This window comes from Secundilactobacillus sp. MJ173 (assembly GCF_059704265.1).
On sequence record NZ_BAAKGN010000038.1, the window covers coordinates 57,672 to 167,178 of the forward strand.

A 109,507-nucleotide genomic window follows, 5' to 3' on the forward strand; every position below is an offset into this window, starting at 1 on the left:
AATGCGGGGCCTCGTTGATTGATAAGCTAAACAAGATTTCATACGGTTATGGTACACAAAAAGTGTACACCAATGGTACGAAATAGTACTTTTCTTCTCCCATCCAGACTTTAACTGTCGGTCCCAGACTCTCACTGGGTCAACCACGCATAACGTGGGTCACGGACTTCAGCCATGTTGCGATTGCTTGTTCAATCTAGCTGTCACCATCGGTCGGGAATTACACCCTGCCCCGAAGAAATCTATTCAGTTTTCACGAGTTATCGTACAATGATTACTTTTAAAAAGCAAGTAACATTACTGGACTTAGTGAATTTATTCTTTAATCGCGATGCTGCGAGCCCGCAGCGCCCATAAGATCGTCACAGTGTCCACAACTTCTTGAAGCAGTGCGCCAAAGATTGCTGGAATCACGCCAAAACTAGCAATCAGCATCAGAACCGTACAGATAATGATGCCCACCATAACAGATTGACGGGCCACGTGCATCGTCGCTCTAGAAATTTGAACCGCAACTACCGTCCGACGCAGATCATCTTTCAAAATAACGGCATCCGCTGATTCACTAGCCGTCGTTGCACCACTGGCACCCATAGCAATACCCACGTCAGCGGTTACCAGTGAAGGCGCGTCATTCACACCATCACCGACCATGGCAACTGGTTTTTGTCCCTCTGGCACTTGTTTAAGAACTTCGATTTTTTGCCCAGGTAAACATTCAGCGTGAATCTGATCAATGCCCACCGCTTTTGCAATTTTTTGAGCAATTGATTGCCGATCACCTGAGATCATCATCAGGTTTTTAATGCCCAGTTTGTGTAGTTCAGACATGGTTGTTGCCGCTTCTGGCCGCAATTCATCCGTAAACGTAACACAGCCTAAATACTGGTTATCCGCCGAAACGTACACTGCCGTATCCTCAACTTTTTCAATTGAACCATCAGGCATCGCAAAATCTGCTTTACCTACCCGAATTACCTGACCGCTTATTGTTGCTTGCACCCCGCCACCAGTGGTTTCTTTCACATCACTAACCACGGGTAACTGATCTGGCGCGGCTTGCATTAAGGAACGCGCCAAGATGTGATTAGACTGCTGTTCAGTGGCTGCAGCAAGCGTTAATAATCGGTTCTGGTCAACGTTTTGCTGAGCAATAATTTGGTTCACCTTTAAGTGTCCTTGGGTGATCGTACCGGTTTTATCGAAAGCCATGGTCTTCACCTTAGCGAGCTTTTCCAGCGTTGTCCCGGTTTTAACGATGATCCCGCTTTGGCTTGCCCGACTCATCCCAGCCACTAAAGCAATCGGTGCTGCCAGGATTAACGGACAAGGTGAAGCTACAACTAACACTTCCGCAAAGCGAACGGGATCTCCGGAAACGAACCAAGCAGTCCCGGCGATGATGTAGGCTAAAATGGTAAACGGCACGGCATATCGGTCAGCCATTCGGACAAAATGTGCCGGTTTTGCTTCAGCTTGTTTTACTAACCGGACAATATTTTGAAACTGACTGTCAGCCGCCTGTTGGTCCGCCACCATCTGAATAGAAGCATCGCCATTAACGGATCCGGACATGACGCTATCGCCAATCACCTTATCCACTGGCCGAGACTCACCAGTCAGCGATGATTCATCTAAAGTCGTACTCCCCTCAACAACAGTGCCATCTACGGGGATCACTTCCCCCGGTTTAACTAGCAGCTGATCGCCAATACTGACTTGATCCACCGCAATCGCTTTAATATCCCCATTAACCATCAGATGGGCCTGTTGTGGAGATTTTTCTAGGAGGGACTGGAGGTCCGAGTTAGCCTTATGGGCCGCATAGTCTTCCAAGGCGTCCCCACCCGTCAACATCAGAAGCACAATGAGTGCGGCCCAATACTCACCGATTGCCAAGGTTGCAATCACAGCGGTAATCGCCAGCAAATCCACGCCGAACTTTCCCGAACGTAAAGTCTTCACCATATCAATAAACATCAGCAACGCAATCAGCGAACCAAGGACGGTTACCAAAATTTGCGCCCAACCAGACTGGTGCAAACCAAAAGCCAAGATCAACGAAACTGCACCAACACTTACAACTGCCCATAATCGACGATAGTTAGAAAGTTTTTGCATGATGTCACCTCCTAGAGAAAATACTTTACCTTTATTATACCTGAAATGGCCTTGTTCAGTTAGTAATTAATTAAAAAATTATGCTAATTAGAAGAAAAAACTCATATAAGAGTCTGTGACATCGGTCTATATTTGTAAGTATTTCAATTAATTTTTAGTCCAAATTAGTATTTACTGTATTTTAGCTCTATACGCCACTATAGCCTAATTGCGCGACAAAACTCATATTCCAGCCATTTAACGCAATAAAGCCTATCCCGCAAAAAAAGCGGCATAGGCTTTATTCACATTCAATTCTGGAATCCACCAAGTTTTGTCACAGCTTCTCCCTAATAATTTTAGCGAATGACTAATACCGATATCGGTGCGTATTTAGCCATGTATGCGGCTTGTGACCCAAAGTGGCGTTTAAATCCCTTTTTGGCGATTGAACCAATGATTAATACGTCGGGTTTAACATGTGGAATTACTGATTTAACGATAACTTCGCCTGGTTTCCCCTCAGAAACCAGTGCATCGACTTTTTCCACACCGGCATCCTGCGCTTGCTTGACATACATCTGAATATGATGATCAAGCTCGCTTCGTTCCCCATGAATATAATCCTTATCCAGTGCCTCGTACACACTCATTTCATGACTTTCAAGAATTGAAACAATCGTCAATTCTGCATGACGTCGCTTAGCCATATCAATGGCATACTGGAAGGCTAACAGGGCATCCTCAGAGTCATCTACCCCAACTAAAATATGTTTAAATTCAGTTTTTGCAGTCATCACAAACCTCCGATTAATCTGCTAAGTCAAATTTAGCTTTAAGTCGCTTATTGCCTTGGTGCAGATCGTAAATCATCCAAACCAGCAGCAACATGACGCAGGCAATCAAGAAATCGGCCACATTATCGGCCATTGCTACTTCCGCTGCACTGGCGTTTGCTGGTAAGAATCCTTCAATGTTATCCGGCAAGCCCTTCATGTTCAACGCGGTCAAAGCAATGACAGAGAACCAACCAAGTACTTTGACCACTAAATTATTCTTAAACCGCTCACCCATTTCCATCCCACTGTCCGTCATCATTAACAACGGCAGCATTGAGAATGGTAGGGCAAAGGCTAGGAAGACTTGTGAGTTATTCATTAACGTGTTGAGCGCTTCGTGTTGTTGGACAGGCGTCTCACCACTAGTCATCCCAACGCAGATCAGAACAGGAATCACTGAGATTAAACGGGTAACTAACCGACGTGCCCATAGAGGCATCTTCATGTGAATGAAACCTTCCATGATGACTTGACCAGTTAACGTCCCAGTAATGGTAGAGTTTTGACCTGAAGCAAGCAATGCAACGGCAAACAAAACTGATAAGGCACCTGACTTGGCAACACTGATCAAAATCGGATTGCTGAGCATTGACGAATTAGATAAAGCTTCGAATAAACCAAAAAATGAAGGGTCTTTAACAGCACCGGTCTTAAAGACGGCAACACCCATAACTAGTAACAGAGAGTTAACAACGAAGGCTAGTGACAACTGAATGTTTGAATCCCAAGTGGTGAAACGAACAGTCCGTGCCACGTCATCTTCATCGGTGTGGTCAATTTTACGAGTTTGTGAAATAGCAGAGTGCAAATACAAGTTATGCGGCATAACAGTGGCGCCGATAATACCTAAGGCACCAGTTAAAGGTGTGCTGCCACCAGCTTTAATTGAGCTTGAGAACGTATCCTTGGTAGGAACTAAGCCACCAAAAACACCCGCCCAGTTAGGATCTGATAAAGCAACTTCATACGCGAAAACAAGTAAAATAACCAGAATCAAGCAAACAACGATTGCTTCAATCTTGCGAAACCCAATTTTGGTTAATAATAGCAGTATCAAAACATCAAAAACGGTAATGAAAACCGCGTATACAAGTGGAATATGGAATAATAGATAAAGCGCAATGGCGGCACCAATAACTTCCGCAATATCAGTCGCCATAATCGCAAATTCGGTTAACAACCAAAGGACGATTCCCAATGACTTACTCGTACGTGCCCGAATGGCTTGTGCTAAATCCATCTGCGTCACGATGCCAAGTTTAGCTGCCATGTATTGTAATAACATCGCAATCAAACTTGACATCAAGATAACAGACATCAGCAAGTACTGGAAATTTTGACCACCAGTGATGGATGTTGACCAGTTACCGGGATCCATGTAACCCACAGCCACTAATGCACCAGGCCCCGAGTACATGAATAACGTTTTCCAAAAACCTTTCCCTTTCGGCACATCGATGGAACCATTGATCTCTTCCAACGATTTTCCGTTGGCATATTCGATCAAATGATGTTTGCGTGGTGTTTTTTGATCTTTCAAAATAATTACCACCCTTCATAGATTTGTTGAACGTGTTCATTGTACAATTTATTTTGTATTTGTAAAACACTTTTTAGGTATTCCTTAATATTTTTAACTTCAAGGTTTACTTTCAAATGTAAGCTCATTCATCTAGGCCAATTATCACAAAAATTAACTTTTTTTAACAAAAGAAGTAATATGTATAACTTTAAAGCGATTTTGCTTGTATTTCTCATTACTAATATTTAATCTTATACATAACAATATAGAAAGAAGGGATTAAATTGAGGGAACTATTGAGTAATTTGGTATTTCCAGACCGCTAATCACACGTTAATCACGAAAGGATGATCAATTTATGGCAACACATTCAGACAATCAGCAAGTTACTCCCGTGGCAACCGACGATAATAAGGACGCCGGCCCCAGTCAGCAACAAGTTTGGCACCAATCGACTTCTGAACTGGAACAGCAATGGCAGACCAACTGCGAAGACGGGCTTAGTACAACTGAAGCAAAAAAACGTTTCGCAGAACATGGTCCCAACGAGCTAGAAGCCAAGAAAGTTTCAAATTTGTTGCGATTCTTAAAACAGTTCAATAACAGTATCATCTACATCTTACTAGCTGCAGCCATCATAACGTTTGTGCTGCACCGCTACTCTGATTCAATTGTTATTGGACTAGTCATCATTGCTAATGCGCTGATTGGTTATTTTCAAGAAATATCGGCTGACAATGCCCTAGAAAAAATCAAAGACTTATTAGTTTCAGAAAGCTTTGTCATTCGTGACGGTCAAAAAATTACGTTGCCTTCCCGTGAACTAGTTGCTGGCGATATCGTCAGGCTGGAGGCCGGTGACTCAGTTCCAGCTGATTTACGACTCGTTGAAGCCGATAACCTAAAAATTCAAGAGTCAGTGTTAACTGGTGAAACTGATTCCGTTGAAAAAATTGAAGAACCAATTAATGCGGCTGAGGTACCCTTAGCAGAGCGTCAAAATCAAGCCTTCGCATCCACTGCAGTTACTAGTGGCTCTGGCTTAGGGATCGTTATTGCAACGGGTTCCAATACTGAAATCGGTAAAATTCAACAAGATGTGGCTGATGTAAAGGCCCAGCCAACCCCACTGATGCAGAACTTAAACCGTTTGGGTGTCGGCCTTTCAGCCGCTATTGTAGTAGCTGCAATTCTACTCTTCATTTTAGGTGCCGCAATTCACGTCTACAGTCTCCCAACCCTGTTAATTGCTGTGATCACGATGGTTGTCGGTTCAATGCCAGAAGGACTACCGGCTAGTACATCTGTGGTGCTTGCCATGGGAACCAGGCAACTGACAAAGCAAAACGCAATCGTTAAAACACTGCCTGCTGTGGAAACACTGGGCGCTGTTGATATTGTTAACACTGATAAAACCGGGACCTTAACCAAGAATGAGATGACCGTTACTGATATTTTGACGCCTGAACATCAGTATCAGGTCTCTGGCGTTGGCTATGATTCAGAGGGTCAAATTCAAAATAACGATGGCGAGCCCGTTAACTGGCAAAATAATGAACATCTAAGCTGGTTAATTCAAATCGCCGGACAAACCTCTGATGCCGTCTTTAACGAAGAAGATGGACATTGGGTCTTAACCGGTGAACCGACTGACGGCGCGCTCACTGCGCTGTTTCACAAATTAAATCACACTGACCCCATCGTTAACGAAATCGACTCATTGCCGTTTGATTCAGCTTTTCGATATTCTGCTCGATTAGTGGACTATAACGGTCAACGCGTGTTAATGGTTAAAGGTGCGCCCCAGACACTCGCCAAACTGATTGAAAAGCAAGGCGGTCAAGTTAACGCTGGCGTAATGGCGGAACAAATGAGTCAGCTGACCCGTCAAGGTAAGCGGGTCGTCGCTCTGGGATATCAAATTATTTCCCAGGAAATTACCGAAATCGATCCCGATATGATTGGTAAGGGACTCGAATTAGTTGGTTTAGTCGGTATCATCGATCCACCTCGTCCAGAAGTCGCCGATGCCGTAAAGAAGCTACGGTATGCTGGTATTCAGGTCAAAATGATTACGGGGGATGACCCAGAAACTGCAGCCGCTATTGCCAAGCAGTTAAACTTAGCTGATTCTCCTAAGGCCATTACTGGACCGGAATTAAACCAGCTCTCTGATGAAGAATTGGCAAATGTCATTGATAACTACACAGTGTTTGCCAGAACAACACCTGCTGACAAACTGCGAATCGTTCGTGCTCAACAATCCATTGGCCACGTGGTTTCAATGACGGGTGATGGTGTGAACGATGCCCCCGCCTTGAAGCAAGCTGATATCGGTGTTGCCATGGGGATCAAAGGAACGGATGTTGCTAAGGGTGCTGCTGACATGGTACTCGCCGATGATGATTTCACAACCATCCTGGCAGCTGTTAAGGAAGGCCGTCACGTCTTCGATAACATTCGTAAAACTATTCGTTTCTTGTTACCAACTAGTTTTGCCGAAGGTCTCATCGTGGTCTTGAGTATTGTGATGGATCAGTCATTACCGTTGTACCCTACGCAATTACTGTGGATCAACATGGTTTCTGCTCTCACGATTCAATTTGCCTTTATCTTTGAGCCCGTTGAATCAGGCATCATGTTACGAGGGCCTCGAAATGTTAAGGCAGGTATCCTATCGAAAATGGACATTACGGAAGTGATTTACGTCTCACTGCTGATTTCTGGTCTGGGTATCTTTGCTTACGACCAATTAGTTGGTCACGGTATCAGCGCGTTAATGGGTAGTACTATGACGCTAAATATTGTGATTTTTGGGAAAATTTTCTATCTGTTCAATCTGCGAAATAACCATCCCGTTATTTCAAAGTACTTCTTCCAAAATAAAATGGCATTTTATATTATCGGCTTGCTGATTCTCTTACAGTTAGCGATTATCTACTTGCCATTTATGCAGGGCGTCTTCCATACGACAGCCATTAATTTCCACTATGGTTGGGGAATCCCAATTATTATGGGCTTTATTGTTTTGATTGTTACCGAAATCGTCAAACTGTTCCGATTGCATTGGAATCGGCTGCATAAAGATCGTATTAGCTAAACGTTAACGCATCGCATCAAAAAAAGATGGATAATCCAGTCAATTTGACTGATTACCCATCTTTTTATTTCCCGGGACATAATTAGCAGTAAGCTATGCGTGACTACTCTCGGTCAATTTAACTGTGCCTTGCTGATTCATCCAATACGTGTAAATAGTTATCATATTGTTGTTACTTCAGTCCTACAAGTCCGGAAGATGCAGTCCCCGAACACTTCTAATTTGATCCGTCACCACCAAGGCCTCTGGATCTACTGACATAATAATTGGCACCACTGCTGTCCAATCCCGATTACTGCAAACGTAGAACAGTGCATCCATATTTTCTTGGCTATAAAAGCCCCTTGCTTTCAGCATGGTAACTCCTTGTCCCAGATTATTAGATAAAGCTTCACCGATTGCTTGATTCTTTTTTGACAGCACCAATACTGAACGTTTGGCACCCAGCGCATCTAGGTATTTATTCAGCACAACAGCTGAAACATATAGTTCCAGTGCGGTTAACAGCATATTTTGAAACCCGATAATGAAGCCCGAAGGAATGGCCACGATGAGATCAAAGAACAACATGGCTGACCCGTTTCGAATACCGAAATAACGGTTCACTATTTTTGCTAAGATGGTGCTGCCTGCAATCGTCCCCTTAGCACGGAATATTAGTCCCATAGAAATCCCCATTAAGACCCCACCAGCTATGGCAGCAATGATTGTCTGACTAGTGTGATAGGACCAAAGAACGGGTACTCTCAAAAAAAGGCTGATCCAGATTACTGCCCACAGTGAATAAAACACCGTTTCTCGTTTTAAGTACTTAAATCCAATTAAGATCAAAATACCGTTTAACACAATATTGGTCAGTGCTGGTGAAATTCTAAGTGTATAGTACCCGATGGCTGTTAGACCAGTCACACCACCCTCACCAATCCGATTAGGAATTAAAAAGTAGTTGATTGCCAAGGCATAGACTAGCGCACCAAGAATTATTTGTATGCTATTTTTAACGACCGGCTTCAATTAAAACGCCCCTCATTCATCTTTACCATACACTCTACGCTATAAAGATTATTCAAATCAACCTGGTTTCAGAGATAATTGGGTCGATGTTGAAAATGTTTCATGTGAAACAATTAAGTTGCTCGCACTAACAAGAGGGTTGTAAACGAACGTGATACAATGGACTAGTAATCAAATTAAAGGGAGTGTTTGCATGACTAAACGAATCAAAGGTTCTTGCACCACAATGTTAGTGGGTAAAAAGGCCTCAATCGATGGTTCTACTATTATTGCAAGAAACGAGGATGGCGCTGGTCCATTAAACCCGCAGAAGTTTGTCGTTGTTAATCCTGAAGACCAGCCTCGGCATTACAAATCAGTTTTGAGCCAGATTGAAATCGACTTACCTGATGATCCATTGCGTTACACGTCAACGCCTGATGCGACTGATGGCCATGGTACCTGGGCAGCAGCTGGTATCAACAGCGCTAACGTTGCCATGACAGCTACCGAGACTATCACCTCTAATTCACGAATTTTAGGTGTTGATCCACTAGTCGAAAACGGTATCGGCGAAGAAGATATCACCACGCTAACTCTGCCTTACAGCCACTCTGCTCGCGAAGGAGTTCAACGTTTAGGCAGCTTGCTGGAAAAATATGGTACTTATGAAATGAATGCCATGGCTTTCTCTGATAAGGATGAAGTTTGGTACTTTGAATCAATTGGCGGCCATCACTGGGCAGCCATCCGTATCCCCGACGATGCTTATGTCATCGCACCTAACCGATTAAACATTGATCAATTTAATTTCGACTCCAATAATACGTTATGTTCTAAAGATTTGTCTCACATGATTCAGCAATACCACATGAATCCTGACAAAGACCAGGTCAATCTACGTCATATCTTCGGCAGTGCTACTATCAAAGACACTCGGTACAACAACCCACGTGCTTGGTATGGTCAAAAGTATTTCAACCCAGAATTCGACACTACCCCAATCGATCAGGATCTGCCATTCATTTGCAGAACTGATAAGAAAATTTCCATCGAAGACATGAAGTTTGTATTGAGTTCTCACTATCAAAACACCCCATATGATCCTTATGGTACCGGTACTGAAGCCCAGAAAAAGCAGTTCCGACCAATTGGAATCAACCGGAATCAAGAACTGCACATTCTGCAAATCCGGAATAATGTCCCAGATGAAATTGCCGGCATTCACTGGTTAGCGTTTGGTCCAAATACCTTTAATGCCGTAGTACCTTTCTACGCGAATGTAACTGATACGCCAGAAGCCTACAAGAACACAACGGGTAACTGTGACCCAACCAATATGTACTGGTTGCCAAACGTTTTAGCTTTGATTGGTGATAACGACTTCGCACTTTATGAAGACCAAGAAAACTTATTTGAAGAACACACCGTTGCCCAATGCCGGAACCTTCAAATCAAAGCTGACCAAAAGGCGGTTGCTCAATCAAACCTCCCCGCATATCTTGAAAAGGTTAATAACCAAATGGCCGATATTGCCAAAACGAATTCCAACATCCTGCTTGGCCAAATGTTAGCGCTTGGTGAACCACAAATGAAACTGAAATTTCAACTGAATGATTAAACAACTAATGTAATTCGAATTTGTTCAATTTAAAATAGCCTGGTTTTCTAATGTGCAATTAGAAGACCAGGCTATTTAGATTACATTCATAACACTAAATTCTTACCCGAGCCTCTTTGGGTGAAAAATGGCTGACTAAGAAAATAATTGAAACAATTCCTAACACCATGCAGTACCAGCTATACGGTACAATCGAAGCTGCCGATACTTGTGCAATTGCCCCTGCCATTAGTAGTTGACCGCCATAAGGAATCAAGCCCTGCCCAACGCAGGAGAAAACGTCTAAAATACTGGCAGTATACGATTTAGAAATATGATACGTGTCTGACAGATCCTTCGATATTGGTCCCGCAATCATAATTGAAACCGTATTATTTGTGGTGATTAAATCTAACAACAGGATCAAGAAGGCAATAGCAAACTTACCGCCCAATGCGCCATTAGCATGTTTGGTAATCTTATTCAGTAACCACTGAATCCCGCCCATGTGCGTCATTAAAGCAGCAAGTCCACCAACAACAATGGAAATCAGGGAAATATCCGCCATGGATAGCATCCCTTTATGAATCGAATCTAGTGCACCAATGAAATCGAAGCTGCCTGAAGCGATGCCGATCACGGTTGCCGTTACGATTCCCATTAACAGGACAATCAACACATTAATATTCATAAAGGATAGGGCAATCACCACGATATACGGTAAAATATTGAGCCAGTGAATGGTCCCAAGGCTCCCCACATCCGCATGACCAACGTGAACGGTCATTAGCAACGCAATGGTAATCAATACTGCAGGTATCACCATGATCGCATTGGTTTTAAATTTATCGAAAATGGTGACTCCCTGCGTCTTAGCTGACACGATGGCCGACCCAGAAATTAACGATAAATCATCCCCAAACATGGCGCCGCTGACCACTACTCCAGCCATTAACGGCATACTAATGTGTGCCATCTGGGCAATACTAGCGGCAATTGGCATCAACGCTGCCACGGTTCCCATAGAAGTTCCCATGGCGAAACTAAGAATACAGCCAAGGATAAAAACACCGGGAACTAAAAATGACTTAGGTAAATACGTTAAGCCAATATCAGTAATCGTTTCTACCGCGTGCATTGACTTCGTTACGTAGTAAAAAGCACCTGCCAAGAGAAAAATAATGATCATCAAAATCATCGTTTCCTGCCCTGCACCCTTGAAGAACACGGTTAATTTATCACTAAAAGTGTCTTTGCGATTATCGCCTTTCAGCAAAAAGGCCACGATGCTCGCCAGCATCATGGCGACCAGTAGCGGCATATTATCAAAGCTACCGGTGAAAATACCCGAACTAATATAGAGGACCAGGAAGAAAATCAATGGCAGCAAGCCAACGAAATTGCCCTTTGGTGACGGTTCATTTGGTTTCACAATCAATTCCTACTTTCAAAAAGTTTACTCAAACTATTATAACGGTCCGCTTTTTGAGAAAAATGGGAGATTACTGAGAGTTATCACATTGTTTAGCATAACAAAATCAGGCTAATATCAGTAGTAACATCTCCTGATAATTAGCCTGATTTTTTTACTGCTGTACACCTTACGCCGTTTCAGAAACGCTGGTGGTAATTTTAGCACGGTTCAACAGCACTGAACTAGTAACCACGGATAACGAACTAAAGGCCATCGCCAGTCCTGCCAGTTCTGGACTAAGCGTTAACCCAATTGTGTAGAAAACACCGGCTGCGACTGGAATTCCCAGTACGTTGTAAACAAACGCCCAAAACAAATTGAGCTTAATTCGGTTAAAGGTCTTGCGACTCATGGCCAAGGCTCGGTCTACATCACGAAGGTCATTTTTAACCAGTACGATGCCACCCGATTCAATGGCAATGTCCGTCCCAGAACCCATGGCGATACCAACATCCGCAACCGTTAACGCAGGCGCGTCATTGATACCGTCACCAACAAAGGCTACCTTCCCCGTCTGCTGCAACATCTTGACGTGATCAGCTTTGTCTGCAGGTAAAACATCCGCGATAACGGAATCGATACCGACCTGATCCGCAATCGCCTGAGCTACTCGTTCATTATCTCCGGTTAACATGACCGTCTTCAGCCCCCGCTGTTTCAGCGCTGAGATGGCTTCTTTTGAGGTTGCCTTTGGCGCATCCTGAATGGCAATCAGGCCAATCACTTGATGATCCAAGCCAACATAGACTACCGTTTTAGCTGCTGTCTGTAGCTTAATGGCCGTCTGTTTTAAATCGGCAGCCAAGTTGTGGTCATCCAGTAATTTATCATTCCCAATGAAGGCGGCTTGGCCATTTACCGTTGCAGCAACACCCTTACCTTCAATAGCTCGAAAGTCCGTTACCGGCGTAATCGTGATGCCTTCATCTTTAGCCTTAGCCAAAACCGCTGCAGCCAAGGGATGCTCCGAATCGGCTTCTAAGCTAGCCGCTAACGGTAAAATTTGTGATTGATCACCCACAATATCCGTTACTTCTGGTTTTCCCATGGTAATTGTACCCGTTTTATCGAAAACCACCGTAGTAATGTCATTAACAGCTTCAAGGACTTCACCGTTTTTGATCAAGATACCCATTTTAGCAGAGCGACCCGTCCCAACCATTAAAGCGGTTGGAGTAGCTAGACCTAAGGCACATGGGCAGGCAATGACGACAACTGAAACAGCAAAAATCAAAGCATTAGCAACACTTGCGCCAAATAATACGTACCAAACCAAAAACGTTAGGATTGAAATAATCAGCACAATTGGCACAAAAATATTCGAAACTTGATCCGTTAATTTTTGAATCGGTGCATGACTATTCTGTGCTTTTCTGACTAACTCGACGATTTGAGACAACATGGTATCACTGCCAACTTTTTCAGCCTTGAACATAAACGTCCCATTGCTGTTCAGCGTTGAACCAATTACCCGGTCACCCGCACGTTTTTCAACGGGCATACTTTCACCAGTCACCATGGATTCATCGATTGCGGAACTGCCCTTGGTAATGACACCATCTACGGCAATCTTTTCACCTGGCTGAACCCGGATCAAATCACCAACAACCACTTCGCTTAGTGGTACTTTCACCAGTTCACCGTTTCTTAAAACCGAAGCTTCTTTAGCCTGTAAATTAACCAACTTGTCAACGGCATTTGAGGCGTTATTTCGCATCCGTTCTTCGAAAACCTGGCCCAGTAGAACAAAGGCTGTTACAAACGCTGCACTTTCAAAAAAGACTGGCTGATGGGTAATCATGGCGTATATGCTGTAAAAATACGCTGTCGCCGTTCCAATAGCCACCAATGTATCCATGTTCGAATGATGCTTTGTAAAAGACGCCCAGGCACTCTGCCAAAACGGGCCTGCTGAAACAGCCATGATAATCGTCGTCAGCACTAACATCGTCCATTCACCACCTGGCAACATCCAGCCAAACGGGTGAAAAATCATCTCTGCTAACATCGGTAACGATAGGATCAATGAGATCCAAAAACGACTTGTAATTGACATCCTTGTTCACCACTTTCCCCAAAACTTTACGTTTGGTAACTAAGCTCCACTCAATGATGACAATTTCATTAATTTACTTAATGATCAATTTGCCATGAAACATATCCATGCCGCAAGCCCACTGGAATTCGCCGGACTTGCTAGTATCGATATTAATCGCTTGTTTCTCACCCTTTGGTAACTCACGGTTGATACCGAAATCAGGAAAAACGACCCGATCCAAACACGTTGAGGGATCCCGACGAGTGAAATTCAAAACGGCAGGAACGCCCTTCTTCAAAACTACTTTTTCGGGTGAGTAGCCACCATTGACGTCTACATCAATTTCCTGAACATCATTAGTAACGTTAGCCGTTTCAGTAGCCACCGCATGCTTACCAAAGAACCACCAAGCGATAAAACCAATCAGTGCTAAACCAACTATTAATACAAGGATTTTAATCATGATAAAAGCCTCCAGAATTTTATTTTTCACGTTTACATTTGTAAACCATAACTATATGATAAGTGCTTCGTTTACAATTGTCAACCAAAAAGTCGACTACCTTGCAAAATGCAAACTAGTCGACTTTAAAAGGGGCGTGTTTAATGATCGTCACTGATCAATGTTCCAAAACGTGCGCTTTGACCTGATCCACAATCGTCATGATATGTCGGTCAGATAACTCGTAATGAATATTTTTACCATTCCGAGTCCCCCTGACTAAATTTTGCTGTTTCAGCAGACTTAACTGATGTGAAACGGTTGACTGATTTAAATCTAAAACTTCAGTCAGTTCCGTTACGCTAAGTGTCGATTCAGCTAACGCTAAGATAATGCGTACCCGAGTCACATCGCCTAACGTTTTAAACAAGGCAACCATATTCTCTAATTCTGATGAGACGGTTAAGTGGTCTTTTAAATGTTCTACGATTTCCAAATGTTTAGGATTTTCCATTAGTTATTTAACTTCCTTCATAATAATCATTATCTGATACTGGGTTAGCTACGAATGCGGTTGCATTTTAGCAGCAGTACGGGTACAATTCACATTAAGATATGCACATATGTTGATATGTATCGAGGTGATGGCTATGAAATCAGCAACTGTTCCAACTCGCACCCACAAAACGTTACGTGGTTTTCTAAATCATAAAAGCGACTTAATCATGATTGCCAGTTCAACCATTATATTATTAATCGCAGTCAGTTTACCAGTCTCAACCGAAAAAATTCTGCTCTATATCGCTTCTTATGCGATTATCGCCTATCCGGTTATCTGGGAATCCCTTACTAATATCGTCAGTGGCAACTTTTTTGACGAAAACTTTTTGATGACCGTAGCTACCGTTGGCGCAATTGCGCTGGGAGACTACCCTGAAGCCATCGCAGTTATGCTATTCTACGAAATTGGCGAACTATTCGAGAACATCGCTGTTCAACAGTCCAAGCAATCCATTTCTTCCCTGTTGAAGCTCAAGCCCACCACCGCTACGATTTTAACTCATAACGGTGAAAAAACCGTTACACCTGAGCAAGTTATTCCCGGCCAGATTATCCGGGTAAGACCTGGTGAAAAGATTGCGTTAGACGGTGAATTAATTCGTGGCCATACTAGCTTAGATACTTCGGCATTAACTGGCGAATCGTTACCTCGTGACACCCAAAGTGGTGAAACTGTTCTGAGCGGTGCCATTAATCTTACTGGTGTCATCGATATCCGCGTCACCAAACCCTATCAAGAATCAACTGTGGCACGCATCCTAGATTTAGTCTCAAATGCCGCTCAGCAAAAAACAACCACCGAAAAATTCATTACTCGTTTTGCTAAAATTTATACCCCAATCGTAGTTGGCTTAGCGATTCTGTTAGCCATCTTCCCACCCCTGCTTCATCTGGGTGCTTGGGCCACTTGGATCAACCGTGCACTCGTTTTTCTGGTTATCAGTTGTCCCTGTGCGCTGGTTATCTCCGTACCCCTGAGCTTCTTCGGTGGCATCGGAGCAGCCTCACGACACGGCATTTTAGTTAAGGGTAGTAATTTTCTCGAAGCCTTAACGCGCGTCAATACGATTGCGTTTGATAAAACCGGAACCTTAACAAAAGGACGCTTCACCGTTAGCAAAATCAACGCGGAAGCCCCTCTCACTAACCAGCAACTGTTAGGTATCGCCGCTGCAGCTGAACAGCATTCTAACCACCCCATCGCCAGTTCCATCATCGAAGCTTATGATGGGAATCTGACGCAATTTAAACTGCAAGACATGCAGGAAACGGCTGGACATGGTATCAAGGCGATGATCAATGACCAGACGGTAGTGGTCGGCAATGCAAAAGCGATGTCAACAAACCACATTGCACTTCCTGGGATTGAACCGAACTGTACCACGGTCTACATTGCAATTAATCAAAAATTTGCCGGCAGCATTCAAGTTGCCGATCAGCCTAAAACAGACTCAAAATCCGCCATCCTGATGCTCAAACAACTTGGGGTTGAAAAGACTGAGTTGCTAACTGGTGACAATAAGGGTATTGCTGAGCAGATTGGTCAGCAACTTGGTTTGGACCAGGTTGAATCTGACTTATTACCAGCACAAAAAGTTGCAAAAATGACTGCATTGACCCAAACTGCCCACACGTCGCATCATCAAGTTGTGTTCGTTGGTGATGGTATTAACGATACACCTGTTCTTGCTCGAGCCGATGTTGGCATTGCTATGGGCGGTCTTGGAGCTGACGCAGCGATTGAGGCAGCGGATATCGTCATAATGGATGATAAGCCTTCAAAAATCGCCACGATTATTCAAATCGCAAAGGCCACCAAGCAAATCGTCTGGGAAAATATCGCCTTCGCGCTTGCCGTTAAAATCATCTTCTTGATCTTAGGTGCATTGGGTATCATTGGCATGTGGGAAGCCGTTTTTGCTGATGTTGGCGTAACGATGCTTGCCATCCTGAACGCACTGCGTCTTCAAAAACAGTAATAAAATAGCCTTGAATCAAGACCGATAGTCATTATCGCGCCTGATTTAAGGCTATTTTTTAGTTAAAAGATTAATCTTGCCGCATTAATAAGTAAGGCGAACCCATAACCCACAACAATAACTCCTGAAATAATATTGATCCACATCAAAATACGCTTAGGTAACCGATTCTTCAAACTACCAACGATGATCGTAATGGCGAAAAACCAAATTGCGGTGGCTAAAATAATGCCCCCTAAAAAAGGTAACACTTCGTTATTAGCTAGCGTCCCTCTTAAGGCTCCCATGGTGACCCCTGTATCAATAATGGCTTGTGGATTGGCAAAAGCCACGATCCAAGCACCAGCAAAAGCCTCTTTTAACGGTAATTGCGAATCGTCCTTACCAAGTTCTATCTGACTTGCAGAGCGTAAAATACCGATTCCCATCCAAATCACGATTAAACCACCCAGCAGCATAATGGTAATTTTGAGCCACAAATAGCGACTGATTAACGCACCTATTCCTAAAAAGGTGACGGTAGTTAAAGTTGTATCGGCTACCCACACAAATAAGCAAATTAATAAAGCACGTCGCATTCGATTGCTCATAGCGCTATTAAATACAAATAAATTCTGCATGCCAATTGAAGACACTAGCGCAAAACTGATCAACATGCCCCGTAAAACTACTGTCGTCATGATTAACTTTCCTCCAACTCACATAAAAAGGCACCAATCCTAGCCTTCAACGTTCTGAGAACATTGCATCTGCGACTAGAAGAGCTGCCTATCAAGATCACCCGACGATGATCAAGCTATTAGCAATTTAATTAACTTTAATAGCATACGTGACCCCATTTGAAAAGTCAAGATTGGTCTCTTCACCAAAACAGGTCATTCAGTACAGGTAGTCGGCCACCAAAAAGCGTGTTCCTCAACCCACTGGCGAGCAACACGCTATCTATTTATCAATCAACACTTTGTTTACAAAACCACACTTAATTGTGGTCGAATCTGAGCTTTCATCTCATCAGTTAACTGCCGGTTATTTTTAATCAGCAATTCGTCATAGATTACTTTCTGAAAAATAGAAACAATCACCCGCGCCAACGGCTGATATTGATTCTTATTCATCGACTGAAGTACTGGTGCTGTTTCCAGCTGTTGGGCAATTTCATCCACAAGACCCTCTAAAATTTGTAGCAGCCAATCAGCTTGGTCGTCAGACAATAACATGCGTTCATGAATTGTAATAACAAACGACTGGTAATTTTCTTTATCCTGAAAGACTTGCCAAATATTTTCGAATATCAACATTAATCGCTGCTCAAGATCAATCTTTGTAACGCAATCACTGAACGTCATCTGCAGTTGATTAACTCGATTAATGATTCCTTGATGAATGATGGTATCAAGTATTTCGTGCTTCCCATGTGGAAAATAGTAGTACATCAAGCCTTCAGCCGTTCCTGCAGCCTGATTAATCATCCGGGTAGTCGTTGCTTCATAACCATTTTGGGCAAACATTTCCCGGGAAATTTTCAAAATTTTCTCTTTATGCTGATCACTTTTGGTTTCACTTTTACTCATGATTCGTCCCCGCTGGTTGTTTTGGTATAAAAAAGAGACAGTCCCTTGATTTGCCAATGAAAGCTGTCCCTACGATTTTAACTGAACATACTACCTAATTGCTGTCCAAGAAGATAAACATCCAATACGATTAACACTATCGTGACTATCCACGCAACGTATTTAACCCACACATGATTGGCGAATTCACCCATGACCTTTTTACTACTAGTAAACATCACAAGTGGGATTACCGCGAATGGTAAGGCAATACTCAAAAATACTTGGGAGAAAGTCAGCAGGTCTTCAATCTTAGCTTCATCACCATGATAGATGATGGCAAAAACTAAGACGGGAGTAACAGACAGCAAACGTGTCACCAATCTTTGCGCCCAAAGCGGAATCCGAAGACGAATGAAGCCTTCCATAATAATCTGTCCAGCCAACGTACCGGTGATTGTGGAACTTTGACCTGATGCTAACAGCGCCACCGCAAACAACATACTGAGCATTGGGCTGGCAATCGCACCAACGATTTGACTATTACTTAACGCATTGAATAAGTCTACAAAGCGACCCAACGAACTGTCAGTCCCATAAAACAGTGCAGCACCAAGAATTAATAGTAAGCTATTAACGATAAAGGCAATGAATAATTGCAAGTTCGAATCGATTGTAGAGAACTTAATGGCTTTAGCAATGTCCTTACGATCTGAACGATCAAGTTTACGTGTTTGCGAAATAGATGAGCCCAAATACAAATCATGGGGCATAACCGTTGCACCAACAATTCCTAATGACAGGTATAACATTGAGTGATTACTGATGATGTCTGTTGTTGGCACGTACCCACCGATAATGCCGGCGATACTTGGGTCAGATAATGCAACCTCATAAGCAAACACTAATAAAATAACCGTCACAAGCGTTGCCACGATGGCTTCAATCTTTCTAAAGCCCAGTTTCATTAATAACAGCAAGATCAAGACATCAGCAGCCGTGATTAAAATACCAACGATCAGAGGAATATGGAATAGCAGTTTTAGCGCAATCCCAGAACCAATGATTTCAGCAATATCAGTTGCCATAATGGCTAGTTCGGCAATGATCCAAAGAACGAATCCCATACCCTTGCTGGTACGTTCACGCGTTAGTTGCGCTAAATCTTTACCCGTCACAATCCCTAGTTTGGCTGACATCGCCTGAAGCAGCATGGCAATCAAACTTGAAATCAAAATCACTGCGAGTAACTTGTACTTGAACTGTGCCCCACCAGCAATCGAAGTGATCCAGTTACCGGGATCCATATAACCAACGGCAATTAGGATACCAGGTCCCGTATATGCCATTAATGTTTTCCAAAAGCCCCCGTTTTTAGGGACTTCAACCGTACCATTTACTTCATCAAGACTCTTGCCTTCGCCATCAACGCCTTGTACGAAGTTGTGTTTCTCTGTATCCTTCATCATTAAAACCTCTTTTCTATTGACTTAGAAATTCGGTTGGTCAGTGAAATACAAATTTGATATAAAATTAAGCATCTGTGTTTAAGCCCATATCAAGTTATCATTTCTCCTGATCCAAACATTCAAAGTAATTCATCTATTACGACTGAGCGCCCGCTCAATTACCAAAACTATATTACCACCATTAATAAAAATTACAAGCAAAAGTTAATTGAGTAAAAGAATTAATTTGGAGTCCCTAAAATAAAAACATCAAGCACAACTGTTTCTACAGCAATGCTTGATGTTTTATTAGTTCTATTTCAAATAATGATGGTTTTTCAGGTATTCCCGTGCAACCACCGAAGCTTTCCGGTGCTTAACTGTCACTTGGTAGTTCATGTTCTGCATGTCAGAAACCGAAATTTTACCACTTAACCGACTCAGTTGTTTCACAATGGCTGGGTGCTGTTTAGCAAAGCTCGTTTTCATTAATGGTGCGCCCTGATACGTGGGGAAAAAGCCCTTATCATCTTTCAGTGCCACAAGGTGATACTCCTTGATCTGCGGATCAGTTGTATAGCCATCCGTCACATCTACCCGCTTATTAGCCAGAGCTTCATAACGCAATGAAGGCTCCATGGTTTTAGCTGATTTTAGACTAAGACCATACGTTTTTCTGAGTCCAGGATAGCCGTTGCTCTCCTGATAAAAGTCAGGATCGAACGCTCCCGAAAGCTGACCAGCGACTCGTGTTAAATCCGAAATGGTCTTTAAATGATACCGCGTTGCCGTATCCTGTCTAACGGTAACGGCATAGTTATTCTGATAAGCCATGGGTTTAAGATACGTCATACCAAACTGTTTTTTAACATCATCACGCGCATTTTGGTAGGCAATTTGCGGATTACGATTGACATCTGGATTACCCTTGACCAGTGTTTGCAGAATCGTACCCGTGAACTCTGGATAGATATCAATTTTACCGCTTTGAAGGCCCTTAAAAAGAAAACTGGTGCCACCAAAGTTAGGCTTTACCGTTACTTTAACCCTTGAATCATTTTGTTCAATTAAATCCTTATACATATTGATCAGCACTTCGGGTTCGCCACCCAATTTACCCGCAATCGTTATTCTCTCAGTCTGTGGTTTTAATAATTGATGACCGATAGTGCCGCCTAAACCAATGATCACTAACACCAAAGTACCGATGCCCAGCCGTTTTAAAGGCACCTTCGACAAGACTTCAATCAACCAATTAGCCAGTAAAGCCAAAATGGCCGACAGAACAGCACCCACTAACAGCGCCGTATTATTATTTGTTTGAATTCCTAGCAGAATGTAAGTCCCTAAACCGCCACCACCAATCAAAGCAGCTAAGGTCGCCGTTCCAATAACAAGCACTGTGGCGATCCGAATACCCGATAAAATCATGGGCATTGCCAGAGGCAGTTCAACCTTAAAAAGTTTGAATCTTGGGGTTACACCAAGGGCATCCGCTGCCTCTAACAAAACGGGATCAATGTTCGTAAGCCCCGCATAGGTGTTTTGAAAAACAGGCATAATGGCGTACAAAACTAACGCAATGATTGCTGGAACTGTGCCAATCCCAACGAACGGTATTAGAATCCCTAAAACCGCTAAACTCGGGATTGTCTGAATAACACCAGTAATTTGCAGAAAAATTTCACCGATGCGACGATGATTGATCAGCGCTATGGCAAGCGGTATCGCAATCAGAATTGTGATCAGCATACTGATTAAGGAAATCGAAATATGTTGCCACAAAGCCTGTAATAAGTCACCGTGGTTCTTATTGACATAACTTATTAATTGACTAATGATTGTCACCCTCCGTCTCAAGCGATGCTAAGTAATCGATTAAATCATGATTAGTTAGCACCTTATCATCCACAACCACCTGGTCTACCTGCGATTTTTGAAGGGCAGTCGCCCACTCAAAGATACTTTGACCTTTGACCATCTTAGTACCTGGTTCGTCAGCTTTAGCTGCTCGACCAAACCCTGCAGCTAAGACCTGTCCTAATAACTGATCTGTCTGCTGTTCATCGGCAAAGAAATTGCTGACAAACGCGTTGGCTGGCTCTGACAAAATTTCAGTCGGCGTTCCTACTTGCTGCAGTTTACCGTTATGCACAACACCAATTCGATCAGCCAACCGCAACGCTTCATGCATATCATGAGTCACAAATACAATCGTGCTGTCCAAATCCTGGTGCAGATTAATCACAATTTGCTGTAATTGACGCCGAGAAACTGGATCCAAAGCACTAAAAGGCTCGTCCATAAGAACTAACCCCGGCTCACAGGCTAAAGCGCGAACAATACCCACCCGCTGTGCCTCACCACCGGAAAGTTCACTGGGCATCCGGTCCAAAAAATGGTCTGGATCAAGACCCACTTCAGTCATGAGTTCGGCAATTCTGGTACGTTTCTTGTCTGCTGGCCACTTTAAGTTATCTAGTTGTACGCTCGCATTTTCCGCCACACTCATATTGGGAAATAACGCACCCGTCTGTAGTACATAGCCAATCTGGCGTCGTAACTCCTGCACGTTTGCATCTGCCACATCTTTACCGTCAATTTTAACCTGCCCAGACGTGGGTACAACTAGCCGGTTAATGGTTTTTAACAGCGTCGTTTTCCCGCTGCCAGAAGGCCCTACCAGCACAAATAATTCACCATCATTAATGGTGAGATTTAAGTGATCAAGTGCATGTTGATCTTGATATTCCTTGTTGACATTAAGCAGTTCAATCACTAGTATCACCTCGGTTTAACTGTCCACTACTACCAGTTACTAATTTCTTACTAGAGAACAAAAAAGAGTCGCCTTGGTCCAGCGCCCTTTAACCTTATTTCCCCAACAACTTTGCTACACCAGCCGGTATTTCTTTAGGTAAAGCGACTAATGCTGTTGCATTCGAGGCCTTAAGTTCATCCGTATCGCCAAAGCCATACGTCACACCCAAAGTCTTCACGTGGTTTGCCTTACCACCAATCATATCGGTATAGCGATCACCAACCATGACACTATTAGTCCGTGAAGCGCCACTAGTTTTGATACCATAGGCTAATATATCGGCTTTCTTAACGCGATTTACTTCTCCTGCGGCACCATAGATACCGCTAAAATAATCGTTCAACTGAAATTTATCAATGATTCGCTGTAAAACAGGTTCAGGCTTTGCTGAAGCTATATTCAACTGATAGCCAGCTGTTTTTAAAGTCATTAGCGCTGTTTCAATACCGGGATAAATTTGCAAATCAAATATGCCATGCAACTCATATTCTGCCCTGTATTTTGCGATACCATTGGCCACCTGTTTCTCCGACAGTGACGGAAAAAACTTTGTTAAGCTGTCAGCGAGTGTCGGTCCAATGAAAAGTCGATACTGCTCATCCGTTAAATGCGGTAGCTGTAAATCATCTACCATTTTTTTAACTGAGTGGACAATGCCACGTTCAGAATTAGCAATAGTGCCATCAAAATCAAAGAAGACCTGATTATTCATTAGCGTGCTCCATTTCTAGTGATCCTGGCGTATAGACTACCGTAATTACGTTTAACCTTCAAGGAAGAATCCTAAATACTTACTTTTAATTAATAAAACAAATCAGATTTATGAGTGCTAGATGCTTCTTAGTTCTTAAGCAATCGTCGTACTTCCGCCTGTAGCTCTGGAACAACCTCATCTTCAAACCAGGGGTGCTGGTGCATCCAGCCGTAATTTAGTGGGGAAGGATGGACGATTGGAAAATATTTCGGTAGGTAGTCTTTATAATGAGCTACTGTTTCAGTCAGCGTTTTTTGACGCCTTTTTTGCAAATAATATTTCTGCGCATAGGCACCAATAAGTAGTGTTAACGACACTTTCGGCATTAGTTCGAGCACGGGCTCGTGCCATTTTTCAGCAAACCCTTTTCTCGGTGGCAGGTCTCCTTGCTTACCTTTTCCCGGGAAATAAAAATCTAAGGGAACCACACCCAACTTTCCAGAATGATAGAACTCATCACGACTCATACCCATCCATGCTCTTAACCGGTCACCGCTGGGATCATCCCAATAAGTCATTGACGCTTGCCCTTTTCGGCTTGGTGCCTGACTAATAATCAAGATTGTTGCCTCAGGCTCCACGTGATACAAAGGTTCAATCCCCTGTTGTGTAAACTCAGCGTTTTGCGGATCTGCCATAATCGCTTGATAAAGATCTTCTGCTCGCCCCATCTTGTCACTTCCTATTCTTGATACCCTATTTTAACATGGCAAGCAAATGGGGCTTAACATCGATTGATATTGAAACCAGTTGACCTCGCTGATTAATCCGACCTACATTTGACCTCGCCTCAGGCACAGCGAAATCCCCGTCCTGATGAACGCACCATCAAAACGAGGATTATTTAACTTAAATTCTAGAATCTATCAATTAATAAAAGTAACCTAAATCACTGGTAACGCTGGGATAAATGGGTGTCCAGTCAGTGGCTTGTTTAGCCGACGATTTGTGGGTAATAATTTCCGAAAAGTCATTTATGAGTTCTTCGGCATTCACCGCTAATACTACGGCACCGACTAGTCTGCCAGAATCTTTCTCAGTAATCGTCGTGACACGGGCATTTTCATCTTGCAGGCGATGGTAAGTATACCAAGAACCCACTGATTGGTTATTGATTCTATACTGCTCTGGCTGTTTTTCCGCGTCGTCGAGTGTCACCCCGACTTGGGCAAGCTCCGGTCCAGCAAACACGATGTGTGGAATAGCTGGATACTGAATTGGGTCGCTAGTCTTCCCTGCAATCAATGCAGCTACATAGCGCCCTTCAATCCCCGAAACCGGCGTTAACTTGGGCACTGATTTAGCAATCGCATCACCAATAGCGTAAATGGAGGGAACACTGGTCCTTAAATGATCATCGACCTTCACGCCTTGGGACTCAACCGCAACACCAATAGTTGCCAAATTAAGCTGATCCAAGTTTGGTCGTCGTCCGGCCGCTGCGAAGATAGCGTCCAATGTGACTGGATCACTGTTATCAGTAATCACTTCAACCTGTTCATCATCAGCATTTAGCGCTGTAACGTTCGTATTCATGTGAAAATGAATCCCCTTATCAGCCAAAATGCCCTTCAGCTTCTCAGTATAGTTTTGCGGGAAATTACGAAGTAGCCGATCATTATGCTGGAAAACGTGCACTTCAGCGCCCGCTTCTACCGCAATATTCGCCAGTTCAATTGCCACGTAGCCAGCACCAACGAACCCGATCTTCTTGGGTAAGCTAGACAAATCCAAAAAATCAGTACTTGTCTTAAAGGCTTCTTTCCCAGGAATATCTGGAATAGTTGGTGTAGCGCCAGTAGCGATCACAATATGTTCACCCGTTACTTTTTGATTGCCTACGCGCACGGTATGACCATCTATAAATTCTGCAGTACCATGCAAGTGATCGATGTGTGCACTCTTTAAACCTGCTTCAGTTCCAGTTGGAATTTTTTCTGTATAACCGCGTTTAAACGCCATCATTTCCGCCCAGTCAACTTTCGGTTCAGCTGACAAACCACTTCCCTGATAACGAACGACTTGTCTTCTGGCTTCAACTATACCGTAGAGCATTTTCTTAGGATCACAGCCGAAATTAGGGCACGTGCCACCCCACAGATTTCCTTCAACCACCAAAACCCTTTGACTATTATTTAAGCCATACGCAACGGCCATGCCACCGGGGCCGCCACCAATCACAATCGTATCGTAATCAAACGCCATACACTAAACCCTCCTGTTCGTGAATCATCTTTTTACCTTTCAACATACTACAAAGTCAGCCGTGACACCAAAAATCTGTTTCATAATCATTGCTAATATCACCTCTGTTCTTATTTACCAAACATTTACACGTTATCTATAAACATTTACGAAGGATTTATGTTGGATTTACAATCACCCGTTAACATTAACCCTATCAAATAAGATAGGGGTTATTAATATGAGTATTTTTAAAACAAGTTTATTTGCTGCCGGTATCATTGGTTTATCACTTGCGGCTGCCGGTTGTAGTTCTTCAAACGCCACGGGCGGGAACCAGAAGGACAAAGCGCTGACAGTCGTTTTCTTGCCCGGTGATTCAGCCAAAGAAGCCGGCCCTGCGAGAACAGCACTGGCAAACGAGATTCACAAAGCAACTGGTAAAAAAGTTGAGGTTAAAACCACTACCGATTACAACGTTGCCATCCAAGCCATCTCATCTGGCAAAGCCCAAATTGCGCTAATGGGACCGGATAGTTACATCCAAGCTCACAAGCAAAACGCCTCCGTTGAACCAATTCTGACCTACTCCGGTAAATCTGGTACGTTGAAGGATGCTCAATACCACAGTTACATCATGGTTCCTAAGGATAAAGCTAACCAATATAAGGTAAACGGTAAGTATCGTTTGGAAAAGATCAAGGGTCAGAAGATGTCCTTTGTTTCTAACACGTCAACATCTGGTTTTGCCATTCCAGCAGGTGCCATTCAAACCAACTTCAACCTAAAAAACAAGGATGACTTGCAACAAAGCGGTAAGTTCTTCTCCAAGGTCCTGTTTGGCGGTTCACATCAGGGTTCAGCCGTTAACCTGCTTAAAGGTGATGCTGACGTTGCTGCCTTTGATGACATGGATCTCGTTTCATACGGTAAATTCACCAATGATTCAACTAAAGCCGGTGCTGACTTCAAAATCAACGCCAACGCGCCAGCACCATTTAACAGTGTTCGTGGCAAAGAAAGTATCGCTTTAGCCGCCTACCCCGTACAGAACGAGCCTATTGCTGTAAACTCAAAAATGCTCAGCAAATCAGATACTCAAAAAATCATTAAAGCGTTGACGTCATCTCGAATCGCTAAGGATAAAAGATTCTTTGCCCCATCTACCGCTAAGGTACACAGTTTATTACCAAAGGATGGTGATACCCAGTTTATCGCTATTTCTGACAAATGGTACGCCCCTACTCATAAAGTACTGGGTGAATAGGCTGCTGGCAAAAGGAGGTTCTAATGTTAACCGTAAAACACTTAGCTAAGAGCTACGATGGCGAAAAAAAATCGTTAACCGATGTTTCATTTAGCGTTCAACCCGGTGAGGTCACCGTTATTATTGGACCTTCTGGCGCCGGTAAAACGACGATTTTACGTAGTATTAATCAACTTATTCGTGACGATGACGGTGAGATTTTGTTTGATAGCACCGACATGCGCCAATTGAATCGGTCACAGTTGCGCCAAGCTCGTTGCAGAATTGGGATGATTTTCCAGAACTACAACTTGATTGAACCTCTAACAGCGATTGAAAACGTCTTACATGGCTGTTTAGGCACTAAATCTAATCTAGCGGGTATCTTTTCGATTTACCGTAATCGCGAAAAGGAAGCGGCTTTAAAACTGCTGAAGAAGGTTGGTCTTGAAGAATTTGCCTTTCAGCAATGCCGTAATCTAAGTGGTGGCCAAAAACAGCGGGTTGGCATCGCTCGAGCGTTAATGCAACAGCCAAAAATCATTCTGTGTGATGAACCAATTGCATCCCTAGATCCTAAATCAACCATCACTGTCATGGATATTCTTAGAGATCTAGCTACAAATGAGGGCATCTCGGTATTAATCAACCTCCACCAAGTTGATATCGCTCGAAATTACGCGGATCACGTTATTGGTATCAACAACGGTCAGGTCGTATTTGATGATCGTACTGAGGCTCTTTCAGATACTACCGTTGCTAGCATATACCAAAAGGCTGCGAATACTGAAAGGAGTGCTGTTCTTGAACTCTGATGCACAGCAGGTCACCAATTTCTTCAATAACCAGCGTATACGACTGTCCATCATCCTTGTCATTCTTGGCCTTGCTTATATTGGTGCATCAATCGGACTCGGCTTTCAAACGCAGTCGCTGTTCAATATCCAAGATGGTGTAGCGTGGTTAATCCAGAACTTCATCCCCAACGAAGCTTCAAAAGGTTACTGGAGCGAGATTATTCGACAGTTATTTCGGACGTTTGTAGTGGCAGTTGCTTCAACGACCTGTGCTGCCGTAGTATCCCTATTTTTAGCGATTACAGGTGCTAAGACACTTACGCCAGCGATTACCGTTGGCTGGGTCATTCGGGCCTTTTCATCACTACTCCGAAATATTCCCATCGTTGCTTGGGCGATGATCTTACTTTTTTCCTTTAAGCAAAATGATCTCACTGGTTTTTTGGCACTATTTTTCATGACTTTAGGGTTTCTGACACGTGCTTTTATGGAAACCATCGAGGATTTTGGAACTGAGAAGATACAGGCATTACAGGCGACTGGCGCCACTTATCTGCAAGTCATTTTTCAAGGACTTCTACCAGAAATTGCCGTTGCGCTCATGACTTGGATCCTTTATATGATTGAAAATAACGTCCGAGACGCGACTTTGGTTGGCTTGCTTACGGGAACTGGAATTGGTTTCATCTTCAACCTCTACTTCAAAAGTTTAAGGTACGGCGCCGCTGGACTAGTGATTCTCTCCGTCATCATCTTAGTCGTAGCAGCTGAATTAATTTCCAATTTGATTGGGAGGCTTTTATCGTGATTAAACCCGAAAATCAACTTTCAATACCCACACGGCGGCCAACGGGTCCAAAAATATCGATACCCTTACGTTTTCGTGACCGACGCCGAGTCACACTTCTGATAACGCTGGTTTGGCTGGCTTATGTCACATTGGCAACCTTACCGACCATGATCCCTAGCCACTTCAAACTAGGTGCAGCTCTAGCGAGTTTTGCAGAGAATATCAAAATTATGTTTTTGCAGCCACACCTTGCTAATACCACCTTTATCACACTTCTAGGCGCACTGGGTCAAAGTGTGCTACTGGCATTCTTAACCACCCTAATCGGCTCAGTATTGGCCTTTTTTCTTGCTCTCGCCAGTACTAAACGGCTAGCACCCACCTTTTTAGTCATTGGCATTCAAAGTATGATGGCCGTTATTCGTGCTATCCCAACTGTTCTTTGGGTCTTGATCTACAGCGTTGTGTTTGGCTTGGGAGCCAATGCAGCAGTTGTAGGAATCACTTTTCACAGTGTTGCTTATCTAACGAAAGTCTACGCGGATAGCATGGATGAACTTGCTCCAGATATTATCGAAACCATGCAGGCAATGGGGCTTAAAAAAAGTGCCATTATCCGCCAAGCGATCATCCCTTACATGACTCCAAGTTATCTTAGCTGGACCTTTATCCGTTTTGAAATCAACTTTGCCGATGCCATTGCCGTTGGCGCCGCAGCAGGTGCTGGCGGGATTGGCTATCAACTTTTCATGTCGAGCAGCTTCTATTTCAATTTCCATGAAGTTGGCGTCATGGTTTATCTGATTTTAGCCTTTGCGTTAGTACTAGAAGTTATTTCTTACCGCCTGCGCGCTATCACCAATCAATAACTATTCAACGCTTTAAAATTCAAATTGGAGGGTTACTTTATGATTGAAGCCATCGTATTAGACTGGGCCGGTACGACCGTTGATTATGGCAGTCGTGCTCCCATTATCGCCTTTAGAAACGCTTTTGCTCACTTCGGTATTGAACTTAGCGAAGCAACTATCCGCCAAGATGTTGGTCTGGATAAAATGACCCATGTCCGTCAAATTCTGCAAATCCCTGAAATTGCTAGTTCCTGGGAGTCTCACCACCCAACCATTCCACTAACAAAAGCGGCGACAGAAGTTTACGCTCAGTTTCAGGTGGAAATTAACCAAGTACTCGTGGAAACCGCACAACTGAAACCCGGCATGGCGGATCTAATTAAGTTTGCCAATACTCATCATATCCAGCTGGCAACAACGACCGGATACACGCAAACCATGCTGGATCAAATTTTACCTTTAGTCGCACAACAGGGGTACACGCCCACGTATAACATCACTTCTGAACAAACCGATCACGTCGGCCGTCCCCATGCTGACATGGTTGAACTCGCCATGCAGAAGATGCACATCACTGACCCCACTCACGTCATTAAAGTTGGTGATACTGTGAATGATATTTTAGAGGGGAAAAACGCGGGAACACTCTCCGTTGGTGTTATAGACGGCGGTAATTTAATCGGCCTATCACAACAAGCCTTTAACCAGTTAAGCATTGAACGACGTGACCGCTACCATGCCAAAGCTGCTGCAATCCTTAAAGAAGCGGGGGCCGATGAAATTATTAACAACATTGCTGATCTCATTCCCCTAATTGAATCAATTGATGAGCAGGACCACGACATGCCATTATTACTAACACCCGGTCCACTCACAACTAGCTTCACGGTGAAGGAAACCATGTTAGTTGACCATGGTACTTGGGATGATGATTATAAAGAGGTCACACAATGGGTTCGGCGGGAACTCGTCACTCTCGGCCATGCCTCAAGCAACGAATACACAGCTGTCTTAATGCAAGGCAGCGGCAGCTTCGGTGTGGAAGCTGCGATTGGTACAGCGGTCCCTAAAAAAGACGCCGCCCTACTCATCGCTGCCAACGGTGCGTATGGAGAACGAATGATTGAGATTGCAGATTATTTAGCTATTCCACACGTTGATCTCCACGTACCCGAAGATCAGACAGTGACCTTGGCAGCTGTTAAAAACATGTTAACAGCACACCCAGAAGTGACACACTTCGCTATGGTTCATTGTGAGACGACTACGGGAATCTTAAACCCGATTGAAACCATCATCCCAGCATTAGCCAATAAAGGCATCATCACCCTTGTTGATGCCATGTCTAGCTTTGGTGGTGTGCCAATCGATCTTGAACAGCTCCAAGTCGATTACCTGATTACTAGTTCAAATAAATGTGTCCAAGGCGTCCCAGGCTTTAGTGTGGTATTAGCCAAAAAGAAGACTCTGCAAGCTACTAAAGGTAACGCTCGCTCCTTGGCACTCGATCTTTACGCTCAATACCAGACCTTTGAAGAGCACGATGGTAAGTGGCGCTTTACTTCCCCCACTCACGTTGTCTACGCCTTTGCTGAAGCTCTACGTGAACTTGAACAAGAAGGTGGCATTACTGCGCGAACTCACCGTTACCAGTCCAACGAGACCCTTTTACGTGACGGTATGCAGGCCCTAGGTTATGAATTAGTCATCGATGCCACCGTTCAGTCACCCATTATTACGTCGTTTAAGTTCCCAACAACGGCTTTTGACTTCCGAGCATTTTATGAATTTTTAAAGAATCGTGGCTTTATCATTTATCCTGGTAAGGTTTCAAAGTGTGATAGTTTCAGAATTGGTAATATTGGTGAAGTTTCGGCTGATGACATTCATCGTCTGCTGGATTTGATTAAAACTTATACTAGAGAAAAATTGCAATTACCAGTTAGTGATTAACAACTCGCAGCTAATTTGAATTAAAAATACCTCAATTTTACATGCACAGACTGACCATAAAAACACCACCAATTGCTTGATTAAAAATTGGTGGTGTTTTTGATTCTATTGATATTCCTACGACTTAGGGCACATCATTACCAGCTTTATTTTTGTTAAATGAAACCGGCTAAAGTAGATAATTTCTTTTGAAATCAAAAAAAATTTAAAAAATTATTTTGGGGTATACCAATCCATCAGTTTCTAACTTATAGTAACCATATTTAAATTGCTACACGTTGACTTGTGAACGTAGCCTGTTTGGTGACGCCATATGTGACTAAATTAACATGATTTCACTTGTTTTTCACCGACTATAATGGCTATCCTATCCAAATTATGAAATCGCTTTAAAAACTAATCTATAGGCAATGTAAACGTTTGTGTTTTTTGAATAAACGTATACAATTGGGATTGTTAAAAAGCTATTATTTATACGTTAGGAGAGATTATTGTGCGTGTACGTCATTTGAGTACTTTCTTTATTTTTACATTCGGCGCACTGGGTGGACTCTTATTTGGCTTTGATACCGGGATTATTTCAGGTGCATCATCACTGATTGAATCCGATTTCAGACTAAACATTGAACAGACTGGTTTTATTACCTCATCCGTTCTGATTGGTTCCTCAGTTGGTGCTTTATCAATTGGATCTTTATCAGATAAGTTTGGGCGGAAACGCCTGCTATTAGTTGCTTCACTCCTCTTCTTACTTGGATCGGGACTATCAATGACTGCTTCAGGATTCGTGTCAATGGTTGTTGCCCGTATCATTTTAGGATTTGCCGTTGGGTCTGCCTCAGCATTAACGCCGGCTTACCTAGCTGAATTGGCTGATGCACCTCACCGCGGATCTCTCGGGACGATGTTCCAATTAATGGTTACGCTAGGTATTCTGTTAGCATACGTCTCAAACTTGGGCTTCTTAGGGCATAACCTTCTAGGGATGCGTGACTGGCGGTGGATGCTTGGATCGGCTTTGATTCCTGCCGTTTGCCTGTTCGTCGGGTCATTAGTCTTACCTGAATCACCACGCTATTTGGTCGAAAAGGGTAAAATCGACGAGGCCAGAGAAATTCTGCACGACCTACGCGCTAAAACCGACGAAGATCCCGATAAGGAACTAGCTGACATCCAAGCCGTTGCTAATCAACCCAAGGGTGGTCTTCACGAATTAATGACTTTTGCCCGTCCTGCGGTTTTAGTTGCCATTGGCTTAATGCTGCTGCAACAATTAGTCGGAATCAACTCTGTCATCTACTTCTTACCACAAGTCTTTATTAAAGGCTTTGGCTTCGCTGATGGCGACGCTATTTGGATTTCTGTTGGTATCGGTATCGTTAACTTCTTGTGCACGGTTCTTGCCTACAACATCATGGATAAATTTAACCGTCGAACCATCCTTCTCTTCGGTTCAATCGTTATGGCCGCATCAATCATTATCCTGTCATTCTTGAACTTCACATTAAGTGTTAAAGCTGCTGCCATTCCAACCATGATCCTGATTGCTGTTTATATCTTCGGTTTCGCGGTTTCATGGGGACCAATTTGCTGGTTAATGATTGGTGAAATCTTCCCGTTGAACGTTCGTGGCATTGGTAACTCAATTGGTTCTGCAGCTAACTGGATCGGTAACTTTATTGTTTCTCAATTCTTCTTAGTTCTGTTGAATGCCTTCCATAACAACGTTGGTGGTCCATTCGCCGTCTTTGGTTTCTTCGCTATTGTTTCCATCTTCTTCGTTATCTTCGCTGTTCCCGAAACACGTGGGAAGACTTTGGAAGAGATCGAAATGGAAATGCGCCACAAAGAAGCTGATAAGGAAGCAGCTAAAAAGGCTGCAAAATAAGTTTCACTTGAACTTAACACCATCATTCACTCCTGGATGTCTTAATCCAGGGGTGTTTTTATATATTTGCCCCATAAATTCATTTCCTATCACTCTTAGATGGAAACTGCGGTATAAATCTGATACTATATAGGAACTGATTCTCATTATCCGATTTCGACAACAAAAAAGTGAGGTACTAACTTGTTAACTGTAACCAATGTGTCCATGAGTTTCTCGGACCGCAAACTGTATGATGACGTTAATTTAAAGTTTACTCCTGGCAACTGTTACGGCATTATTGGTGCTAACGGAGCCGGCAAGTCAACTTTTCTTAAAATTTTAGAAGGCCAACTGACTCCGACTACTGGGAATGTTGCGCTAGGTCCTAACGAGCGAATGAGTAGTTTAAAACAAGATCACTTTGCTTTTGACGATCAAACGGTGCTCAACACCGTCCTTCAAGGCCATGAGCACCTTTATCAAGTCATGACAGAAAAAGACGCCCTGTATGCTAAACCCGATTTTAGCGATGCAGATGGCATTAAAGCCGCTGAACTCGAAGGTGAATTTGCAGAAATGGACGGCTGGAACGCCGAAAGTGATGCCAGCCAATTACTGCAATCAATGGGGATTCCGGAAGCTCAGCATCAAGCATTGATGAAAGATTTGCCAGAGAGCGAAAAAATTAAAGTCTTACTGGCACAAGCCCTATTTGGCAAACCGGATGTCCTGCTATTGGACGAACCTACTAACGGTTTAGATCCTATGACGATCAGTTGGCTAGAAAACTTTCTCGCTGACTATGAAAACACCGTCCTAGTTGTCAGCCATGACCGTCACTTCTTAAATAGCGTATGTACACATATGTGTGACGTTGATTTTGGCAAAATTCAGCTCTTCGTGGGTAACTACGACTTCTGGCTTCAAAGTTCAGAACTGGCCTTAAAGCTACGTAATCAAGCTAACTCTAAAAAAGAAGAACAAATCAAACAATTACAGGACTTTATTGCGCGTTTCTCAGCCAACGCTTCAAAGTCTAAACAAGCAACTTCGCGGAAGAAACAACTTGATAAAATTACCCTAGACGACATTAAACCCAGCTCACGTAAGTATCCGTTTATCAAGTTCACGCCTGAACGCGAACTTGGAAACGACTTTCTGCGAGTTGAAAACGTTAGTAAAACAATCGACGGCCAGCCAATTTTAGAGAACGTCAACTTTATTCTCCGACCTGGTGACAAGGCTGCTCTAATCTCTCGTTCAGATGTAACAACCAGCGTTTTGATGCAATTACTGGCTGGCACTTTAGAACCTGATACTGGTTCAATTACGTGGGGTGTCACAACTAACCGGGCTTACATGCCAAAGGACTTGAACCCCGAATTTAGTAACGATAAACTAAACATTCTGGAATGGCTCCGTCAATACGCCAGCAAAGAAGAAAGCGACAATACCTTCTTACGTGGCTTCCTTGGTCAAATGCTGTTTAAGGGCGACGAAGTACTAAAAGAAGTCCCCGTTCTTTCTGGGGGCGAGAAAGTCCGTAGTTACCTCTCTAAGCTTATGCTCAGCAAGGCAAACGTCCTCTTACTGGACGATCCGACGAACCACTTGGACCTAGAAAGCATTACCAGTTTAAACGACGCACTGATTGATTTTAGCGGTTCTATGGTCTTTACCAGCCATGACCACGAATTTATCCAAACCATTGCCAACCACATTATCGAGGTAGGCCCTAAAGGCGTTGTTGACCGCGCTGATACCACCTATGATGATTTTATGGCTCACGAAGTTGCCCAAGCACAGGTCGCAAAAATTTATTAACCAGAAGCACTAAAATAAAGCTGGTGACATCAGTCTATATTGATAAAAGTTTCGTTTAGCTTCTTGACTGAAACACCATTAATAATTTGCTTTTGTTCAACACTTTCATCTAGTCTAAACCTGCGCCACGACTCAGATTCTGGCCGTTTAACACAAAAAACGTATTCCGACAAGTTCGACGGAATACGTTTTTTTGCGTTAAATTCTGGAATCTACTGAGTTGTATCACACTCTTGTTCTTAGTGCTCCTGTTTAATCTTAAAATAACTCCCCCGAATAGTACCAGCTAGCTTAGATCTTTGACGCGCAAATTTAAATTTATCAGCTAACTCTGCTGGAACTTCCATCCCATCAGACAGTTTAAACCCAACTGCTCGCTTGCCCTCTGGATCTAACGCATACATGACGTTGATGGCTAAGCCACTTTCGTAGAAAACATAGGTCCACTTAGTCCCCTCAACTTCAAACTGTGAGACTTCCAGCGGCTTGGACTGAATGTTTAAATCTCTTTCTGATAGCACGTCATTCACATAATCCACTAACTCTGGATGTTCACTGGCAGGTTCAATGATGTATTCATGTTTATATTTATTCCAAAAATAGCGTGCTTCATTCGCCCGTAACCCTGCTAATGCTGGTGCAACTGGTGACGTTTCCAAACCAACCTGCTCAACATTTTTAAAATCAACTTTATAGCTCATTATTTTACCCCATTTGTCTGCTTTTCTAACCGGCCATTGGTACAAAGAAATCATCTCAAAGTATAGCGGTTTCGCCTTGAAATTACTATCCTCCATTAACAAATGTTTCACATGAAACATTTTGCGACGAACAGCATCAAAAAAAGTCACCCCTCAGCCATTTTGCTGAAAGGAGACTTCAATCGTACCAATTACTCATTTAAAATTACCATTTTCCTACTCTAGGTAGATGGCTCGTAAGCGTTGAATGTCAGTATCGCTGAGTTGGACAACATCACGTAAATACGCATCGATACCGCCAAACTCATAGTTAATCAAAGTCATGGCCTGCTCATAATAATCCTCTTGCACCGTGGACAGGTCCCGAATTGAACTAATAAAATTCTGGTTCAAATGGGATTGCTTTGCATCGCTAACACGTTGGTTTAACCGGTCGATCAGAAATTTATTCGTCGACAGGTAATCTTGTTTCACGTCTTCTGGGGAAACGCCCAATGCCGACAGGATCAGCAAACTTGTTAACCCTGTTCGATCTTTTCCAGCTGAACAGTGGAAGAGGACGGTTTCCTCATCACCATGAGCGAGTAGATAAGCAAACACCTGATGCATCGCGGATTGCGAGTGTTTATTAATCACAAGTTTACGGTAAACGTATAGCATCCGCAGATAACCACTGCGGGGGCTACTCGAGTAAAATTTATTTAACTCATTCACCGTTTCAGTACTCTCTGTATCATCGTTATCCAAACACGGAAAGTGAATAAATTCAATCCCCGAAGGAATTAAGTCAGGATACTTTTCAAGTTCCGCACTAGACCGTAAATCGATATCAACTGTAACACCATAGTCTAACAGCTGTTGTTGACCAATTGGTGTCAATTCAGACAAATGACCGGCTCTTATTAATTTATGATACTTGACGGTTCTGCCATCACGAGTGAAATGGCCGCCGAGATCTCGACAGTTCAGTCCACCTGATATTGGGATTGCCTCATTGTATCGTGCCATTAATATCACCCTTCGCCATTACAGATTCAATGTTGTATATGGAATCACAGTTCCAGTGACAGTGGATTCCGGCTGGATACCTGGATTACGCATCTGACCGGGCCAGTTTGGCTGCTTCAAGAACTTAGTCCCGACGGCAAACATGTCGCCAGAAGCCCGTTCAAACGCAAACTGTGTCCCAAGGTGACCCGCTACCATAACCGGTAAATCACCAACTGCCTGCTTAACAATGTCAGCGATTCGCAGATCTGACAAGGCATCACAGGTAATCGAGGTCTGATCATACTGACGCAATGAAAGACTCAGATAATCGATTCCTAGCTTACCAAGTACCTGCATTAAAACCAGGTCATCCCCTAATTTCAATGCACCAGGTTCAAATTCTTCCGGAGAGATACGATAGCCAACAATGAACCCCGGTTTATGCGCGCGTGCCGTATCAAGAACCCGCTTTGTTGTTTGGGCACAAAACCGAATACGATTTTCCAGCGAACCGCCATACTCGTCGGTTCTCAGGTTTGACAACGGTGACATGAATTGCTGGAACAAAAAGGTATTTGCCCCGTGTAATTCAACACCGTCAAACCCAGCCTGAATTGCGCGAACTGTGGCTGCTTCAAACTGATGAATCACCGTTTCAATGTCTGTTTTAGTCATCGCTTTTGGTAAATCAACTTCACCGTGTGCGGCCCTCACCTCACTAGGTGCCAGTACTGGTGCACCCCTTAAGACGAATGAATTAGTCATTCGACCGGCGTGAACCAGTTGCAGAATTGCTTTACTGCCACCTTGGTGAATCACCGTCGCGAGTTTTCTCAGACCATCAATTTTACTGTCATCGGCAACACTAATTGCCCCGTACGCAGTGTTCGCTGAGTCTGAAACGTAGGCTGATCCGATGATATCTAGACCAACGTACTTCGCTCGCGTCTTGTGAAACTTAAGGTCGTTAAGACTGACGGAGCCATCAAATAACGATGATTGCATGTTCAAAGGCGCCAAAACAAGCCGGTTACGAAGCGTCACTCGCTTGTTAAGTTCATATGGACTGAATATTTGATCAATTTTCATCTAACCACTCCATACTTAAGTTCTTGTAATGTTAGGAATATCAAAGCCAAGTAACGTGTGCAATTTCTCAATCACTTGTGTCAGCGCCGATTCAACCTCAGAAACTTCCCCAACCATGACAACAGAACCACTGAAACGATCAATGAATCCTAATTGAACGTTGCTTGACTTGGTGGCAATATCACCAGCAATAATGGAAGCCTCACTTGGCGTAATCGTCAAAATTCCTAACGCATTTTTGTGAATTTGGATACCAAGTTTCTCGTAAATGTCTTCGGTAGGATTTGCAACGATGTGAGCCAGCGTAACTTGTTTACCTGGGACGTATTCTTGAATCGTACGTTCAATATTCCTAGCCATTACTGAACCCCTCCGTTACGACTGTTTTTAACCAACAATCTTTTGCGTATCACGCGCAATGATCAATTCCTCATCAGTTGGAATGACCATTACTTTAACACGACTATCATCGGCTTGAATCTCTACTTCATTTGCTTGGTTCTTGGCATCGTCAATCTTAACGCCAAGGTAGCCAAGCCGTTCGCAAACACGTTGTCTGATTGGTGCCGAATGTTCACCAACACCAGCGGTAAAGACCAGCGTGGTCAGACCTTCAAGATCAGTGGTGTAACTACCAATGTATTCTTGAATCTGATGAACGTAAACTTCCAGCGCCAACTTAGCGCGGTCATTACCCTGACTCTCGGCATCAAGAACGTCACGAACGTCATTAGAAACATCGGACAACCCCTTTAAGCCAGAATCATGATTCAACATGCTACGAACATCTTCAGAACTCAGATGGTGTTCTTCTTCCAAGAATGGCAGAATCTCAGGATCAACATCTCCGGAACGGGTCCCCATTACGAGACCTGCTAACGGCGTAAAGCCCATGGAAGTGTTGACTGATTTACCATCCTTAATGGCACAGATACTTGCCCCATTACCCAAATGACAAGAAATCAATTTACTTGTCGCTTGTTCACCCAATAAACGAGTTGCCTCGCTGTAAATATACTGGTGTGATTGACCATGGAACCCATAGCGCCGTACGCCATCTTCTGTGTAATATTTGTAAGGAAGCGCGTACATAAATGCCTTACGTGGCATCGTGCTATGGAAGGAAGTATCAAAGACTGCAACTTCTTTGGCATCAGGCAATAACTTTTCAAAAGCTTGAATACCTAACAGGTTGACAGGGTTGTGCAATGGTGATAAAACAGACAACTCGTCGATCTTTTCGGCAACATCATCATCGATTTCAACTGACTGGGTGTAATAACGACCACCGTGTGAAACCCGGTGACCAACACCGATAATTTCAGACTTGTCTTGGATGAGTCCGCTTCCTAAAAGTGCGTCAATCACCAGTTGAACAGCGGCAGTGTGGTCTTTGACCGGTTGTACCGTCTCATGTTTGTCAGTTTGGCCACCAATTTTATAGGTAAAAATGGCGTCTTCGTGACTGATACGATCAACCAATCCGCTTACCAGAACAACTTCTTCGGGCATATCATAGAGCTTAAACTTCAAAGAAGAACTCCCGGCATTGATGGCAAGGATTTTCTGTGACATAGATGTGCTTCCTCTCTAAATCTTATTTAATAACTTGTTTGTATAACGCAGCAAGGTCTTCGTCTGAAGGCACAACTGGGTTACCAGGGAAAGTCCCATCCTTCTTAGCGCCATCGACAACTTCATCGACCATCTTTGCAGCTTCAGCTGGATCGACACCAAATGACTTCAACGTCTGTGGGCAATCCATTTCAACCATCATGTGCTGAATCTGGGCAGCTAAACGCTTAACCGCGATACGATCACTCATGCTGTTTGAAACTAAGCCAGACTTCTTAAAGGCTTCAGCGTACTTGTGCAGCGCATATTCAGATTTGCTTGCGTTGTATAAAACAACGTGCGGCAACATCATAGCACATGCTAAGCCATGCGGTACGTGGAAGTTAGCCCCTAATTGGTGAGCAATAGAGTGGGCAATCCCAAGACCGGCATTAGCAAAAGCCATACCAGCAGCACAGGAAGCTTCATGCACAACCTTACGTGCTTCTTCGTTGTCACCATGACGGTAGCATTCAACTAGGTTATGCAAGATAACACTAGCAGCTTTTTCAGCTAAAGCATCCGTGATCGTGTTTGAATCCTGAGCAACTAATGCTTCCAGTGAGTGGGTCAAGACATCGAGCCCTGAGAACGCACTGACACTCTTAGGTGCCGTCATCACAAGTTGTGGATCCAGTAAGGCAACATCTGGAATGATACTGTCTTCCATGATTGGTGCTTTCTTATGGTGTTCCGTATCAGTTAACACACTGTGTTGTGTGACTTCGGAACCAGTCCCACTGGTCGTTGGAACAGCAACGAATAATTCAATGGTGTACTTGTTGAGTTTTTCGCCAAAGAACCGAACTGCTTTCCCAGTATCAATAGCAGAACCGCCACCAATACCGATCACAACGTTAGGTTGAACTTTGTTGAAGACCTCAACGCCGGCCATAATGTTTTCCAGCGGTGGATCTGGTTTCACATCAGAGAAGATGGTCACTTCATTTTTACCTTCAACATTCTTCTTGATTCGATCAAGCGTTGGTGTCCCAGGTAAGAAGGCGTCACACACCATTAAAATCTTTTTATTTGAAATGTTTTGCAGCCAAGTTAGACTGTCATTACCAGAGAAGACCTTGGTTGGAATTTTAAACTCTTCCATAGTTAAACCTCCCAAGAACGAAGTGAGAACCCTTGTGGACAGTTGAAACGACGACGACGGGTAAAGGTCTTAGTAGTGGTAGTTCCTTCACCAGTTGGGGTAGCAATTGTCAGCGCAGCAGCACCACTGTAGTAGCCGTTATCACCAACACCAGTTGCGGCAAATGTAGGACCGTTTGCAACGAAGATCGAGGTGTTCATCCGGTGAGCAGCCTTGTTGATGTGTTGAATGTTGTTTGAGTGAATTGAAGCAGTATGGTGGTTGCCACCTTCAACTTCAACGGCTGTTGCTAAAACAGAATCAAAGTCTGGGCAGCCGACGATTGGTAAGATTGGCATTAACATTTCGGTCTTAACCAGTGGGTTGTCCTTGTCAACATCCATCATGATCAGCTTAGGATCGCCAGTGTATGAAATACCAGCAGCTTCCAAAATGAAGGTAGCATCTTTACCAACGTACTTCCGATCAGGGGCACCGTTTGCTTGGATGGTCATATCAGCCAAGTGTTGGATGTCTTTAGGGTCAGTCAGGAGGCAAGCACCCTTAGCAACGATCTTTTGCAGAAGTTCATCTTTGATTGAGTTTTCAGCAATGATTTCCTTTTCAGAAGTACACAGGATTTCATTGTCAAACTTAGCTGAGGTGTAAAGGTTGTGTGCTGCCAAATCAAGATCAGCAGTAGCATCAACCATTGCAGGTGGGTTACCGGCACCGGCACCAACGGCCTTCTTGCCGCTAGTCAATGCTTGGTGCACAACGGCAGGACCACCAGTAACAGCCAGCATTGCAATGTCTGGATGTTTCATCATTTCTTGAACGGATTCAATTGATGGCGTGTCCAGAGAAACCAGCACGTTCTTCAATCCAGTAGCTTTGTAAACAAATTCGTTCAACTTTTCAACGGCCCATCGTGTAATATTCTTTGCACCAGGGTGAGCACCAAAGAACACAGTGTTCCCAGCAGATATCATCATGATGGAGTTATTCAAAACCGTTTCACAAGGGTTCGTACTTGGGCCAACAGCACCGATAACACCGAATGGCGTGTATTCATACATCACCATTCCGCCGTCACCAGTTTCAACTTCTGGTTCAAGTAATTCAACACCTGGTGTGTTGTAAAGTGCGTTCTTTAACTTAGCAATCTTAGCTTCAACAGTCCCCATGCCAGTTTCTTCACGGGTTTGTTGTGCCATATATTCAATGTATGGGCCGAAACCATCTTTGATTGCTTGAACGATCTTTTTACGGAAGGCAAGTGGCTTATCTTGTAAGATTTCCTGAGCTTGCTTAGCAGCGGCAATGGCATCGTTCACGTCGGTGAAGATCCCGTTACCTAACCCATCAGGCTGGCTGGTGGTTGTACCAGCAGCACTGGATGAAGCGTTACCGCTTAATTCTTCTTGTAAAATTCGTCTGATTTCTGCTTCAATATTTTGATCTGCCATACTCAGTTACTCTCCTTTAGAAATTCGCTTACGACAGCTTCACAGATAGCTTGATCTTCTTCAACCAAGCCACCGCTTACACCAACGGCACCGAAAATCTCACCGTCGCAAGTTAATGGAATACCCCCTGGGAATGATACTAATTTACCATCCAGCATTGTTTCCATTTGGTATAAAGGCCCACCTGGTTGGATGTCTTTACTGATATCCTTAGTAGGTTCCTTCATTGCAATAGCGGACCAAGCCTTTTTAGGTGCTAAAAATGTACCAACTAAATTCCCGTTGGGCATATGATATGACATTTGAACAACTTGCTTACAATCCATAATCGCAAATGTCACACCAACTTTAAGTTCGTTAGCTTTGGCGATTCCGGCATCGATAGCACGTTCCATCTTGTGCTTATCAAAAACGTTGGTCTTATCCTCTTTAGGAGCCTGAACGCCATTGTCAGCTAAGACTTCACTGATGATTTGACTAATTTGTTCTTTGTTCATAATTAGGATTCCTCCATTGCCTTTTTATACCGATCAACAACCATGTTGATGATCTTCTGATTTTCTGCCACATGGTCTTCAGAACGAGCCATGATGTAGAAGAAATCAGACAGACGATTCACATAACGCTCCAGCTCAGGACGAACTTCATTTTCTTCCATGAACGAAACGAATTGTCTCTCGGCGCGACGGCAAACCGTCCGACAAACATGTAATTGCGCACCCGCACAACTGGAACCAGGTAGAATGAAAGACGTTACCTTTGGCAGTTCCGCTGTGTATTTGTCAATTATTGATTCCAGATAATGAACATCTTCATCGGTGATGATCGTACTTTGCTGCCGGAACTTTTCTGGCTCTTCAGTGGCAATTTCACCTTGAAGGAAGAACATCCGGTATTCAATTCGTTGCAGAATTTTTCGGTTTTCTGGGTCAAGACAAAATTTGTCAGCTAAACTCACATTGGCGTTTAGTTCATCGAAGGTACCATAGGTTTCAACTCGCAAGGAGTTCTTAGGGACACGTTTACCGTCGAATAAACTTGTGTTGCCTTTATCGCCACCCTTAGTATAAATGGCCATTAGCTTATCCCTTCTTTATCACTTATCAAATCGGTCTATAATGCCGACGATTGAGCAATCGTTGACATCTTTAGAAATTTCTTCTGGAGTCGCGCGTCTCGCACCGGCACCTCGAACGAGTAAAACATACTCGCCAATTCCGGCTCCGACACTGTCTGCAGCCACTTCTTCATGACGGACTGCTTTACCATCAGAGTTTACCGGCTGCACAATCATTAACTTTCTGCCGACCAGTGATCGATCTTTTTGCGTTGAGACAACGCTTCCAACTACTTTTGCCATATACAATCTTCATCAGTCCTAATCTGTATAGTAATCTGCTTTAACCGGCTGACTTCCTTGGCTTCGGTTGTTAAAGACTGTGCGTCGGTAACGACTAAGACCGCCTTATCAGGAAGTCCTGCAACATCACCCCGGCTGACAGTTTGTTTATTGAACGTGACCACGGGACGTTCTTTGTCAACAACAAATTTCACCGGCCAATCCAACAGCATCTTTTTAGGAATAAAGTTGACCATGTATTGACTAATGTTAAACGTGAAGTTTACTTGAAAACTAATCCCTTGCAAAATCCAGTGGATCCAAGAATTGGTCGTGTTCACCCGATAAAGCTCAATTAACAGGTCGATTGTGACGTCATTAATTGATACATTTGCAAAGTCGGTAAAAACTTTATCATCAGGTGGTAAAGTCCGATCAAGATAATCGACTTCGAAAGATTGGTGTTCGCGTTGCCTGATTTTCGTCAGTACTTGCTCAATTAGATGATCCATGTTGGCCACCAACCCTCATAAATTCAATGTTATTTCTTATCCGGAACGATGATTCGGCCGTAAGTGGTGCTGCCCATGCCGACATTAGCGGCATTAGCCTCATCAGTGTCGATATGCATTTCAAGCACAAAGTCCTTACGAGGACGGGCAATCACGTCGTTAAACGTTGTCCGACGATCGTTAGACAAGATCTCAACACAAACCGTGTCACCGAGTTTGACACCCAAACGCTTGGCATCATCATCACTCATATGAATGTGACGCTTTGCAACGATCACACCTTGCACGTCAACTTGGCCATCTGGGGTCACAAGTTTAACAGAAGGTGTGCCATCCAAATGCCCAGAAAGGCGAATTGGTGCATCAACACCAATAGCGATGGCTTCTGAACGGGCAATCTCAACTTGAGAATGTGACCGGCATGGGCCCAAAACCCGAACATGTTCGATCTTACCAGCAGGGCCGACAACCGTTGCCACGTTTGCTGTAGCGTATTCGCCAGGTTGTTTCAGTGGCTTAAACGCTTCCATCTTGCCGTTTGGAAATAACGTCTTAAAATCTTCTTTAGTCAAGTGAATATGGTGGTTTGAAACACTAACTTGAACACGGTTAGGGTCACATTCCTCCGCAATCACTTGTTTAATCACTTGTCTGAGTTTCTCATCAGTTAATTCCATAAGTTAACAGCCACCCTTTTTTCGATTATTGATTATTTTGCTTCTTTTGGTTGAGGCAGGATGTTTTCAACTTCAGCGTGTGGACGAGGGATAACGAATGAAGTCAAAACTTCACCAATGTTTTCAGCGGCTTGAACACCAGCATCAACAGAAGCCTTAACGGCACCAACATCTCCACGAACCATAACAGTAACTAGCCCACTACCAATTTTTTCTTGGCCAACCATGACAACATTGGCTGCTTTAACCATTGCATCGGCAGCTTCGATAGATGCAACAAGACCTTTAGTTTCAATCATTCCTAATGCGTTATTCATTATTAATTCCTCCTATTTTTTGGCGCCTTTTAATTCTTCGTAGTGAATGCACTTCTTGTGAGGTTCACCCATCTTGCGTGGGCAAGCGGGATCCTCACACAAATTGCACGTGAATTTCTTTGTTTCTTTTTTGTCGGCTTTTTTAGCTGGGGCCGGCTTTTTCGACGCTGGTTCTTCCTTTTGCTTGGCATCTGGTGTTTTTGCTTTTGACAAAGCTAAAGGAGCAGCATTTGCTCCTCTAGCCTGATCGATTGTATTGGTCGATTCTTCCACCGGTGATGCCGCCAATGAATCATCTTTTGGCTTAGGGGTGTCCTTCGGGGCAGGACCATCATCTGGTCCTTGTGAATCATCCGGACCTTTAGGATCATCAGGTCCTTTAGGATCGTCTGGTCCTTGGTCATCTAAATGATTGCCCTTAATTGCATCGTTCTTACCTAAGGTTTCAATACCAGGTGCGGGGTTAGCAATCACGTCTGAACAGTAAACATGATCGCCAAGTTCACCGATTCCGGCGTCGATGGCTGCTTGCACAGCAGCCACATCGCCAGTGACAGAGACTGTAATCCAGCCGCCACCCTTAGTATTTTCAACGTATTTAAGATCAACATCGGCTGTTTTAAGCATTCTATCTGCCGCGACAATTGCGCCAGGAAGACCTTCTACTTCAAGGTATCCAATTGATTGCATAAAATAGTCACCTGTCTTTATTTCTTGAATGGAACTCCTTTGACCAGTCGAGCGGCATTTGCGCCAACTTTACGAATCGATGCAGCATCCGTGATAACCACATCGAACAGTGGACTTTCAGGTTTTAGGTTTTTGTAATGCACAATAATGTGTGTATCGTCAAACCCAACCCCCACTGATAATCGTGAAGCGACTGAAGCATTATAGGCGCGTTCAACTGCTGAATCGCCTTCCATATCGAGAATTTGAAAAGGAATCTGCTCCTCTTCAATACCATTTAGCATTGGTTCAAGAACTGCTGGAAGTTGGCCATTAGTACCCGTTGGTGTCGCCAAAATAATTGACGGACGTTCAGAATCAAAAGCCATACTATCCCCTCTTCTCGCTCGCATATGAAAGAATCAAACCTGTTGCCACGGCGTTTCGTGGGCCTTCAATCCCCCGAATATTACCACGACCTGCAACTAAGTTATAATGTGATAATTCATCGGTGACCAATTGTGGAATTTCAAAGTCAAGGGCAGAGCCACCGACAATGACCACGAATGGGATATCTCGGATATTACCTGTTGGACTAACGTGGTGTAAGGCACGAATTGCGTTGGTTACGAATACCCGTTTCTTAGCAGTTTGACGTACGATTTTAACTTTCTCAATACTCAAATTACCAGGAAGAGGTTCATAACCATCTGGTTTAACAGCCACAACTCTGGCAAATAAATCAGCAGGTAATGGATCTTCGAAGAATTGAACGGCACCATCTTCATGCCGTAACTGGAAGAGATTATCAACCTTAGCCAGTGGATACTTCTTAATATCCTCAGCCAAGTATGGATCTTCCAATCCAAGTTCAGAGTTGATGATCATGGTGACCATATCACCGGCACCAGCCAAGTGAATGGCAACTTTTTCATCTTTCTGGTTGATAATTGAAGCATCGGTTGAACCAGCACCTAAGTCAAGGATGGCAATTGGCTTTGTCGTCCCAGGTGTCGTTAAGGCACCCAAGATAGCTGATTCAGCTTCTGCACCACCAATTTCAACTTGAACGTGAAATTCGTCTTTCATGAGATCTGCAATCGCTTGCATTTGTAAGTGATCGGATTTAACCATGGCAGCAATTCCAACGGCTTGCTCCATCGAAAATTCACCAGCCAAGCCACCACGAACCGTCACTGGGACAGACGTGTTAACAGCTAATAAATCTTGAATCGCAATATCTTTGTTTTGCTTACCGGTTAACTCAGCCATTGTTTGACGAACTTTTTCGAGCATACCGCCAATATTAGTACCAGATTCACCGGTAATATCATCGATACTCTTGAATTCGTTCAGTTTTTTCATGATGGCATCGGCACCAGCCGCAACATTAACCTCACCATGGCCATTTGGTTGACCATTGATCAGAATTTTACCGGCTGGGATAACACGGGCTTTAACATCACCTGCAGGCGTCTTGATAACAACGGCTGAACGGTTTCCGATTAAGGCCCGGGCAACTGGAACAATGTTCTTGGTTTCTTCAGAAGAAAGCTCGAACAGTGTCGCAATGCCGTATGGGTTAGAGAGCTGAGCAATAACTTTGCCAGGCGGTGCAACTTCCACCGCGGCAAGCATGTTCAGCGGTACCTTGTCGATCTGTGAAACTTCATCCACGATTGGAATCGGGTGATCCAGTCGATTATTGATCAGCACACCATCATCACTTTGCAGAATGGCAGCGGTGATCTTGTAGCCAGAAGCTACATACGCGTTGATCAGCTTTGCTGCATCAGCGAAATCGATTTCTTTCGAGATGACAACGACATAAGGACGTTCCTTATCCGTTTGGTTCAACAAATCTAGCAAATTTACCGTGTAACCAGAACCAGTCCCGACACCCCCAGGCGTACCTGGGTTGTGGCCAATCATCGTTGATTCAGTGATGACTGTTTCGGTAATGGTTTCCATAGCAACATCACCAATAACGGGGGTTGCTTCGTTGATCCGAATCAGATCAACATCGGAAATTTGCATATTTGACTTTTTCAAAACGATTTGGATGGATTTACGCACCCCAATCAAGTTTTGCTTGGTACCTTTGATGCCAGTTGTTTCGGAAATTCCAGAATTAATGAAATTTACTTCACCACTGTCAGACACATCAGCAAGGGCAACTTCAGTAGAGGAATTTCCGATATCAACACCAATTACACGTGTCATACTAAAAACCCCTAACTAGTTATCGCCCTTCAACTTCTTGTTGACTTCGTAGTTCTCGGCAGCTTCTTCAAACCAGCCGGCACAGATAGGTGCGTTGTACTTGTCACGAAGTTCTTTAGCGGTATCTAACAATTCTTGTTTTGTTGAACGGAATGGCCGTAATGAGTTATACAAATCCAAAACGACATCATCGGGAACTGAAGTTAATTCAGAAGCCCGCTGGAAGTTACGTTGAATTGCTGGACGACCTGCGTTGGCAGCAATTTCACCTTGTAACTTCAAGGTTGCGGGTGTAATCCGCATATCCTTTGCGTCTACCTTGCCGTTAATGACATTTTCCAAGGTAATTTCTTGAACGTCCTTACCGGTTGGTGTTTTGATTTTATCTGGGTGCTTTTCAAATAGTGGGTAATCCGCTGCACCTAATTCTTTTTCGGAACCAGCTGAAGTACCAGTACTAGTTGACGCACTAGAAGCGTTTCCACTTTTCTGTAGCTGAGCAGCAATTCTAGCTACTAAGTCATCTACTTCGCTCATATTAATAAATCCTCCTCAATTAAAAGGTTACCTTAATTTCTTCGGCAGGCTTCCCGATAACAACCTGTTTAGTTTCCTTAATGTGCATCAAAGCAGAAAGTGCTTGATATGCAACACGGGCCATTTGGTCGTTAATTGTTGGCACTGGGTTTGGTGACATACCCTTGGCGTACTGGGCAGCATTTTTACCGATTTGACGGTAAGCGTCCAATGTCAAAACTGGAGCTTGTGGGAACAATTCAAGGTTTGACAGCGGTGCTTGATCCTTTTGGTGAATGATCGTTGTCCCCTTAGATTGAATAGCAACTGAGATACCAGATCCTGACAATTTGTCAACATCGGCGGAAACGAAAGAAACGTCTGAAGTCCGATAAACCTTAACAACACGGGCCTTAAGACCTTCTTCTTCAATACCGGCGATAACTTGACGCAAGATGTCTTTGTGTTGGATCTTCGTCATGGTTTGTGTTAACACTTCAGCGAATGCTGGGGCAACACCAATCACAACTTCATCCTTAGACAAGCCTGGCTTAGCAAGGCCGACATGCTGGAACCAATCCAATTTCTTTTCCGGTACGGCACCTTCTTGGGCACCAGCAACTGGGGTAGTAGCTGTAGCTTGACCACCAAAGGAAATTGGCGTATCAGAGTCTTGAACTTCCTTTAAAACGCCTTTGATAATATTTCTTAACAATGTTTCATCGATTTCTGAACTCACTGTGCTTACCTCCCTTCGACCTGACTGGTTAGAATTCCAACTTCTGAGGATCCAAAGCCCATGGAACGTTCTCTAGACGATCCCACTTGTCTTTGTCTTCCCATACACGGTAACCAGTACCTGGGCCTTTGTAATCGTTAGCGTTGTTGATAGCTGAAGTACACTTCCATCCATCCAAGAAGACAGCGGATGTTTGCAGGTAGTCACCACAAACTTTTTGTTGCGCTAACTTAAGCACAGCCTCAGCGACGTCCTTAATATCATGGTCATATAAGGCCTTGATAACGTCAACAACAGTAGTACCACGAGACATCAAGTCTTGAGCAGCTTTCATATCTTGCACCATGTCACGTTTTGGCATGTCGTTTGAGTTACTGCCGTAAGTTGCAGCTTCAACTTCTTCATCGGTGATCTGTGGTAAGCCTAAACCATCAAAGACAGCTTGCAGAGCAACCGCAGCTTTGTGACGAATCTTGATAGATTCCTCTTCGGTGATTGGCATGATACCACCATTGATAGCCATATCACGTTCCAAAGTGATGTAATCATCGTAGTCCAAAACATCCATGTTTGAACCAGCGAAGGTGTTATCCATGTTTTCTTCGGCAGCATAACCTGATGACAGGTAATCAGTACCGGCGATGAATTGACCAATCATACGGCCAGTCCGACGAATGTCAGAGTGAGAGAAGGCTTGGTCACAACCAGAAGCACATTCAACGTCAAGTGACATACATAGTAAGTTTTCACCTAAGACTTCACGGATACCACCTACAACGGCACCTGGCATACCGATACAACTAACACCACCGTTTTGTAGACCTTGAACACCTGAAGCTTTGGTAATGTAGATACAACGTGCTTCAAGATAAAGCATTGATTTACCTTCAGTGTAGCCCATCATAACTTCTGAACCGGCACCTGAAGTAAACCGCATCTTCAACCCACGTGAAGCGTAGCAAGAAGCTAAGAAACCTTTTGACCAAGGGGTATCATCACCATCAGTGAAGACCCGGTCAGTCCCATAAACTGAAATGGTTTCGGCATAGGCAGTAAACCCACGCATACCTAAACTCAATTCATCAGCTTCCTCAACAGAGCATTGAGTGATAACACCTGGACGACCTGCTTGTGCACCGACCATAACTGAAATGGCGTTCATAGGTGCGTAACGAGCAATGGCAGTGGTGGTTTCTTCTTCAGGAACCCCACGCAATGCAGCTTCGGCAGCATCAGCAGCAATTTCAACTGGGTTGTCTAAAGTGTTAGTGGCGTGGACTTGAGTCATAGGTGTCCGACGTGGACGCATCTTTTGAGTTGCCATGATCATTTCAGCGAAGTTTAATTGACTGATAACTTCAGCAGCCTTTGCTGGTGTCATAGCAGTTGTATATTTAATAATTTCAGCACGGGGAACATTAGGATCACACATCATGTTGGCGATCTTAACTGAATCCGTGTTTAAAGTCTTTTCAGCGTTGTCCAAGTTGATCCCGTATTCAGCGATGTACTTATCGATAAGGTCGAAGTCTTCACGCTTCTTACCATCCATTTCAGTAACAACACCGTTTTCAATCGTGATACTTGGTTTTGGATCGTTCTTACCATTAAGAGCAACTAAACCTTCATCGTCCCAGTTCTTAACGAACCCATCTTGATGTACTGGACGTTTCTCTAATTTTTCAAATCTTTTTTGACGTTTCAATATTGTTCCTCCTCCCTGCTACTTAATGTATGATGGAAAGTCATTTACTGGTTTTTCGCCAAGTTGTGCCAAAAGTTTCAGACCAACTTCACGACCAGCCATAACAGCTTGACGAACGGCACCTGAATCACCACTAATGTGAACCATACCTTCGTTTGAGAAGCTTGTTCCATGTGAAGGAGAAGCAAAGGAAAGTACGTTTACACCAGCAGTTTTAATAGCAGTATCGGCCATAACAACACCGATCCCAGCAGGGGCGCCACAAATCAAACCGTAAGCCTTACCCTCAGGAGCACCAAATGCCATGTGGCAGGCGCCTGAAGCACGGGCAGTAAATTGTAATTCCAAGTGACCAGCAGCAGAGTTATAAACATCTCCAAAAGTCCGGCTCAAGTTATCCAATGCAACATTGATAGCTGAACGAACATCTGAAGGGTCATACCCACCAATAAGAATCAAAGAACCATGACCAGCACCGCCCTTTGTATCACGTGGCAGCTCGATATCGATAACTTCTGTGTTAGTTGCCTTAACAGCTTCGTCCATCGCCATAATATGAGGACCAGCACCTGAACGAGCACTAAGAACACCAAGTACAGAGTAACGCTTTGTAATGTGAAGTTGATCTAACAGAGTTGGGTCAACACTGGGAATGCACATACCAATGGTGTCACCGATTTCACGAGTTCCAACAAACTCAGGGACAACACTAGTAGAGTTTAAAAAATCATTCATTTCGAATCCTCCCGATGCATTTGACTGATTTTTATCTTTAAGTGAGATTCCTTTTTTGAGAAGCTCACTCATTACCTGCTCAACTAACGCGTCTTTATCCTTACTCATACCCTAATCTCCTATCCTAATCAGGCGTTCTGACTATTCAGCAGAGAGTTTCTTAGGATCTGGAAGAATTTTTTCAACATCGCTATGTGGACGTGGAATGACGTAGTTAGAGAGAACTTCACCAATATTTTCAGCAGCTTGAACACCTGCATCAACAGCTGCTTTTACGGCACCAACATCACCACGTACCATAACTGTAACTAACCCATGACCAATCTTTTCTTGGCCCACCAGGTCGACATTTGCGGCCTTGACCATTGCGTCGGCTGCTTCGATTGAGGCAACCAGACCTTTCGTTTCGATTAATCCTAAAGCTTCTTGGTTCATTAGAGCTTCCTCCTAAATTTTGGAACTGCGGTGATGCTAGACAGTAACCGTTAAAATACTGTTATTATCTAATTTCTACGCACTTCCAATTAGTTTTGAAAACACTTACATTATAGGTGATATTATTTGTGATATTTTAAGCAAGTGATTTTTTCGATGTCAAAAATAGTAAACGCTTTCAAAAAAATGTTGTATTAGTGTAAAATAATACAAATTTATTTAAAAATAATGTTGAATTAACGTTACAATTATTTTAAAATCGAATTTAGAGTACTTGATAGCGCTTACCATTTTCATGAAGCATATGTGAAAAGACTGTCATACTTCCAGGAGGAGGACCTTAATGATCGATTATCCACTAAAAAAAGAAGACTATCGCACACTCGCGGGGGCAGTAGCGACGTTTTCAGGTATCACTCAGATTGATACCGTTTTCTATACACTAGATGAGCAACTCCTCAAAGATAATACTGTTTTTTCGGGGCTTAACGAGGTTCAACAAAACATTAATTTTGATGCGTTCAAGGTTTACGCCATCTTTCCAGTAACCATTGAACATCGGTTATGGGGCTTTATTATTTGTAATTCAGTCAACGTTTCCCAACAACGCATTTACCTCTCCCGCAGCTACTTGGAAAATATCTTCAACCAACTACTAGAACCCGAATTTAACATTACGGTTTCAGTTTGGGACGCACTGGACACGGAACAGATTTCTCAAATCCGCTACTTCGATACTTTTCTGCGGGCAACAACAGCTGAAGGCAATCAAATTACGACTCAGCCAGTTAAAACCGATCGGAACAAGTATCACAACACAGAAAATAGTCTGCAGACCACATCTCAAGGGGAAGACGATGGGGTTAACCAAAGTATTGATGCTGCAATTCAATACATTGAAAAAAACATCCGTCACACGATTTCTCTTTCAACTGTAGCGCAAGAAGTCTTTCTATCACCTTCCTACCTCAGTCGAATCTTCAAGAAAGTCTTGGATGTTAACTTTATCGACTACATTAATTATCGAAAAATTGCCATTGCCAGTGAAAGACTGGCACTTTCAAAATTACCGATCAATTACATTGCTAACCAAACTGGATTTCAGCAAACCAGCTACTTTACCAAGATTTTTAAGCAACGCACTGGCTTGACGCCTTCGGAATACCGTCACCAGAATACCTCTATTCAAAAGGTCTTTACGATTCCTCGAGATGTTTCTTGGCGGGACAGTGATACCGTTTTTGACGTATCCAAGCGCTACTTCCAAAAACACGATATTGCCTACTTTTCCCAGCCGGTTAACGGCTATCCCTACTTTAACAATATTAGTAACTTAGCTGATTCTACTGGGTCTCGCGGCTGGATCTATACCGTTGACTGTAAGCAGCCGACCGTTCCTTCTAGCGCAGTGAGTGTTAAAGGGAAGTCGGTTGTTCAGTGGATCTATACCGCTTTTAACAACTAGCTTATTATTTCAATTAACAAAGGGTAAAAATGGTATTTTTTTGCACAACCAACGATTAGCCGAATGACAATTAAGTTCTATTAAAATATAGTAAATTTTCTCATTTATTTAGCATGTGATAACTTTCTGAATGCGTTATAGTCTTAAAAATAGCGTTAATTTTCATGGTTTTCAAAAAATAATGATTCTAATTTGGCTCTTTTTACTGAAACGGATGAAAACACAAACAAGCACTGGTTCCGTTGATTTTACGGGATCAGTGCTTGTTTGTGTTAAATTCTATATTCTACCAAGTTGTATCCATTCTTATTTTTCAGCAACATACTTGGCAGTCTTGTCATCATAATTGAACGTCACAAGTTGATCATTCAACTGTACATTAATCGTCTTATATTGGCCATCATAGCCATGATGAGTAAGACTCACACTGCAATCACCTGCAACACTTGTCTTTACAGTGTATTCGTTATATTCACCATTTTGATACTTAAAATCAACACCATTATCTTGATAATGAGTATACGTAGCCGCGTCACCAAATAATCTGAAGGTCATGGTTGCATCCGGTTGATCAGAGAGATGTTCAACCTCTTGTCCCCATGGCATCAGCGTATTCTTTTTGATGAAAATTGGCAGCTTATCTAATGGTACGTTAGCCAAGATCGTTGTTTTACCGGCATATTCAACACCGGTGTCCAAAGCAACCCACTGCCCTTCAGGCAAGTAAACTGCACGAGCAGTTTGTCCCTGCGAAACGATTGGTGCAACCAAAACGTTGTCACCGACCATGTATTCATCATTCATGTTGCGAACCGTTTGATCATCGGGATAATTGAGAACTAGCGCACGCATAACTGGCAACCCATCTTGAGTTTCATTGTGGAAACAATCATACAAATACGGAATAAAGCGATAGCGTAAGTTTAAGAATTTACGATAGATGTCCAAGACTTGCTTACCAAAGACCCACGGTTCCTGATTACGAACTTGTAGCGCACTGTGGTTTCTAAATAATGGGCTAAATAATGCCGCTTCGACCCAGCGAGTTAGCAATTCTGCCGTTGTATCAGCACTAAATCCACCAATATCAGTTCCGGTATAACTAAAACCGCTCATTCCAAGGTTACATAGTTGAGGAATCGACATCTGCAAATGGTGCCAGAGACTTTGGTTATCACCCGTCCAGACAGTAGAATACTTCTGTGTGCCGGCATAGGCTGCCCGAGTGATCACATATGGCCGCTTACCCGTAGCGTCTTTGATCCCATTATAAGTAGCTTTAGCCATATTATGACCATAAACGTTGTGCATCATCTTCGAGGTTGAAGCCTGATTTTCATCCGACATCACCACGTCATCCGGCATATCACCATCAAAAGTAGCTGGCTCGTTCATGTCCGTCCAAATCCCGGCAGCACCCTTATCTAACAGGAACTTGCAGTGCTTACCCCACCATTGGCGGACTTCTGGGTTACCAAAATCCGGAAAGGCTGACTGACCAGGCCAAACGCGGTTGATATAAACCGAGCCATCTTTGTTCTTGGCGAAGTAACCCTTTTTGAGTCCTTCTTGATAGATGTCATAATCGTTATCCTGTTTAACACCGGGATCCAAGATTGGAATTACGCGAACACCACGTTTCCGTAATGAAGTTAAGAATGCCTTAGGATCAGCAAACTTATCTGTATCCCAAGTAAATACCCGATAACCTTTCATGTAGTCGATATCGAAGTGAATGGCTTCAAGCGGTAAATGATACTGCTCAAACTTATCGACAATCTCTTCAACACGACTTTGATCCATACTGTAACCCCAACGAGATTGTTGGTAACCTAACATCCAGCGTTGCGGCAAAGGAACAACACCAGTTAAATAGGTATAATTTGCAACAACATCCTTCAAGGTACGGCCACCAAGAATGTAATAGTTCAAGTTACCGTCATCAGCCGAGTACACGTAGTACTTGTCGCTTTCCTTACCCAGGTCAAAGTGACTGCGATACGTATTGTCAAAGAACAGCCCATATGGATGGCCCTGCTTCAACCCAAATAGAACTGGAATCGACTTATACAAGTGGGTAAAACTTTCAATGTGTGGCCGTGGTTCATCGGTATTCCAGTTATCATACTCATAACCGCGTTTGTTCAAGAAGCCAGTCTTGCCACCTAAGCCGTAAAACTGTTCATCGTCGTCTAATCGGTTAAGCACTTCATAGTAAGTATTACTTGCTTCATCTATCGCTGCGACTTCGTGACCCTCAGAACGAACAATTTTTTTATGTGCAGCATCAATATTTTGATTAATTGACTCACGCTGCCCATTATAGTGAATAACTAATGGCTGGTTATCTTGATCATACACATCTACGTGCAACTGAGGATCAACCTTAACTGTCAACGCATCTGTTTTGATGGTAATGACATCGCCATCTTTAGCCACGGCATACTTCGTTGGAACGGCTTTGTCGCCCTCCACAGCGTACGAATGCGTGCTTTTACCATAATCCTGAAAGACTTGAACAATCTCGGGTTTCACAACCGAGAAAGTCAGGCTTTTGTTAGCTGAAACCACCTGAACGCGTTGGTCGTTATCAGTAAAATCAAATGAATCTGTCGTCATGTCTATCTCATCCCTCTTACAAAATATTATGCCGTTTTCTTTTCAACTTTGATAATGTCCATTAATGCCGCACCGATTAACCATGAAACACCACCAATAACAATCATTGTTGGCATTGAATCACCCACCATTGGGAAAATCACGAAGCTGCTGATTGATGCAACAATTTGTGGCAAACAAATAAAGACGTTAAACAATCCGATATAAGCACCATCGTTAGCACCATCTGTTGTCGTAGTGAAAATAGCAAATGGTTCAGTGTGCATCGTTAAGAAACAAATCCCAATCAGAACAAAGGCGATAATTAATACATACTGGTTATGCGTAAAGGCAGTCCAAATCATGCCCAAACCACCACTGGCCAAACCAATTCGGTACCAGAACTTCCGCTTGTATTGACTGGTCCGTGACAAAACTAAGAACCCGTAGAGAATCCCAACAACTGATTGAACGAAGGTTAAAACACCATACCAGTTACCGGCGGATTGAAACCCTGCAGAAGTGGCATTAGCGGTGTGCCAAACGTTTTTAGCAATGGCACCGGTGGTATAAGTCCAAAGATATTGAATACCAAAGTAAGCAAAGAATTGAATAATAGCAACTTGCCAGAAAGTACTTGGTGCTTCCTTGATCAGTGTCCAGTATGACTTCTTTTTCTTCTTTTCTTTAGGATCAAAATTATGATAGTTTGCGTAGGTAATTGGATCGTATTCTTTTACGGATACAATCGTGTAAATTGAGGTAGCCAGTAACACAATAGCTGCAATGTAAAATGATAACCGAACTGACAGCGGTACAACACCACGCTTGGCGATGTTAGCGACCCCAATCCAGGTTAAGAAGAAGGGACACAGGTTGGCTAACACACCACCAACGTTACTGAAAGCTTGTTGCCATGACCAAGCCTGATCCTTTTGATTTTCGTTGACCATGTCACCAATAATCATCCGGAATGGTTGCATACATGCGTTATTTGAAAGATCCATTAAAATAATTGCAATTGAACCAAATAGCAATGCAGCCAGTGACGCAAAACCGAACCCAAACGATCCAGCATTCGGTAAGAGAACCAGCACAATCGCGGCAAGCGGTGCAGCCACCATCAAAAGTGGCATTCGACGACCAAACCGTGGTGACCAAAAACCGTCTGAAAACTTACCTAAGATTGGTTGAACGATCATCCCAATCAGCGGTGGAAAGATAAAGAAGTAGCCAAGTTTAGTTGGATCTGCTCCAATCGTTTGAAAAATCCGACTCATTTGTGATGTTTGCAGTGAAAACGCCATGTTGACCCCACAAAAACCAAAGGTGATGGCGAACATCGTTTTTAAGCTAATATTTGGTAGGGAATGTGTTTGTTTCTTTGCGTTCTCTGCTTTAGTCCTACTTGATACATGTGGCTTAACAGTACCTATGCTTCCTTGTGAACTTTCCACAAGAAACACCTCCCGAAAAAAAAGTTATGTAAACGTTTACAGCAATTATTGTAGTTCCTTCTGTAAACGTTTACAATACCTTTAGAACAACTTTTTTCATTTTTCGGTGTAAGAATTACATCAAACCCCTACTATTTCTAGGGACGAAGGTCGATAATAAAATGAGAATCTTTTTTGAGGACTGATCATATGACATTACAAAACAGAGTCACAATTAAAGATATTGCCAAAGCCACTCAACTATCCGTGGCCACTGTGTCACGTATTTTACACAAAAAGGGACAGCATAGTAGTCAGACCGTTAAACGGGTGACCGAAACCGCCAATAAAATGGGCTACGTGCGTAATACTTCAGCAGCCGATTTGGTCAATCAAAAAAGTCGCATCGTTGCCGTTGTCGTCTCCAATACCAAATCCAATTTTAGCGAACACATCATTGACGCCATTGAATCAAAAGCTGCTTCAGATGACCTTAACGTGTTCATCCTCCATGCCGGAAATCGCGATGAACAGTCCCAGCTTAAAGCCATTCAGACGGTGATTGAACGGGCTGTCATGGGCATTATATTGGTTTCCCTGGAGCTTGATGATAACGTCATCGCAACCCTCAATAGCACCAGTATCCCTAGCATTTGCCTATCAACTTCTGTGACGGATACAGCCATCCCTTTTGTGACGTCTGATAACTATCAGATGGGCTATGCAGCAACTCAACTCATGATTGATAAGGGGCACACTAAGATCGCAATAGCGGGTATCCCTACCGCTGGATCCATTAATCAACGAATCGCGGGCTATTTACAATGTATGTCTGATCATCATTTAAAAGTCGAACCCGATTGGATCCAGTACGGGACGTGTACGTACGATGACGGTGAAAAAGCCTGGCAAGTTTATGCAAAAAAGCGTGAAATCACCAGTGCAATCTGCGCCAGTGATCTCACCGCGGTCAGTATGCTGAATGCCATCACTGAAGCGGGCCTTAAAGTCCCAGATGACATCAGCCTTGTCAGTTTTGACGGTACAGACATCGTGGATATGGTGCGACCGCGGATCACCAGTATTAGTCAGTCCTTTTACGAAATGGGACTAGCCGGAATCAAGTTTTTGACTGATGGTAAAACCATCCAAAAGCAGTACCTACCCTTTAAAATAATCGAACGAGAATCGACCCGCCGTTTAGAGAAATAATTAACTGCTTTGTGTCAGCAACGAAGTTAACTCCCGCTGTCTGAAGGAAATCACCGTTTTTTATTTTCCTCTGGAAACTTGCGTTAATCGTGTTAAATGGGTTTCTGAAAAACCAGAAAAAGAAGCCAAGCTAGCTGGTTCATATGTGCACACCCACTATCTTGCCTTCATCATTAAACGCCAACTGCATGTCATGCCATCTTTATTCCGGCTGCCATGTAGTTGGCGTTAGTTTTGTTAATATTGAATTTAGTAACTGATTCCGATTTCTAGCTTCCAGAACATCGCTCAGCCGTGCTGCACAACTGCCAATCGATGCTGTGCCATTTTAATGATCAGTTGTTCCGGCAACGGTTCGTCATAGCTCAGGTGCCAACTGCCCTTTGTGGTTGGATATCCGACTAGTTCAGCAGCAAAAAAAGCAATACCTTCACTAGTAGGATAAATACCAATGTGGTGCTTATTGGCCCCAAAATAAATGATTGGTTGGGATTGAATAAAGGCCGGCATACCATACGAAATTTTTTCTTTTGCATCTGGTAAAACACCTTTTAGTAATCGATATAAACGCGTCAGCTGGGGTTGGAATTCAGTTGGTTGCTCTGCAATGTACGCTGTAATAACACTCATACAAGTAACCCTATTCGAGTACTTTAAGTACTAAATCAACGTGTGGAATACCATCCTCTAAATAAACGTCAGAAACCGGTTTAAACCCAAACGATTTGTAAAAATCTAATAGGTAGCTTTGCCCCGCAATTTTAATATCATTTCCCGGGAAATCTTCTTTGATTTCCTCAATTGTAGCGCTCACTATTTCCCGACCAAGGTGCTGTTTTCGAAATTTTTTAACGACCAATACTCTACCGAAGCTAACATAATTGCTACTAGAATTACGAATAATTCGTGTATAGGCAGCTAACTCACCATCAACACGAAGGATCATGTGGATAGCATCATCATCTTGATCATCAATTTCTTGATACGGACACTCCTGTTCCACCACAAACACCTTGATGCGGGCCTTCGTGATTTCTAGTAATTCAGGAACGGATAATTCCGAAGTTTTCTTCACGCTTAGTTTCATAATGATCCCTCCACTCTAACCTTATTTTGTAGAACTGATGACATCAGTCCAAATGGTTGTCACTATAATTTTTGGTTTTAAATTTAAAGGCATTATAGCATATAACGTGTTTCTAGCTTATCACTAACCGGTTCGGATTACTGTAATTAGCTCCCCTTTTAGACACTAAAAAGGCGTGCTGTCAGTAATTTCACCCAACAACACGTCCTAAAAGTTTATTTACTTATTTAAGGTTCCGGCACTAGCCAGCCATCTTCACTTTTAGGCTCTGAGACTAACCAGCCATTATCCAATAACTGGTGATATTTTCGACCAACTGGTACCCAAAGTTTAGCGTTTAAAATACTACGTAGTTCATCCCAAAATAAGGGATCTTCGATTTCTTTATCTGATAAATTGATATGGAGATAGTCGCCCTGCTCAGTTTTTGCCACCACGAAGGGGTAAAACACTTTGGTAATCTGTGCAGCAACAATGTTAATCATTTTAGCATCATGGTCAAGTAGCATCCGTTTCACACTCCTTATCTTTGAAACTACATTCAGTTTAGATTTTAGAACTTAAAAGAAGCCAAAAAGAATGTTGAGAAAGCTTTAAGAAGGTTTGCGAATCTCTTAAATCAAAAAAGAACGGCTACTTTTGATAGTCATCCTTTTCCAATACATATATTTATTGAAACCTACTGAATTTCACGCTTCAAATACTCTTCAAAGGTAGTTGGTTTGCGTCCAAGTAACGTCTTAAGCACAAACGGATTCTCATCCAAGAACTTCTCTAACTCAATAGGGGTGGCACCAGCATGCTCGCCAGTCAACTTGTTGTAAGTATCTGGGTCCTTAGCAACTTTTAGCAGCAACTTCACTGACATCCAACAGATCAACGTGGCTACCGGCATGTCCGGCAGCTGAAGTAACTGTAATCATAAGGTGTGTTACTCCTTCCAAACAATCTAATAACCTTTAATGCTTAAATTACCACGGTACGATACCAGCATCTTCTGTGAAGGTACCATTTAATTCATTCTTAGGGTCTAATGCCAATTCAATGGCACGGTGAGCACCACTTTCAAGTGGCTTAGCACCATTCTTCTCGAACATTTCTTTGTCAACTAGGTCAGTCGCGGTCATACCTGGGTTAACTGAGTTGGCTGTAATATTAACTTTCGTATCTCTAAACTCTTTACTATATGAAATAGTCATGGCGTTCAAGGCTGTCTTAGAAGCTTGATATGGGAAGGCGTTAATGTGTGAGAACATTGATGTTGAATCCGTCGCAAGACCTAATGAACCCATATCACTGGTAATGGTAATGATCTTACCATACGAAGCTTTCTTCAATAATGGAACAGCAGCCTTAGTCATTGCAGCAGTTCCAAAGAAATTGGTTTCAAAGACACCACGCAAGTCTTTTTCTGCCGTTTCTGATGGTAAAACACCTTCAGGACCTGAAATACCGGCATTGTTAATTAAGATGTTAAGGTAACCAAATTTGTCATCAATCGCCTTGATGGTTTCATCAATCGTCTTTTGATCAGTAATGTCACAGTGTACCAAGGCAACATTTAAGTCTTGATCCTGCAATTCTTTAACAGCTTTCTGACCAAGATCCATGTTATAGGCACCGATGAAGACGAATTGACCATGTTGAGCCAATGTCTTAGCTTGATAGAAACCCATACCTCTTTCAGCACCTGTGATTAATGTAACAACTTTTTTAGAATCAGCCATTCTAAAGCACTCCTTTTCCTATGAGTATTTAATAACTATTTCACATGAAACGTTAGAATAAATCGAAACTATTCGATGTCTTCTCGGTATCTTCAACTGAAACAGTTGGTTTGATCTCATTAGCAACTAATTGACGGGCGCACCAGTTAGCAACGCTACGAGGCTTGTGGTCCAGTAATTCAATCAACTGCTTATTGTTACCAGCCCAGCCCCACTTGTTATAAGTCTTACGCAGTGCGTAGAAGGTTTCAGTTGCAAAACTGTCACTGCCTGCGAAGTAATCTGGCCAGTATTCCACGAGCTTATCTTCAGGAACGGAGATTGGGGTGATTTCTTTGCCAGAAACTTTGGTCATAATTGTCGCAACGTCTCTAGGGGTCATGGATTCGTTACTGCAAGTATAAATAGCGTACTTGTAGCCATCTTCCGTGAGCATCTTGATGGCACAATCGGCAACGTCCAAGGGGTCAACCCATGAAACCAGCTTGTCGATGTCACACATACTTGGATATTCACCCATATCATAAAACATCTTCATGAAGATGTTTTGGTGATAGGTAGAAGGACGCAGGACACTCCAATCTAATCCGCTTTCGAACCCACGGTAAAGCAAGTATTGTTCATCCTTAGCCTTCATTCGGTGTTGCAATAGCGTACTCATATTAGGATACATGCAGGATAAGTAAACGTACTTGCTGACCTTAGCATCAATCGCTGCATCGATTGCGATACGGCCCATCTTAGCTTCTTGATAAGTAAACTGCGGTGGAATGTATAGCACCTGATCCACACCCTTCATTGCTTGAGCAACGAATTTCGGATCGCGGCTATCGCCAACAAGCGTTTCTTTAACCCCCTGCTGTTCAAGTTTCTTAATATCAGGGTTCATGTCAATGGCACGAATCTCAAAACCCTTTTTAGCAAGGTAAGGGACAATTTGGCGTCCAACTTTACCGTAAGCACAGGTAATTAGTAACATATTTCACAACCTCCTTCATTGACCATAGTCTATGCCCTTATTTTAAACTCGTCAAGTATTACTTTATGAGTTTTTCTTAATAAAATTTCGTGTATAATGGTTTTAACGAAGAAGGGGGAGCGTCAGTATGACGGGAAAACAATCACAACGACAAGATCAATATAATCGCGGGAAACAGCTATTTATCGACACTGCTAAAGACCTTTTCAAGACGCAGGGATATGACAAAACGAAAGTCAGCGATATTGTGAGAGCTAGCGGTCGAAACGTCAGCACACTTTATCACTACTTCCCCGAGGGTAAAAAAGACATCGTCAAAATCCTGTTAATCACTGATATTAAAGATGAATTTGATAAATTAGCCCAGCTAATGACGGATAAAAGTGATGGTTCGCTCATTGATTCACTACATTTGTTCTACCATCAGTTTGTTGAAATTTTTTATCATAACTGGTATTTGATGTCTATCATGCTATATTACAAAGATGATTTTGAAGCCGATGTCACCCCGATTACTCGTGAAGGAACGGATCATATGCGGGAGTTGTTGGCGGACTTCTTGCAGAAGCGGGTCGACAACAGAGAGTTATACATCACCGACTGTGAAGTAGCAGCCAAATTATTCTTTGCACCCGGAATGGAAAACATTATCGTCAACTTCTCGGAACCTGAAAAAGACGTCTTCGAAACCAGTGAAATCGATCAACTGATTGCGACTTGGCAGCGAGAAACAATTTTCTTTGATGAATCTAACTAAAAATAGCTCAGAACTGCCATTCTTTGCAGTTCCGAGCTATTTGTTTGATTAAGCATCAACAACGCTAAACCGTTGTCTGATATGCTTGGGTGCTACCATTTCCTGCACAATTGCAGCGGCTAAATTACCAGTTGTGGTTGTGGCCTTACCCTCTTTGTTAACTATTGGCTGGTCGCCGCCGATTTTAAAGTTCGTTTTAGGCCCATCATTTAATTCATTTTGGGGCGTAACCGCAATCCAATCAACGTTATCCACCCATTTGAGATATTCAAATTCGTGACTTTGTTGAACGGGTGCCTCAATCCAGGGCTGACCGGCATACTTCTTCAACACTTCATTGATCATTGGCTGGCCAGCATCATCCAATAAGGTACTAGCACCAATAATGAAGATCAGTTTTGTATCCGTCTTTTCTCGAAAGGCCGTGATCAAATTCGTAGCCAAATCTAAATGCTGATAAGCCTTTAATGATGCAAAAGCGTCTACCACGTGATCAAAAGCCTTTAAATCAGTGTAAGTTAGCGTCAGTGCGTCCTTTTCCATAATTTCAGCATCGATACCTAGTAACGACTGCGCCTTTTTGGCATCGCGAACGATTGCCGTAGCTTCAATGTTATTCGCAATGGCTTCCTTATATACAGCTTGGCCAACGTGTCCAGTTGCACCAATAATACCAATTTTCATGTGAGATCCCCCATTTAAGTTCATCAATGCTTGTGGTTTCATTTTTATGTTGCCGACCACCAATAAAATATAACGCATATCCGTTTACCCGTCAACTATTAATTCATCCGTCATTAAAAAACACGCCTGCACGCTGCTGCAAACGTGTTTATCCTAATAAGCTTCATCCCAACTACCCGCAAACTCTGCAAATAGGCCGTCAATATTTCGTGCGTTGAATGCTCTGCCACGATCTCCAGTTGCTTCAATTCGTTCTGGCCCGCGACCTGCCGTCACTACCGGTAATTGATGATGTCCCGCCTCAATAAAAGCTTTCATCGTGATCATTTTTTCCAGTTCGATTTGATGAATCCAGCTAGCGCCGAAATCGTAAGTGTACATCACATTACCCTTCTCCAGATCCGGATATGCAAAGTGTTCACTTTCGTTCAACATGTTATCTCCCATATCCAGGTCTGGCATCACCATGCCATATTCAGTAGTCGGAATATCAGCCGGTGAAAAGCTGTGCAAATGACTATTTGTCCAGCCGAATAACACTTGAATAATCGCATGTAGTTGGTCATAACGAATACTTGTAGGAACCAATACTCGACGCCAAGTGTCCGGTTTGACATCTTTAAGCGTAACTCTAAGTTGCATAATACTACTCTCTGTCATGAGCTGCCTCCAGTTAATTTATCACTTTCATAATCGTTCTCCCATTTGATAGATACGCTCAAATACCTGATCTTCAACTCGCCGGTCCGAAAAGCTACGTGACCGTAAAGTGCTATTCGGCCGATTGATTTTGGTATACCTAATTGCCGGATCATACACATAAACACCCGGATTATTCGCCACAAACGTAGCGGTAAATAAGTAATCCTCAGCGATGGACAATGACTCATCAAACCGTAATTGCTGTTGTTCAATAGCCGCCAGCGAGTAAGCCTTGTTCCAAATATAACCGCCTACTTCAGAACCGCGCTGACTAACTTGTCGAAACATGGTCTGCTGTGACAGTGTTTCATAGCGGTCCCGTGGATTCACCGGTGTATGCCACCATTGATAGCCAACCGCAACAGCGGGTGTCCCCTCTTGAAAGCCATTCACCAGTGTTTTAACAAAGTCTGGATGCAATCGATCGTCACCGTCTGCAAAAGCCACTACATCACCAGTGGCGTGTTCGATACCAAAATTTCGTGCAACTGAAACGCCTCGGTGATGGTCAAATTGTTCCACGTGAAACATTGGCACACCATTAATAAATTCGGCTGCTTTTTCCGCTGTACCATCCGTTGAATGGTCATCAACCAGCCATAATTCAAAATCTGCGGTTTGATTGGCAATCGTTTCCAGTGTTTCATTGAAATAATGACTTAAATTATAAGTGGGTACTACTAAAGTCAGCTTAGTCACTGTATTCACTCCGATACTTTATTTTTGGTGCTATTATGGCAGAATACAAGACATAGTCAATTATTTTCACTCAACATCTGGACGAATTCCCGTAAAATCCATTCTCCTCTAGTGGACGGTCTAAATACGTAAAACGCGATTATTAAGATATCGGCAATTCACGCCACGTACGGTAATGAAAAAGGCCCGTTAGCAAGCAACAGGCCTTTCCTTTGATCCAATATTAAAATTCTTCACCTTCTGCAATCTTACCTAAAACTGTGAATGAGGGAATAAAGAACACTTCGCCAGTTTCAGGTGTGGAAAAGTCTAACAACCGATCCGACTTGGTGAACATGCCCTCTAGCATCCGTTTAGTGACTTCCCAGTGTCGGGCATAGCCGATAAAGTAGGTGCCATTCACCCCTTCAGTTGGATTAGAAAACGGCACGTTCATCCGAACAATCTTATGCTCGACACCACCCTCGTTATCCTGAGACACAATATTGTGCGCATTCGGCGCCTTTTGTTCATCTTCAAGTTCCACATCATTAAATTTCTTCCGACCAATTGCCTGTTCCTGCTGTTCCGTCTTCAGCTTATTCCACGCTTCCATATCATGAGCATACTTCTGGGCGAACGCATATGACCCATTGATGAAGTCTGGATCCTCGTCACCAATCACCGCATAGTCCGGCGTATCTAACGCGCTAGGATTTTCTGTTCCGTCTACAAAACCAATAATAGCGCGACCTTCAAAGTAACGGAAACCATGCGTTTCATCAAGTACCGTTACGTTGTCTTGAATTCGTTCCATCACCATAGTCATTAATTCAAAGGGGACAGCGGAATCTTTGGCCCGCACATGGAAGAAAAGATCGGCCGGTGTGGCTGGCGCAGTGTATTTTGGCCCCACTACTGGCTCAAATTCCTCTAGTTCTTTAGGCCGCTTGGCGTTAGGGAAAAGATAATCCCAGGCCTTACGCGAGAAACCAAAGGCAACAGCTAATCCCGCATCTGGATAGCGAATATTCAGTGAATTTTCGAAAGCTGGCAGGTGTTCAGCAAGATCTTGAATCATTTCTAAATCAGCATCGTGATCCTGACGTTTCAAGTTCATAGTTGAAAAAATAATGTTACTGCCTGCATCCTTATAGACGGACTGGACATCCTTTAAATCAATTGCCATACCGGAAAGCCTCCTTGTAAATATGCGTCACCAAAATATAATTTAGAATAATTCTTATTTGATTTTAACACATTCCGATTACAATTAAAGCGTTTTCTAAAACTTAATCATTCACAAATAATTCACCTTTGGCCGTATATCGTAGTACAATATGATTTCAACACAGAGGAGGAACAAGATGATAACGTATATTTTTATCTTTACGTTCACCATGCTAGTACTGATATACTTCGGCCACAAAACTAATCACAAGCGCTTACTTTGGACATCCTTAGTTATTCTGCTACTCATCTTTTGCTTTACCGCCTGGCTCTTTTTGATACTAATTCCTTCAATGTAACTGTGTCAGCCGTTAAATTGTGCGAATACCATCTTTTAAAAGCCTAATAACTATATCTTAAAATAATTCAAAAGGCACCCCTAAGTTTTCCACTTAAAGGTGCCCTTTCTTAATTATTTTTTCGCATACGGATAATGCGCCATTACCGGTAACTGATCCCATTTTACTGGATAACCGGCACCATGGGCACAGAAAACAGAATCTGGTGTGTTCTCTAAGTCAGCTACTGGATCATAATCAGCTGCAGCAATCACGTCATCGGCGTTGTGACATGGTCGATAGCCATCAACTACACACTCCAGTTCACCCTGACCATGGGTATAGGCGTTCACCGTTTGGGCGTACCCTTGCATCTCTGCAACTGGTGCGCTACCGGTTAAGGTGACCACGGTTCCCCCAGTATTGTCTGGTGCCTCAAACTGCCCATTCATCAGCTGAATATCGTTCATTGCCCGACCAACCTGATCTGGTGTCACTGTCAGCCGAAATTGGTACCATGGTTCTAGCAACTGTGCTTTGCCTTGCTGCCTAGTCATCATGAGTCCTTGGCGAACCGCTCGCCAGGTAGCTTCTCTAAAATCACCACCAACCGTATGCACAATGCTGCCACGTCCACCAATCAACGTGATTTTCATATCAGTAATGGGTGCGCCAATCAAAACGCCCAAGTGCTGTTTAGCAGCTAAATTAGTCATGATCTGATGTTGCCAATTCTTATCCAGTACCTCCAGCGAACAATTCGATGCAAAGGTAACACCACTGCCAGGCTCAGTGGGTGCCATGAGTAAATGAACTTCAGCGTAGTGACGTAAAGGCTCAAAATGACCCACTCCTTCTACTGAACCCGTAATGGTTTCTTTGTAAAGAATGCTGCCCTCATCGAAAGAGACATCCAAGTTGAATTGATGTTGCAGTAATTGTTGAATCACTTCTAACTGCATCGTCCCCATCAACTGTACCCGTATTTCCTGTAACTGATTAGACCAAGTGACATGAAGCTGCGGGTCTTCATCTTCTAGTTGCTGTAAGGCCTCTAAACAAGCGTGAAGATCATTACCTTTAGGATCAACTTTATACGTCAAAACTGGCTGTAATACTGGTGCCTCACTATCGGCTAAGTCACCCAGACCCTGTCCTGGCCGTGTCCCAATTAAACCAGTAATCGCACAGACTTCCCCTGCAGTAATAGTCTGACTGACCGTGTACTTCACCCCGTTGTACTGCCGTAGCTGATTGATTTTTTGGTCCGGCAATACTTCATCGCGAGGATGGAGTGCTCCGCCCGTAACACGAACCCAAGTTAGACGTTCACCCTTTTCGTCGTGAGACACCTTAAAGATTCGAGCACCAAAACTCTGATTCTCTGGTCTTTCAATGGTCCACCGTTGCAACCCCGACATCAGTGCTTCAACGCCCGTTAGCTTTAACGCTGCACCAAAATAAGTGGGGAAAACTTTCCGCTGGCTAATCAATTGTCGAATCACATCATCACTGAGGGTCTCTGTCTCCATGTAACTATCTAGCACTGAATCATCTTGTAACGCAATATCTTCATAGTTATCGGCAATATTTTCATTATCAAAAGCGACACAACCAGACGATAATTCCGTCTGTAACTGCGCCAGCAACCCTTCTTGGTCAACACCAGGAGCATCCATTTTATTCACAAAAATAAAAGTAGGAATCTGATAGCGAGCTAATAACCGCCATAACGTCCGGGTATAGCCCTGAACACCATCAGTGGCAGAGACCACTAAAATAGCATAGTCCAACACACTGAGCACCTGTTCAGTCTGGGCACCGAAATCCGCGTGCCCTGGTGTATCTAACAAGGTCAAATTGAGCTGTTGATACTGTAAATTTGCTTCGTGAGAAAAGATCGTAATGCCACGTTTTTTCTCTAAATCATCAGGATCAAGAAACGCATCCCCATTATCAACTCTGCCCAGCTGTGAAAGCGTTCCGGCTTTATAAAGCAGTGCTTCAGATAAAGTGGTTTTTCCTGCATCCACATGGGCAATAATTCCCGTAACGATGTGCTTCATGACTGTTTCCTCCCGTAATTACTCAATACTCCCATTATTCCACGTTATCACCAATAATCAACCTATCTACTACCAATGATAAGATGATTTCTTCACGCAGGTTTTCTCATTGTAATGATAATAAAAAACAGTCCCCCTTCTTATGACGAGAGACCATTTGTGATTATTCTTTATTCATTGGAGAAATAATTAGCGATGAACCCCCAATCAGCTTGTCAAGTCTCGCTGGGATCCGGTACAGCTTGAGTCGTCACATCAAAAATCTGAAACTGCGCCTCAAGCTGTTTTTCAATCCGCTCCGTTAAGTTATAGAGCGTCATCACGTCCATCCGTGCGTCAACCATGATCAACATTTCAACAATCAAAACATCACCATTATAGCGACTTCGAAATTCCCTGATTTGGTGAACCTCGTCAAATTGAACAATGGCAGCTTTGATTTGCTGCTCTAAATCCGGATCAACGTAATCCGCCAAATTCAACGTGCACTCTTGGAAAATGACTAGTCCGGACCAAAGGACAAAGAATCCAATAATGATGCTAACCGTACTATCTAGCCATGGAACGTCGAACCAAAAGGCCGTCAGAACTGTTACTAAAGTACCAAAACTGGTTGCCACATCGCCCATGCTATCCTTAGCAGCAGCGGAAAGCACCGCGTTTTTCAAACGTTTGCCGTTATGAAAGTTGAAATACCAGACCACCAGCATCAGAACAGTCGCAATCCCAGCGCCAAGGGCTGAATACAAATTAGGTTGCCGTCTTCCAGAGTCGCTCAGCATGACTTGAATACTTTGAATAATGATCTGTCCGGCCATAAATATGATGATCAAGCTGGTAATCAACGTGAAAATTGTCGCCATGCGAAACCGCGATAGTTGCATTCGGTCATCATTTCGGCCGTTCAACAACGGAATGCGTTTGCCAACTAAAAAGTGATCATCTGAATCGGTAGCCGTGTGCAACCCGACAATTAAAAATAAGGTAGAAATCACACCGGATAAGTTGTTCATTGCATCCGCTTTTAACGCCTGTGAATGTCCAATTGATGCTAACCAATACTCAATTAGGGTGATTATTAGGTAAATCGCAATATTGAACCACAGCGATTTAAGCGCGGTTTTCAGTTTCTTAATTTCTTGTTCTTCAATGGCAGAAAAATGTGCGCCTTCTCGTTTCAGATACTGGGCTAGATTGTTCACGGTGACCACCTCCCCTATTATTAACCCAGATTATAATCCCAAATTAGGGATTTCATTGCTGAGAAGTTTTTAGAGGGAAAGTAACACAAAAAGGGGCACAAATGTTCCATGTGAAACATTTATGCCCCTTATCTTTATAAAGTATATCTACTGTTCAATTAATCCTTTTCGTGAAGCCATTCTTCTGCTTTTTGATAAAGACCATCTTCATCTGCTTTACGATCAGTCCCCAGTAAATCTTGGCTGATTTCACCACCAGCCTTTATCCGGCCATAGGCTAAGAAGCGATAGCTACGACGTAATTTAGCAACATCTGCCGGATTTATCTTAAGGTCTTGCCCGGGAATGGCTGGTTGAATCTTATCGGCCTCATCAATTGCTGTTAAATTAACGATTTTCCACTCATTATCCCGTTTTTCAACGCGATAGATAAGTCGCATATATGATTCAATGACTGCTTCCACATCATTGATCATCTGCCAATGATTAGTAGTCGATGAAAGTTCAACATAAGCACGATTCCCATTTTGATGGACGATTGGCGTACCAAATCGACCCACGATGGGTAATGAATTATTGAAATCAGCCGGTTGCTTACCTAAAAAAGTGGAAACGGGTCCACTTTGCCAGCTAGTAGTAACAGTTGCATCCGGAAAATAGCAGTCGGCTGCTTCTTTAACGTGCCGTCCACGATACATCCGTTCTTTTAAAACGAGTTGACTAATTGTTTCAAAATCATTCATAATTGGCCACGTCCCTTTCAAATTTAACCTAAAGTAATGACTACCTTTTACACTTGAGAATCAAGTAGTCTATAATTGATAATAATCTACTTTATACTTACAATTGATAGTTGTCAATTATTTATAATCGTTTACTAGCTACTATTTTAAATTCTTAACTATTAAGGAAGTGATGACATGACAGCTCATAATAACGATGGTCTCGAACTAGAACAGCTATTTGCTGATCTTACCCAGGCCATCACCCCAAACCGGACATTGGACGAGTTCGGCCTAACGCGACTCCAAGCAATGACGCTAAAGAATGTCTACTCACGGCAAGGTATCAGCATGAGTCAACTCGCTGATATCACTGGCATTTCTCGGGCGCAACTCACCCGCTTGATCGCCACATTAGAAAAACGCCAGCTCGTTGAGCGTCGACATAACGAAGATAACCGTCGGATCGTCAACGTTTATGGTACCGAACAGGGTAAAACAACCATTCGCAATCACAGTCAGCTGATTGCTGACCGCATCCAGGCTCACACAGAAACACTTTCCGCAGACGAGCAAGCTGCCCTGACTCACCACTTGAAAGAAACGATCCGCCTCATGATCAAAGCTGGCATCATTACGCCGGATGAACAATCTCCACTGAATCAACTTCGCGAAAACCAAAAATGAAAATAAGGAAATACCGTTAGCCAGATTACAGTTCTGGTTAACGGTATTTTCGTCTACGACAAACTATTAGGAATCAATACGCGGTATAACTCTAAAACTTCTGATGCCGGTATAGGTTCCGATGCTTCAGCCACTTCTTGCGCAAAATTCAGCAGCGCGCCACCCAAAAACTCACTGATAAACTGCCTTCTAGCAGCTGGATAGTCCCGTAGAATCAGGATCTGCTGCGCCGTACCGCTTAACACTGATTGGACAGCTTTCCGGGTACCGCTCCACGAAACCAACCGAATCAAGTCAAGATGATCTTCAATTTCTGACACCACAACGTGACTGCTGTTCTCAAAGTTAGGTTCCGGTAAAGCATCAATTCGCTGCTCAAAATCAGCAATGACGATCAAAAAATGCACCACGATCACATCCGCTAGATTTTGATAATGACGATAGAATGTCGCTCGCGAGACCCCTGCTTCCTGACAGAATGCTTTGATTTCAATCTGTTCGAAGGGTATCCCAGCTTGATATTTCGCCACGATGGCATCAAACAGTTTCGCGTGGGAACGCTGTTTTCGCTGATCGATTTTTACTGGATTCGTTAAAAACGCTCTCGCCATTTCATCACTGTGACACAAGGCCCATATATGTCTTGTATCTTCCTTTCATCCGATTTTATTGCCCTCTATAATACTCAATGTAGCCTCAAAGTACAAATTAGGTTTTGAGATAAGGGAGTTAAAAATAATGAAAATTATTACAGTAGAAGAGCACTTTGAATCCGCTAAAATTACACAAGAAATCAATCAGGCAGTCGGTAAGGCCGCCATGCCAAACGTCAGCAAAGAAATGCTGCACTACATGCAAACAACGCTACCAACACCCGAAGTTATGCAAGATGTCACTAAAGAACGCATCGCTTTTATGGATAAATACGAAATCGACCAGCAAATCCTTTCGTACGGTAACTCTTCCCCACAGAACCTTGACCCAAAAGTGGCCGTTAAACTGTGCCAAGATGCTAACGATGAACTTGCTAGAGCGATTAAGACCAATCCAACTCGCTTCGCTGGATTAGCCGTTCTGCCCGTTGGTGATCCGACCGCAGCTGCGACTGAATTAGAACGGGCTATTAACGAACTGCACTTAAACGGTGTTCTGCTCAAGGGTAATTACCAAGGTAAATACTTCGACGATTCCTTCTTCTTCCCCATTTTTGAAATGGCCAGCAAGTTGGACTTCCCCGTTTACTTCCACCCGTCATTCATCGATCCAAGCGTGACTCAACACTACTTTGCCAGTGACAACTGGTCTGATGTCGTAACGGGTGTCCTCTCTACGGCTGGTTATGGCTGGCACATGGACGTGGGTGTTCAGGTTATTCGAATGATTGTCTCAGGTATCTTCGATAAACTGCCTAACCTGAAATTAGTTTCTGGTCATTGGGGTGAATTAGTGCCAATGTTCTTGGAACGGCTGGATGATGAACTGGATGCCTATGATGGATTGAAGAAGTCGTTTTCTGATTACTACCGTAACAACGTCTACATCACACCAAGTGGCATTCTAAGTAAACCGCAGTTGAACTTTGCGTTAGCTGAAATGGGACCAGAACACGTGCTCTTTTCAATCGACTACCCATACAAGCAGCCTGAAAACGGGCGGACCTTCTTGGATCATACTGATTTGACACCGGATCAATTGGCAGCCTTCACCCACGGTAACGCAGAACAAATTTTCCACTTAAACTAACATTTTAAAAACGAAAGGAATCTAACAGCATGTCATTAAATCCACAACAAATGAAAAACACCAGAAAGGAACTGCAACAAAACTTCGAACTCAGCGGTCTCACTAAGGAACAGGTCGCCACTGACCTGCATATCAGTCTCACCAAACTGGATCACCTATTCACACTGACTCAAAGTTCACTGAACGACCCTTGGATCCTACGGAATTACTTGATTGAAAAAGTCGAAGCAGTTGGTAAGACACCCGTTCCGTTCACTGCTTTAGTTGGTGACTGGCATCAATACTGGTTCTTGAACAGCCATCTGATTGATGCGCGGAAGATGTCGGCTGGAGATAATTAAGGTTAAATTACTGCTGAATCGGTTTTCCCTTTAATTTGCGGTATACTAAAACCGTTCAAAAATCTATTTGGGGAAGATGATTTTAATGGTGAAATCAAAACGAATCGTCGCTTTAACGCTTTCTGTAGGAATGCTTTTGCCAGTTTTCTCTGTACCACTAACTGCCAGTGCGAAGACAACTTATCTGCCTTCATCTATTCGTAGCCATCGCTGGTATCGGCTCACTGATGGTTCACAGGGTGGTTTTCACGATAAAACTACCTTTAAGGGTAATCACATGACAGTTAAGAGTTATGGTCATACCTATCACTGGTCATTAACCAGCTTAAAAAAGCATAGTAAATCAACTTATTATGGTCGCCTACATTATTCAAAAAAGTCTTCTGAGTTGATTAAGATTAAAATCGTTAGTTCAAAACACTTCGATTTTATTCCTAAACACACTCAAGGACTTTCAGGCAACTATAAGGCCAATGAAGACTTTGGCGCCATCATTTTCAAACGTTAATAAAAAACGACTCAATCCTAGGATTGGGTCGTTTTTTACTATCCTGCTGATTACATAATCAACGCCAGTACTCGATCTAAGTTAGCTTCAAAATCTTCTTTAATCGTTTGTAAATTCCCTGCTGACTGCGAATGAACCGAAATATTTTCACCCAGTACTAAATCAATCAGTAACTGTGTAGCTCGCCGCAAATCATTTTCATTCTCAATACCGCTTTTCAGTAATTGCGTAATCAAATTGTATAGGCCTTGAAACGCCTCGGCAACAGCGGGATGTTCCCGATATTCAGAAAGTAACCCTAAATCATTAATCAACTGTTGATCCTGATTACCAAAAACGATAATCATCGCTAATTTCTTTAACGCTGTTTGACCGGTTTCACCCATTAGGTGCTGATATAAATAAGCGAGCAGGTTCTGTAGGCTTTTTGCCATTGCTTTACCACGTAAATCGTCACTATTTTCCGCGTAACGATACATAGATTGTGGCTGGATATCTAATGCTTTGGCAACTTTTGTGATTGTCACTTCTTTAAATCCAGATTTACTTGCGATTTCTAGCGCAGCATTAATCACCAAATCATTGTTTAAAACTCTCTTTTTCATAACAACCTCCAAATTTTTTCAAAAAAACCTTGATAAACTTATTAACTAAGTTTATCATTACTTCTCGTAGTTTAGCAACTAAGTATTAAACTTAACGACTAAGTTTTCTTCGTTTAACATCACGATAACCCACAGGAGGCAGATGACAAAATGGCACAACAACACATCATTTCTTTAGAAGAACATTTCATTACTCCAGACTTTGAAACTAACATTAAAACTGGTGATACCCCTCAGGCAAAAGCCATTCGTCAGATTCTCGACCGCTGTGAAAACTTAGGCGACTCACGAATTGCCGAAATGGACGCAGCCGGTATTGATCGACAAATTATTTCACTTACGGCACCAGCCACTGAAAATATGACTCCAGAAAAGGCCGTTCCGCTAGCTAAAAAGACCAATGATCTGCTTGGAAAAGCGGTTTTACAGTATCCTGAACGTTTCGGTGGTTTTGCAACACTACCTACAAGCGCACCAAAGGAAGCAGCTGCTGAATTAGAACGGACTGTTAGCGAGTATGGTTTTTCCGGTGCCTTAATTAACGGTACCAGCCAAGACCGCTACATGGATGACCCCGATTTCGATCCCATTTTTGCCAAAGCTGAGTCATTGAACGTGCCGATTTATTTACACCCTGGGTTACCTTCGAAAACAGTTGTTAATGCTTGTTATCGCGGTAACTTTTCGGAACAAGTTACCGCACAGTTCAGCTCAGCAGGCTTTGGTTGGCACATTGAAACTGCCATTCACATTATTCACCTGATTTTAGGTGGTGTCTTTGACAGACATCCAAATCTAAAATTAGTGACTGGTCATTTGGGCGAAGGTTTAATGTTTGCTGTCCAACGGTTAGACACTCTGCTGCCACCAGAAATTTCTAAATTACAGCATCCTGTTAGTTATTACCTGCAGAATAACATCTACTATACGATTTCGGGTTATAACTCCGAACCGCAATTCCTGGAACTCTATTCGCAAGTTGGCGCCGATCACATTCTCTTCTCCGTTGATTACCCTTACGTTTCAATGGCGGATACCCGGAAATTTGTTGAAGACTTACCAATTGATCCAAACGCTAAGAAAAAAATTTTTGCAACTAACGCTGAAAAACTTTTAAACCGTAACTAAGTCCTTTACCTGGGAGGTAATCTTCATGAATGAATTAAACTTTGATCCAACACACACCGCTTTTGTCGGCATCGATTTACACGCTGGTCTTAATCTGCCCTATGCGCCATATACTTACCAGCAAGTAAGTGATAACGCCGTTAAGCTTGCTAACGCAGCTGCCAAAGCTGGTGCATTTATCGACCTCACTCAGATTCCAGTAACCGATGGCAAAGATCGTGTGATGCCAAAAACCGATATGGATTTAAAGACTGGCAATGCACCAATTGCGAAGCCAGAACTCTTACCAGAACTAGCCAAAATTGATGGTGTTCATTTCACTCCCAAAATTGCTTGGAGTGGTTTTTACGGCACTGATTTAGAAATGGAATTACGTCGCCGCCATATTGACACCATTATTTTATTCGGGGTAGCTACTGAATACGGTGTGGATACTACGGCCAGAGATGCGTATGATCGTGGCTATAACCAAATTTTCGTCGAAGATGCCATGACAGCATGGTCACAAGAAGCCCAGACTTTTGAGACAGAAACAATCTTCCCTAAAATGGGACAGGTACGCTCGACACAGCAAGTGATTGATGCTTTAAATCAAAATTAACAGTGCGAAAATGTTTCACATGAAACATTTTCCAACGAAGAAACTTAAAAATATAAAAGACGCATTCTCAGACCAAAATTGGTCAGAAGAATGCGTCTTTGCTGTTCACGCTAAAAGAATTCCCACTACATCGTTTCGTTGTAACTACCTTCAATTAAATCAGCTAAGTTATCAACACTACTAAATTTATCCAATCGCGCACTGATCCAGTGTGTTTTAGACATATGATACCCCGGCAGAAATCCCGGCTGAACTTGTAAAATGGAGTTCAGCTCTGGTTCGACTTTTAAATCAACAATATCGATTTCATTCGTACCTGGTAACCCAAGTTTGTTGGCTGGCACATTCATGACCAGACCAAACCATTTACCGTTAGGATGCCGAATAGCAACGTAGTCTGGAAAATGTTTGAAGGGTTTATCCACTTCCGAATTATATTCATTTTGACAGTATTCAATGAGTTCGTCTCGTGTCATACTAATATCACCTCAAGGTTTTTTATTTTCAGTATGTAAGTTGTACTGAATTGCACTTAAAAGGCTTTCTAAAAAGTACTTCATGCTTTAGTTTATCACCGTTTGTCGCGTTTTTCTCGCATCCACCGTTTTTACTTACCGCTACTCTGCAAAGCGTTAAAATAGTTGTAATGAAGGAGTGTGAAATCCATGACCACAACCATTGTCGGCTATCCGCGTATTGGCAGCCACCTTGAACTAAAAACAGCAGTTGAAGCCTACTGTCGCCATACGATTACCGCCACTGACTTAAATCAGGTTGCAGCTCAAATTCGCCAGCAAAACTGGCAAACACAAGCCCAAGCTGGTATCGACTGGCTACCCGTAAATGATTTTTCGTACGAAGATCAAATGCTTGATACTGCTGTACTCCTCAATATTATTCCGCAACGATTTCAGCAACTACGACTGTCACCGCTAGATACTTATCTCGCTATGGCACGAGGTACTCAAACAGCTACGGGGTTCCTCCCACCGCTAAAAATGGCAACCTGGTTTAACACTCGGTACGGCTATTTCATTCCTGAATTAGAAGATAGCACCACTATTCAGCTAACTGGAACTAAACCCTTCGATGAATTTAAGGAAGCCAAACAACTGGGCTACCACGCTCGACCGACAATTATCGGACCATATACCTTATTAAAATTCAGTCATATCATAGGCACTAAACAAATTTCTGATTATGTCGATGGTCTAGTGACTGCTTACGCTCAATTACTCAAGCAGTTTGACCAACTGGGAACTGATTGGCTTCAACTGGATGAGCCTGCGCTAGTATTAGCACCAACCAAGACTGATTTGGCATTATTCAGACATATTTATACTGCACTACTACCCCAAAAAAGTCGGTTGAAAATATTACTGCAAACTGCTTACGGTGATGTTCGAGAAGCATACACCCAGCTAATTTCACAGGATTTTGATGCTCTCGGACTCGACTTTATCGACGGTCAGCAAAACGAGAGCTGTATTCAAGAGCAAGGATTTCCCGATAACAAGATCCTCTTTGCAGGCATCGTTAACGGGCGTAACGTCTGGCGTACCGACTATCAAACCGTGCTGGATCAATTGCACAGATTACCAGTCAAAAGCGTGGTGCTCTCCACCTCGTGCTCCTTGCTGCATCTCCCGATTTCTTTAAAAAATGAAACAACGCTGCCTGATAATGTGCGTCCTCACTTAGCGTTTGCTGAAGAAAAGCTTGCTGACTTAGTTACCATAAACGACTTATTGGCAGGGCATCATTCTAATCTTCTCAAAACTAACCAGCAACTATTCAACCACTCACACGGTGCCGAAAATACTCGAGTGACCCAACGACTACATGCATTAACTAGTGCTGACTATCACCGCCAACCAGAACGTGCTGTACGCCAGCAACTGCAGCAACAAGCTGTGCCATTACCAATGCTGCCAACCACGACCATCGGTTCATTTCCACAAACCGCGGCCGATCAGCAACGCAAGATGGCCTTTAAACAGGGAAAATTAACCAAAGCTCAGTTTCAAGCCGCCACTCACAAGCGAATGCAAGCATGCCTCACAGAACAGACTAATCTTGGCCTAGATGTTTTGGTCACCGGTGAATACGACCGGGATGATATGATCAGCTACTTTGACCATCAGCTCAGCGGCTTTTTATTCACGGAGCATGCTTGGATTCAAACGTTTGGCACCTATTGCGCTCAGCCACCCATTATCTGGAGTGATATTACCTGGACGCATTCGATTACCGCATCAGAAACTGCCGCCGCTCAGCAACTAACGGACCGACCTGTAAAAGGTGTGCTAACCGGTCCCCTTACTCTGGTCAATTGGGCTTATCCTCGCGAAGACGTGCCCTTACGCGTGAGTGCCACCCAGATTGCACTGGCGTTACAAGATGAAGCGCGTGCTCTAGAAATGAACGGGATTCACATCATTCAAATTGATGAGCCCGCCTTTCGCAGTCATTTACCTTTACGGCGAACTGATTGGCGTACGGGATATTTCAACTGGGCAATTAAAGTTATCCAATTAGTATCGAGTCGGTTACAACCTACTACTCGCTTTCATATTCATATGTGCTATGACCACTACACCGACATTTTAGACGTGCTGGATCAGCTGGATGCCGATGCAATATCTCTTTCAGCTAAAGATCCAACACTATTAGATGCTCTGCACAATGCGCACTTCACCACTCCAGTAGGATTAGGCATGTTTGATACAGCGCAATTTAAACTTCCTGAAACCGACACATTGGTAGCCAAATTACAAGCCAACATTAAACAACTTGGATCAGATCACCTTTGGGTCAATCCGGATTGTGGACTAAGAACATTACCTGAGGCAGATGCATTAACTAGTTTAGAGCGAATGGTACAAGCTACGAGACAAGTTCGCAAAACAATTTAACAGTGTCCACTGGTATCGTCATCGGGTTAAGCAGTATAATGTTTATCTGTTGTATGTTTTATCGTCATACAAAACCGCAACACTTAAATAATTAATCAACTAGGAGTTTTCTAATGACCAAACCAATGAACAAAGTTTTAAAAGCACAGTTTTTTGTGGATGATCTATCCGACGATCAAAAAAATGTGATTACCAATATCAACGCCTATATTAAACAAGGACTCACTGGCAAGACCTCGTCAGTCGCCATCATTGAAGGTGCCGCCGGAACTGGTAAATCAGTCGTTTTGATGGAGCTAGTTCGCCAATACATGACGGACAAGCGCTACAAAACCTCGCTGGTGGTCAACCATCCTGAATTATATAAAGCCTACCGTGAAATGGGTTCAGCCATTCCTAACATGAACGTTAACACCATCCGCCGGCCAACCTCTTTAATCAACTATGCGCAAAAGAACCACGAAAAATACGACATTATCTTCGTGGACGAAGCGCACCTGCTGTATTCTAAATCAGAACCCTACGCCCATTATCGCGGTCAAAACCAACTGACCGATTTGATGAATTTGGCTAAAGTCGTCGTTGTTGTTTACGACTTTGATCAAGTCTTCCAATCAAAGATGTACTGGGACAAGAACCTGCTCTTCAAAACCATTGGCAATCACCCTTACAAGCAGTTCGACATGAACTTCCAGTACCGGATGGTGGCTAGTGATGAACAGGTAAAATGGATTAACGATTTAACCGAAGAAAAACCCATCAAACCATTCCCAGATAACAGCGATTTCGAATTCAAAGTGTTCGATAAAGCTGGCGAAATGTTCGAAAAAATTAAGGAACAAAACAAGAAATATGGTATGAGCCGTATGGTCGCCACTTCAGGTTTCCCACGAATTGACGGTCGCCATAACGTTGAAATGGATACTTTCAACTTACCTTGGGATGAATGGGACCCACAACGGACACCATGGGCTAAGCGTGAAGGCTCCATTACTCAAGTTGGGACCATTTACACCCTTCAAGGCTTCGACTTAAACTACGTCGGTATGGTGATCGGACCATCATTCGGTTACGACAAAGAAACAGACACCATGACCGTCATTCCCGAAAAGTATTCTCACAAGGAAGTCTTTAAGAAGCGGAAGGACATTAAGTTTAGTCGTGATGAATATAAGGCGTTTATTGCGAACGTTTTGAATGTGTTGATTAAGCGTGGTAAGTATGGGCTTTATCTGACGGCTTACGATGATGCTTTGCGGGCGCGGTTGCTGGAGTTGAACGAAACGGGTAAATAAACTCATTCCAACAAACTGAACTAAGTGCAAAATTAAAAACAGACCGAGAAATGATTTTTCTCGATCTGTTTTTTTAATTCAATTATTAAAAATTATCGTCGCTTATTTCTTAATAGTTTACGTGCCTGTTTCATCGAAATCACCTTGCCACCTGACACTTTAGTTGGCGTTTTAGTTTCGATAGCTTTTTCCCCACGCATTGCAGCTGATAACTGTTGCGCCCTTTGAGTACTAATAATACCAGCTTCGCCTACCACCGTGGCTAACTCTGCCAACACATCAGTAGGGTTAATATCTCGCTTACCTGCTTTTGAGTTTTGACGTAACCAATCGCCGAATTCGTACCACGATTCCGGCGTCCACTCACTTGGCTTTTGAAGATGCTGGGCATACATCACGTCAACAAATTCACATACCAGTCCACCTACTAGAGCTGCGTCCATCTTATTTTCTAGTGCAACATTCTTCTTGGTCAGCCACAACCGCAAGCCAAACTCTACAGCTTGCTGATGAACTTCAATGGCGATTTTTTTACGCCATTTTCGACCGTTAAATTCAGTTAAATGGTCCTCATTCAAATATTGTTGCTGGGGGTCTGGATCATAGATTTTAGCAACTGCAGCAAGCTGTTGGGGATTATCTAGAATTTCCGAAGAGTCATCACCTTCTAGAGGCTCATCGTCATCCTTAAAGTAGTCGTCATTATTGTCATACAATGCATCAATGCCGCCCTGCGCATTCAGTTCTTGAATAAATTTGTCGACAGCTGCTCGATCATTAATATCAATCCCCTGGCGTCTCATCTCTAATGCAATGGTCTTAGAAGGACCAAAATTGGTTTCATCTTGAGAGACCTCTAGCATATCAGGTTCAATGGCAGCCATGTAGCGTTGATAGTTCGCTGCTTTCTTGTCATTTAACCAACCACACTTAGCAACATAATCTAGAAACTGACTGACTTCAGGGACCAAGTACTGATAATCCTCATCGGAAAGATCAACATTGCTAACAAGATAGGTGCACATCACATCTCGCAACGCTTTTTTTGTCCAAGTTTTCGGTGTTTTGCGATGATAATCATAAATTTTTTCAGCTAAGGTCGACACAATCAGTTCTAATATATCTTGATCTACTTGATGTTGTTTTCGCTGCCACTCCGGACTTTCAAAATACGCCTGAAGCCATTGTTGCACATAATTGTTGATATCATGTGCAACGTACCCACGCCATTCTGGCAGTCCAGAATCTTGAAAAATAGTCTCGCTATCTATTGGCAGATTATCTGAACCCGGCGTTAATAACTGAAGATTTTCATCCTCAAATTGAGCCAAAAGCTTAACCATTTCTGGACTACTCAGTCGTAATTTCCCTTGCTTTGCCAGATACTCGAAGAAGGTGCTGTTAGAGTCATAGACTAAAGAAACTATCAAATCGCTGTCTGGGTCGCCTTGACTCGTTTCCAAAAAGGCGCTAAAGACGTCATAAATTTGCTGACCGGTCCACTTCCGAATATCACGGCCGTTCTCTTCAACGTTTACTTGATAAAAGCCCTTTATACTGTCAATAACAATTTCCTTTGGATACATGTCCAACTGTTTAAAATAGGCAGTTTTAGTGAAATCGTTTATTAAAGCATTAATATCCATCATAATCCCCCACTAGTTTGATCAATCAGCATGATGTTCGAACTACCATTCGTTTTCTCTAGTTTATCACATGATGAATCATGCTTTTTACAAAAATAGACGGAGAATCTATTTTTTCAATCCATTATCATCTATCACAAACGCTTTGACAGAGACATCTTTAGACGAATCTTAACTTAAATTCCTGTAACTCATCAGCGGTTTGCCCATCCGTATTGTAATGAGCTTTTAATTGCCAAAACTGGTTGCTAACACTGCTAAGTCGATATGAGTTACCAAAACTGCAAACCAATTGTTGGTAAATTTACTTCATACTTCAACATGCCAGCAAAGCTTTCGTCAAAGGTTACTTCCATGGATGCTATCCTCTTCATCTTGCTATTCGATTGATTTTCAACGTCTATTTAACCGGACGATACCTGCCATTAAATTCCTCTCGTCCCTCTTGCGTATACCTAGTTACAAAATCCGTTTTTGCGTTGGTGTAAGCGTCTCGATTATACTTGTACTTTTGCGCTAATTTTAATTTCAATTCCCCGTATTGTTTTGCTATCTCCGGATGCGCCATTAGATAATCACGAAAATAGAGTTCTCCCCAATCACCAGCTGGTTTGATGTGCAAGTGATACACCTTCTCTGCAAAGCCTGTTGGTGTGTACCCCTTGTTCAAATCAATGGTTTGTAAATCGTTATCTCTATCCATAACCAGCCATTTTAGTGGTTTCAGCTCTGAAATCACCTGGTTCAAATCATATGGCCTAACAAGTTCCAACAAAATATCAACTGTAGGCTTAGCTATTAATCCAGGAACAGCCGTACTGCCGATATGATTAATGCGATAAACAGCCGCACTGTGCAAATATTGGACTACCTTTTGTTTTTCGTCTTCATACCAAAGCTGATAATCCGGATTATGGCTTTTCAACACAATTGGGAACAGTTGCCAAAGCTCCTCAAGACTCATATCTGCCAGCCTTTTCATAACACGGTCTCTCCTCACTTATGATACGGACTGCCCTCATTAATCATAAATGCCCGGTAAATCTGCTCGGTCAACACCAGCCGCATCAACTGGTGAGGCAGCGTAAACCGCCCAAAGGAAATCTGAGTATCCGCCCGCTTCAACACTTCTGGTGCCAGTCCTAATGATCCACCGATCACAAAGGTAATATCAGAATGGCCGTAAGTAGTCAGGTCCTTGATCTCCTTCGCAAATTCTTCTGATGAACGCTCTTTCCTTAAAATGGCCAACGCATAAACGTATTCCCGGTCTTTAATTTTAGAAAGGATTCGTTCACCCTCTTTTCCCATGACCTGTTCCATTTCTGCGTCACTTAAACTTTCTGGTGCTTTTTCGTCTGGCACTTCCACAATTTCGAATTTGCAAAACCGCGATAGCCGTTTAGCGTATTCGGCAATTCCCTGTTTAAAATATTTCTCTTTTAATTTACCCACGACCACCAGTTTGATGTTCATAACTTTCCTCCACATTTTAAGTTGTCCACAAAGTTATCCACAACCCATTTTGTACTTAATTTGAATCTTTGTGGACAAAAATCTGTTTGCTAAAACCGAATATGCATTTTCATTGTATCGTACTTTATCGCTACTATTGTACCAATGTAAACGCCGTCATAGCAACGTTTTATTAAAATTTAGTTAGTGATATTTTCAAGTTATCCACAGGCTGTTAATAGTTTTTAGGAAACGCCTGGAGAAAATCAGTGATTGCGGTGTTTCCACCCCATTAAATGTTATCCACAAAGTTATCCACAGTTTCTTGTGGATTACTCACACTTCCGAATTTTCCACAGGGATAGCGCTTTCCTTATTCGACTGTATTTGCCTTATGTTCCCGTTAACTGGTATTTATCCCCTTGTTCATAACTCGAACATTCGTCTTTTTCAATAGAACTGAAAAGGCTGAAACCCGCAAAACAGGTTTCAGCCTTTTCTTCACATACGCTCTTTTTCTGATTATTGATTCAATTGTGATGTCGTTTCAGTCAATTTTACTTTAGCGGTCTTCTGATCACCATTGTGGTAGTACGTTACGGTAACGGTATCGTTGACCTTGTACTTATACAATAGATCTCTCAACGTTGAACTCGTACTGATCTTCTTACCATCTAAGGCAGTAATAACATCATATTTGCCGAGCCCAGCACGGCCAGCTGGTGTTGAAGAACCTGGTTTCTCCATAATGACAACCCCGTTTTCAACACTGGATGGTAACTTCAAGATCGATTTTTGCTGCGTCTTTGAAATTTCTGACAAATCAACGTACTTGATGCCTAATGCAGGACGAACGATCTTACCGTTCTTGATCAGCTGATTGATTACGGAAACCACTTCGTTACTTGGAATAGCAAAGCCCATTCCTTCAACACTGGTTCCTGTACCACTGCTAGCAAGCTTCATCGAATTGATTCCGACCACTTGGCCAGCAAGGTTGATCAGCGGACCACCTGAGTTCCCAGGGTTGATAGCAGCATCCGTTTGAATGACGGTTGCGTTACCAGTCTGCTGGTTGGTCGTCTCATCCGTCGTGGCCACAGTCCGCTTCTTGGCTGAAATAATCCCTTCAGTTAGTGAAGTGGCATACTGCGAACCCAGTGGAGAGCCGATTGCCAAAGCGGTTTCGCCGACCTTAATGTTATCCGAATTACCAAATGTGGCAACTTTAGAAACATCCGCGCTATTAACCTTCAATACGGCTAAATCAGTCACAGCATCTTTACCGACCAACTTAGCATCAATCTTCTTACCGTTACTCAAAATCACTTCAAGTGCATTAGAACCGGAAACCACGTGATTGTTAGTCACGATATAAGCACTGTTGCCAGCCTTTTTATAAATCACACCTGAGCCTTCTGAACTGGTTTGCAGACTGCCGCTAGACGATGAATCACTGCTTGAATCGCTGCCGCCTAAAATGCCGTTCAAAGTACTAGACGACTGATTCTCTTTTTGCAGATTAATGACCGAAACCACTGAATCCTTCACGTTTGAGAAGGCTTCAGAAGCTTGTGAACTGACATTCACTTTCATGTTGCTAGTAGAGGCCGTCCCCGACTTATTTGAGCCAGTTGGCACCGAAGTCGTATCACGGTTACTGATGTAATTAGCACCACCATACGCAATACCACCACCAAGTAAACCTGCTACTAACGCCGTTACAGCAACTTTAATAAGTAGTCCACGGTTATTGTTTGATTCTGGTTTTTGTTGATTATCCATACTTCCGCGCAAATCGCGCTTCCCTCCTTGTATGTCATCACAATTTAGGCAAAGTGATGAACGCAGTTATTTAGGTTGTGACGCAACCCCTAAACTTGATCAACCTACTGACTTATGCATCTATTGTATCGATGAGATGTGAAATTTGTTTGAATCTTTACTCGTAAAAAGGATAAGATTTTTCTAAAGATTTATTAAGCAACTAAAGGGTGACTAAGCCACTAGCCTTTTCTGGATCCGTATCCAAAATTTTAAAATCATGGTTCACGCCAAAATCATGGTCTTCCATGATTGAAGCAACGGTGAGATGAGCCAGTGACTTCATGTTATTTTCCTGACTGAGATGCCCAAGGAAAATCCGCTTGGTGTGGTTACCTAAAACGTCCATCATGACATCAGCACCGTCTTCGTTACTTAGATGACCCGTATCGCTTAAGATCCGTTGTTTTAGTGGCCATGAATAACTGCCCATCCGCAACATTTCAACATCATGGTTGCACTCCATTAAGTAAGCATCTGCATCTTTGATCACACCCTCGACATGATCTGAAACATAACCGGTGTCCGTGAGTACCACAAAGCTCTTACCACCGCTGTGAACGGCATAAAATTGCGGTTCAGCAGCATCGTGAGAGACTGTGAAGCTCTCAACGTCTAAGTCACCCATGCTTAGCACGGAATCAGGTGCGATAATGTTCTTTTGTTCCGTGGGAATTTTACCGATTTTGCTAGCCATCGCATCCCAAGTTCCCTGGTTAGCGTAAATGTCCATCCCGTAACGCCGTGCCAGCACGCCAACACCCTTACGATGATCCGAGTGTTCATGTGTGACAAAAAGCGAATCTACGTCGCTCAAGTCGCGTCCGATAGATTGCATGAGATTTTCGATTTTTTTACCGCTTAACCCAGCATCGATTAGGATCTTGTGCTCAGCGGTTTCAATATACGTACAGTTTCCGGTACTGCCACTGGCTAACACACTGACCTTTAAGCTGTCATTTTGCTCTTGCATAAACCGACCAACTTCCCTTTATTTATAACTACAAAAACCCCGCCAACATGGTCATTGGTAGGGCCGTGAATAAACTTATCCGTACTCACTTCTCAATGATTGTTCGTCGTTACTATTACAACGCATTTTACGCCGAAACGCAATCATTAAATATTGCTTGCAAGTGACTATGTGAGTGTAAAAATTTCTGAATTAGCATTACTTGTTTGATTATTATCGCCAGTCTTGATGACTTCACCCGTGTAAGCATTCACCCGTTTTAAAATGGTGGAAGATGAATTATTGAGCTTCACAGCAAATACCCAAGTTGGTAAAAAGACGTACTGTCCACGAGCAGTTAAGAGCCTTGTGTAAGCCAAGTGAACCCAGGTTACTTTGGCACCGTTAGGAATCTCATTGTACTGGTACAGCCAAGTCAACGCCCGTTCTTCACTAATCGTCTTGGAAGCTTCCTTCAACATTTTGACGTCTTCCAAGTAATTCTGGCTGTAACCGATAATCTGATTCTTACTGTTAAGATCAAAGCGGATTTGACAATAGCGTGAATAAATCGGCTTCTGTGCAACCCGTTGCACATAAATAATCTCACTCTTGCTAGATAGTTGCTCACTGTAACTATAATGCTTACCTTCAGCAATCAGTCCGGGATCCGCAACCACTTTATCTAAAGTCTGTTTAACCGATCCATTAGTTAACTTAAGTGGCTGTTTAAATTCACTCACCAGTTCATCACCGCTGAAACGGATATCCTGCTGCTGCAGTTCAGGTGCGTCCTGTCGCAAAGTGTTCCCGTTATTTCCTGAGAAATAATAGCCTTCATGCGCTTTGGTAGTCGGCTTACTATACGTAATTTGATCCTTCCGCATTTCTTCCAGAATATTGTTACTTCCTGAAGCAGTTGAATCACCAACGCTATTGCGGTTATACGACAGAAACAAGAGCACATCCATAGCGATAAAAATCGCTAAGAAAATCAACTGAATGCGTTTAAAATTCACGTCCGGCTACCCCCCTTCACTGTTGACCGAGTAGTTTACGATAATTTTCCCACTGATTACCAACTTTAACATACCAAGTTGGTGACAAATCAACGACTTTGGCCTGCGACTTGTCACGAACCCATTCATAACCTAGCTCAATACCTTGAATTTTACTTTCACGGGTACCTGATGCTTTCAGTTGCTTGATGAGCTCGCTAGTTGACATAATCGTGGCCGAATTTTGTATAGGCGGAATCGGTACCTGAAAACTATCCAATGAAAATTTCATTCGATACGAAGATTGGTCCAACACTTTCATTTGAATAGCACCAAAATCACTCTGATCAAAAACGGGTAACCCACCTGCGTATGTCCGGAAAACAGCGGTATCACTCCCCGAATCGTAGGAGTAAAAACGAACGCTATCCAGTGGCATCCCGACCATCACTAACTGCTCATAAATACCGTTCATCGTTTGTAAGAAGCTATTGCTCTTAATCTGAGCATTATAGTTGGTGAAATTAACCGTATCCGTTAATTGATCAACCGTCATATGCCGAAATCCGTGATCATCATAATCGATGCTATTTTTATGTCGCTTAATTTGAACATTACTATTTGAATTAGTGGTCATGATCCGGTTAGCATAGTAATCCTGCGTTTGCTGTGAAAGCTGATAACTATAAGTTCGCAACTTAACACTGTGAGGATAGTTTACGAGCACTTTACCATTAAGTAATTGAAAAGTGATCTGATGTTTGACCATTTTATCCGCTAAAACATGGCGCAGTTTATCAGCATGATTGTTCTTAAGCGTCACTCGAACGATTCGATAACCCTGATCATTTAACAAATAAAGGTGATTGGGATCGTTGAGTAACAACTGCATCCGGTTGAACTTCTGGTTTGGCACTTTCAATTGATTATTGAAGGCCTTGCGAAAGAAGTTAACCGAAATAGCAGAGTTATAATTCAGCAAAACAGTCCCTTTTCGCTTTAACTGAGCGAGATAGGTTTTGGAATTTCCTCGACTGACATTTTTAGCTTTTTCTGCCGTAAAATGACTCATTCTATCGCGCAAATCAGTCGCCACATTAACCCGATTGTTAGTTAATAGCTCCTGTTTACCTGCCGCATTAGTCGAAATGATTTGTGATGGTAAATAAATATCCTGAAAAGTCGTGTTGCTGGTACTATCAGAACTTTTAGTGACTTTCGTTCGACTGCTTAAATTAGAGTGAGCCGGGTTGGTCCATATCATACCCGAAAGGCCCAAACTGACTAGCACTGCTGCTACCAAACTCGTTGGCAGCCATAAATTTCTAAGCTTCATCCCAAAGATCATCCCCCTCATCGTAAGGTTCGTATGGCAGTGAAATATAGAAGGTAGAGCCATGTCCTTCACGACTCTCCACCCAGATTTTACCGCCTAACGACTGAATAACCTCCTTGGAAATGGCTAAACCAAGTCCAGTACCGCCTTGAGCTCGAGAACGCGCCTTGTCCACTCGGTAGAACCGATCGAACACGTGTGGGATGTCCGCTCGCGGAATACCCAGCCCCTGATCAGCAATACTGATGATCACGTTGTTATTTGTTTCAATCAAACGACAGGTAATCACACCGCCATCTGGCGAATACTTGATTGCGTTATTCATAATGTTATCGATCACTTGTGTAAAGTGGTCGGTATCAATTTCAACCCATAAATCACGTTTTGTGAACTCTCGTTTAATCGTGTAATGCTTATCAGACCGGTCTTTTTGTTCATCACTATCAATGATCATATCAAATCGGTTCAAAATATAGTTATATAACTCATTTAAATTAACCAGCTCAAGGTTAAGCTTCTGCGTACCTGAATCCATTCTTGAAAGGGTCAGTAAATCATTGATCATGCGAATCATACGATCTGTTTCTTCTTGCGTGACTTTCAAAAACTTCGGTGCAATCTTTGGATCTTTCCAAGCACCATCAGATAAAGCTTCTACGTATGAGCGAACACTGGTCAACGGTGTCCGTAATTCATGAGACACGTTTGAAACGAATTCTTTTCTATCTTGATCGATCTTTTGCTGTTCAGTAACATCGTGCAGCACGCAGGCTAAACCACTGATAAACCCAGATTCACGTTGAATCAGTGAGAAGTACGCCTGCAGGATCAAGTCATGGTCATCGGTGGAGAAATCCAGCATGATTTCATCCGGATCTTCCAACAAATCACGCAAGGTATATTGCTTGCGAATATTCAAAATATCCAAGATCGATTGTCCAATGGCCTGATCAGAGTCCACGTCCAAAAACTCCACCGCTGTTTCGTTAATAATCGTGACGTTCCCGCGACGATCGGTGGCAATCACCCCGTCAGTCATATGTGCCAAGACAGAATTTAACCGTCGTCGCTCAGATTCAGTGGACTCTTGAGCCTCTTCCACACGAACAGAGAGGTTATTAACCGCACTGGCTAACTGACCCAACTCGTCGTTTCCGTATACTTGAACCTGCCCAGAGTAGTCCCCTCGGGCGATTCGTTGTGTTTGTTCCTTCATTTCAGTAATCGGAACAGTAATTGCCCGGGAAATAACAATTGATAGAACTAGCCCCATGGCAATCGCGATTACAGCCGCAACAAGATAAATGGCAGTTACTTTGCTAATACTGTCATAAACACTTGCTAAGTTCGCACGAATGTACACAACACCAACGGAAGTACTGCTTCCGCTACTTTGTTTGATCAGTGGTGTGACCTTCGTGTAATAGTATTGATTTGTCGACGAATCAAACGTCGTCGTTTCACTTCCGGCACTGTTGTTATTATAAATGACCTTTTTAACGGTGTCGTCCGTCGTTTTTTGCCCAACGATCTGTTGATTATTGGCCTCATTTGTTCCCCGAATGGTGCCTTTATTATCAATAACAAGGATTTGTGCATTCGCCGTGCTAGGAATATTTGCATCAGACAGAAGAATGCGAATCTGCCTGTTAGAAGCGTTTGTGTTTGATCGTGATAACTGGGTCGTTAAGTTCGTACTGACATAGCGCTGCAGTGAAATTTGGCTCTTAAATTGCCGCAAATTCTGCGTCTCCAGCTGCTGAACAAAAACGGCGCCGACAATTTCCAATGTAATAATGAGCATCATCGCGAATACGAACGCGATTTTGAATTGTATCGAATGATACCATTTAATTTTTCGTTTCACGCTACCGTTTACCCCTTAAACGCCTTGCACGCGTAGAATTACGCCTGACCGGACTCACTTTCAGTATTTCGTAAATAATAACCAACCCCACGACGAGTTACTAACCAAGTTGGGTGACTGGGACTATCTTCAATTTTTTCACGAAGTCGACGTACAGTGACATCGACCGTTCGTACATCACCAAAATAGTCGTAACCCCATACCGTCTGAAGTAAGTGTTCACGAGTCATCACTTGACCAATATGTTGAGCCAAGTAATGAAGCAACTCGAATTCACGGTGGGTTAATTCAATATTTTGACCCCGTTTCGTCACAGAATAGGCATCTGGATGGATCACCAGATCGCCAATTTCAATATCCTTATTTTCTTCCTCTTCAGGCTGAGCTGCGTTAACGGTATTTTGCCGACGCAAATTAGCCTTCACACGGGCAACCAGTTCACGGTTTGAGAATGGTTTAGTGACATAGTCATCCGCACCAAGTTCTAGGCCGAGAACCTTATCTAGCTCTGAATCCTTGGCAGTCACCATAATAATCGGCATATCATGCTTCATCCGTACCTGACGGGCAACTTCCAGCCCATCGATCTTAGGTAACATTAAGTCTAGGATAATCAAATCTGGATTAACTTCTTCAACTTGTTTAAGTGCTTCTTCACCATCGTGGGCGACAACCACTTCGTATCCTTCTTTAGTTAGGTTAAATTTTACAATATCAGTAATTGGTTTTTCATCATCGACAACGAGAATAACTTTTTTCATCTGAACATGTCCTCCTTCAGATAACGATTCGTTCAAGTATTATAGTTTTAGTTTTAGGTGCTTTTCGGTCATTCCTACACAGTAGCACGAGCCGTGCAGGTGCATTCAAGTAATGGCAGACACATTTAAATAATATCTGCACAAAGCTTATTATATCACAGTATTTTACATTACGCGAAATGGTGAAAACTGGCTTGTATCAAGTGTTTATCGCATAAATGACAAAACATTTGTATGTTGCAATCAATTTCAGGAAATGAGTCTACATTCATTCAAAGTATTATTTTTTTGAATATTTTGCTACTTTTTTTCAAAAAATAGTTGCCAATCACTTTTTATCATGATATATTAGTAAACGTTGATTAAGACAGGTGCTTAATCGCAAGGTTAATAAGACATGGGCAGTTAGCTCAGCTGGCAGAGCAACGGACTCTTAATCCGTGGGTCCAGGGTTCGATCCCCTGACTGCCCATAACATGCAACACACCACTAATCAGTTTCCACGCAGTGCTTGACACCGGGGATGCTGATTTTTTTGTACTCTAAAATTTGATTTAAAAAATCTAAACAACATTCAAAATGACATTCACTTAACACATATTAATAAAACAATAATTCGTCGGTCGAATGGGCGCATCCGTTAACAGCGGATGCTTTTTTCTACTTATTATTCTTACCATAATCTATGTTTCTTACCTGCAACAAACACTAAACGGCGTGACTCCGGTAGAATACCGAAATCACGCCGTTCAACGATGCGCATAAATTCTTAATACTTAGTTGTTCACTTCAGGAACCGACCTTCAGTCTTTTTTAGTTCATATATAACGCAAATTTTATTATAACTTTTTTTCCATGCCTTCCATTGGAGCTAAACTGTTTTGATAATCTTGAGTAGCATCTGCATCAGTTGTAAAGTGCATAACTGACGTGAAATCAGTAGTGAGAAATGTTTGCAAGCCGTACGGAATAGCCAGTTCATCCATATCCATAGGACTTATTTGAGTACGAATACTTGCTTCATCACCAGAAGCTACTTTTTGAACCCATTGCGGTTCACGAAGTAGTTCCCGACCAATAGCAACCAAATCCGCACCATCTGCTAAGGCTGCTTCGGCATCAGCAGGTTGTTCGATTGAACCAATACCGATCAAAGGTACAATTCCTTTAGTATGGGCAGCAAACTGTGACAACAAAGTTTGCTTATTGGTTTTATCATTGAGAGAGGTTCGTTGGTAACTTGCCATCGATAAATGAACGTAATCTACCTGCTCTTTAATTTGATCCACAAAATAAAGTGAATCTTCCAATCTAATACCAGGTGTTTCGATTTCTTCAGGGGATAACCGATAACCTAGTAGAAATTGTTTTGGGGCGTATTGCTTAATGACTGACTGGACATTGTGAATCACTGCCAGTGGTAGTCTTAAACGATTATCACGCGAGCCACCCCATTTGTCCGTTCGCCGATTGGAATTAGGGGAATAAAATTGTTGTAGTAAGTACGTGTTGGCTCCGTGCAATTCCACGCCATCAAAACCAGCTTGAATCGCCCGACGAGTAGCACTGCCGAAATCAAGAATAAGCTGGTCAATTTCTTCACTAGTCATTTCACGAGGGGTTTCTGAATCAGCTGGATAAGTGGCTGCAACAGCACTAGCACTAACTGGTTGATTGCCACGCAGAATTTTATGGTTAGTCTTACGACCAGCATTGAAAATTTGTAAAACGGCTTTCGTACCTTGTTGGTGAATTGCATTAGCCAGTCTTGTAAGACCAGGTAACATATCGTCACTGGCTACAGAAAGTTCACCCTCGAAACCTTTCCCAAGCTCATCAACATTTGCGACACCAGTAATGACCATTCCGGGACCAGCTGCTCTGGCTTTATAATAGTTGATCTCATCACCAGTAAGCATACCATTATAAAAACTACTCATTGTGGTCATCGGTGACATAACAACATGGTTCTTTAGCACAAGGCCATTCTTAAATGTGAATGGTTTTAAAAATGAATAAGCTGACATCTCGACATCTCCTATATATGTTATAGTAGCCAGTATAGATACTACAGATATTTCTACAAGTACGCACTTTAAAGTGCTATACTACCCAAAAAGTAATAATTGGTTATATCAAGGGTTAGGAGTAATCAAAATGGAAAAAATTTATCAAATCGGGGTGGAAGCAACTTTGGATGTGATTGGTGGTAAATGGAAACCTATTATTCTTTGTCACCTAGGAAACGGTCCAATAAGGACGGGTGAATTAAGACGAAAGATGCCTAAGATTACCGCTAAAATGTTAACACAGCAATTACGTGAACTTGAAGATGATAAAATTGTACATCGCGAGGTATACCAGCAAGTGCCCCCAAAAGTTGTCTATTCACTAACCACAGAAGGTAAAACATTACGAAAATTGCTGATTGATATGTCCGATTGGGGAGAACATCGTGTTGCCAGAATGCAAGCGGATGGACAGCCTGTTAAATTGTTATCCAGCGACCACACAGGATATTTAAATTTTTAATATTCAGCATTCCTAGAGCTTTTCAAACTGATTAAAAAGCTTGAAGTGCTTGCCTTTTGGTAGAAAATAAAGCCTATTCCGCAAAAATGGCGGAATAGGCTTTATTCACGTTAAATTCTGGAATCTACCGAGTTTTGCTACTGCTTGTTTTTGCTTACTTAAACCGACGTCCCAAAATATCCAGACTACGAAGCTGATCACCCATATCGGCCACGTCAGGCAAGTGTCCCCAAGTCTCAAACCCATTCTTCTTAAATAAACCGATACTGGGAAGATTATGATGGAAAATGAACGCCACTAAAGTATCAATGTCTAAATCATTTAACTGAGAGAAAACGTAATTTAACGCCTTTTGTCCTAATCCATGATGCCGGTAGTTTTCATCAATATAAATACTGATTTCCGTTGTATGAACATATGCTGGACGGCCGTAAAACGACTCGAGGCTCACCCAACCCGCAGTGGTATCACCGTCTTTCATGACCCAAATCGGTCGTGAATGCGGGTCAAATTCATCGAACCATGCCTGCTTGGAAGCCACAGAAACTGGTTGCAGATCCGCGGTAGCTAAACGACTGGGAATAATTTGATTATAAATGGCCGTAATGGTAGGTAAATCTGATTTTTTAGCGTATTTAAAGGTAATACTCATTGGCTTAAGCTCGCTTTCAAAAAGATTATGAATATCATACGCCTTTCTCATGTTTCGCACCACTTCACATCGCGATGTTATTTAATTTCGGTGGGTCAGCAATTGAGATGATGATTTTACCGTGGGCATGGTGCGATTCGCTACGTAGGTGCGCCGCCCGCAGACCTTCTGTCGTTAGCGGGTACTTACTATCAATCACCACTTTGACTTGACCTGAAGCTACGAGGTTAGCTACGGCTGCCAAATCCTGTCCGTTAGGATGTAGCCACCAATGTTTTGCTGACGGGTGACCACTTTGCTGGGCAAAGGTTGGCTGACCGGCGATGCTAACAAGATGGCCGGTTGGCTTCAAAATCGTTAAGCCATTTTCAATATCATCCGTAGTATCAAATACCGCATCATAATCATGCAGCACGTCTGTATACCTAGTCTGATGATAGTCAATCACCTCATCCGCTCCCAAAGACCGTAGTAAGTCATGATTCTCCGCACTGGCAGTAGTCGCAACATACGCCCCCTGTGCCTTGGCGATTTGAAGGGCAAACAGACCAACGCCGCCAGCGCCACCCTGAACCAAAATTTTATCACCCCTTTTTACTACTAATTGCTGAATAATCACTTGATAAGCAACAGTTCCAGATAGCGGGATTGCTGCGCCTTCTTCAAACGAAATATTGACTGGTTTCAATGCCAACTTATCCGCCTTAACAGCCGCATACTCGGCGTAGCTGCCATGAGTAGGATCCACGGATGTATCTGGCCTAGCGATGACCGCGTCACCCACTTTAAACCGTTGAACCGTGCTCCCCACAGTCGTAATCACACCGGACACGTCCCAACCTAAAACAATGGGAAAACTCCAACCAGCCCGCGATCGACCTGCTCGTGTACGCCAATCAATGGGATTGACACTGGTTGCAACCATTTTAACTAACACTTCATCTGGCTTAATGGTCGGCATTGGTAATTGCGCCTCGTGAAGCTCTTGTGCATCACCATATCGATCAATGACAATTGCTTTCATTGGGTTCAGCCCTCTTTCGTAAAATTCTGTCGTTTAATTTTGCGCATAATATAGGCTGATTGCCTCAGAAAGGCAAGTATTTTTAATCGAAAATACAAGCATTAAAAATGCTGATATTCCCCAGCTCAGTAGGTCAATATCAGCATTTTTTATATGTGTGTGATTCCTAGAAGTATGTGTTAGTGCAATATGTGTTTCGCATTTAAGCGATAATTTATTTTTTCTACTATATATTATGTGTGATTAAATATGTGTGTCTATGTGTTTTATCGTTGTGTATGTTTAAGTTGTTTAGATGGCAGATATCAGTATAGAATGGTCTCTTTTTAAGATGATAGCGTCCTATGCTTCCACTTCTGCTTGCTTAGGATCCGCAACGTTTTCTGTTGGTTTGTGGTACTTACGCATCATTTCTGCCATGTGCACTTCTTCAACGACGAATTCGTGAACCCGGCAAACGTAATCGTGTTCCCGACCGATCTTTGCGATGTAGCCGTTAATGTAATCAACTTCAGTAGGACGACCCTTAGAGAAGTCTTGATACATTGATGGGTAGTGATACTTGTAGGCTTGGCTAACTGGAATGATAGAATCAATTTCTTCTTGGCGAGATTCAATAAGACGAATACCGGCACGTTCGCAAGCATCAAAAGCTTCGTTGAATAGCGTGGTGGCCATTCTGGTGACACCCTCGTATTCAATAAATTGTCCCATTTGCATTTCATACATGGTACAAAGCGTATTGGTAACAGCGTTGAAGACGACTTTTGACATGCACATGCCCTTCCATTCATCCACCATCACTGGACCCATCTTAGCGACTGTAAAATCGTTGAAGATTGCTTGCATGGTCTCATCAGCCGGCTTGTTGTTGTAAGGCGCCATATGCATCACTTCGCTGTTAACAGGTCCCATGAAATCAACGTTAGCTGGTCCATCAAGTCGGGTAGCAATCATTGCGGTCCCACAGACAATCTGATCTTTAGGGAAGTATTTTTCAATTTTTTCGAAGTGGCCCATGCCGTTCATAGCTGAGAAGACGTATTGGTCATCATGGAAAATACCGGCTTTACTGTCGCGTTCAAGCTCTTCGGCTAATTGCATCTGCTTCTTAAAGATGATCCAAACATCTGGATGGCCGGTATATTCTTCAGGATAATACATGTTGATTGGAATGATCCGACGATTCTTATGGTCACGAGCAACTGAAACGCCGCCTTGTTCACGAACTTTTTCAACGTTTGGTTCCCAAGTATCGATGAAGTCAACATCTACGCCAGCGTTTTCTTGAAGCATAACACCATACCGATAACCCATTGCACCTGCACCAATAATTCCGTATTTCATTACAACCACTCCTTCTAATTTTTTTGATTTCATCAGCTATACGACAACTAAAAAACGCCCTTTGGTCAAAGACCAAAGGGCGTTTAGTAACGCGGTACCACCTTTATTCAAATTACCGTTTGAAGTAATTCCTCAACACGCACGGCAACTAATCTCAGTTGCGATACGCTGCACGATAATGGGTGCCACCAGTTCGCCTCGAGAAGCGAACTCGTCGAACTCGATCTTTCATGTCATAGTCCTAATACCGTCTCACCAAACCGGTACTCTCTTCATAAGGCTATGACCCTAATCCATCGGGTCAAATCTTGTTGTCGTATTTGATTTGTTGCAAGTAGTGTAGCCCCGAACATGAGAAAATGTCAATCATTTTTAATAAATTAATTTTTAGACGCTAGCTTTAAACACGTTCTAAACACTGCTATAATAGCATTTATCGACTTCAAAATTATTTTTAAATTGTGGGCTAAAAATCTATTTTATCGATTTCTCACTAAAATAACAGAAGCACAACAATCAGTCAGGAGTGTCAATCTATGTGGAAAACCAAGTCATTTTCGGAATTATCAACCAAAGAACTTTATGAGATCTATCATCTGCGGGTAGCAACCTTCGTGGTGGCTCAAAACCGCATTTATCAGGAAGTGGATGAAAATGATCTTAATGCGCTGCACGTCTTTTATCAAGATGACAGGATCATTGCTTATTCCAGAATCTACAAGGAAGATGATCACGTCACCTTTGGCCGAGTAGTCACAGATCCTGCCCATCGTGGCATGGGGCTAGGCGACCAGTTGATGACGAACGTTTTGACCGCCATTCGGATGCACTTTGCCCACTTACCAATTGAGATTGAGGCACAGGTACCCGTTAAAGGTTTTTATGAGAAATATGGGTTTAAGACAGTTGGCGAATCCTTTATCTTTAATTCAACGCCTCACATCAAGATGGTTCACGACCCATTAGGTTAGTAAACGAGTTTAGAAAGTAGTCGCTTTAGTTCATCCTGCTCATCGGCTGTTAGCTGTGACAGTAACGTATCAGACGAATTCTGTTCAAAGACGTGTAATTCTGGGTATACGGCCTTCCCCTTTTCAGCAACGTAAACCCGACGCAAGCGCTTATCCTTAGCGTCATCTTCTAATCTCAGATAGCCGTTGTCCACGAGTTTTTGGACTGTTCGAAACGCAGTTGTTCGATCAATATGAACAGAATCTGCTAGTTCACCAAGAAACATACCGGGCTTTTCATAGGTCCGAATCACATAAATAAAGGCGTTATTTGCTAAGCCAAGTCTTCTGAACTCCGCATTGGTTTTAATTTCCGTCTTACGGGTAATCGCGCCAATATCACGAATAATTTCAAACATCATTAACCTCCATATGGATACATTTTGACTCTAATTTACAGGAAGGTTATTGTATTTGCAATTAAATAGTGATAAGATTTGACCAAGTCATTGCAAATGCAATGAATAATCATACATACCTGTAAGGGGGAGTTTCAATGTCAGCTTTCTTTATCTTTGTTTTTGTGATGTCATTTACACCTGGGCCAAACACGATCATGGCGATGGTTTCTGGTCAGCAGCGAGGGTTCCGCTCAAGCCTGCGACTTAATATTGGTATGCTGATTGGAATGGGTCTCATGGGTTTAATGGGTGTTTTCTTCGCTCACTGGCTGCAGTCAGCACCAACGTTTGTGACGGCTATGAAAATCGTCGGTAGTACTTATCTCTTGTACCTTGCCTACCACATGTTTATCAGTCACCCAAGTGAAGAAGATCAAAGTACGGGTGGTTTTCGGACTGGCATGTTACTGCAATTAACTAACATCAAGTGTTATCTTTATTTCATCACTGGACTAGGTGCCTTTAGTCTAGCTGGCGCCTGGAATAATATGCCCGTAAAGTGGCTACTCATGGTGTTAATCGGCAGTCTTGGTACTTTCGTCTGGACGGTTTTTGGTCAAATGATGAGCCGGTTCTACCGCCGTTACTACCGTATTTTCAATACCATTGTCACCCTGTTATTGATGTTTGCAGCAGTTGATCTTTGGCGTTAACAATCCCCAATAATGTTTCACGTGAAACATATTTTCCAAAAAAATAAGCTTAGCTCTAGATGTAATCGATACGATCGATTTATCTTGGAGCTAAGCTTATTTTGTATTAATCCATATCTAGTGAGCCATATTTAACGCCCAGCCGATCGGCAATGCCTGTCACTTCAGCTAAGGTCTTATCATCAATCACCATTCCGTTTGTTTTTCGGTCTTCGTACGCTAAGGCTTCTTTGTCACCAGCTACATAAACTGTCTTACCCGGAATAGCAGGTAATTCACGAATTTGTTGCAGGTAATCAGAGAAACGCTGAACGATTTGATCGACATCGCCAAAGATAGAAGGATCAATGGCAATGAAACTCTGACATGGACCAACTTGCAAATCTTCTGGCGTAATTTCGGTAGAAGTGTTCCCCAACGATAAAATGGAGGTGAAAACTTCTACGATCACTCCTAAACCAAATCCCTTATGGCTCCCGGTCTCTTCCGCTACACCGCCAAGTGGCGTCAACCCAACGTTGGACAATGGGTCACGCAAAGCGTCCAAGTCGGCGGTATCGGTATGATCATTAATTTCTTGATTACCATCCTTAGCCACCCATAGAGCTGGTAAATCCTTTTCCAATTTACGATAAACTTCAATTTTTCCTTGAGGTACCGTAGTCGTGGCCGCATCATAGATAAAGTTATGTGGCTTAGCTGGCATGGCGAATGCAATCGGGTTAGTTCCCACAAATGCTTGCGTGGCGTGCGTTGGTAACATGGCTGGTCGAGAATTTGTTGATGATAATCCAATTAAACCTTGGTCAGCTGCCATGTTAGCGTAATAACCAGCGATTCCGTAATGGCCCGAGCGCTTGGTAGTTACGATACCAACGCCGTGCTCCTTAGCCTTTTTAATGGCAATGTCCATGCTATAAATCCCGTTCAGCTGTCCCAAACCAAAGTTGGCATCAACTACGGCACTCACATCTGTTTCTTTTACAACTTCAGGCTTACTCTGAACCCGAATTTTACCATTTTGAATGAAGTGATCATACATCACCATACGTTGAACACCATGTGATGCGATTCCGTGTAAATCGGTATAAATCAGAGTTTCAGCAACCGCTGCGCTTTGCTCCTCCGTAAATCCATAGGCTTTATAAATCTTATGTACTAGTGCTTTTACTTTGTCACTATCGTATCGTTTGACCATTGTAAACATCCTTTCTAAACGCCTTGATGAAAATTAGATTAGATTATGTAGCATTTTTATTATCTGCTTCTTATTCTTTGCTTGCAACCATCTTTTTAAAATTAAGTACGTGACTGCCATTAAACATGCGTATTTACTTAATAATTGAATTTTTATAAAGTGCCGTCAGTTGAGAAAACTCGGTATTTTAATGCCGATATGAATCAACGTCTCGGACGGCCACCATTGTATTGGTCTAGCTTTGAATCGATATATTGACTGACAACTTCTTCGGAAACATTACCGAGCGTACTCATAAAGAAACTTGGTGACCAGAGATGGCCATTCCAAAGTAATTGTTTAGTTTCGGGGAATTGAATGAACCACTGTTTAGCTGCCCCGCCTTTGAAGGCCTTCACGATTGAGGAAGGCGTCAGCTTAGGTGGGAAGCTAATGGTCATCTGTACATGGTCTGGCATGATTTGCATATCGGTGATATCAACTGAATGACGTTCGGCAATTTCCACCAAGATAGCTTTCATAGCAGTAATCCGCTCTTCAGTCGTAAAAATTGACTTGCGATACTTCGTCACCCACACTAAGTGAAAAGTAAAATCATACACATTTGTCCGTTCGTATTTAATCATACGGTTACCTCCTAATGTCTGAATATTAGTGATCGTATTCATTCATATCATAACATATGCTAAAATATTGTGAGTAAGGAGGTGAAGCCCAATGACCTATCAAGGGATTAAATTACGGCTGTATCCTAATCAGGATCAGCAGCTGAAAATCAAACTGAATTTTGGCTGTAATCGGTTTGTTTGGAATCAAATGCTCAACATGCTGATGACGCGCCATCAGAATAATCCTGAAGCCAAGTTTTTAAATGCTTTCGCGTTGAATAACTTGTTGCCGGCGCTAAAGACTGAATATCCTTGGTTGAAGGACGCTGAAAGCACTAGTTTACAAGTGACTAATCACGACTTAATTGAAGCTTTTAAGCAGTTCTTCAAAAAGCAGCATGGTTTTCCCAAGTTTAAGTCACGTAAATACCCCAAGCAAAGCTATCAGTGCAAATCAGTCAATCAGAATATTAAGGTAGTTGATAGGCACCACATTCAATTACCGAAGCTAGGAAAGGTGATTTTTAGAGCCGGTAGATTACCAGTCGGAAAAATCAAGGCTGTAACGATTCGACTTTCAGCAACTGGTAAATTCTATGCCAACGTGCTGGTGGATACCGACATTAAAGAATTACCCCAAACCTCCAAAGTTATTGGCATTGACATGGGCGTTGCTGACCTGATGATCACTTCTGCTGGTGTTAAATACCCCACGATTCGGTTTGATAAACGGCTCAGCAAAAAGCAGCATTACTGGGAGAAACGCTTAGCTCGCCGGAGACGTCAAGCCGAAAAGGAGATTGCTTGGGACAAGCATAACCAGGTTCCAGAACCCAGAACATTAAATGATTTCAAAAACTACTTGAAAGCCAAACACATGGTAGCTAAATACAGTGAAAAGATTGCCAATCAACGGGATAATTATCTGCACAGCATCACCAAAGAACTGGTTGAACAATACGATGTGATTAAGATTGAAGATTTGAAAACCAAAAACCTTCTAAAAAATCACCACCTCGCCCGAGTAATCGCCAATCAATCCTGGCGAAAGCTACGTCTAATGCTGGAATACAAGTGTGCTTGGTATGGTAAACAGCTGGTCACTGTTAATCCACGAAAGACTTCTCAGCTCTGTTCAAACTGTGGCTATGATGACGGCAAGCACACTTTAGAGATTAGGCAGTGGACCTGTCCTAACTGCGGCAGCAATCATGATCGTGATATCAATGCCGCAACGAATATTCTAAAAGCGACAGCGTAGCCAAATGACCAACTGGGCTGGAACAGCCCTTAGTTAATAGCCGTAACCGCTGCGTACCATTCACTGAATGATACGTAAGTCAGCGGTGTTCCTAGAAGCTCGTTACTTTAGTGACGAGTATTTCACAATTTAAGTTACTATTATATGCAAATAGGTATTTATTCTGTTTACTGCCTGCATCCAGAACACTTTACTTTTCCTTAACGATTCCTTTAGAAAGTAGCATGGAAAACTTCATATTTCTGTCACATTTATTATCTATGATTTAAGCATAGTCAATGAAAGATTAGTTGACTTCCCTTTTAAAACAGATAACGGTTGTTGATTTTTCCTCCTCCCCAAAATCAGGATAAACCAAGATGAAACGCTATCACTCCCCTCGACCTCACCACAACCCCTAATGTGGTGGGGCTTTTTTTGTAGAGTGTAAAAGCGGGCGCTTAGAGACTGGAGTGTAGGGCGGTTTAGTAGGTATTGGACTTGGGCTTTAAGTCGAATACCTACTAAACCGCCCTACATGCAAGTCTCTGCCCGCTTGAACACATTTCAGCAAAATAACATTCCCCGAACCACAAAAAAATCCAGCCATCACAATCAATAGCTGGATCATATTTAAAAACATAAGAAAAGGCAGGCCCGCCGACCTTCTGAACGCACGAATGCGCCGATCTTTGGAATCCCGCCATGGTTTGGCACCGTTTGATAGTATCGCATGGATGGTGAAGTGTGTCAAGGTGTCGTTCTCCTACATAGCCTAATCGGGCTATAACAAGGCAGAAACTTGCACATAAGGGCACCAAGACACAAATCCAAGTTCGGGATTGTTCGTTATGCTACATCGCCGAATCGGGCTACAGCAGACAGAGAGCTGTAGATAAGGGCAAGGAAATACAAACCCCAAACCCAGGGTTTCTATTTCCTTGCCCTTATCTTTCGCTCTCTAACCGTCTGCCTTCGCACCTTAATTTGGTTCCGCCCCATACGCTATAGACGAAAACTTATTGTACGACTTCACAAACAGCAGCTTGACCGTTCCCCGTGGACCTGAACGGTTTTTTTCAATAATGACTTCGACCTCACCGACATCTTGTTCCCCGTCGTTGCTGTCGCCGCCATTACCACCATCATCGTCGTCATCATCCCGTTCGTAATAATCGTCACGGTACAGAAATGACACAATATCCGCATCTTGTTCAATAGACCCAGATTCACGAATATCTGACAGAACTGGCCGCTTATCCTGACGTTGTTCCACGCCACGAGACAGTTGCGACAAGGCAATTACTGGCACATGCAATTCCTTGGCCAGTTTTTTAAGCTGCCGTGAAATTGCAGAAACTTCTTGCTGCCGGTTTTCAGCCCCGGTACTTTCAACCAATTGTAGGTAATCAACCACGACTAAACCTAAGTTACCATTCTGCTCTTTGTCTAATCGACGGCATTTTGCCCGAATCTCTGACATTTTAATTCCGGCTGTATCGTCAATGAAGATCTTCGCTTTTGACAGACTCCCCATGGCAACAATTAAATTCCGCCATTCGCCTTCCTCAAGCTGGCCGGTTCGCAAATGATTGGCGTTGATACTGCCCTCTGCGCACAACATCCGACTAACCAGCGACTCAGCACTCATTTCTAGACTAAAAATAGCCACTGCCTTATCGGTTTTAGTCCCAACGTTCTGAGCGATATTTAACGCAAAAGCCGTTTTACCAACCGCTGGCCGGGCAGCTAAAATCATAAGCTCATCATCATGAAGCCCAGTTGTCATTTTATCCAAGTCAGGGTACCCGGTCGATAATCCGGTCACAGTATCCCCTTGTTGTGATAAACGATCAATCTCTTCAAAAGTGGAATTCAAAACGTCTTTAATCGCTTTAAATCCAGCTTGATTTCGGGACTCATTAACGTTCATGATGGACTGTTCAGCTTGATCAAGCAGCTCATCCACGGGTGCGTCTTCCGAATAGCTATCCGTGACGATCTTAGTGGCCGTCTGGATCAAGCGCCGCAAAACAGCCTTCTGAGCCACGATTTTGGCATAGTAGCCAACGTTAGCTGCCGTTGGGACAGACGCCGCTAGTTCAGCAATATATGGCATACCGCCGATATCTTCAAGCTGGTTGAGCCGTTTTAACTCATCCGACACCGTCACCACATCAATGGCTTCATCCTGGTCGTTTAAGTTAACCATTGTCTGGAAAATCAACCCATGCGCACGACGATAGAAATCATCTGCGGTCAGTTGTTCCATTGCGTCGACTAGGGCATCGCCGTTTAAAAAGATGGCCCCAAGTACCGCTTTTTCCGCCTCAATATTTTGAGGTGGTGTTTGATCTCTCAACCCTTCACTCATTATTCATTACTCCCCGCTGTGATAAACGAAAGGGTCGGGGCAAACGCAATTTGCCGACGACCCTTAGAAAATGAACTTCAAATTACTTTTCTGAAATGTGAACCCGAATACGGCCGGTCACATCTTGATGTAATTTAACAGGCACGTTGACAAAGCCCATCACTTTAATTGGTTCGCGTAATTCAATCTTTCGCTTATCCAATTTGATACCATACTGCTTTTCCAATGCCTGCGCAATTTGTTTGCTAGGAATTGACCCAAACAGTCGGCCATCAGTCCCCGCTTTAGCCGTTAATTGAACAATCGTCTTGTCATCTTCCAAGACTTTTTTAACGGACACAGCTTCTTGTCGTTCTTCTTCTTCGCGTTTAGCTTCAGCTTTTTGCTGTCCCTTAAGCTGACTTATTGCATTGGCCGTTGCAGCCTTTGCCTTCCCTTGCTTGATTAAAAAGTTTTGGGCATAGCCATCTGGAACGTTCTTAATTTCGCCGCGCTTACCTTTGCCGCGAACATCTTGCAAAAAAATAACTTTCACAATAAGTCCTCCTTATCTGACACCTCGATCAATATCGAAATGCCAAGACTTTATCGATCCCAAATTGGGAGCTCTCATTAAACAACTTTACCATAGATTGCGACCCGTTTTAACCTCGATATCGCGATTTTTTGACCTTTTTAACACTATTTACGAAGCCGGTGTTGCTACCCCATCCTCTTGACTATTCAAAATCGCTACCAGCTGATCTTTAACTTCAGCCACAGTGCTATCAGCGATTTGCGTAGCCCCACTGGATAGGTGACCGCCACCGCCCATCTTTTCCATGATAACTTGCACGTTAATTTCGCCCATACTACGAGCGGAAATCCCAATTCGGCCATCATCTCGCTTAGTAATGACAAATGAGGCGTCCACACCAGACATATTCAGTAAATCATCCGCCGCTTGAGCAGCCGTTACAGAGTCGTAAACTTCATCTTCTTCACCCGCAATGATTGCCAAATCTTCTTGGACGAAGGTGACCAGTTCAATCAAGTGATTCCGTTGCAGATAACTATCGACGTTTTCTTTCATAAAATGCTGCATTTGAACCGAATCAGCACCTGCTGAACGTAAGTAACTAGCTGCGTCAAAGGTTCGTGACCCAGTACGCAACGAGAAGGACTTCGTATCGATAAAGATCCCCGTCAGCATAGCCGTTGCTTCAAGCTTATTGATAGGTTCGGATTTTTGAGATTGATACTCAAACATTTCCGTAATGAGTTCACACGTCGAACTAGCATACGGTTCAATGTAGACTAACATTGGATTTTCGGGGAATTCTTCACCCCGGCGATGATGATCAATAATCATGACACGATTTTCCATTTGGTGATACAACTCAGGGGAGATTGAAAGCGACGGCTTAGAATGATCGACCATCACTAGCATACTTTGCTTCGTTATTTTAGCCAACGCTTCTTCAGGCGTAATAATGGCATCGTTAATTTCAGGGTAGTCTTTGATCGCATCAAGCAGTCGCTGCACATCGCTGTGCACATCACTGCGATCCAAGATAATGTAACAGTCCTTCTGGTTCATCTGAGCGATCCGCCGAATTCCCATGCAAGCACCGATGGAGTCCATGTCAGGCTGTTGATGACCTTGAACGAAGATGGCATCCGATTGGTTCATCAACTCCTGTAAGGCCTGTGAGATCATCCGCGCACGAACCCGCGTCCGCTTTTCCATTGGATTGGTTTTACCGCCGTAGAAACGCGCTTCTTCATCTTGAGCACGTACAACCACTTGGTCACCGCCACGGCCAAGCGCCAAATCAAGGTTACTCTGTGCTTGGTCAGCCAATTTATTTAGATCAGCACCACCATAAGCGATACCGATACTTAACGTCAGCGGGAAATTTTGCTTAGACGTACTTTCGCGAATAATATCCAAAATACTGAACTTATCCTTTTCAACTGCCTTCATCGCTTGTGCATACATAAATACGAGGTAATGGTCATCGTCCAGCCGTTTGAGATACATCCCAAAACGCTGCGCCCAAACAGAGAGTTCATTGGTCACGTAATTTCTCAGATTAGAGATTTCTTGATCGGTCATGGACTGCGTTACTTCGATGTAGTTATCCAAAAAGACCTGACCAATGGCAATCCGTTCGTTTTCATACCGTTGTTCAATTTGCGTATAGTACGTGACCTCGGTCATATAGACCGCACGGAAATCCTTTTGAACTAAAAATGAAAATTGGCGGTCTCGCCAAGTGACGGTTTGTGGTTGCTTATCGTTGACGTGGTCTTGAATCAACTTTTCCAGTTCCGGATCAACGTCTCTCATCCGCTTACTCAAGACCGCTTGATCACCGAAGTATTGCTGCAAGTACGGATTAACCCATTCGATGGCGTCGTTGTCACCAAAAATCATGACACCAACGGGCATATCGATCAATGCCTCTTGTTCGCCACGATTAATTCGAAAAGACAGATCCGCAATATAGCGGTTCATATCGGCACTAATCTCATTCATGGTATTAAAGGAGAACACCAAGCTAGTAACCACCGCTACTAAAGCCAATATCCCTAAAATCCATGAGAACAAAAAAGCCAGAACAATTCCTGCAATCGACAGTGCGGTCATAAATAATGCCAGACCGCGCAGTCGTCTATTCCTTAAGAACTCGGGTAAATTAGACCTTGAAAATAAACCGTTCATCTTCAGACTCCCCTGCTTTGTCGATGATAATAGTAGTTATATTTTAGCACAAATGAAAGCTAGTTGTGACCATCAGTCTTGTGGAAGTAAAAGCGTCATCTGAGCTCGACGTTTAACAGTCATTCAAAAAAACTTTACCATTTTATAAAAAAAAAACTTACGAAGCCGACTTTTTTCTGGTAGTGTAACCCACTGTGCAAAAAAGTTTTCTGAAAGCGAGGAATTTATTCAATGGAACAACAAGCAACAATGGCCTCTTCTCGGCCACGAGTTACCGTTAAGCACCCCGCACTAGCAATGGTTAGTATGCTAGTCGGTGCCTTTGTTGGTATGTTTAGTGAAACGTCGTTAAATATTGCATTACCAAGTCTAATGGCTAGTCTAGGGATTACCACCGCAACTGCACAATGGTTAGTCACTGGTTACATGTTAGTCATCGGGGTTGTATTGCCACTTAACAGTTTAATTACCAAGTGGTTCACCACTCGGCAAGTTGTTATTTTTGGTTTATCAGATTTTCTTGTAGGTGCCATTATTGCAGCATTAGCACCAAGTTTTCCAATTTTATTATTCGGACGAATGATTCAAGGTATCGCTACTGGTTTAATCCTGCCATTAATGTTTACGGTTGCTATGCAAGTCTTCTCACCAGCTAAAATTGGGGCCGCTATGGGGGCCTGCGCCATGGTTATCATGTTCGCGCCAGCCATTGGGCCTACTTTGACCGGTTTGATCTTAGCCAAGCTTTCTTGGCACTGGATTTTCTGGGCATTTGTACCTTTCTTAGTCATTGCCTTGATTTTTGCTTTGACTTCACTGGAAAATGTCGGTCAATTAACGAAGCCTAAAATTGATGTCTTATCTATTTTGACCAGTGTTGTTGGCTTTGCCAGTGTTGTTACCGCGGTTAGCTTCGCAAGTTCACACGGCTGGGGTTCACCACTTGTTTTAGGCTTATTATTGTTCGGTATCATCGTGTTAGCCGCTTACGCCTACCGTCAGGTTCATATTGATGCACCGATTTTAAACCTGAAAATTTTTGCCATTCCTGCCTTTCGGGCTGGTGCTTTAATGGTGATGTTAGACTTCGGGATTATCCTTTCTGCCATGTATATTTTACCAATGTACATGCAAAAGGGATTGTTACTCCCCGTTGCCATGACCGGTATTATCATGTTACCTGGTGGTGTTGTTAACGCCTTAGTTTCTGCCGTTTCAGGTCGTTTATTTGATAACTTCGGTGCTAAGTGGTTAACTCGGTTGGGCTTTCTGATTGCGATCATCGGTAGCATCATGTTACTAACAACTGGTGCTCATACCGCTGTGATGTTTGTCATTGCTGCCCACATCATCTTAATGATTGGCTGTCCTCTAGCAATGTCACCAGCTCAAACCCATGCTTTAAACGCTTTAGCTGGTCCTACATCTGGTGATGGCAGTACCATCATGAACACCATGCAACAAATTGTTGGTGCGATTTCAACTGCTTTAGCAACCAGTCTGCTAGGTATCGGCCAAGCAGCCAGCCATTTAGGCGCTCAGGGTGCCTTTACCGCCGGTGTGCACGTCGCTATCTACTTACCACTTGCTTTAGCTGTCATCGCGTTTATTATCGCGCTGACGACGCGTTCATTTAAGACTGAAAAATAATTGTTAACTTAATCCATATAAAACGCCTTCGCAAGCTTAGACCTGCGAAGGCGTTTTTGCGCTGCTATTTAAGTTATTGATTAATCTTTTTCGTGTTTCCGACGTGCAAGACCAAACCAACCAAGAATGCTTAGCAATATGGCACCAAGGATCGTTGGTTTTACTGAAGACGCTTCATCAGTTTGTGGTAGTTGCGCCTTAGATGGATCTGTTTGATGCTTAGACGGTGTTAACCGCGCTGTTTGGACCGTTCTCTCAACTTCAACTGCCCGACCACTATTACTATCTTCGTGTAGACCAGTCACTGCAGTTACTGAGGACCGTTCCCCTGCCGAACCTTGACCTGCTTGCGAGTCACTCGTTGAAGTAGACGGTCGCGTATGTGGTGTCACTGCACCACCATTATCAGTTGATGAGTTGGGTTGCTCTGGATCAGTTGGGACTTGACCATTTGATTGGCCAGTAGTTGTAGTAGATCCACCATCATTACCATGTCCAGGTTGTGCTGGTGGCATTACTGTATCATCTTGAGCAACTAACGGGATGACCACCGTTTGATTGGTAGCTTGGGCTATAATCAGCGGTAATTCACTGATTGGAATGGCCAACTGCCAGCCAGTGGGAACATATTCCAAAATCTGATACCGATTAAATGACATTCCTGGATTACCAATTAACGTCGCACTGCCACGTACAACGCCATCTGAAGTTTCATAGTTGATTATCGTCGTAGTGGCAACTTCAGCTGGTCCAGCTGACGCAGTGGTTTTCGCAACTAACGGAATAATGACTGTTTGATTTTCGGCTTGAGCCACAATTAATGGTAAGTCACTAACTGGAACGGCCAGTTGCCAACCAGCTGGGACGGATTCCAAGACTCGATACCGATCAAATGGTGTACCAGGGGTGCCTACTAACTGAGCACTTCCTTGTGTTTTACCATCTGGGGTTTCATAGTTGATCGTTGTGGTTGTGGCAGCTATGGCTGGTCCGCTTGAAGCAGTATTTTTTGCAGCTAACGGAATGACCACTATTTGGTCCTGTGTTTGCGCAACTATTTGTGGTAAATCAGGGTT

Annotated in this window: 101 protein-coding genes, 1 tRNA gene, 1 pseudogene and 1 riboswitch; of the genes and pseudogenes, 28 read left to right on the forward strand and 75 right to left on the reverse strand. The window is 42.9% G+C overall.

The genetic code is table 11. The features are described 5' to 3' along the window. Positions 1–87: 87 nt before the first annotated feature. Positions 88–244: riboswitch (FMN riboswitch) on the reverse strand. Between the two features lie 71 nt (positions 245–315). The 3 genes from AC6H04_RS06485 to AC6H04_RS06495 all read right to left on the reverse strand — a co-directional run bounded on the left by AC6H04_RS06485 (position 316) and on the right by AC6H04_RS06495 (position 4,482). Beyond that, positions 316–2,121 (reverse strand): heavy metal translocating P-type ATPase, encoded by a 1,806-nt coding sequence (locus AC6H04_RS06485; protein ID WP_497570925.1) that lies wholly within the window; start codon positions 2,119–2,121, stop codon positions 316–318. Positions 2,122–2,459: 338 nt separating this feature from the next. Beyond that, positions 2,460–2,897, reverse strand: coding sequence for a universal stress protein (locus tag AC6H04_RS06490; RefSeq protein ID WP_497570926.1), 438 nt, complete (start codon positions 2,895–2,897; stop codon positions 2,460–2,462). Between the two features lie 13 nt (positions 2,898–2,910). Then, positions 2,911–4,482, reverse strand: a complete 1,572-nt coding sequence (locus AC6H04_RS06495) for an Nramp family divalent metal transporter (RefSeq protein ID WP_497571013.1) — start codon at positions 4,480–4,482, stop codon at positions 2,911–2,913. Positions 4,483–4,819: 337 nt separating this feature from the next. Here AC6H04_RS06495 and AC6H04_RS06500 point away from each other — a divergent pair, with 337 nt between their 5' ends. Beyond that, entirely contained in the window at positions 4,820–7,561 is a 2,742-nt protein-coding gene (locus AC6H04_RS06500; protein ID WP_497570927.1) for an HAD-IC family P-type ATPase, read from the forward strand. Positions 7,562–7,744: 183 nt separating this feature from the next. Here the strand turns inward: AC6H04_RS06500 and AC6H04_RS06505 are convergent, their stop codons facing one another. Next, on the reverse strand, positions 7,745–8,575 hold the full coding sequence (locus AC6H04_RS06505) for a YitT family protein (RefSeq protein WP_497570928.1): 831 nt from the start codon (positions 8,573–8,575) through the stop codon (positions 7,745–7,747). Positions 8,576–8,768: 193 nt separating this feature from the next. Here AC6H04_RS06505 and AC6H04_RS06510 point away from each other — a divergent pair, with 193 nt between their 5' ends. Further along, positions 8,769–10,175 (forward strand): C69 family dipeptidase, encoded by a 1,407-nt coding sequence (locus tag AC6H04_RS06510; protein ID WP_497570929.1) that lies wholly within the window; start codon positions 8,769–8,771, stop codon positions 10,173–10,175. 94 nt (positions 10,176–10,269) lie between these two features. Here AC6H04_RS06510 and AC6H04_RS06515 read toward each other — a convergent pair whose 3' ends face one another. The 4 genes from AC6H04_RS06515 to AC6H04_RS06530 all read right to left on the reverse strand — a co-directional run bounded on the left by AC6H04_RS06515 (position 10,270) and on the right by AC6H04_RS06530 (position 14,622). Further along, on the reverse strand, positions 10,270–11,586 hold the full coding sequence (locus tag AC6H04_RS06515) for a Na+/H+ antiporter NhaC family protein (protein ID WP_497570930.1): 1,317 nt from the start codon (positions 11,584–11,586) through the stop codon (positions 10,270–10,272). 169 nt (positions 11,587–11,755) lie between these two features. Next, complete coding sequence (locus AC6H04_RS06520) at positions 11,756–13,684, reverse strand: copper-translocating P-type ATPase (protein WP_497570931.1); 1,929 nt, start codon at positions 13,682–13,684, stop codon at positions 11,756–11,758. Positions 13,685–13,757: 73 nt separating this feature from the next. Next, the gene (locus AC6H04_RS06525) at positions 13,758–14,129 is read right to left on the reverse strand and encodes a cupredoxin domain-containing protein (protein WP_497570932.1); all 372 of its coding nucleotides are present in this window, start codon (positions 14,127–14,129) and stop codon (positions 13,758–13,760) included. 157 nt (positions 14,130–14,286) lie between these two features. Beyond that, on the reverse strand, positions 14,287–14,622 hold the full coding sequence (locus tag AC6H04_RS06530; RefSeq protein ID WP_497570933.1) for an ArsR/SmtB family transcription factor: 336 nt from the start codon (positions 14,620–14,622) through the stop codon (positions 14,287–14,289). A 136-nt stretch (positions 14,623–14,758) separates the two neighbouring features. Here AC6H04_RS06530 and AC6H04_RS06535 point away from each other — a divergent pair, with 136 nt between their 5' ends. Further along, positions 14,759–16,648 (forward strand): heavy metal translocating P-type ATPase, encoded by a 1,890-nt coding sequence (locus AC6H04_RS06535; RefSeq protein WP_497570934.1) that lies wholly within the window; start codon positions 14,759–14,761, stop codon positions 16,646–16,648. A gap of 62 nt (positions 16,649–16,710) precedes the next feature. On the opposite strand, the gene AC6H04_RS06540 is transcribed toward AC6H04_RS06535, so the two are convergent. From AC6H04_RS06540 to AC6H04_RS06575, 8 genes are all read right to left on the reverse strand, one after another. Next, positions 16,711–17,328, reverse strand: a complete 618-nt coding sequence (locus AC6H04_RS06540; RefSeq protein ID WP_497570935.1) for a LysE/ArgO family amino acid transporter — start codon at positions 17,326–17,328, stop codon at positions 16,711–16,713. A gap of 285 nt (positions 17,329–17,613) precedes the next feature. Further along, positions 17,614–18,219: a TetR/AcrR family transcriptional regulator gene (locus AC6H04_RS06545; protein WP_497570936.1), complete on the reverse strand. Its 606-nt coding sequence runs from the start codon at positions 18,217–18,219 to the stop codon at positions 17,614–17,616. Between the two features lie 77 nt (positions 18,220–18,296). Continuing rightward, positions 18,297–19,664: an Nramp family divalent metal transporter gene (locus AC6H04_RS06550; RefSeq protein ID WP_497570937.1), complete on the reverse strand. Its 1,368-nt coding sequence runs from the start codon at positions 19,662–19,664 to the stop codon at positions 18,297–18,299. Between the two features lie 297 nt (positions 19,665–19,961). Then, positions 19,962–21,488, reverse strand: a complete 1,527-nt coding sequence (locus tag AC6H04_RS06555; RefSeq protein ID WP_497571014.1) for an ABC transporter permease/substrate-binding protein — start codon at positions 21,486–21,488, stop codon at positions 19,962–19,964. Continuing rightward, positions 21,481–22,425 carry an ABC transporter ATP-binding protein gene (locus AC6H04_RS06560; RefSeq protein WP_497570938.1) on the reverse strand — a complete coding sequence of 315 codons (945 nt, stop codon included), beginning with the start codon at positions 22,423–22,425 and terminating at the stop codon, positions 21,481–21,483. Before AC6H04_RS06560 ends, AC6H04_RS06555 begins: the two co-directional genes overlap by 8 nt. 94 nt (positions 22,426–22,519) lie before the next feature. Then, positions 22,520–23,179: an HAD hydrolase-like protein gene (locus tag AC6H04_RS06565; RefSeq protein ID WP_497570939.1), complete on the reverse strand. Its 660-nt coding sequence runs from the start codon at positions 23,177–23,179 to the stop codon at positions 22,520–22,522. A 128-nt stretch (positions 23,180–23,307) separates the two neighbouring features. Beyond that, positions 23,308–23,892: a uracil-DNA glycosylase family protein gene (locus AC6H04_RS06570; protein ID WP_497570940.1), complete on the reverse strand. Its 585-nt coding sequence runs from the start codon at positions 23,890–23,892 to the stop codon at positions 23,308–23,310. Between the two features lie 199 nt (positions 23,893–24,091). Continuing rightward, complete coding sequence (locus AC6H04_RS06575; RefSeq protein ID WP_497570941.1) at positions 24,092–25,426, reverse strand: dihydrolipoyl dehydrogenase family protein; 1,335 nt, start codon at positions 25,424–25,426, stop codon at positions 24,092–24,094. A 220-nt stretch (positions 25,427–25,646) separates the two neighbouring features. Here AC6H04_RS06575 and AC6H04_RS06580 point away from each other — a divergent pair, with 220 nt between their 5' ends. From AC6H04_RS06580 to AC6H04_RS06615, 8 genes and pseudogenes are all read left to right on the forward strand, one after another. Next, positions 25,647–26,672, forward strand: coding sequence for a phosphate/phosphite/phosphonate ABC transporter substrate-binding protein (locus tag AC6H04_RS06580; RefSeq protein WP_497570942.1), 1,026 nt, complete (start codon positions 25,647–25,649; stop codon positions 26,670–26,672). A gap of 23 nt (positions 26,673–26,695) precedes the next feature. Beyond that, a complete protein-coding gene (gene phnC, locus AC6H04_RS06585) occupies positions 26,696–27,466 on the forward strand; it encodes a phosphonate ABC transporter ATP-binding protein (protein ID WP_497570943.1) in 771 nt (256 codons plus the stop codon). Next, positions 27,447–28,256, forward strand: coding sequence for an ABC transporter permease subunit (locus tag AC6H04_RS06590; RefSeq protein ID WP_497570944.1), 810 nt, complete (start codon positions 27,447–27,449; stop codon positions 28,254–28,256). Before phnC ends, AC6H04_RS06590 begins: the two co-directional genes overlap by 20 nt. After that, positions 28,253–29,107: a PhnE/PtxC family ABC transporter permease gene (locus tag AC6H04_RS06595; protein WP_497570945.1), complete on the forward strand. Its 855-nt coding sequence runs from the start codon at positions 28,253–28,255 to the stop codon at positions 29,105–29,107. Before AC6H04_RS06590 ends, AC6H04_RS06595 begins: the two co-directional genes overlap by 4 nt. A gap of 39 nt (positions 29,108–29,146) precedes the next feature. Then, a pseudogene (phnX, locus tag AC6H04_RS06600) lies at positions 29,147–29,893 on the forward strand (phosphonoacetaldehyde hydrolase); the annotation flags it as partial. Between the two features lie 39 nt (positions 29,894–29,932). Further along, on the forward strand, positions 29,933–31,042 hold the full coding sequence (gene phnW, locus AC6H04_RS06605) for a 2-aminoethylphosphonate--pyruvate transaminase (RefSeq protein ID WP_497571015.1): 1,110 nt from the start codon (positions 29,933–29,935) through the stop codon (positions 31,040–31,042). A 493-nt stretch (positions 31,043–31,535) separates the two neighbouring features. Next, entirely contained in the window at positions 31,536–32,930 is a 1,395-nt protein-coding gene (locus AC6H04_RS06610; RefSeq protein ID WP_497570946.1) for a sugar porter family MFS transporter, read from the forward strand. Between the two features lie 183 nt (positions 32,931–33,113). Beyond that, positions 33,114–34,736, forward strand: coding sequence for an ABC-F family ATP-binding cassette domain-containing protein (locus tag AC6H04_RS06615; RefSeq protein WP_497570947.1), 1,623 nt, complete (start codon positions 33,114–33,116; stop codon positions 34,734–34,736). A 239-nt stretch (positions 34,737–34,975) separates the two neighbouring features. On the opposite strand, the gene AC6H04_RS06620 is transcribed toward AC6H04_RS06615, so the two are convergent. The 21 genes from AC6H04_RS06620 to AC6H04_RS06720 form a co-directional block, all read right to left on the reverse strand. Continuing rightward, positions 34,976–35,437 carry a DUF8821 family protein gene (locus AC6H04_RS06620; protein WP_497570948.1) on the reverse strand — a complete coding sequence of 154 codons (462 nt, stop codon included), beginning with the start codon at positions 35,435–35,437 and terminating at the stop codon, positions 34,976–34,978. Positions 35,438–35,653: 216 nt separating this feature from the next. Next, positions 35,654–36,445 (reverse strand): tyrosine-protein phosphatase, encoded by a 792-nt coding sequence (locus AC6H04_RS06625; RefSeq protein ID WP_497570949.1) that lies wholly within the window; start codon positions 36,443–36,445, stop codon positions 35,654–35,656. Positions 36,446–36,463: 18 nt separating this feature from the next. Continuing rightward, entirely contained in the window at positions 36,464–37,516 is a 1,053-nt protein-coding gene (locus AC6H04_RS06630; RefSeq protein WP_497570950.1) for an oxidoreductase, read from the reverse strand. Between the two features lie 15 nt (positions 37,517–37,531). After that, positions 37,532–37,876, reverse strand: a complete 345-nt coding sequence (locus AC6H04_RS06635; RefSeq protein ID WP_497570951.1) for a BMC domain-containing protein — start codon at positions 37,874–37,876, stop codon at positions 37,532–37,534. A gap of 27 nt (positions 37,877–37,903) precedes the next feature. Then, positions 37,904–39,091, reverse strand: coding sequence for an acetate/propionate family kinase (locus tag AC6H04_RS06640; protein WP_497570952.1), 1,188 nt, complete (start codon positions 39,089–39,091; stop codon positions 37,904–37,906). A 22-nt stretch (positions 39,092–39,113) separates the two neighbouring features. Further along, positions 39,114–40,235: a 1-propanol dehydrogenase PduQ gene (locus AC6H04_RS06645; protein ID WP_497570953.1), complete on the reverse strand. Its 1,122-nt coding sequence runs from the start codon at positions 40,233–40,235 to the stop codon at positions 39,114–39,116. Positions 40,236–40,237: 2 nt separating this feature from the next. Then, positions 40,238–41,683, reverse strand: coding sequence for an aldehyde dehydrogenase family protein (locus AC6H04_RS06650; protein WP_497570954.1), 1,446 nt, complete (start codon positions 41,681–41,683; stop codon positions 40,238–40,240). Between the two features lie 2 nt (positions 41,684–41,685). Continuing rightward, the gene (locus AC6H04_RS06655; RefSeq protein WP_497570955.1) at positions 41,686–42,180 is read right to left on the reverse strand and encodes a GlcG/HbpS family heme-binding protein; all 495 of its coding nucleotides are present in this window, start codon (positions 42,178–42,180) and stop codon (positions 41,686–41,688) included. 2 nt (positions 42,181–42,182) lie between these two features. Further along, on the reverse strand, positions 42,183–42,761 hold the full coding sequence (locus AC6H04_RS06660) for a cob(I)yrinic acid a,c-diamide adenosyltransferase (RefSeq protein ID WP_497570956.1): 579 nt from the start codon (positions 42,759–42,761) through the stop codon (positions 42,183–42,185). A gap of 18 nt (positions 42,762–42,779) precedes the next feature. Then, a complete protein-coding gene (locus AC6H04_RS06665) occupies positions 42,780–43,049 on the reverse strand; it encodes a EutN/CcmL family microcompartment protein (RefSeq protein WP_497570957.1) in 270 nt (89 codons plus the stop codon). After that, positions 43,031–43,534: a PduM family microcompartment protein gene (gene pduM, locus AC6H04_RS06670; RefSeq protein ID WP_098823454.1), complete on the reverse strand. Its 504-nt coding sequence runs from the start codon at positions 43,532–43,534 to the stop codon at positions 43,031–43,033. Before pduM ends, AC6H04_RS06665 begins: the two co-directional genes overlap by 19 nt. A 29-nt stretch (positions 43,535–43,563) precedes the next feature. After that, complete coding sequence (pduL, locus tag AC6H04_RS06675) at positions 43,564–44,211, reverse strand: phosphate propanoyltransferase (protein WP_497570958.1); 648 nt, start codon at positions 44,209–44,211, stop codon at positions 43,564–43,566. A 32-nt stretch (positions 44,212–44,243) separates the two neighbouring features. Further along, positions 44,244–44,531 (reverse strand): BMC domain-containing protein, encoded by a 288-nt coding sequence (locus AC6H04_RS06680; RefSeq protein WP_497571016.1) that lies wholly within the window; start codon positions 44,529–44,531, stop codon positions 44,244–44,246. Positions 44,532–44,540: 9 nt separating this feature from the next. Then, entirely contained in the window at positions 44,541–45,218 is a 678-nt protein-coding gene (locus AC6H04_RS06685; protein WP_497570959.1) for a BMC domain-containing protein, read from the reverse strand. A gap of 17 nt (positions 45,219–45,235) precedes the next feature. Beyond that, positions 45,236–45,586: a glycerol dehydratase reactivase beta/small subunit family protein gene (locus AC6H04_RS06690; protein ID WP_497570960.1), complete on the reverse strand. Its 351-nt coding sequence runs from the start codon at positions 45,584–45,586 to the stop codon at positions 45,236–45,238. Position 45,587: 1 nt separating this feature from the next. Then, entirely contained in the window at positions 45,588–47,420 is a 1,833-nt protein-coding gene (locus AC6H04_RS06695) for a diol dehydratase reactivase subunit alpha (RefSeq protein ID WP_497570961.1), read from the reverse strand. 15 nt (positions 47,421–47,435) lie between these two features. Next, positions 47,436–47,957, reverse strand: a complete 522-nt coding sequence (locus AC6H04_RS06700) for a diol dehydratase small subunit (RefSeq protein WP_497570962.1) — start codon at positions 47,955–47,957, stop codon at positions 47,436–47,438. A 19-nt stretch (positions 47,958–47,976) separates the two neighbouring features. Further along, positions 47,977–48,675, reverse strand: coding sequence for a propanediol/glycerol family dehydratase medium subunit (locus AC6H04_RS06705; RefSeq protein ID WP_497570963.1), 699 nt, complete (start codon positions 48,673–48,675; stop codon positions 47,977–47,979). A gap of 28 nt (positions 48,676–48,703) precedes the next feature. Then, positions 48,704–50,380, reverse strand: a complete 1,677-nt coding sequence (locus tag AC6H04_RS06710; protein WP_497570964.1) for a propanediol/glycerol family dehydratase large subunit — start codon at positions 50,378–50,380, stop codon at positions 48,704–48,706. Between the two features lie 18 nt (positions 50,381–50,398). Beyond that, the gene (gene pduB, locus AC6H04_RS06715) at positions 50,399–51,223 is read right to left on the reverse strand and encodes a propanediol utilization microcompartment protein PduB (protein ID WP_497570965.1); all 825 of its coding nucleotides are present in this window, start codon (positions 51,221–51,223) and stop codon (positions 50,399–50,401) included. A gap of 33 nt (positions 51,224–51,256) precedes the next feature. Next, positions 51,257–51,550 carry a BMC domain-containing protein gene (locus tag AC6H04_RS06720; protein ID WP_054707976.1) on the reverse strand — a complete coding sequence of 98 codons (294 nt, stop codon included), beginning with the start codon at positions 51,548–51,550 and terminating at the stop codon, positions 51,257–51,259. Positions 51,551–51,893: 343 nt separating this feature from the next. Between AC6H04_RS06720 and AC6H04_RS06725 the strand changes: the two genes are divergently transcribed. Further along, positions 51,894–53,015 carry a helix-turn-helix domain-containing protein gene (locus tag AC6H04_RS06725; protein WP_497570966.1) on the forward strand — a complete coding sequence of 374 codons (1,122 nt, stop codon included), beginning with the start codon at positions 51,894–51,896 and terminating at the stop codon, positions 53,013–53,015. 306 nt (positions 53,016–53,321) lie between these two features. Here the strand turns inward: AC6H04_RS06725 and AC6H04_RS06730 are convergent, their stop codons facing one another. Both AC6H04_RS06730 and AC6H04_RS06735 read right to left on the reverse strand, forming a co-directional pair. After that, a complete protein-coding gene (locus tag AC6H04_RS06730) occupies positions 53,322–55,634 on the reverse strand; it encodes a glycoside hydrolase family 31 protein (protein ID WP_497570967.1) in 2,313 nt (770 codons plus the stop codon). A 26-nt stretch (positions 55,635–55,660) separates the two neighbouring features. Continuing rightward, on the reverse strand, positions 55,661–56,956 hold the full coding sequence (locus tag AC6H04_RS06735) for an SLC45 family MFS transporter (RefSeq protein ID WP_497571017.1): 1,296 nt from the start codon (positions 56,954–56,956) through the stop codon (positions 55,661–55,663). Positions 56,957–57,259: 303 nt separating this feature from the next. Between AC6H04_RS06735 and AC6H04_RS06740 the strand changes: the two genes are divergently transcribed. Beyond that, positions 57,260–58,261 carry a LacI family DNA-binding transcriptional regulator gene (locus tag AC6H04_RS06740; protein WP_497570968.1) on the forward strand — a complete coding sequence of 334 codons (1,002 nt, stop codon included), beginning with the start codon at positions 57,260–57,262 and terminating at the stop codon, positions 58,259–58,261. A 288-nt stretch (positions 58,262–58,549) separates the two neighbouring features. Here the strand turns inward: AC6H04_RS06740 and AC6H04_RS06745 are convergent, their stop codons facing one another. The 6 genes from AC6H04_RS06745 to AC6H04_RS06770 form a co-directional block, all read right to left on the reverse strand. Beyond that, a complete protein-coding gene (locus AC6H04_RS06745; protein ID WP_497570969.1) occupies positions 58,550–58,891 on the reverse strand; it encodes an iron chaperone in 342 nt (113 codons plus the stop codon). A gap of 10 nt (positions 58,892–58,901) precedes the next feature. After that, on the reverse strand, positions 58,902–59,348 hold the full coding sequence (locus AC6H04_RS06750) for a GNAT family N-acetyltransferase (protein WP_497570970.1): 447 nt from the start codon (positions 59,346–59,348) through the stop codon (positions 58,902–58,904). Between the two features lie 227 nt (positions 59,349–59,575). Beyond that, positions 59,576–59,857, reverse strand: coding sequence for a hypothetical protein (locus tag AC6H04_RS06755; protein ID WP_497570971.1), 282 nt, complete (start codon positions 59,855–59,857; stop codon positions 59,576–59,578). A gap of 170 nt (positions 59,858–60,027) precedes the next feature. Further along, entirely contained in the window at positions 60,028–60,204 is a 177-nt protein-coding gene (locus AC6H04_RS06760; RefSeq protein ID WP_497570972.1) for a hypothetical protein, read from the reverse strand. A 115-nt stretch (positions 60,205–60,319) separates the two neighbouring features. Continuing rightward, on the reverse strand, positions 60,320–61,075 hold the full coding sequence (locus AC6H04_RS06765; RefSeq protein ID WP_497570973.1) for an SDR family NAD(P)-dependent oxidoreductase: 756 nt from the start codon (positions 61,073–61,075) through the stop codon (positions 60,320–60,322). A gap of 52 nt (positions 61,076–61,127) precedes the next feature. Beyond that, entirely contained in the window at positions 61,128–62,054 is a 927-nt protein-coding gene (locus AC6H04_RS06770) for an SDR family oxidoreductase (protein WP_497570974.1), read from the reverse strand. Positions 62,055–62,181: 127 nt separating this feature from the next. On the opposite strand from AC6H04_RS06770, the gene AC6H04_RS06775 reads away from it, so the two are divergent. After that, positions 62,182–62,811: a TetR/AcrR family transcriptional regulator gene (locus AC6H04_RS06775; RefSeq protein WP_497570975.1), complete on the forward strand. Its 630-nt coding sequence runs from the start codon at positions 62,182–62,184 to the stop codon at positions 62,809–62,811. 48 nt (positions 62,812–62,859) lie between these two features. On the opposite strand, the gene AC6H04_RS06780 is transcribed toward AC6H04_RS06775, so the two are convergent. The 7 genes from AC6H04_RS06780 to AC6H04_RS06810 all read right to left on the reverse strand — a co-directional run bounded on the left by AC6H04_RS06780 (position 62,860) and on the right by AC6H04_RS06810 (position 70,394). Continuing rightward, a complete protein-coding gene (locus tag AC6H04_RS06780) occupies positions 62,860–63,495 on the reverse strand; it encodes an NAD(P)H-binding protein (RefSeq protein WP_497570976.1) in 636 nt (211 codons plus the stop codon). A gap of 153 nt (positions 63,496–63,648) precedes the next feature. Continuing rightward, on the reverse strand, positions 63,649–64,155 hold the full coding sequence (locus AC6H04_RS06785) for a plasmid pRiA4b ORF-3 family protein (protein ID WP_497570977.1): 507 nt from the start codon (positions 64,153–64,155) through the stop codon (positions 63,649–63,651). 27 nt (positions 64,156–64,182) lie between these two features. Next, positions 64,183–64,896, reverse strand: coding sequence for a glycosyltransferase family 2 protein (locus tag AC6H04_RS06790; RefSeq protein WP_497570978.1), 714 nt, complete (start codon positions 64,894–64,896; stop codon positions 64,183–64,185). A gap of 223 nt (positions 64,897–65,119) precedes the next feature. Further along, on the reverse strand, positions 65,120–66,064 hold the full coding sequence (locus tag AC6H04_RS06795; protein WP_497570979.1) for a Dyp-type peroxidase: 945 nt from the start codon (positions 66,062–66,064) through the stop codon (positions 65,120–65,122). 453 nt (positions 66,065–66,517) lie between these two features. Continuing rightward, positions 66,518–68,449, reverse strand: coding sequence for a GTP-binding protein (locus AC6H04_RS06800; protein ID WP_497570980.1), 1,932 nt, complete (start codon positions 68,447–68,449; stop codon positions 66,518–66,520). 215 nt (positions 68,450–68,664) lie between these two features. Beyond that, complete coding sequence (locus AC6H04_RS06805; protein WP_497570981.1) at positions 68,665–69,651, reverse strand: cation diffusion facilitator family transporter; 987 nt, start codon at positions 69,649–69,651, stop codon at positions 68,665–68,667. Positions 69,652–69,809: 158 nt separating this feature from the next. Continuing rightward, positions 69,810–70,394, reverse strand: a complete 585-nt coding sequence (locus AC6H04_RS06810) for a hypothetical protein (protein ID WP_497570982.1) — start codon at positions 70,392–70,394, stop codon at positions 69,810–69,812. Between the two features lie 177 nt (positions 70,395–70,571). Between AC6H04_RS06810 and AC6H04_RS06815 the strand changes: the two genes are divergently transcribed. Continuing rightward, complete coding sequence (locus AC6H04_RS06815) at positions 70,572–71,060, forward strand: MarR family winged helix-turn-helix transcriptional regulator (RefSeq protein ID WP_497570983.1); 489 nt, start codon at positions 70,572–70,574, stop codon at positions 71,058–71,060. 53 nt (positions 71,061–71,113) lie between these two features. On the opposite strand, the gene AC6H04_RS06820 is transcribed toward AC6H04_RS06815, so the two are convergent. Next, positions 71,114–71,671 (reverse strand): hypothetical protein, encoded by a 558-nt coding sequence (locus AC6H04_RS06820; protein ID WP_497570984.1) that lies wholly within the window; start codon positions 71,669–71,671, stop codon positions 71,114–71,116. Positions 71,672–71,798: 127 nt separating this feature from the next. On the opposite strand from AC6H04_RS06820, the gene AC6H04_RS06825 reads away from it, so the two are divergent. The 3 genes from AC6H04_RS06825 (at position 71,799) to AC6H04_RS06835 (ending at position 73,652) form a co-directional block, all read left to right on the forward strand. Then, positions 71,799–72,803: an amidohydrolase family protein gene (locus tag AC6H04_RS06825; RefSeq protein ID WP_497570985.1), complete on the forward strand. Its 1,005-nt coding sequence runs from the start codon at positions 71,799–71,801 to the stop codon at positions 72,801–72,803. A gap of 29 nt (positions 72,804–72,832) precedes the next feature. Then, positions 72,833–73,144 carry a DUF2316 family protein gene (locus tag AC6H04_RS06830; protein ID WP_497570986.1) on the forward strand — a complete coding sequence of 104 codons (312 nt, stop codon included), beginning with the start codon at positions 72,833–72,835 and terminating at the stop codon, positions 73,142–73,144. A gap of 85 nt (positions 73,145–73,229) precedes the next feature. Then, a complete protein-coding gene (locus tag AC6H04_RS06835) occupies positions 73,230–73,652 on the forward strand; it encodes a hypothetical protein (protein ID WP_497570987.1) in 423 nt (140 codons plus the stop codon). A gap of 50 nt (positions 73,653–73,702) precedes the next feature. On the opposite strand, the gene AC6H04_RS06840 is transcribed toward AC6H04_RS06835, so the two are convergent. Beyond that, complete coding sequence (locus tag AC6H04_RS06840) at positions 73,703–74,257, reverse strand: TetR/AcrR family transcriptional regulator (RefSeq protein ID WP_497570988.1); 555 nt, start codon at positions 74,255–74,257, stop codon at positions 73,703–73,705. A 150-nt stretch (positions 74,258–74,407) separates the two neighbouring features. On the opposite strand from AC6H04_RS06840, the gene AC6H04_RS06845 reads away from it, so the two are divergent. After that, a complete protein-coding gene (locus AC6H04_RS06845; RefSeq protein ID WP_497570989.1) occupies positions 74,408–75,385 on the forward strand; it encodes an amidohydrolase family protein in 978 nt (325 codons plus the stop codon). 25 nt (positions 75,386–75,410) lie between these two features. Then, entirely contained in the window at positions 75,411–75,986 is a 576-nt protein-coding gene (locus tag AC6H04_RS06850) for an isochorismatase family protein (protein ID WP_497570990.1), read from the forward strand. A 125-nt stretch (positions 75,987–76,111) separates the two neighbouring features. On the opposite strand, the gene AC6H04_RS06855 is transcribed toward AC6H04_RS06850, so the two are convergent. Further along, on the reverse strand, positions 76,112–76,462 hold the full coding sequence (locus AC6H04_RS06855) for an MmcQ/YjbR family DNA-binding protein (protein WP_497570991.1): 351 nt from the start codon (positions 76,460–76,462) through the stop codon (positions 76,112–76,114). A 189-nt stretch (positions 76,463–76,651) separates the two neighbouring features. Here AC6H04_RS06855 and metE point away from each other — a divergent pair, with 189 nt between their 5' ends. Together metE and AC6H04_RS06865 are read left to right on the forward strand one after the other, a co-directional pair. Beyond that, positions 76,652–78,901 carry a 5-methyltetrahydropteroyltriglutamate--homocysteine S-methyltransferase gene (gene metE, locus AC6H04_RS06860; RefSeq protein ID WP_497570992.1) on the forward strand — a complete coding sequence of 750 codons (2,250 nt, stop codon included), beginning with the start codon at positions 76,652–76,654 and terminating at the stop codon, positions 78,899–78,901. Between the two features lie 125 nt (positions 78,902–79,026). Continuing rightward, entirely contained in the window at positions 79,027–80,196 is a 1,170-nt protein-coding gene (locus AC6H04_RS06865) for a DUF2075 domain-containing protein (RefSeq protein ID WP_497571018.1), read from the forward strand. A 92-nt stretch (positions 80,197–80,288) separates the two neighbouring features. On the opposite strand, the gene AC6H04_RS06870 is transcribed toward AC6H04_RS06865, so the two are convergent. From AC6H04_RS06870 to yycF, 9 genes are all read right to left on the reverse strand, one after another. Further along, on the reverse strand, positions 80,289–81,842 hold the full coding sequence (locus AC6H04_RS06870) for a hypothetical protein (protein WP_497570993.1): 1,554 nt from the start codon (positions 81,840–81,842) through the stop codon (positions 80,289–80,291). Positions 81,843–82,242: 400 nt separating this feature from the next. Then, the gene (locus AC6H04_RS06875) at positions 82,243–82,824 is read right to left on the reverse strand and encodes a GrpB family protein (RefSeq protein WP_497570994.1); all 582 of its coding nucleotides are present in this window, start codon (positions 82,822–82,824) and stop codon (positions 82,243–82,245) included. 14 nt (positions 82,825–82,838) lie between these two features. Continuing rightward, complete coding sequence (gene rlmH, locus AC6H04_RS06880; RefSeq protein ID WP_497570995.1) at positions 82,839–83,318, reverse strand: 23S rRNA (pseudouridine(1915)-N(3))-methyltransferase RlmH; 480 nt, start codon at positions 83,316–83,318, stop codon at positions 82,839–82,841. Positions 83,319–83,819: 501 nt separating this feature from the next. Continuing rightward, positions 83,820–85,082 carry a S1C family serine protease gene (locus AC6H04_RS06885; RefSeq protein ID WP_497571019.1) on the reverse strand — a complete coding sequence of 421 codons (1,263 nt, stop codon included), beginning with the start codon at positions 85,080–85,082 and terminating at the stop codon, positions 83,820–83,822. 202 nt (positions 85,083–85,284) lie between these two features. Beyond that, entirely contained in the window at positions 85,285–86,094 is an 810-nt protein-coding gene (locus AC6H04_RS06890; protein WP_497570996.1) for an MBL fold metallo-hydrolase, read from the reverse strand. Positions 86,095–86,261: 167 nt separating this feature from the next. Next, a complete protein-coding gene (locus AC6H04_RS06895) occupies positions 86,262–87,092 on the reverse strand; it encodes a two-component system regulatory protein YycI (RefSeq protein WP_497570997.1) in 831 nt (276 codons plus the stop codon). A 16-nt stretch (positions 87,093–87,108) separates the two neighbouring features. After that, on the reverse strand, positions 87,109–88,407 hold the full coding sequence (locus AC6H04_RS06900) for a YycH family regulatory protein (protein ID WP_497570998.1): 1,299 nt from the start codon (positions 88,405–88,407) through the stop codon (positions 87,109–87,111). Next, positions 88,397–90,214, reverse strand: a complete 1,818-nt coding sequence (gene walK, locus AC6H04_RS06905; protein ID WP_497571020.1) for a cell wall metabolism sensor histidine kinase WalK — start codon at positions 90,212–90,214, stop codon at positions 88,397–88,399. The genes AC6H04_RS06900 and walK overlap by 11 nt, the downstream gene beginning before the upstream one ends. 98 nt (positions 90,215–90,312) lie before the next feature. Then, positions 90,313–91,035: a response regulator YycF gene (gene yycF / locus AC6H04_RS06910; RefSeq protein ID WP_098823502.1), complete on the reverse strand. Its 723-nt coding sequence runs from the start codon at positions 91,033–91,035 to the stop codon at positions 90,313–90,315. Positions 91,036–91,434: 399 nt separating this feature from the next. Between yycF and AC6H04_RS06915 the strand changes: the two genes are divergently transcribed. Beyond that, positions 91,435–91,507 (forward strand) — tRNA-Lys (locus tag AC6H04_RS06915). 367 nt (positions 91,508–91,874) lie between these two features. On the opposite strand, the gene AC6H04_RS06920 is transcribed toward AC6H04_RS06915, so the two are convergent. Then, on the reverse strand, positions 91,875–93,062 hold the full coding sequence (locus AC6H04_RS06920; protein WP_497570999.1) for an NADH-dependent flavin oxidoreductase: 1,188 nt from the start codon (positions 93,060–93,062) through the stop codon (positions 91,875–91,877). 130 nt (positions 93,063–93,192) lie between these two features. Here AC6H04_RS06920 and AC6H04_RS06925 point away from each other — a divergent pair, with 130 nt between their 5' ends. Continuing rightward, entirely contained in the window at positions 93,193–93,567 is a 375-nt protein-coding gene (locus AC6H04_RS06925; protein ID WP_497571000.1) for a winged helix-turn-helix transcriptional regulator, read from the forward strand. A gap of 154 nt (positions 93,568–93,721) precedes the next feature. Here the strand turns inward: AC6H04_RS06925 and AC6H04_RS06930 are convergent, their stop codons facing one another. From AC6H04_RS06930 to AC6H04_RS06940, 3 genes are all read right to left on the reverse strand, one after another. Next, positions 93,722–94,219: a GNAT family N-acetyltransferase gene (locus tag AC6H04_RS06930; protein ID WP_497571021.1), complete on the reverse strand. Its 498-nt coding sequence runs from the start codon at positions 94,217–94,219 to the stop codon at positions 93,722–93,724. Positions 94,220–94,283: 64 nt separating this feature from the next. Further along, positions 94,284–95,243, reverse strand: coding sequence for an NADP-dependent oxidoreductase (locus AC6H04_RS06935; protein ID WP_497571001.1), 960 nt, complete (start codon positions 95,241–95,243; stop codon positions 94,284–94,286). A 342-nt stretch (positions 95,244–95,585) separates the two neighbouring features. Continuing rightward, complete coding sequence (locus AC6H04_RS06940) at positions 95,586–96,590, reverse strand: ketopantoate reductase family protein (protein ID WP_497571002.1); 1,005 nt, start codon at positions 96,588–96,590, stop codon at positions 95,586–95,588. Positions 96,591–97,126: 536 nt separating this feature from the next. Here AC6H04_RS06940 and AC6H04_RS06945 point away from each other — a divergent pair. Continuing rightward, on the forward strand, positions 97,127–97,561 hold the full coding sequence (locus tag AC6H04_RS06945; protein ID WP_098823509.1) for a GNAT family N-acetyltransferase: 435 nt from the start codon (positions 97,127–97,129) through the stop codon (positions 97,559–97,561). Here AC6H04_RS06945 and AC6H04_RS06950 read toward each other — a convergent pair. Beyond that, positions 97,558–97,959, reverse strand: a complete 402-nt coding sequence (locus AC6H04_RS06950) for a MarR family winged helix-turn-helix transcriptional regulator (RefSeq protein WP_497571003.1) — start codon at positions 97,957–97,959, stop codon at positions 97,558–97,560. The genes AC6H04_RS06945 and AC6H04_RS06950 overlap by 4 nt on opposite strands. A 137-nt stretch (positions 97,960–98,096) precedes the next feature. Between AC6H04_RS06950 and AC6H04_RS06955 the strand changes: the two genes are divergently transcribed. Next, positions 98,097–98,654 carry a LysE family translocator gene (locus AC6H04_RS06955; RefSeq protein ID WP_497571004.1) on the forward strand — a complete coding sequence of 186 codons (558 nt, stop codon included), beginning with the start codon at positions 98,097–98,099 and terminating at the stop codon, positions 98,652–98,654. A gap of 106 nt (positions 98,655–98,760) precedes the next feature. Here the strand turns inward: AC6H04_RS06955 and AC6H04_RS06960 are convergent, their stop codons facing one another. Both AC6H04_RS06960 and tnpA read right to left on the reverse strand, forming a co-directional pair. Continuing rightward, positions 98,761–99,852 (reverse strand): Ldh family oxidoreductase, encoded by a 1,092-nt coding sequence (locus AC6H04_RS06960; RefSeq protein ID WP_497571005.1) that lies wholly within the window; start codon positions 99,850–99,852, stop codon positions 98,761–98,763. 203 nt (positions 99,853–100,055) lie between these two features. Further along, positions 100,056–100,478 (reverse strand): IS200/IS605 family transposase, encoded by a 423-nt coding sequence (gene tnpA / locus AC6H04_RS06965; RefSeq protein ID WP_497571006.1) that lies wholly within the window; start codon positions 100,476–100,478, stop codon positions 100,056–100,058. A 91-nt stretch (positions 100,479–100,569) separates the two neighbouring features. On the opposite strand from tnpA, the gene AC6H04_RS06970 reads away from it, so the two are divergent. Next, positions 100,570–101,721: an RNA-guided endonuclease TnpB family protein gene (locus AC6H04_RS06970; RefSeq protein ID WP_497571007.1), complete on the forward strand. Its 1,152-nt coding sequence runs from the start codon at positions 100,570–100,572 to the stop codon at positions 101,719–101,721. A gap of 961 nt (positions 101,722–102,682) precedes the next feature. Here the strand turns inward: AC6H04_RS06970 and dnaB are convergent. From dnaB to AC6H04_RS06985, 3 genes are all read right to left on the reverse strand, one after another. After that, positions 102,683–104,074 (reverse strand): replicative DNA helicase, encoded by a 1,392-nt coding sequence (dnaB, locus tag AC6H04_RS06975; protein WP_497571008.1) that lies wholly within the window; start codon positions 104,072–104,074, stop codon positions 102,683–102,685. Positions 104,075–104,156: 82 nt separating this feature from the next. After that, the gene (gene rplI / locus AC6H04_RS06980) at positions 104,157–104,609 is read right to left on the reverse strand and encodes a 50S ribosomal protein L9 (protein WP_098823514.1); all 453 of its coding nucleotides are present in this window, start codon (positions 104,607–104,609) and stop codon (positions 104,157–104,159) included. Between the two features lie 150 nt (positions 104,610–104,759). Then, positions 104,760–106,781 (reverse strand): DHH family phosphoesterase, encoded by a 2,022-nt coding sequence (locus tag AC6H04_RS06985; RefSeq protein WP_497571009.1) that lies wholly within the window; start codon positions 106,779–106,781, stop codon positions 104,760–104,762. Positions 106,782–107,012: 231 nt separating this feature from the next. On the opposite strand from AC6H04_RS06985, the gene AC6H04_RS06990 reads away from it, so the two are divergent. Continuing rightward, entirely contained in the window at positions 107,013–108,431 is a 1,419-nt protein-coding gene (locus tag AC6H04_RS06990; RefSeq protein ID WP_497571010.1) for a DHA2 family efflux MFS transporter permease subunit, read from the forward strand. Positions 108,432–108,511: 80 nt separating this feature from the next. On the opposite strand, the gene AC6H04_RS06995 is transcribed toward AC6H04_RS06990, so the two are convergent. Beyond that, positions 108,512–109,507, reverse strand: a 996-nt coding sequence (locus AC6H04_RS06995) for an LPXTG cell wall anchor domain-containing protein (RefSeq protein ID WP_497571011.1), incomplete at its 5' end; no start/stop codon positions are given.

Coding starts and splice junctions, on each gene's coding strand:
- AC6H04_RS06485 (WP_497570925.1), bottom strand. CDS start 2,121: ATGCAAAAACTTTCTAACTATCGTCGATTATGGGCAGTTGTAAGTGTT.
- AC6H04_RS06490 (WP_497570926.1), bottom strand. CDS start 2,897: ATGACTGCAAAAACTGAATTTAAACATATTTTAGTTGGGGTAGATGAC.
- AC6H04_RS06500 (WP_497570927.1), top strand. CDS start 4,820: ATGGCAACACATTCAGACAATCAGCAAGTTACTCCCGTGGCAACCGAC.
- AC6H04_RS06510 (WP_497570929.1), top strand. CDS start 8,769: ATGACTAAACGAATCAAAGGTTCTTGCACCACAATGTTAGTGGGTAAA.
- AC6H04_RS06520 (WP_497570931.1), bottom strand. CDS start 13,684: ATGTCAATTACAAGTCGTTTTTGGATCTCATTGATCCTATCGTTACCG.
- AC6H04_RS06525 (WP_497570932.1), bottom strand. CDS start 14,129: ATGATTAAAATCCTTGTATTAATAGTTGGTTTAGCACTGATTGGTTTT.
- AC6H04_RS06530 (WP_497570933.1), bottom strand. CDS start 14,622: ATGGAAAATCCTAAACATTTGGAAATCGTAGAACATTTAAAAGACCAC.
- AC6H04_RS06535 (WP_497570934.1), top strand. CDS start 14,759: ATGAAATCAGCAACTGTTCCAACTCGCACCCACAAAACGTTACGTGGT.
- AC6H04_RS06540 (WP_497570935.1), bottom strand. CDS start 17,328: ATGACGACAGTAGTTTTACGGGGCATGTTGATCAGTTTTGCGCTAGTG.
- AC6H04_RS06545 (WP_497570936.1), bottom strand. CDS start 18,219: ATGAGTAAAAGTGAAACCAAAAGTGATCAGCATAAAGAGAAAATTTTG.
- AC6H04_RS06550 (WP_497570937.1), bottom strand. CDS start 19,664: ATGAAGGATACAGAGAAACACAACTTCGTACAAGGCGTTGATGGCGAA.
- AC6H04_RS06565 (WP_497570939.1), bottom strand. CDS start 23,179: ATGAATAATCAGGTCTTCTTTGATTTTGATGGCACTATTGCTAATTCT.
- AC6H04_RS06570 (WP_497570940.1), bottom strand. CDS start 23,892: ATGGGGCGAGCAGAAGATCTTTATCAAGCGATTATGGCAGATCCGCAA.
- AC6H04_RS06575 (WP_497570941.1), bottom strand. CDS start 25,426: ATGGCGTTTGATTACGATACGATTGTGATTGGTGGCGGCCCCGGTGGC.
- AC6H04_RS06580 (WP_497570942.1), top strand. CDS start 25,647: ATGAGTATTTTTAAAACAAGTTTATTTGCTGCCGGTATCATTGGTTTA.
- phnC (WP_497570943.1), top strand. CDS start 26,696: ATGTTAACCGTAAAACACTTAGCTAAGAGCTACGATGGCGAAAAAAAA.
- phnW (WP_497571015.1), top strand. CDS start 29,933: ATGCCATTATTACTAACACCCGGTCCACTCACAACTAGCTTCACGGTG.
- AC6H04_RS06620 (WP_497570948.1), bottom strand. CDS start 35,437: ATGAGCTATAAAGTTGATTTTAAAAATGTTGAGCAGGTTGGTTTGGAA.
- AC6H04_RS06625 (WP_497570949.1), bottom strand. CDS start 36,445: ATGGCACGATACAATGAGGCAATCCCAATATCAGGTGGACTGAACTGT.
- AC6H04_RS06630 (WP_497570950.1), bottom strand. CDS start 37,516: ATGAAAATTGATCAAATATTCAGTCCATATGAACTTAACAAGCGAGTG.
- AC6H04_RS06635 (WP_497570951.1), bottom strand. CDS start 37,876: ATGGCTAGGAATATTGAACGTACGATTCAAGAATACGTCCCAGGTAAA.
- AC6H04_RS06640 (WP_497570952.1), bottom strand. CDS start 39,091: ATGTCACAGAAAATCCTTGCCATCAATGCCGGGAGTTCTTCTTTGAAG.
- AC6H04_RS06645 (WP_497570953.1), bottom strand. CDS start 40,235: ATGGAAGAGTTTAAAATTCCAACCAAGGTCTTCTCTGGTAATGACAGT.
- AC6H04_RS06650 (WP_497570954.1), bottom strand. CDS start 41,683: ATGGCAGATCAAAATATTGAAGCAGAAATCAGACGAATTTTACAAGAA.
- AC6H04_RS06655 (WP_497570955.1), bottom strand. CDS start 42,180: ATGAACAAAGAACAAATTAGTCAAATCATCAGTGAAGTCTTAGCTGAC.
- AC6H04_RS06660 (WP_497570956.1), bottom strand. CDS start 42,761: ATGGCCATTTATACTAAGGGTGGCGATAAAGGCAACACAAGTTTATTC.
- pduM (WP_098823454.1), bottom strand. CDS start 43,534: ATGGATCATCTAATTGAGCAAGTACTGACGAAAATCAGGCAACGCGAA.
- pduL (WP_497570958.1), bottom strand. CDS start 44,211: ATGGAATTAACTGATGAGAAACTCAGACAAGTGATTAAACAAGTGATT.
- AC6H04_RS06685 (WP_497570959.1), bottom strand. CDS start 45,218: ATGCAATCAATTGGATACCTTGAAGTAGAAGGTCTTCCTGGCGCAATT.
- AC6H04_RS06690 (WP_497570960.1), bottom strand. CDS start 45,586: ATGGCTTTTGATTCTGAACGTCCGTCAATTATTTTGGCGACACCAACG.
- AC6H04_RS06695 (WP_497570961.1), bottom strand. CDS start 47,420: ATGACACGTGTAATTGGTGTTGATATCGGAAATTCCTCTACTGAAGTT.
- AC6H04_RS06700 (WP_497570962.1), bottom strand. CDS start 47,957: ATGAGCGAAGTAGATGACTTAGTAGCTAGAATTGCTGCTCAGCTACAG.
- pduB (WP_497570965.1), bottom strand. CDS start 51,223: ATGAGTAAGGATAAAGACGCGTTAGTTGAGCAGGTAATGAGTGAGCTT.
- AC6H04_RS06720 (WP_054707976.1), bottom strand. CDS start 51,550: ATGAACCAAGAAGCTTTAGGATTAATCGAAACGAAAGGTCTGGTTGCC.
- AC6H04_RS06725 (WP_497570966.1), top strand. CDS start 51,894: ATGATCGATTATCCACTAAAAAAAGAAGACTATCGCACACTCGCGGGG.
- AC6H04_RS06730 (WP_497570967.1), bottom strand. CDS start 55,634: ATGACGACAGATTCATTTGATTTTACTGATAACGACCAACGCGTTCAG.
- AC6H04_RS06735 (WP_497571017.1), bottom strand. CDS start 56,956: ATGTTCGCCATCACCTTTGGTTTTTGTGGGGTCAACATGGCGTTTTCA.
- AC6H04_RS06740 (WP_497570968.1), top strand. CDS start 57,260: ATGACATTACAAAACAGAGTCACAATTAAAGATATTGCCAAAGCCACT.
- AC6H04_RS06745 (WP_497570969.1), bottom strand. CDS start 58,891: ATGAGTGTTATTACAGCGTACATTGCAGAGCAACCAACTGAATTCCAA.
- AC6H04_RS06750 (WP_497570970.1), bottom strand. CDS start 59,348: ATGAAACTAAGCGTGAAGAAAACTTCGGAATTATCCGTTCCTGAATTA.
- AC6H04_RS06755 (WP_497570971.1), bottom strand. CDS start 59,857: ATGCTACTTGACCATGATGCTAAAATGATTAACATTGTTGCTGCACAG.
- AC6H04_RS06765 (WP_497570973.1), bottom strand. CDS start 61,075: ATGGCTGATTCTAAAAAAGTTGTTACATTAATCACAGGTGCTGAAAGA.
- AC6H04_RS06770 (WP_497570974.1), bottom strand. CDS start 62,054: ATGTTACTAATTACCTGTGCTTACGGTAAAGTTGGACGCCAAATTGTC.
- AC6H04_RS06775 (WP_497570975.1), top strand. CDS start 62,182: ATGACGGGAAAACAATCACAACGACAAGATCAATATAATCGCGGGAAA.
- AC6H04_RS06780 (WP_497570976.1), bottom strand. CDS start 63,495: ATGAAAATTGGTATTATTGGTGCAACTGGACACGTTGGCCAAGCTGTA.
- AC6H04_RS06785 (WP_497570977.1), bottom strand. CDS start 64,155: ATGACAGAGAGTAGTATTATGCAACTTAGAGTTACGCTTAAAGATGTC.
- AC6H04_RS06795 (WP_497570979.1), bottom strand. CDS start 66,064: ATGGCAATTGATTTAAAGGATGTCCAGTCCGTCTATAAGGATGCAGGC.
- AC6H04_RS06800 (WP_497570980.1), bottom strand. CDS start 68,449: ATGAAGCACATCGTTACGGGAATTATTGCCCATGTGGATGCAGGAAAA.
- AC6H04_RS06810 (WP_497570982.1), bottom strand. CDS start 70,394: ATGAATGATTTTGAAACAATTAGTCAACTCGTTTTAAAAGAACGGATG.
- AC6H04_RS06815 (WP_497570983.1), top strand. CDS start 70,572: ATGACAGCTCATAATAACGATGGTCTCGAACTAGAACAGCTATTTGCT.
- AC6H04_RS06820 (WP_497570984.1), bottom strand. CDS start 71,671: ATGGCGAGAGCGTTTTTAACGAATCCAGTAAAAATCGATCAGCGAAAA.
- AC6H04_RS06825 (WP_497570985.1), top strand. CDS start 71,799: ATGAAAATTATTACAGTAGAAGAGCACTTTGAATCCGCTAAAATTACA.
- AC6H04_RS06830 (WP_497570986.1), top strand. CDS start 72,833: ATGTCATTAAATCCACAACAAATGAAAAACACCAGAAAGGAACTGCAA.
- AC6H04_RS06835 (WP_497570987.1), top strand. CDS start 73,230: ATGGTGAAATCAAAACGAATCGTCGCTTTAACGCTTTCTGTAGGAATG.
- AC6H04_RS06840 (WP_497570988.1), bottom strand. CDS start 74,257: ATGAAAAAGAGAGTTTTAAACAATGATTTGGTGATTAATGCTGCGCTA.
- AC6H04_RS06845 (WP_497570989.1), top strand. CDS start 74,408: ATGGCACAACAACACATCATTTCTTTAGAAGAACATTTCATTACTCCA.
- AC6H04_RS06850 (WP_497570990.1), top strand. CDS start 75,411: ATGAATGAATTAAACTTTGATCCAACACACACCGCTTTTGTCGGCATC.
- AC6H04_RS06855 (WP_497570991.1), bottom strand. CDS start 76,462: ATGACACGAGACGAACTCATTGAATACTGTCAAAATGAATATAATTCG.
- metE (WP_497570992.1), top strand. CDS start 76,652: ATGACCACAACCATTGTCGGCTATCCGCGTATTGGCAGCCACCTTGAA.
- AC6H04_RS06865 (WP_497571018.1), top strand. CDS start 79,027: ATGAACAAAGTTTTAAAAGCACAGTTTTTTGTGGATGATCTATCCGAC.
- AC6H04_RS06870 (WP_497570993.1), bottom strand. CDS start 81,842: ATGGATATTAATGCTTTAATAAACGATTTCACTAAAACTGCCTATTTT.
- AC6H04_RS06875 (WP_497570994.1), bottom strand. CDS start 82,824: ATGAAAAGGCTGGCAGATATGAGTCTTGAGGAGCTTTGGCAACTGTTC.
- rlmH (WP_497570995.1), bottom strand. CDS start 83,318: ATGAACATCAAACTGGTGGTCGTGGGTAAATTAAAAGAGAAATATTTT.
- AC6H04_RS06885 (WP_497571019.1), bottom strand. CDS start 85,082: ATGGATAATCAACAAAAACCAGAATCAAACAATAACCGTGGACTACTT.
- AC6H04_RS06890 (WP_497570996.1), bottom strand. CDS start 86,094: ATGCAAGAGCAAAATGACAGCTTAAAGGTCAGTGTGTTAGCCAGTGGC.
- AC6H04_RS06900 (WP_497570998.1), bottom strand. CDS start 88,407: ATGAAGCTTAGAAATTTATGGCTGCCAACGAGTTTGGTAGCAGCAGTG.
- walK (WP_497571020.1), bottom strand. CDS start 90,214: ATGATGCTCATTATTACATTGGAAATTGTCGGCGCCGTTTTTGTTCAG.
- yycF (WP_098823502.1), bottom strand. CDS start 91,035: ATGAAAAAAGTTATTCTCGTTGTCGATGATGAAAAACCAATTACTGAT.
- AC6H04_RS06920 (WP_497570999.1), bottom strand. CDS start 93,062: ATGTCAGCTTATTCATTTTTAAAACCATTCACATTTAAGAATGGCCTT.
- AC6H04_RS06925 (WP_497571000.1), top strand. CDS start 93,193: ATGGAAAAAATTTATCAAATCGGGGTGGAAGCAACTTTGGATGTGATT.
- AC6H04_RS06930 (WP_497571021.1), bottom strand. CDS start 94,219: ATGAGTATTACCTTTAAATACGCTAAAAAATCAGATTTACCTACCATT.
- AC6H04_RS06935 (WP_497571001.1), bottom strand. CDS start 95,243: ATGAAAGCAATTGTCATTGATCGATATGGTGATGCACAAGAGCTTCAC.
- AC6H04_RS06940 (WP_497571002.1), bottom strand. CDS start 96,590: ATGAAATACGGAATTATTGGTGCAGGTGCAATGGGTTATCGGTATGGT.
- AC6H04_RS06945 (WP_098823509.1), top strand. CDS start 97,127: ATGTGGAAAACCAAGTCATTTTCGGAATTATCAACCAAAGAACTTTAT.
- AC6H04_RS06950 (WP_497571003.1), bottom strand. CDS start 97,959: ATGTTTGAAATTATTCGTGATATTGGCGCGATTACCCGTAAGACGGAA.
- AC6H04_RS06955 (WP_497571004.1), top strand. CDS start 98,097: ATGTCAGCTTTCTTTATCTTTGTTTTTGTGATGTCATTTACACCTGGG.
- AC6H04_RS06960 (WP_497571005.1), bottom strand. CDS start 99,852: ATGGTCAAACGATACGATAGTGACAAAGTAAAAGCACTAGTACATAAG.
- tnpA (WP_497571006.1), bottom strand. CDS start 100,478: ATGATTAAATACGAACGGACAAATGTGTATGATTTTACTTTTCACTTA.
- AC6H04_RS06970 (WP_497571007.1), top strand. CDS start 100,570: ATGACCTATCAAGGGATTAAATTACGGCTGTATCCTAATCAGGATCAG.
- dnaB (WP_497571008.1), bottom strand. CDS start 104,074: ATGAGTGAAGGGTTGAGAGATCAAACACCACCTCAAAATATTGAGGCG.
- AC6H04_RS06985 (WP_497571009.1), bottom strand. CDS start 106,781: ATGAACGGTTTATTTTCAAGGTCTAATTTACCCGAGTTCTTAAGGAAT.
- AC6H04_RS06990 (WP_497571010.1), top strand. CDS start 107,013: ATGGAACAACAAGCAACAATGGCCTCTTCTCGGCCACGAGTTACCGTT.